The sequence below is a fragment of the Cyclobacterium sp. SOCE241 genome (assembly GCF_056867545.1).
In genome coordinates this window covers 1-115,343 of record NZ_CP149779.1, presented here as the reverse complement: position 1 = coordinate 115,343, position 115,343 = coordinate 1, and the positions used below count along the sequence as shown (strand labels likewise).

Below are 115,343 nucleotides of genomic sequence, written 5' to 3'. Positions count from 1 at the left end.
GAAGCCTGAAAGGTTTCAACAATAATAACCACGTGTGAAACCCTGGACGGCCAATTCCACAGCTATTCCTCAACCCCGACAGCGGGTTGAACAATTCCTCTTTACAACACAAAAGGTATACAATCATGATTATGGCCTATAAATTTTAAACCTATTTGATAAGTGCCACGAATTTACTAACAATGAAATTTTCCAAATAACCCAAATTAGGAATCCTGAATCCGCTCCAGAAATGCATTTTTGAAAGTATCCCCACCAAAGAAAGCTTGCTGAACCTCCCAGTCTTTGAACCTGGGAAAGGCTTTTTCAACCCTTGCTCTGTACCAGGGTTCTACAGATAGTCCCCAATGTGGTATGGCTCCAAAGTCCAACAATTCTCTTTCTAAACGCCTAAAAAGCGGGAGGCTTCCGGTAACCCCTTTCACGCTTACCAATTCAATCATACAGGTATCGTGCTGATTCATCATGGATAGGTGGGCATCACATTGTTTTACAAACCTCAAAGAAAAAGGAGCCGCCAATAAGTGTTGGTAAGCTTGGGCTTCTTCGCACACCTTAATAATCAAATCTACTGCCTCAAAAACCCTTTCCAAAGGAAAACCAAATTCTACGGCATAGCCATAAAATTTTAACTCTCCCAAGCCCTGATCCAAAACAAAACGGCAATCGTCTTCAAAACCTCCCCTTCATCTCCACTATGGTCAATCAATCTATGAATAGAATTATTGGTCATGGCAGGAATGGACTGGTGGTTTTTATTGAACACCCAAGGGGAAAGCCTTCCGGAAATGGCTATGCCAGAAATAAATGAAGAGATATAATTCCGCTCTCTACCGGCCTGTTTCCTGTTGGAATTTTCACAATAATTTCTAGTAGTTACCAAACATTTTCTTTTTTGGCCTTCTTCAGTTTCGGCAGTAAGATCACAATAAGGGTTGATCAACACCTCAAAATGACGGTGTTGATTTATAAAATGATGTAAATCATCTTTTTGCATCTCTGCTTTAAGGTCCTCCCAATTGTACCTTTTTCTTTCTTCAAAAAGTCGGTAATTGGGTTGGGCTTCAAGAATCATTGAAAAAACAATACCTATAGAGCCTATTCCCACCATAACTGCATTGAATTTCTCATCGTCCTGAATCAATTCTATGCCATATTCTTTGACCTTTCCGTCTTTATTGAATACCTCCGGATCTGTGATACCATCGCTAGGTTCTACTCGAAAAATTTTGCCTCCCTTGCCAACAATGGTCATTGACTTGGCAAAAGCAGACACCGGACCGATACCTATTCCCGAACCATGGGTAGAAGTGGCAATGGCACCTGTAATGGACTGGATGCTGGACCCACCTTGGTTGATCAATGCCAAGCCATGATCGGTCAAGGCCTCTATTAGATGCCGGATCTTGGTCCCACCTCCAGTTTCAAAAAGGTAGTGTTTTTCCAAGGACTTTTTATTGCCATAATTCACTTCTACATCGAAACCATCCTTATAATCCGCTTTGATCCATTCTTCAGCAGGTCGCTGGGTCATGTTCATGTTTTGGGTGCAAACCAAAAATCTTCACATTGAGCCACTGCAGTCAAAGCATGACCGGAACCAACGGCCCGTACTTTTCTTTTTCCTTCTCGGCATTTCTCACCAATTCACTTACCTCCATCAAACCCTTGTAATCATACCTATTGCAAGCCTCATTATTAGGAGAAAAGTTTTTATAATCCCCATTTCCTGGGACAAAAAATCTCAATGGTTCCGAAAAATGGTTGCCATACCAATTGCCCCACTTTTGCCTGTGGGGCTTGTCCTTGTCAAAAAAATCATCCTTGGTCAATTCTTTATCGAGCGACAAAATCACTCGCTCATGCTCAACCATATTTTTGTTTAATTGGGATTCAACCAATCTCCTAACAAATCTGGGGGTTACCATAAAATTAATGACACTAACCCATCGATTCCTCTTAGTCCTTGAACAGTGATGGGTAAGTGTATCATCCAGCACCTCTATATGTGCCGGTACATTCTTTCGATTAAATATCACCTGAACCAATAAGCCAAAAAGTACCCATGAAACTACTGTGTTACCTTTCTTCCAGGTAATAAATTTTGTTAATGCGGACATGTATTTAATCTTATATTTTAAAAATCATTAATCAACTATCTAATTTATCGAAAATATTAAAAATACACCTATTTTACCCTTTATTAATTTAGAATTCCAGCTTCTCTTTCATACAGCCATAGTTAAGACTGCTTGCTTTACATGGGTTATTGAATATCTTTGTAATCATTATTGTATGCACGGGGTGCTGGACTTAAACCGGCTGAGAAAATACCCGAAACCTGATTTGGATAATGCCAACGTAGGGATGCAAGCCAGATTTCCTTTTGTGATTTGAAGCTACATTCCACTGGTATTATCCGTTCGAATGTTTTTTTAAAAAAAGAATGACAAAATGGAAATAGAAAAACAAAAAATGGGGCTGATCCCACAGCAGCAACGTAACTGGCAAAATAGGCCTGAATGGTTCTTCAACAGAGACCATACCGACACTTATGAACTTTGGTATGAAGGCCGGTATAAGAGAGCCGAGATCTGGCAGAAAAAAGTAATGGAACAGCTGGTCACCAAAGACAAAAGGGTAAAGACCTTACTGGAATTTGGCTGTGGCACCACCAGATTTACCAGGTGGTGGAAAGAAATAGGCATTGAGTCCACCGGTGGAGACATTTCCCCATTGATGTTATCCCAAGCAATTCATTTATTTGATGGGGACTTGGTGATGGCAGATTCCCACCATATGCCTTTCAAAGACCACACTTTTGATTCCCTTGCTTTTATTACAACATTTGAATATTACAAAGATCCTGTCAAGGTAATCCGTGAAGCGGCAAGGGTTGGCAAATACGGTATAGCCATGGGAATGATGAACAAAAACTCTCCCAAAGTCCTTAGACGCAGGGTGCAACAACTATTTGGCAAAAACCCTTTTTATGTGACAGCCACATTTTACACCCCAAAACACCTTATCAAAATTATCGAAGAGGCATTAGCGGGGAGAGATTATACCATAACCTGGTCCTGCACCGGTTTGCCTAAGTGGTTTCCAGTCCAACAATGGAATATGCCCTATGGGGATTTCTTTGGTCTTTATGTTCAGTTCAATGATGTCAAATAAATGAGCCAAAAACCTGGAAAGATTGATGAACATATGTTAGGTAATTTTATTACCTCACGTTGTGGAAAACCCAATGAAAATGTTCGGGTAAAACCGGGCTTTGGCATTGATGTATCTGTGGTGGCCTTAGCCGGAGACCAAGGCATGGCACTCACTAGTGATCCACTTTCCTTGATCCCTAGCTTGGGATTACAAGAGTCGGCTTGGCTCTCGGTTCACCTGATGGCCAACGACATGTCTACCACCGGATTCGCTCCACAATTTGGTCAGTTTGTTTTGAATTTACCGGCTACCTTTAGTCAGGAGGAATTTAAAACATATTGGCAATATATTCATGAATATTGCACGGCACTAGGAGTGAATATTACAGGAGGACATACGGGCTTTGTTGAAGGACAAAATTCCACCATTGCCGGTGGGGGCACCTTTATTAGCATTGCACCACTTGAACAAATTTTAACCACTACCAAAGCTCAGGAGGGAGATAGTTTACTGCTTACTAAAGGAGCAGCAATTTCTTCTGCGGCTATTCTGGGCATGTGTTTTCCCCAAACAGTTGCTAACAAACTCGGGAAAGAAATTTACCAACAAGCAGAAGCATCATTTTATCAAACAAGCTCGTTGAAAGATGCGCTGGTGGCAAGAGGAAAACCTGAAAACAAAGAGGTCACGGCCATGCATGATGTAACGGAAGGTGGGGTTTTGGGTGCTGTTTATGAAATGGCTACAGCAGCCAATTGTGGTGCAATTATAGCGGAACAATCGATCCCTGTTGGTGACGTTCAAAAGGCTATTTGCCAACTTTTCGAACTGGATCCAAATCATTGCATTGGAGCAGGGGCCATGTTGATTGCCTGCAAAAAAGATAAAGTTCAGGAAATCATAGGTCGGTTGAAAACAGAAAATATTCCCTGTGCTGAAATTGGTAGTTTGACTAGTCCAGATAAGGGTGTTTTGCTTCGAAAGGAAGGAAAACTTACCCCTTTACCCTACCAGGAGGTCGACCCCTACTGGGCCGCATTTTATGAAGCATATAAAAAAGGCTGGAAATGAAAAAACTAAACCTACAATCTGAAAAAGGCATTTACTTGGTGATTGACCCTTCAGATAAACCTGAGGAGGAGCTATTTTCTTTACTAGAAAAGTTGTTTACCTTCCCTCTTATTGCTGTTCAAATTTGGGATAATTTTGGAGAAACGCAAGATGCGGTAGCATTTACCAATAAAGTAGTCAATTTGGCTTCAGCTTATAATTTTCCCATATTGGTAAATAACAGATGGGATTTGCTTAAGCTTAGTCAGGCTGATGGCATTCATCTAGATAGCATTCCGGTTAACTTGTCCGGAATCCCTGAATTTTCCCAAAAAAATCATTTAGTAGGATTGACAGTAAATAACGACCTAAATCTGATCCATCAGGCTGACCTACTGGGCTTCGATTATGTTTCATTCTGCTCCGTCTACCCTACTTCTACTACTCAACATTGTGACTTGGTAAGTTTCGAATCCATTAGGAAGGCGGCTGAAATTACAAACCTACCGGTATTCTTAGCAGGTGGAATCAAGACAAGGCACCTACCTGAGCTACATGCACTCCCCTATTCGGGAATTGCGATCATTTCCGGGGTGATGCAGAATGATAACCCCGAGATGGCCTTACAAAATTATTTAAATTCAATTCAAAAGAATCAATCATGAGATTATCCACCATAAATAAACTATGTTGCCCATTTGATAAAGCCGACTTGAGCCTAACAACCATTACAGAAGACACGGAAAAACGCGTTTTAGAAGGTTGGCTCCACTGCAGTAAATGTAAAAGAATTTACCCGATCGTAAAAGGTTTGCCGATTATGAATCCAGACGAATACAGGGAACTTTCTTTAGAGAAACCTTTATTGGAGAAATGGAGCAAACACTTGGAAGGTAAAACTGTTAGCAATTTCAGATTGATAGAAAGCGAGAAAGAAACAGATTGAGAATAACAAATCACCTGAAATAATATGGGCTACCTTCCTCACTCCTTCCCCTATTTTAACCTGAAATATGGAATGGAATTTCTATTACGTGATGAAATCGATAAAAATTCATCCATACTGTTTTAGTTTCACCTTAGCGAACTTCCTGAGAAAGTCCAGGAAATTCTATTGCCTAATTTGAGATTAAGTTTGATTGGAGAGAGTTGAGTTCATTGAAGGTAATCAACAGCCGAAATAGCCCAAACTATTTCGGCTTTTTCATGTCCAATCCACGCTCTATCCGAGTTATTCTTAATTGATAGCAGTGCTTAATACTTGGTTGTGGCCTAGATTTATTTTATATCTTCAGCAAGTCCTAATTTGGTATTAGGTGAAGGTTTTTCACCATCTAGGGAAATCATTATAGCATGTTTTGAAATTTTTTAAGGCCTTAATCCGGAAATATTCAATAAACCTTTATTAGGTGCTGAAATCAGGTCAGAAAATATAAAAGGCTACTGTATGCAATAGGAATCTTTATCGTTTATTCTAACATAATATCTATATTGGCGTCTATAAAGATTCCTTTTCCAAGTAGTTTATGCGATTAAAAAGACCTAGAATTCGGAGAAAAATTTTATTTACCCTGGAAAGGCAGTTGGTGAAGGGTGCCCAATACCAATTATTGGTCGTAGCTGCTTTGATAGGCATGATATCAATTATCGGAGGTTTGCTGGTAGTTCCGACCAATAGCCCCAGCCAAACCTTGGGAGAAGCCATTTGGTGGGCTTTCTTGAGGCTCACTGATCCCGGCTATTTGGGAGACGATCAAGGTAATTGGCGCCGTTTTATTTCAACCCTATTAACCCTTGCGGGCTACGTAATTTTTTTAGGTTCCTTGGTAGCGATTATTACCACATGGATGAACCGAAAAATCAGGCATTTAGAACAAGGGCTAACCCCTGTAACAGCCAATAATCACATGGTTATTTTGGGCTGGTCCAATCGTACAATTCATATAGCAGCAGAAATTTTCCAATCTGCAGGCAACCTAAAAAGGCTTTTCGAAAAATTAAATATTAAAAAGTTACAACTGATCATACTTTCTGAGGAGGTGAGTCCTTTTCAAATGCAGGAATTAAAGGACAACCCCATGATAGGCCGAAAGGCACATGAAATAATTTTAAGGACAGGAATGGCCATAGACAGAGAGCATTTGCGGAGAGTAGATGCTTTGAATGCCTCTGTCATCATAATTCCCAGTTTGGCCTATGACAGAAAAGAACTGATTAATCCAGACATTGAAACCATTAAATGTTTACTTTCATTAAATGCTGAAGCTAGAAAATTTAATATTACCAACCTTCCCTATGTGGTGGCAGAAATCCAAGATGACAATAAAATCAATGCTGCTTACAGGTCTTATAATGGCCCATTAGAAATTATAGGAAGTAATGCGATCATCAGTCGATTGATGGCACAAAACATTCGTCACCCGGGACTTTCTCAAGTATATAATGAGCTATTGGCCCAATTGACAAAAAACAATATTTTTACTAAGGAGTTTCCCGAAGCTATTGATTTCTCATTTGGGGCTGTAAAGAAAGCCTTTTCAAGCGCGATAGTTGTAGGTATCGTGAAAGAAGAAAAGGGAAAATACATCCCTTTATTGAACCCGGATAGAAAGCAAAAATTGAATCCGGAGATCAATTAATTTTAATCTCAAGAAAATATTCGGATTTAGAAGCGGATTTAGAGATTTTGGAAAATGATAGCCTAGAATTTTCCAATAAAAATCCTTTGCAAGTTGAGGAACAAGGTGAAGTAAATCGTATTCTAATTTTGGGTTGGAATGAACACGTACCTTCTCTAATTAAAGAACTAACAACTTATGAAGATGAATCTTATTTTATAAGGCTAGTTTCTTTAAAACCACTTCAGGAGAGAACGAAAGATTTTGGGATTTTCAATGAAATCCCCGAAAGAATTGTTATCGATCATATTGTAGCAGATTATGTAAGAGGTCTGTCATAAAAAGGATTGAAGTCACAACTTTTGATCATATTCTAATGTTAAGTAGCGACAGAATGGAGGAGGAAGAAGAGGCGGATGCTAGAACAATGGTAGGCTTTGTCCTTATAGAAGAGATTTTAGAAAATTCGAACAAGACCCCATCTATATTATTGGAATTGGCTGATCCAAGCAACGAATCCTTGTTAAAGCCATTTCAGAGTGAAGTGATTATTAGTCCGATGGTATTAAGTCACCTATTGGCCGGCATTGCTATGCAAAGGGAACTTTATAGCATATACAATGAACTTTTCACTGTTGGGGGTCCGGAAATGATCTTTCGAAAGATAGAAGAATATGCCATGAATGGATCCACTGCTACTTTTTTGGAATTAGAAGCCCAAGCAGAGTCCCATGGTGAAACAGCTTTGGGGATATTTATAGAAAGAGCCCATGGAAAAGAACTTTTACTGAATCCTGCAAAAGATTTGGTATTGAACTTATCAGAAGTGGACAGTCTGGTAATCCTCACTACTGTCTATTAAACCCGAAAAATACAATAGACAATCTATACGTGCTAGAATTGCTGTAAAATCAGCAACTTCTTTATTGCTTTCAATTTCATCATTGCGGTGCTAGGCTAAAATTCCCAAGAAGCCTGATTCTCCAAGAGATTTCAATCCTTCCCTTTAACACCGTACAGACTTCACTCCTAACTTTTATCAGGACGGAGAAATCTTATTTCATAATACAGGTTAAAAAAATAAAGGCTAATATATTGTTGCCTGCACCCTTTGGTCAATGTTGAATAGGGACACTATTTTATATGTATAAACTTTACCTATCCTTAAGAAATAGGCCTCTAGAAGGATTTGACTACATTTTATACCCTTAATGATTACATTTGAATACCCTCCTGTAGATATATATTTGATAAATTTGATAAAGAAATAAGGTAAAGCTCAAACGGACACATTCTACCTTATCAAAACCTATTTTCCCTAGCTACCGGTATTTAGAAAGCCGGTAGCTTTTTTTGTTGCGATTGGCCTTAATTCCATTTTATGGTTTTAGGTTTTAACAAATTTCCAATAGCCTTTTCTGAAAAACCAGAGAGCGATCAAGGCATGCAAAGAATGACAAAAGGCAATGGTTATAAAAATCCCCATAGTATTGAGATCAAGTACAATTGCTAAATAATAGGCTAAGGGAATTTCCAGTAACCAAAACACACCCACGTTGATATAGGCCGGAGTCTTGGTATCGCCAGCCCCATTAAAAGCTTGCACCATCACCATACCAACAGCATAAAACACATAACCCAATACGGTTACTTTTAACCCAACAGCTGCAATGGATCTTACAGCAGCATCTTGCGAAAAAATTCCAGCCAAATAATCTGCAAAAAGCAAATAAAACAGGGTGACGGAGGCAAGAAAAATAAAATTGTACCTGGCCGTAAGATAAGTAGCTATTTCCGCTCTGAACGCTTTTCCTGCCCCTAGATTTTGACCAACAAGGGTGGCTGCGGCAGCAGACAAACCCCAGGCAGGCATAAGACTGAAAAGCAGTATTCTAAAAGCAATGGTATACCCGGCCACAGCTGCACTGCCAAATTCTGACGCTATACGGGTAAGTACTATCCAAGCAGCAGAGTCAACCAAAAATTGCCCCATACCCCCCAGTGAAATTTGAATGATCTTTTTAAGGGTTTCCCAACGCACCATCAGGTTGTCAGCCCTAATCACCAAGCGATGCTTCCCATTGAAAAGGTGGTACAGTTGGTATACTACACCTAAACTTCTTCCAATTGTGGTGGCCCAAGCTGCACCAGTTAAACCCAAGCCTTCTAAAGGTCCTAAGCCAAAAATCAGCAGAGGGTCCAAGAAAATATTTAACCCATTGGAAATCCACAAAGCACGCATAGCCAAATGAGCTGACCCTGCTCCACGGAAAACACCATTGATCAGAAACAGTAACAACACGGCAGTGTTCCCTGCGAAAATCACCTTGGTATAAGAGGTTCCTGTTTCCAAAACTTCCATCTCTGCCCCCATCAATTGCAAAATTTTGCCGGCATATAAGAATCCTGCTATTCCCAGCGCCAGGGAGACCAAAATGCCCACCAGTAACAATTGAAAAGCCAAGGTCCCTGCTTGCTTGAATTTTTTCTCACCAAATCTCCGTGCCACCAAAGCCGTACCGGCCATGCTTATGCCTACTCCCAAAGAGTAGATCAAGGTCAACACGGCTTCTGTAAGCCCCACAGTGGCAACGGCATGTTCCCCAAGCTTGCCCACAAAAAATATATCAACTACCGCGAAAAGGGATTCCATGACCATTTCCAAGATCATGGGAATTGCCAAAAGAAAAATACCGGTTTTAATGGGCAATTTGGTAAAATCCTGTTCGCTGCCACGGATGGCTAGCAAAATCATACGATAAATAGAAAGTAACTTCTTCATGAGGAATTCAATAGCCAAGCCTTGTGTCTTTATAGGAACCAATGATCCACTTTCAACCGATAAATTAAGATGGGGTCAAACCAAAGAATTCTTGATAGGATGAGCAGAAATCGTATAAAATCTACTTTCAAATCCCCTAAATGATGTCTTCAAACTTATATATAATATTATTAGCACCAAGATAATTTCCCCTGTGAAAGCCCTACCAAATTGGCAACCCTATACAAAATTCTGGCTCCAACAATGGCATCCCATTCATCTCCACTTTCCCCACGGGCTACTTCTACTAAATCAAAACCGATAATCTGCCTTCCCGATTTGACCAGCATTTTAATTAGAAACATCAATTGCTGATAATCCAATCCCCCCGGAACAGGAGTACCTGTATTGGGACATAGATGGGGTAAAAGGCCATCAATATCAATTGTCAAGTACACCTTTTCCGGTAGATCTGCAATAATCCGTTTACAAATCTCACTCCAGTTTACTCCCTGATACTGCTCTTCTTTGAGTTGGTCGTCAGTATACAATGAGATCCTTTTTTCAGATTGAATGTAGGCCCATTCCTGCTCACAGAAGTCTCTCACACCCACTTGGACCAGGTGTTTCACTTCCGGAATTTTCATAAAATTATGGGCAATGGATGCATGGGAGTATTCAAGGCCTTTATATGCTGGGCGTAAATCTGCATGGGCATCAATTTGGAGAATACCAAAAGAGAAATGCTTTTCTGCCATTGCTCGAATTAAGCCAAGAGGCGTACTATGGTCACCTCCCAGCAATCCGATTATTTTCCCCTGTTCAATGTACAATTTTGCATGCTGATAAACCCAATCGTTCATTTTCTCGCATGCTCCATTGATTCTTTCAGGGCTTTTTTCATAAAGATTCCTTACCGTTTCAGGTTCACCTGCCTCAAGCCATTGATCATAAGCATTGGCAATGCTTCGTTGTTGCACACCTTGGGATTTAAGCAGTTCGTTTATGGGTAGCATGGTAATTCCCATTTTCCACGCATCAATAATATCTTCTTGAAAAAGGTCTACTTGGGTGGAAGCCTTGAGAATTGCTTCGGGCCCATTGATAGTGCCTTCTCTATAAGTTACGGTCACCTCCCATGGCACAGGAAGAATCACCATCTCCGCCATATCTACTGTAAAGGGTAATCCAAATAGCTTTGTGTTGACACCTACGCCATTGGGATCAAATTTAGAGATTTGGGATAATTTTTCTGATGCTGACATTCTCTTTCACTTTTGGGTTATTGATAAAAATCATAAGCATTCTTTATTGCAGAATTTCTATAAGTACGCCACTATTTTTAGAAATATGCTCCCACTCTTCCACATAGAAGGCAATTCGAACCATCATTCCCGGTGAAAAAGCAAATGGTCTTCACCTGTAAGGAAAGCTGCAAAATGACTTACACCCGGATTATGTCCCACCATCATTACATGGGTATCTTCATTTTCGAAGTTATTTAAAACTTGGAGCAACTCTCCATGTCCGGCCTGATATATATCCATAACCACTGAGGACTTCCTTACTTCAAGTTGTGATGAAAGAATTTGCGCAGTTTGCCTACACCTATTTGCGGGGCTATGGGCCATATGGTCACAAATTTGTCCATTTGAATTCAAAAGCTTGGCTAACCTTTCCAATTGATCAATTCCGGGCTTTATTAGATCCCTTTTAAGGTCATTTTTATCAAAACCGGGAGCCTCTGTAATCCCATGTCGCACCAACAATAATTCCTTAGCCATGTCCTTTATTTAAACTTCAAAATGAAAAATAAATATGTGGAAATTTTGTCGGCAATAAAAATTGCTTTGAATGAATATTTGGAAGAGAATAATATGACATCTATTTTTAGGACTTGAATTATGGGAATTAACCTGGTTCCATTTATTTTTATCTTTAAAGAAATTAACCATGCCAAAGAATTTAGTCATAGTGGAGTCTCCTGCAAAGGCCAAGACAATAGAAGGTTACCTAGGGAAAGACTTTAAAGTCACCTCCAGCTACGGGCATGTAAGAGATCTCCCTAAGGGTGAAAATGCCATAGATATCAAAAACAAGTTCCAACCTACCTATGAGGTAACTTCGGACAAAAAGGAAGTAATTAAAGAACTTAAAAAATTAGTAAAGGGTGCAGACACTGTATACCTAGCAAGTGATGATGACCGTGAAGGAGAAGCTATTTCTTGGCATTTAAAAGAGGTACTTAAATTAAAAGATGAAAATACAAAAAGGATCGTTTTCAGGGAAATCACCAAATCTGCCATTACCAAGGCTTTAGAAAGTCCAAGAAGCATCGATTATGATTTGGTAAATGCACAGCAGGCAAGAAGAATTCTCGACCGACTTGTTGGTTTTGAGCTTTCTCCGGTACTATGGAAAAAATAAAAGCAGGGCTTTCCGCAGGTAGGGTACAATCTGTAGCCGTTCGTTTCATTGTGGACAGGGAGCGGGAGATTGATAAATTTAAACCTACGGTATCTTTTAAAATAACAGCCCTTTTCGATGTAGAAGGTAAAACCCTGCAGGCAGAATTGCCAAAGAAATTCCAGAGCAAGGAAGAGGCAGAGGAATTTTTGAAAAATGCTTAGAAGCTGACTTTTCTATAAAATCTCTCGAAACGAAACCGGCAAAGAAAAGTCCGGCACCCCCTTTACAACCTCAACATTGCAACAGGAAGCCAGTAGGAAGTTATATTTCTCTGTGGCCCAGACAATGAATATTGCCCAGAAGCTATATGAGTCAGGTAAAATTACCTACATGAGGACGGATAGCCTTAATTTATCTGATGATGCATTAAAGGATGCAGAAAAAGAGATAAAGTCGGCTTATGGGGATGAATATCATAAAAAGAGAAAATTTAAATCAAAATCTGAAGGGGCACAAGAAGCCCACGAAGCCATTAGGCCTACCTCTTTTGCCGAACATGATGCCGGTAAAGACAGGAATGAGCAGCGCTTGTATGAATTGATTTGGAAGCGATCCATTGCTTCTCAAATGGCAGATGCACAACTTGAAAAAACAAATGTTAGCATAGCCATATCAAATGTAGACCAAACATTAAGTGCAAGTGGAGAAGTAATTAAATTTCAAGGATTCTTAAAGGTCTACCTTGAAAGCACTGATGATGAGGAGGAAGAAGAAACAACAGGAAAAGGATTATTACCTCCACTGACAGTAGGACAAGTTTTACAGCTAATCGAAATGAAAGGGCGCCAGTCTTTCACTCGTCCACCGGCGAGGTATACAGAAGCATCCCTAGTAAAAAAATTAGAGGAGATGGGCATAGGAAGGCCTTCTACCTATGCACCTACAATTTCTACAGTGCAGAAAAGAAATTATGTGGTGAAGGAATCCAGAGATGGTGTTCAAAGAAAATACATTGAAATGACCATAGGTGATGGACAATTCAAAGAAGCAGAAAAAACAGAAACCACAGGAACGGAAAAGAACAAATTGTTTCCTACAAATATTGCCATGGTGGTCAATGATTTTCTAGTGGAGCATTTTCCAAATGTGATTGACTTTTCTTTTACAGCAAAAGTCGAAAAGGAGTTTGACCATATTGCTCAAGGTGATCAACCTTGGGAAGAGATGATTCAAAATTTTTATGGAAACTTCCATTCAAAGGTTGAGCTTACAGAAAACATCAAGCGAACTGATGTTAACTCAAGCAAAGAGTTAGGAATTGACCCCAAATCAGGCAAAGTAGTAATTGCAAGACTTGGAAAATTTGGCCCACTCGTTCAGATTGGGGATGCAGAAGATGAAGACAAACGATTTGCCAGCCTTCGTAAGGGACAGTTTATCGAAAGCATTACCTTAGAAGATGCTTTAGAGTTGTTTAAGCTTCCAAGAGATTTAGGTACTTTTGAAGATAAAAAAGTGGTCGCTGCCATTGGGCGCTTTGGTCCTTATATCAGGCATGATAGTAAATTTGTTTCTTTAGGCAAAGAATACGATCCTCTTTCAGTTACTTTGGATGAAGCCATTCAGTTAATTAAAGACAAAAGGGAGGCAGATGCCAAAAAGCATATTAAATCCTTTGATGAAAACCCTGAAATTCAGGTACTCAATGGTAGGTGGGGCCCCTATATCAAGATGGGCAAAAGCAACTTTAAGATCCCTAAAGACAAAGAGGCAGAATCTTTGACATACGAAGAAGTCATGAAACTTATCGAAACACAGGGGGATGCTAAAAAGGCCAAACCAAAAAAGACGGCCGCAAAAAAGCTCCGGCAAAAAAGAAAGCTAAAAAATAATCAATTATAGAGGCAGATAAGTATCTGCCTCTTTTTTTATGTTTTAAGCTTTCAAAAATTTTTACCATTTAAGACCGGTTATTAGGATTAATCTATTATACCTTTTTACAGTTGGCCTATTATTTGTTGGTTATAGAAGTAGTGCAACCTACTTAAAAATCTGTTGTAGATAAACAGATGTTTTACAATATGGTATTTGCAAATTTTTAGGGGAAGTGGTTCTATGGAATGTTTCAAGAGGGATTAAACTTAAATTGTATTTTCCCTAGCCGTATTACAACCATTTAAATTGCCATTATTTATTCTCCAGCTAGTAAAACTTAAAGTAGTTTGACGCATTTGAAACAAATAATCATTATAAAAACATGTTTAAAATGAAAAATTTATTTCTAAGAATTATAGATAACTACAAGGTGAAAGCTAATGATAATTTCCTTCAGCGATTAGCCTTAACTTTTTTTGCGCTCATTCCTTTTCCCCTCTTGGCCCAAATACAAAAGGGACTCCCAAACCAACAGATCCTGTGGACCCGTCAAAGACCAGTGATTTGGTAATCTTTATTATATTACCAATAGTAGTACTTATCTTGTTTTTCTTTTGGAGAAGGGCTAAAAAAATAGAAGGGATCAATAAAAAGCACCATATAAGTTAAAGCCACCTCTCCAATATTACTGAGATTTAACTTTAATTAATCACTAAACTAAGGTTTATTCCGGTTTAGTGATTCCTTAATTTTTCGATCAACTCTTTTTTATTCAATTGACTTACACCCTCCATGCCAATCTCTTTTGTTTTCTGATAGAGTTCCTCTCTGGTCCATTCTTCGTATGGGGCAGCTTTACCCCCTTTCTTTCCAGTCTTTGTATCTGGAGAATTGGCAATTCTAGCTGATTTTTCCTTACTGTATCCTTGATCTCTGAGCGCTTCATACTGCGCTTCATTTTTAATCCTTTTCATTTTATTATCCTTTTTACTCATTGTTTTCACTTTTTTCTCTTCTGTATTTTTCACTTTCGATCGTTACATCTTTGTCCGCATTTTTTGCTCTTCTCAAAGCATCCTTGGCAGCTTTACTGGACTGCTCTAAATCTTTCTCTTCCGATGATTTTTTTCAGCCTTTCCATCTTGAGCCTCTTCCTGAGCATCAAGAAAGCTATTGTCCTGAAAATCTTCTTCTTTTCTGCTTCCTTTTGTATTTTTCATCTTGGTCTTTTTTGTTTAATTATATGTAAATTATAACCAAAACCATTCCAAATTGATTTTGACATATATTTTCACAGAAAAATTTTACCCTAAATCCATTTTTACTTGTTTATCCTTTTACAAGGAAATATATTCACGGATCATTAGTTCAGAAAAATTTTAAAAAGATATGAGCAGTAACTTAAAAAATTCCAGAAGGAGCTTCCTAAAAGGTAGCCTTTTGGCGCTAGGAGGTATAAGTATTGTACCCCGACACGTTTTGGGAAAAGGACACCTGGCCCCAAGTGATCATTTGACGAAAGGCATCATTGGTGTAGGCGGTATGGGGAGAGGACATTTTGATTATGCCGGAACCAAAACTGTTGCAATTTGTGATGTGGACACCCGCCACATAGGTATTGCTCAAGAAACTTTAGGTAAAACTGTCAAAACTTTTGCTGATTATAGGGACCTGATTCAACTCCCTGAAGTGGACATAGTTCACATTGCCACTCCTCCACATTGGCATGGTATCATGGCTGCAGATGCTGCAAGGGAAGGGAAAGATATATGGTGTGAGAAACCAATGACCAGAACTATTGGTGAAGGAAAAAAGTCATGGAAGCCGTCAAGCAACATGGAAATGTATTTAGGTTAAATACTTGGTTTCGCTTCGATAGCAATTTCTACGGAATGAATACTGAGGTTAAAAATATAAAGAAATTGGTAGACTCAGGAATGCTGGGTTGGCCTTTAAAAGTAACTGTGGGTAAACTAACCGGTTTTGACTGGAAATTTTACTGGGTAGGAAAAACCGGCTTAAATGAAATGCCAATACCTAAGGAATTGGATTATGACAGGTGGCTGGGCCCTGCGCCTTACAAACCATACAATGAACACAGAACGCATGGTACTTTTAGAGGTTATTGGGATTACGATGGAGGTGGACTAGGAGACATGGGACAGCATTACCTGGATCCGGTACAATATTTCTTGGGTAAGGATGAAACAAGCCCGGTAAAAGTGGAAGTTGACGCTCCACAACAGCATCCGGAAGCCGTAGGTACCTGGAGAAAGATCACTTATACCTATGAAGATGGTTGCCAAATAATATTGGATGGGGAAGGGACCACTGAGGCACCTTATATCGAGGGGCCTGAAGGGAATTTATATAGAGGATTTAAATCTGACATACCCAATCTTGAAAGAAAACTGGCTCAATTCCCAGAACCTGCCCCACAAGTGACAGACTTTGTCGATGCAGTTAAAAACAGAAAGAAATTTGCCTTGAACGAGCAAAATGGGTTCCGTTCTTGTACCCTTGTAAATATGGGATTGGCAGCTTTGAGGCTGAATAGAGATTTACATTTTGACCCTGTGAAATTAGCGTTTATTAATGATGAAGGGGCAAATAGACTTATAGATCAGCCCATGAGAGCACCCTATACCATTTAATTAAAACATTAAAGGAATACCCAGAATTATGGAAAAATATTTTATAAAGAAAATGACTTTTGTTCTTTGTCTTTTAATAGGCCAAGTCTTTATAAGTCAAGCGCAAAATCAACTCGATGCGGGAAGAACCACCGCTACAAAAATTGCAGATTTACTGAACCGGTTTCCTGCTGAAAATGCCGGTAATTTAGAAGCTGCCATGAAACAAATGGAAGCACTTGGCGCCAATGGCATTACCGAAATGGCCTTAATGCAAAAACCGGGCGTAAACAATGAAAAAATAGAATATGCCTTGGCGGGATTTGCTTTTTATGCAAGCAAAGATGGTAAGGAAGACTTAGCCAATATGGCTGTAGCCGCTTATATTGCTGCCATTAACCAATTGGATGACCCAGAAGCACAAAATTTTGTTTTGAAGCAAACAAAGTTCATTGCCAAAGATGAAAATGTAGCTAATATTGAACCTTATTTGACCGATGACAGACTTTCTGGAACTGCCTCCAGAGTTCTGGCAAACGTTGGTTCCACTGGGGCAGCAGCAGCATTGATTGCTGCGTTAGAAGCATCTACAGTTGATGCACAAAAGGCGAATTTTATTGAAGCATTAGGTGATATTGGTGCCATTCAAGCTTCCGAAATTATTGCTCCCTACGTCAATAGCAACCAACCTGAACTTAGAAGGGTAGCTATCTACGCTTTGGCTAGCATCGCTTCTCCTGCTAGTGCTGACCTCTTGTATGCGGCGGCTAAAGAGGCAGGTTTCACATTTGAATCTACCAATGCTGCAGCCCAATATTTAAGGTATATTGACAATTTAGGAGAAGCAGGCAATCAAAAGCTGGCGCTTAAACTGGCCAAAAAGCTTGATAAGTCTACCAATGTAACTAAACATTATCATACTAAGGCCGGAGCATTGGATTTGCTAGTGAAATTTGACCCACTCAAATCGAATAAAAGAATCATCAAAGCTGCTCAGTCAGATGAGTTTAGATACAGGGGTACCGCCTTACAATACCTAAACAACGACCAGTTGATCGAAGAATTGGATGATTGGAAAAAGCTTTGAGCAAAGCTTCTGATGAAAGTATTGCAGCCATTCTTCAAAGAATGGGTAAAATCAATAACAAAGCGGTTGCAGAGGTAATTTTGCCCTACCTCTCAAACTCAAATGAAAAAATTCGTCAAACTGCCATTGCCGCTGTTGTTACTGCCGGAGACAATTTGGCTTTAACTCAAATACTTGATCTTTTGGCAACTGCTGATGAATCAGATCAAGCCCAATTGATAACTGCTTTGCAGTCAATGAAAGGTGACAATGTCACGACTGAAATAGCCAAAAGAGTTTCGGATGCTGACGATGTGCTTAAAGTAAAATTGCTAGGGCTTTTGGCTTCAAGGGCTGCAGAAGATCAAATTGACGTTGTCTTCGGAGCTGTTTCAAGCGGCAATTCAAATGTCAAATCAGCTGCGCTAACAGCGCTTGCATCTATGGCTACACCAAATGACCTAAGCCAATTGGTTAGCTTGCTAAAAACAGAAAGCAATTCAGATGACTTGGAGAAAATCCAGGAAGCTATTATTGTGGCAAATGCTCAAAAAAGAGACCTAAGTGCCGAGACAAAATGGGCAATGGACTTGTTGCCGACTTTGCTTTTAGACAAACAAGAATATATTTATAAAGTATTGGCTAAAACGGGAGGCACTGAAGCCTTGAGTAAGCTACAGGACATTTATGAGACCGGGAATGTAAAACAAAAACAAGCAGTCGTTGGTGCATTAAACCAATCAGAAGATCCGGCAGCAACTGTTCCTTTATTGCATATTGCCAGAAATGCAAGTACAGACAAAATGATGGATGATGCCTTATCAGGCTTTATCAGATTAGTCCCTTCAACGGAAGGAGCCAATGAACAAAAGGTATTGATGTTAAGGGATGCATTGGCACTGGCAAAAAGCCAAGACAATGTACAGGCTATATTGAGACAACTTGGAAATTACCCTACTTTTCAGGCATTGCTCGTTGCAGGAAAATATCAGGAAACACCTGCTTACCAGCAAACCGCTGCCAGAGCCGTTATGAAAATTGTCTTGAACAATGACAATCTATATGGAACAAAGGTTAGATCAATCGTTGAACGCACCATAGAAGTAATCAGTGGTCAGGATAGCCAGTATTATAAAACCTCATTAAAAAAGTTCTTAGATGAGATGCCTAAAACCGAGGGTTTCTATAGCCTATTCAATGAGGAAAATTTAGAAGGATGGAAGGAGTCTTTAGCAATCCTATCAAAAGGGCTGAAATGAGCGAAAGAACCTTAAAAAAGGAACAAGCCAAAGCTGACGAAATCATGAAAGAAGGCTGGGTAGCTCAGGACGGTTTATTGGTTTTTACCGGTAAAGGTCAAAACATCGCAGCTGTAAAAGAATTTGGGGATTTTGAAATGTTGGTAGATTGGAAAATCACACCTGATGGAGATGCAGGCATCTATTTGAGAGGCACGCCACAAGTTCAGATATGGGATATAGCAAGAACCAATGTGGGGGCTGAAGTAGGATCAGGAGGTTTGTACAAAATAAAAAGAATCCTAGCAAGCCTCTTAAGGTAGCTGACAATCCGGTAGGAGAATGGAATACTTTTCATATCATTATGAAAGGTGAAAAAGTTACCGTCTATTTGAATGGCGAGTTGGTAGTAGACGATGTTACCTTAGAAAATTTCTGGGATAGATCAATGCCTATTTTCCCAACCGGCCAAATAGAATTGCAAGCACATGGCACTTATGTTGCCTACAGAGATATTTACATTAAAGAATTAATTGGAGCTCCAAAATTTGAACTTAGCGAGCAAGAAAAGAATGAGGGGTTTGAAGTTCTATTCGACGGCTCAGATTTAGAAAAATGGACAGGTAACAAAACTGATTATTTTATAGAAAATGGAGTTTTGGCCATCAATCCCGGAAGAGGAGGAAGTGGAAATTTAATGACAAAAGATGAATTTGAAGATTTTGAATTTAGGTTTGAATTTAAATTGACTCCTGGAGCAAACAATGGTTTAGGTATCAGGTCTCCCCTTAAAGGTGATGCAGCCTATGCCGGCATGGAGCTTCAAATTCTTGATGATACTGCTGAAATATACAGCAAACTTAAACCTTATCAGTACCACGGCTCATTGTATGGGGTAAGTGCTGCTAAAAAAGGGCACCTAAAACCTGTAGGAGAATGGAATTATCAGGAAGTGATTGTTAAAGGAGACAGAATTCAAGTGATTTTAAATGGCACCAAAACTTTGGATGTGAACATTTCCGATGCACGTGAAAATGGCACCTTAGACAAAAGAGAACATCCGGGACTCTCCAACAAAAAGGGACATATAGGTTTCTTGGGACATGGTGATATTTTGTATTTTAAAAATATCCGAATCAAAGCCTTATAAGCAAACCACAACGCGATAGCGTAATTTTTTTATAATCAATTAGAGAGAGAGGTTTTAAAAAGCCTCTCTTTTTTTATGCTATATAATTATATAATCCATTTCCTCTGCCGAAAAAAGCAAAATACACTGTTACTTATTTCGGTCTCCAAGGGCATCCCGTGACATTTTTTAGGGTCCTTATTTAATAAAGAACACCTGGTTAATTTGAATGCTTGAATCCGGTTTAACCTTGATATACCTTTCCATCAAATTCGTCACCAAAGAGACGATTCATATAGCACTTGTAGTCCCCTCTAGAAGCTGAATCGCATTTGGAAGTTTTTGTTAGCCATCCCTTATAACTAAATAGTAAGCGAAAATCTGGCATGATTATAGATTAACCTTATATAACTGTTTTAAAAAAATATTATTGCACAAAAAGCAAAATAATAAAACAATTATCTACATTGGCCCTATATCGTTTAAAAATATGATGAAAAATTTATTTATCCTTTGTTTAATTTTGACAATTCCTATGGAGGTTTTTAGTCAAATAAAATCGGTGAGCTTTTCCCCCGAGAAAAATCAGATTAACGCCGGTCTGCCCCTTCCTTCTGAAGAAAGATTCTTAATTCAAGGTCTTATCCCTTCAGGTATAAGAAGGGTTGAAGTGAAAATATTCAAGACAAATAAAAAAGAGAATTCAGCAGAAACTTATACTTGGAAAGCTGCCTACCTAAGTAATCCATCTGATTTTGAAATTTACGTTGCCTATCCCCTTCGAAGCAATGATACTTATACCCTTAAATTTTACTACTTTAATTCCACGGACACCACTGAAATGAAGGCTGTAAAAGAAGCCATACATGAAAATTTGGAAACCTATCTTAATGCTAACTTTGTGGTTAACAAAAAGGAAATTAAAGCCTTGGTCAGTCAAAAAGCCATGTTGGTGCAATTGAATGAAATAGTCACACAAGGGCTGAGCAATTATTCACACCAACTAGACCAGGGATTTAGTGGTTTTAGTGATGTTGTAAAACAAAAAATAGAACAAATTCATGGAATAAAATTAAAAGATTCAAAATTTAATTTATTGAAGAAAAGTGTGGATACAAAAGGCACCGATAATGCCTATTATGCCAAGCAAGTTATCGACCAGCTAATTGATCTTACAAAAGCTGAAACCAATCAATACCTTCGGTCAAATCTACTGATGCTGGTAGACATCCGTGAAATTAACAACTACCCAACAGAGAAAAAACCTAACTATTTACCTATCAACATTGGTTATGCGGGAACTTACTTTGGAGGAGGTTTCAATGATCTTGATTATGGTACTTCTGCTTTTGCAGGAATATCGATGCCACTTGGTAACAAAAACTTTACTAAAATTCTAGGCAATGCATCGATTTCTACAGGGGTGTTCTTTTCCAACATGACCAACGCCAGCCAAACAGAAATCAGCGGCCCCCTTATTGGTAGGCCAAGTTATATTGGCCTTGGGTATAGCCTTTTTAGAATATTACGGTTTAATGCAGGGGCTGTATTAACTTCTACAGAAATCAATAATAAATTCGAGGATGTTACCTTGTATCCATTTGTAGGTTTCAGCGCAGAATTTCATATCTGGTTAGGGCTAAAACGCTAAAATGTTATGTTTAAAACCATATTGATTTTATCATGCTTGTTATTATATCAATCAGCTGATCTACTAGGTCAATTGAACCCCTATAAATTCCGTATAGGAGCTGGTATTGGCTATTCCAATTATTACGGAGATCTCAGTCATTACAGATATGGCAACTTTCCCGATTGGAAGGCTATGGGAGAAGCTTATTCATACAATAAGAATTATAACCAATCTCCTTCTTTTTCTTTATCAATCGAACGAAGATTAAATTCGAGTTTTGGACTGCTTCTCAATGGTGGACAATATATTTTATCCATGAGTGATCGCTACCTTGATAAGAATGATGTCTTGAAAACTGATTTTCCAAACTTCCATAGGTCATTAAATTTTGAAACAAGCGTTAGAGACATTGGTTTGGGCTTTACATTCAGAACTGACAATGGGAAAATTTTAAGAGAAAATGCCCTAGTTGCCCCTTACCTTTCTATACATGGTGGGTGGTTACAATTCAGCCCTAAAGGAGATTTATTGGATGCAGAGGGAAACCAATACGATTATACACAAAACCTTCTGATTACTGATGGGAACTTCGAGACAGATTTGACTAAACTTAAAGCTTCGAGTAATAATGGCTATGATGAAAACACTTATTATATAGGGGCAGGGGTTGGCTTTAGAATAAAATTATCCAAGCAAATTGAAGTTTATTTCCAATCTGACGTAAAAAACCAACACAGATTTTATTGATGATGTTGATGGATCTTCAATTACTACCTTTCTTGATGAATTTCAAACGTATGCTGCCTATCCGGGCATAGACCTGAGCAATGCTAACAGCAATATCAGAGGAGATGTTCAGTCAAATAAGGATTGGTTTTTCAATCACCAATTTGGCCTGAAAATAAGTTTTTCACCTTCAAAAAATGCATTCAGGGCAAACGCCATTAGTCCATCTTTTACCCATATCCGGTCAGAATACTCCATAAATGATGAATATATTGAAGTGGATTCATCAAAAAATTCAGCAATATCAGAGTTAAGGATTAATCACTCTAGCAGGATTAATGAAAAGCAGGCTTCTCCGGAGGAAAATGCCTTACCTAATGTTTACAGCAGCCAGGAAACTCCTGCATTAATGGAATTGGATTCTATCGGAAACTTCACCTTAGAAAATTCCGAAAGGTATGAAGCAAATCAAAGAGCAAATAGGGTAATGGTTTGGCAATATCCATATAGAATAAATGATTCAAGATTTGAAAATCCCCCCTATGAACAGACCTATTATAACCCTTATTATGGCAATTATCCTGCTGAACAAAATATCCCTCAAAAGAATGAAAAGTTAATCCTAGGTGCTTCAGATGGGCAGGTCACCAATTCCAGTTTCCCCTATTTTCTCCCTTATTACAGTCGTTCTTCAACTTATGTCAACCAACCGGCTAACGCTAACAAACCTATGGGTATTGACTCAACTTTAATAGTTGACAGCAGCAGGTATGTACCCTTTGATAGTGTAAAAACATCATCCTTAAGCCCCGAAATCAAAGCTACCTCAAGACAAAATATAGCCTCGCAAAAATACAAATTTGAACCGGGGCCATCTATTCAGGGAATGAACCTACAAGGGTATAATTCAGGCAAAGGTAAAGTTGATTTAATAAAAAATGGTCTTTATGCAGAGGTGTTTTTTGAAAACAATGAAAGTAAAATATCAGAAGAAGAGGTATTAAAACTTCTCCCTTTAAAGCAAATGCTAGATCTATTTCCCAACGCAAAATTATTGATTAAAGCCTATGCTGACAATACAGGGGCCATGGCTTACAATATGATCTTGATTGAAAGGCGAGCAATGGCGGTGGAAGAAATACTAACCAATCAACTTGGTCTTGCTCCTGAAAGAATAACCCGACAACCCGGTGCGCAATTAATACGAGGAAGCCACAAAACTTCTCGCCCTCAAGACAGGAAGGTGGAGGTCCAGGTACTATATTAAAAAATTAATGCCAATGAAAAATATTGTAGTATTAACAGGAGCAGGTATTTCAGCAGAAAGTGGGTTAAGGACTTTCCGAGATGATAATGGCCTTTGGGAAGGTCATGATATTATGGAGGTAGCTTCACCTGAGGGGTGGAATAATAATAAAGCAAAAGTACTGGAATTTTATAATGCAAGAAGACAAGCATGCCTTAAGGCTAAACCCAATCAAGCGCACCTGAAATTAGCCGAGTTGGAAAAAAGCCATGATGTCACAATAATCACTCAAAATGTGGACAATCTTCATGAACTCGCAGGTTCTTCCAAAGTAATTCATTTGCATGGAGAACTTTTTAAATCACAGAGTACGAAGGATCCAAACCTAATTTATGATATAAATGGTTGGGAGCTGAAATTGGGAGATACCTGTGAAAAAGGAAGTCAGTTGCGACCTTTTATTGTTTGGTTTGGAGAAGCCGTACCCAAAATGAAGGAAGCCATTGAAGCAGTAGAAAAAGCCGATGCTTTGGTTATCGTAGGTACCTCCATGCTGGTATACCCTGCAGCGGGTCTGATCGACTATGCACCTGAGAAAATTTTGAAAATTATCATTGACCTGAAAATCCCTTATTTAAGTTCACGAAATAACATCACTTGTATTGAGGAAAAAGCCAGCTCGGGTATCTTAAAAATGGAAAATATATTGAAAAGTTGGAATTTTGAAGACTAATAAACATATATTTTATAGTTTTGACTTTCACTTTTAAAACCAATCAATTGGATACAGAATACAGCAGCAAAGCAACTTCGGGAATTTCCAGAGTATTAATTAAAAGTTTTGTAAAATTAACTTTGGCAGGCTTGCTAATTGGCTTTTTCCATGCTTATGATTTTTGGATAGGTTTATTACTGGCCTTGTACCTTGTCTACTCTATTATAAAAAGGTGGCAGCGAAATGCAGAGGACAAGATGGTATTCCTAACAGGCACTCTTTTAGGAGGGATATTTGGTGTTTGCTGTGAATTATGGGGAATATATTATGGATATTGGGAATACCATGACCTTTCTTTCAATCGTTCCTTTCCATATTGGCTCCCTTTTGCTTGGGCCTTAGCCTTTACCTTTATTTACCAGCTGGAAAAAGATTTATTCAGGGTTTTAGCTGTTTCTAAAATGTCAACTAAAATTATTCTTTCCCTAATTGTGGCAATGATTTTCCCAACCTATGGGGAAATCATCACCATTAATTTAGGAGTTTGGACCTATTCCTGGCCTTTTCAGGTATTTGGTGTTCCTTTATTGGCCATATTTTTACTTGTAGTTTTTCACACCGGTGTCAACTTTTTGATGGTTTTGATTTGCAAACAGTTTGGCTGGAAAAACCCTGTATTCAATCCATAAAATTTGACATATACAAGCCGAACATTCTTAGGAAAACTACAGCAATCAAACCCATAAAGCCCCAAGATTGTTAATCCATCCTACCGATCTCATCATTGGTAGAACATCAAGGCAATAAATATAGATTTAACACCTCACTAATTCTTTTTAAATCAGTATACTAAACCTGCTATTACCTGACTACTGAATCCAAGGTTGCCAAATAGACCCACTTTTGATCCCTAGACTTTAGGCCTTCAATCATCGCCTCCTCTTCTTTATCGGTCATTTCCATGTCCTCATACTCCATAGAATTAAAAAACTGAATATAGTCTTTATAAATATTCATGGTCAAATGAGTAGACTTGGCTTCACTACCAGTAGGAAGAGCTGTTCTTAGAAACCTCCAATCCTCCATCAGATCATTTGAGATTTTTTTCTGATGAAGAGGAAGAAATATTTCCTGCTCAGCAATTTCATAGTCTTGAAACTTACCTTCTACTGCCTTCATAAGATCAAAAGTTGCCAAAATCCCTGGCTTATATTGAAAATCGTCATCCGTTCTGGCTACCTCTATCATATAACTTCTGACAGCCAGGTCACGCATTTCCAAAGAAGAGGTTATTCTATTTTTAGCCTGTTCGGCACTTAGATTAGGGAAGGCTTGAACGGCACTGTTCACCAATTGGTCAATATTGTTTCCATTCATCATTGAAACAGGATCGTCATAATAGGTAACCGTCAAGTATTGAAAATTTTCCCCTTCTAAATCAGAGCCGGATTGAAGGGACCAAAAATCCCAGCCTTTTATATGGCCATCTTCTTTTTCCTGTTCGTAAACCTTGGTTAAAAACTCTTTGTATTCTAAATAATCCAGAACTTTATTGGGCTCAACCTTAATAAATTCCAAGACTAAAAATTGTTCGTCTTGTCCATAAACATTGGCTACTGCAAATAGGGAGATTATCCAAATTATTAATTGCTTTTTCATACCTTATTATTTTGGGTTCCTAGCCAATATACAAAATTTAGAATACAATATATACCGATTATAATTTATTTTTACCTGTAAAAATAAATTTATTGGAATTAAAAAAAGCCCTAAAACATCATACTGGTTTTTAGGGCTTTTTAATTCCGAATATTTCGGGATAATTCTTTTTATTCCTTTAAAATGGCTTCGATATTTTTCAATTCAGCTGTGGAAAAGTCCAAATTATCCAAACTTTTCACATTGTCATGAAGTTGACTAGCCTTGCTCACTCCCACAAGCACTGAGGTAATGGCAGGGCTTTTAAGCAGCCAAGCAATAGCCATCTGAGCCAAACTTTGACCTCTTTCAATTGCAATAGCGTTCAGTGCCTTAACCTTGGCTAGTATTTCAGGGGTAATGGCATCAGACTTCAAGTACCTCCCATCTTTTACTGCTCTGGAATCTTCAGGAAAACCGTTCAAGTATTTGTCTGTAAGAACCCCTTGTTCCAGAGGAGAAAATGCAATGGCACCTATCCCTGATTTTTCCAAAACCTGCAAAAGTCCATCTTCCACCCATCTGTCCATCATATTGTACCTCGGCTGATGGATCAAGCATGGAGTACCCAATTCATTAAGTATTTTTGAAGCCTTTGCAGTGTCCTCTGCGCTGTATTGAGAAATGCCTACATATAAGGCCTTCCCTTGTCTAACAAGAAGATCTAAAGCACTCATGGTTTCTTCAAGCGGAGTATTGGGATCAGGTCTGTGATGATAAAAGATGTCCACGTATTCCAAACCCATTCTTTTTAGGCTTTGATTTAGGCTGGCTACCAAATATTTTTTAGACCCAAAATTCCCATAAGGCCCCGGCCACATGTCCCAACCTGCTTTAGATGAAATTAATAGTTCATCTCTATACGGTAATAAATCTTTCTTAAAAATTCTACCAAAATTCTCTTCTGCCGCTCCATAGGGCGGGCCATAATTGTTAGCCAAATCAAAATGTGTAATCCCTAAATCAAATGCAGTTCTTACAATCTCCCTTCCTAATTTAAAATCATCGCTATGTCCGAAATTATGCCATAACCCTAAAGATATTGCCGGTAAATCCAAACCACTCTTCCCACACCTACGGAATTTCATTTGATCATATCTTGAGGATGCCGCTACATAGGTCTGTAATGGTTCTTTGTCGTTTATTTTCATAAATTTTTCGTTTATTAATGGGTTGTAAATAGGTCTATATCAATTATTGGTTAAATAAATTATATTTTTTTCAGGGATTTTATCCCAATAGGATTTTAGTAAATACCGGGTTTCAATCACCCTTTTAACAGGTTTAAGCACCGCAACCACCTCCTCTGCTGTCTGAAATGATTGGCTCATATCAATAAATCCATAGGCTGATAAAAAGCCATCCTCAAAGAATAAAGCTACCTCTTCACCAGGGTTTCTACCACAATCTTTGACTAGAAATTTCTCTCCTTCAAGCTTCACCCCGGCAATTAGTTCTTCGGCTCTTTTGTTATAATCTTCAGCAGCTTCCACCCCACAGCAAGCACCGGAACATTCACCCAATTGAAAGTCATAACAAGCTCCATTTTTCTTCTGGATTCCATTAAGTTTTGGACATAGCTTCAATTCTTTGTTTTTATCTAGGAGAAATTTCCAAGCAGAAGCGTGGCTGGTAAATGTAGCCAATGGCTTTATACCGGCCACTACTTTATTGAGCTGAAAACGTAAATACCCCTCTCTATCGGTATAAGAAAAAACTCCCCACGATAAGGCTTTCACTTTTAGAGATCGGTTATATTTTGGCCAAAGTCGCTTGATTTCCAATGCCTCCAGTAACAAAGCCAGCAACTCACTACCTGTAATTTCGTAGCTCACATCAAAAATTTCAGTTTTTAAATTCAACTTGGCCTTCCCGCTAAAATGACCATTGAATCTACGCTGAATATTGACTGCTTTACCTACATAAATCACCTTACCATTGGCATCATGGAAGTAATATACACCTGTAGATTGAGGAATTTCGTTAAATTTTTCCTTGCTTATGTTGGGAGGCAAAGTTAAAGCCTTATGTTTTCCCTTTATCGCTTGTTCAATATGCCCTTCTTTGTCTGCCTGCAACAATTGACCGAATAAAATGGAGGTTGCCCAAGCATCACCCATGGCCCTATGCCGATCATTCACAACAATCCCCCTCGACTCACACAATCGGCCTAGACTGTAACTTTTAAGACCCGGAAACAATTTTCTACTTAGCCGGACAGTGCAGAGTCTTTTGGGCTTGTAAACCATCCCCTCTCTTTCGAAAGACTGTTTTACAAAACTGTAATCAAATCCTACATTATGTGCCACGAAAACCTTTCCCTCCAATAAATTATAAAGCTCACCTGCTATTTCCGAGAACTTTGGAGCTCCTATTAACATTTGAGCATCAATCCCTGTTAGACCTGTAATAAAACTAGGGATAGACATTTCAGGATTCAACAAGGTCTCGAATTGGCCCGTAATTTGCTCACCATCATGAAAAACCACCGCAATCTCAATGATCCTATTATTTGCAGAAAAGCCTCCGGTAGTTTCAATGTCAACGATCGCGTACATAAATAGGTTTTTGTTAATAAAGCACTACTACAAACAAAATTGTTCCCTTTGAATTCCACTTGAATTAAAGGTGTCAAATTTGTAATATTAAATATTTAACTATCGAATGAAGTAAACAATTTCCTTCAGGTCATCTTTTTATTCAAAACTTATCAAATAACTCACAATGATCAAAGAGAAAGCAGATGCTTGGCAAATGGAATTAACTGAAATCACCTGGCAATATGAAAAGATCTTGGAAGACTTTGACCTTACTACCTTAAATGTTAAACCTTCCCTGAACAATGGAGCCCTATGGAAATTGTGCACCATTTAATTCTCGTCAACACTTCTTATTTTCCTATTTTCGACCAAATTATTCTTCAGCGATACAAAAGCCCTTTGATGGGAAAACTCCCATTTTATGGCTCTAAAATGGGAAATATTATTTTAGCTTCCATGAACAAATCTTCTAAAATTAAAACTTTTAATTCGTGGAAACCGTCGGACAAATTGCATAACAATGATTTAAAAATAAAATTTTTTACGCAACAAGATCTACTGTCAAACTATTTACAAAAGCTGGAACCATTTCTGGGAAAAAATTTAATGATAAGTTCCCCTGCAAATAAATGGATTGTTTACCCCTTGGATTCCGCAATAGATATCATCCTTGCTCATGAAAAAAGGCACTTTTCACAAATAAAAAACATTCTTAAAAACATCTAACCCATGAAATCAGAAAAAGAAAAAATGCTCTCCGGTGAATTGTATCTTGCTTCAGACAAAACCCTTAGCAATGACCGCTTTCAGGCAAGACAGCTACTAAAAGCCCTTAATAATGAGCGTCCGGGAGACAATGAGCACACATACAATATTGTCAAAAAGCTTTTCAATAGAGTAGGAAAGGATTTTGGATTGGAGCCTCCTTTTTTCTGTGACTATGGTTATAACATTAGTGTTGGGGACCAGGTTTTTTTTAATTTCAATTGTGTCCTTTTAGACATTACGCCAATTAAAATAGGAAATAGAAGCATGTTTGGTCCCGGAGTACATATTTATTCAGCCACTCATCCTCTTGATGCAAAGACCAGAAGTAGTCTGCTTGAGTTTGGGAAACCCGTTACTATTGGTGATGATGTTTGGGTAGGTGGTGGTGCTATAATTTGCCCGGGAGTAAATATTGGTGACAGAAGCATTGTGGCTGCAGGAGCAGTGGTGACCAGAGATGTACCGACAGACGTAATCGTGGGTGGAAATCCGGCAAGAATTATAAAAGATATCGACCAAAAGAAAAGATGGCCTAATTGGCCATCTTCTTTTCATGATTTTCTTTAATAATTCTTCGAAGGATTTTTCCTACATTAGATTTAGGTAGTTCATCTACAAAGTATATCTCCTTGGGAACCTTATAGCTTGTCAGGCTTTGTCTTGAAAAAGCTATCAACTCTTCCGCTGTAAGTGATTTGTCATTGGCAATAACATATGCAACTACCCTTTCAGTAGACCTCTCATCGGGGATTCCTATTACACCTACCTCATTGACCATTTCGTGGGCAGACAAAGCATCCTCTACCTCATTGGGATATACGTTAAACCCTGATACCAAAATCATTTCTTTTTTGCGGTCAACAATTTTGAAAAAACCGTCTTCATCCATAACTGCAATGTCGCCGGTTTTAAACCACTCCTTTATAAATGTCTCTGCTGTTTCATCAGGTCTTTGCCAATATCCGGGCATTACTTGAGGTCCTTTGACGCACAACTCCCCTCTCTCCCAAGGCCAAATCGTTTCCTTCGTCGTCTATAATTTTTACCTCCGTATTCGGTAGTGGAATACCAATGGTTCCAAGCCTCTCTGTTCCATCAATAGGGTTACAGGTAACCACAGGAGATGTCTCAGTAAGTCCATAACCTTCAGAAATAGGAACCCCTGTTACTTCCTTCCAGCGTTTGGCTACAAACGATTGTAGGTAGCCATACCACCTGCCACTGCGATTTTTAATGAACTAAAATCCAATGACCTAAAGGACTCTTGATTGAGTAATCCATTAAAAAGCGTATTGACCCCCGTAAATACACTGAAGGGATGCTTTTTTAGAATCTTACAAAATGCCGGCATATCCCTAGGGTTTGTGACCAACACATTATGTGCTCCGATTTTCATCATCGCTAAACAATTTACCGTTAAGGCAAAGATATGATACAAGGGAAGTGCTGTAATCACGGTCTCTTTGCTTTCTATCAGCTTGGGCTTCATCCATGCAGAAATCTGCTGCATATTGGCTACAATATTGGTATGGCTTAACATGGCTCCTTTAGAAACCCCTGTGGTGCCTCCGGTATATTGCAAAAAGGCTAAATCTTCTCCTTTTAGATGTTGCCTTTCATAAGGTTTATTTTTCCCTGCTGCCATGGCGCTTTTAAAACTCCAAGCTTCGGGAATATTATAGGCGGGCACCATTTTTTTAACATACTTGACCACCAAATTGACAATTGACCCTTTCAATCCACCTAGTGAATCTCCGATTTGTGTGACAACTATCTTTTTGACACCAATTTTTTCTTTGATTTTTTCAAGATTATGGGCAAAATTGGCAACAATGACAATGGCCTTTACACCCGCATCAGAAAATTGATGTTCCATTTCTGAGGAGGTATACAAAGGATTGGTATTAACTACAATCAAACCAGCCCGAAGTGCGCCGAACATAACGATTGGGTATTGGAGTAAATTAGGCATTTGAATGCCTATTCTGTCTCCCTTTTTTAATTTAAACTCATGCTGTAAGAAAGAAGCAAAAGTTGCAGACAATTGATCCAATTCATTGAATGAGATGGTTTTATCCATGCATTCGTAAGCAATTGCATCTCCATATTTTTTTATGCTTTCCTCAAAAAGATCTACAGCACTACTGTATTCCTCCGGATCTATTTGCTTTGGAACAGCTTCCGGATAAAATTGAAACCATGGAAAATCCATCATAATTGTTAATTTGAGTATATTGTTAAGGGCATTTGTACTAATATATTCAATGTATTTCTTTTATTAAAAGGTTTTTCTCAATTAAATTTATTCCCTAATCTCATTGAATAGCCTACTATGAACATAATTTTCAGGGAAAAGCAATCTATTTCTTCATTATTTTGTTATAATGAAGCTATCATCATGATTTTAATCCATAATTATGTTTAGATTCTTGGCAGGAATAATAACTGCATTAATGGTTATTTGGGCAATTCAATATTTCACGGACAAAAGTAAACAAAAAGATGAAATCCAATTCAATTCAGCACTTTTAGAACAACAGATCAAACAGGTAGGAAAACTTATCGTTACTGAAGGACAATTTTCTCAGGTCCTCAGTTATAAAAACACCAAAAAAAATTACTTCGATATTTTTTCAGCCAACAAAAAAGCCTTGGTGATAGTCAATGCGAAAGTAACAGTCGCTTATGACTTGAGGCAAATTAAAACAGAAATTGACCAAGAGAACAAACAGGTGATCATATTAGAAGTACCGGAACCTGAAATCAACATTTATCCTGATCTTAAATACTATGATATCAGCCAAGATTACTTCAATAAATTTGATGCAGCAGATTATAATAAGATCAAAGGTAGTGTGGATAAAATGATCCAAACCAAAGTTGATCAATCGGATCTTAAAGTGAATGCCAAGGAAAGGCTGATCAATGAGCTTTCCAAAATATATATTTTAACCAATTCTCTAGGTTGGAGCTTACAATGCCAAGAAATGACCATAAACTCCCCTACTGATTTAGACAATTTAAAATTTTAAATATTTTGTAAATCATTTGTTTACAATGCATTAAAAATTTTTTAAACCTTAATCCTATTTTAAACCCGAAATTTGAAATAGACCATCCTTTACGTGCTGAAATCGCTTCAAAATCAGACACGTTATTGCTGTTTTAAATTTCACTATAGCGGGGCTAGGCTAAAATCTCCCTACCCATTTCAAGTTCTATCACATAATCCGGGTTGAAGTAAACTTTTATTGTACCCAAATGTACCGTTTCATTACGGACTAATTTTGTCCAGTACCGGTTTCTATTTTTTCAGAAGCAATATTTCCCGTCATAAAAATACCAATTCCGTTTTCTATATTAGAAAAAACTTGAACAGGCTGGGCGAAGGGATCCCCATCATTCCAATCTTGCAATCCATATGTAGACTGAAAGTCATAATAACTTTTAGATATATTTTTTAACACAAAATAAATTTCTCCTCCATCCTCCAATTCCATAAAATTGCCTGATGTAAAGAGATCTATTTTAGCTTGTTTGCCTTCAAATAATTTATCGTCTATAATAATTCCACCATCTAAGAAAAAATCGGTTTCATAGCTGGGGTTTTTAGGTTCCAGATAAATGGTTCGATTGTCTTCGTAATAGACCTCTTCCCCATATTCGTTAATATAGTGCTCTCTTCGTACATAATAGGCAGAAATTTCATAGTAATGTTCACCCACGGGGTCGTTAAAAATCAGAGAAAAATCATCTCCACTTGTCCATGCATCTTGCTGTCCTTTCCCATTATAAACCAAATCCTGGATAGGAACATAAATGGGAACCATTTCAGTGGCCTGCACTTTTTCATATCCTTCCAAATCTACTTCTATTGTGTATTCAGTATCTTCAGAGACTAAATATTGTAGATTTGAATATTCCCCACTCTCCTCATTATAATTCAAAAAATAAGTTTCATTTCCGGTGATTAGTTTTACTTCAGCCGTTTTTATTGGCTCAAACTCCCAATTGGTATCCAGAATATGTCTGGAATAGGTAAGCCTAACTTTCGGAAAAGCATTGTGTAAAAAGGTAGCATTTAAAGTGACCTGGGGTTTTTCAAAAGGAATATCAATGTCCACAGTAGTTTCACAAGAGCTGATGAACAACCCCGCCGCAACAAAAACAAATAGAAAAACCCTTCGAAAGCTTAATAATGTATTCATTGTCATTAAAATTTAAACCCGTAAGAAAATGAAGGTATAATGGGAAAGAGACTGTACTGTTTCACTTTTTTGTTGCTCTGCTGATCATAACCAATGTCCATAAAAAATGGATTCATTCGATTATAGACATTGTATATACCTAATGTCCATTTCCGCTCCCCCCACTTTTTGGTTTTCCACCAACTGAAGCTCAGATCAAGTCTATGATAGGCCCTATTTCTAAAGTTATTTCTACTCTCATAATATTCTACATCCGGTCTCCATGAACCTCCAAACCGGGTATTAACCTCTGCTCCTTCATACCTTTGGGTGGGCAAGGATACCGCATTTCCTGTACCATACACCCATACCGCAGAGAAATCTTTATTTTCTGTCCACTCATGGGTAAGAGCGAAGCTCACATCATGTCTTCTATCATATTTATAAGGAAACCATTCCCCAAAGTTAATTTCATCAAACCTCCTTTCGGTTTTGGAGAGGGTATATCCAATCCATCCTGATATTTTGCCTACCTTCTTTTGCAGCAGTAGCTCAAGGCCATAACTCACCCCTTCACCTACAGCCACTTTATCCTGCCAATCTTCATCCAGGTTAAGATAAGTTGCCCCATCCTTGTATTCAATCAGGCCATCCATGGTTTTGTAATAAGCCTCAGCACTAAATTCAAAACTATTGAAGTTTTTAACTCCTCCTAAAGCCACTTGCATCGCTTTTTGAGGGCCAATATTGGCTGTGGCCGGCACCCATAGATCAGTAGGTAATCCTAAGCCCGCATTGGTTAGTAAATGTATAAATTGTGCCATGGTAACATAAGATGCTTTGATAGAGGTGCTTTCATCGACTAAATACCTGGCAGATATTCTTGGCTGGAGGGAGTTATAATGTTGGTTATCTGTGTTGAATCCTGAATAATGAAGTCCTAAGTTGGCTTTCAAGCGACTGCTGATATTGAAATCATCTTCAGCATATACCGAATACTCCGTAGAGTTCAGTTCATCTGCACCTAATTGAAGATCATTGTCTCCGGAACTGCTTTTGCTAGCATATACACCGGGGAGAACTTATGAAATATAACATTGGTCCCAAATCTAAAATAATGATCCGGATTAGGGATAAATTCAAAGTCTGCCCTCCCTGCCCAATCTCTGATTCCGGAGAAATACCTGTCCGAATAAACATTGGTTTCCGTGGTACCTAAACCGGTAATTGTCTCCTCATAATTGCTAAATAAATCAAAATTATAACGACTATAGGTGAAAGTATAGTTACTAAAGAGGCGACTATTGATCACGTTATTCCATCTTAGAGCAGAAATAAAATTCCCCCATTTCAAGCCAAATTCCTCATCATAATCGGTCCTTTCATTGTCATTGACATAAAAGTTTTTATACTTTGAATAAGCCTTATCATCTCCTGAATACACACTCAGGTACAACCTGTTTTTATCATTAATGATATGGTTAACTTTTCCATTGAGGTCATAAAAATAATAGCCTATGTTTTCATCACCCTCAGTGGAAGCCTTGATAATCGGTTGAGCCAAAATATCCAAATAAGTCCGCCTCGCAGAAAGAATAAAAGATGTTTTGTCTTTTTTAATCGGTCCCTCAAAGGTTACTTTAGAAGCTATAAGACCAATAGACCCTTCTCCTTTAAACTCTTGCATGTTGCCTTCCTTCATGCTGATGTCGATCACAGAAGAAAGGCGCCCCCCATACCTTGAAGGAAAGCCACCTTTTATAAGTTCTACATTGTTGATGGCATCCGCATTGAACACAGAAAAGAAACCAAACAAATGCGAAGCGTTATAAACCGGTACACCATCCAATAAAATCAAATTTTGGTCAGGTCCTCCTCCCCTAACATATAAGCCACTCCCACCTTCAGTTCCTGATTGCACACCGGGCAAAAGTTGTAAGACTTTAAAAACATCTACTTCACCCATCAATGCCGGCAATTCCTTGATTTGCTCTATTGGGACATTTACAGAGCTCATCCTGGTGATTTCTTGAATTTGATCCATGTCAGATGCGGAGACCACCACTTCTTCCAGGTTGCCGTCCGGCACCAATGTCACATTGATTACGGTATCAGTTTTTGCTTGGAATTGGATATGTTTGGCCTGGAAACCAACAAAACTAAAGTAAAGATCTAAACTATCTCCGGTAGTGGTATAACTATAAAAACCAAACTGATTCGCCACAGTTCCTTTTTGAGAAACCTTGTCATAAATATTTGCCCCTATAAGGTTTTCACCTGTGCCTTCTTCTTTTACTGTGCCGCTTATGGTGATTTTCTGAGAAAACCCCGGAAAAGCTAAAAGGATGGATAATACACAAAATACAAAGAATCTCATTTTTATATAAATAGGTACACTTCCAAAAATAATTTGGCAAAGATAATTTAAAGCACGGAATTGCCAACTAAATAATTGAACCTTAAATAAATCATAATAATAGTGGTGAAAGTAATGAATTGGTTAAATTTTAACTGCAAACTAATTATTAATTGCTTTATAAAATTTAAGAAATCATTTCCTTACTTAAGTTAATTTGGATAATTATAATCGGCTCGGTCACAAGACGTAAAATAAATACATTTCGCTACACCCTTTAAAATTTACTACTACTTTATAATGTGCGTATTCAGATTACCGGATCCTAGACGGAACCGAAGGAGTAGCTGATTCGGACACATTACCCAATGGCTTCGACTCCACAAAGCCACCTGCAAACTAAATAAAAGGTTGAAAAAATGTTGAGTTTATTTGGACAAAAGTTCCCCTTTTTCCCTTGTCAAGGGGGATTTTGAACTTTCAGCAATGCAGTGATTTTTGCTAAAGCAAGAATAGTTTCTCTTAACGACAAGTACAAGACCCGAAGAAGAGATGGCCAAAGCATTTCCCTGCTTCCCTCTCCAAAAAAGGGTTAGAAATGACCATCCCAAAGGACACTAATTCTTAGAATCGTTTCCTTAAAGCAAATAAAGCCCAGAATGCAATTATGGCAAGGACCATCAATAATATTCCATTGAGAGGGTCACCAAGTAAAATATTTCCTGAACCAAACAAAAAGCTAAACACCCCTATAACCCCTGCGCCGAAGGCAAGTATCGCTGCTTGAAAATCAAAATATTCGCTTGTATCTACTTTTTCTCCTGTACTTCCCATAAAATTATGTATCCTTTTCCAACCAGGACCGGGAGCTTTGGTTTTTTTAACAAATGAAATCAGTACTTCCCTATCGGTAGGTGTAGAAATATAAGCTGTTAAAATCCAACAAAATGAGGTAACCATGATCCCAATAATTAATTCCTCATGGGTTGCCAAGGGATCAAAGTAAGCATCATGAACAAAAGCAAAATACAAAGCAGTTAAAAACGAAGCTGCCATGGCCACAATTTCACTCATGGCATTGATTCGCCACCAATACCAACGTAATATATATATCAAACCAGTTCCAGCACCTATTTGCAACAAGATACTAAATGTTTGCAGGGCATTTTGTAGTTGCAATGCTACATAACCACCCAAAATCATTATCGTTACAGTGGCCACTCTCCCTACGGTCACCAAATGTTTTTGGGAGCTATCCGGCTTGATAAACCTCAGGTAAAAATCATTGACCATATAAGAAGCCCCCAAATTAAGCATGGTAGACAGGGTGGACATATAGGCAGCCACCAAAGAAGTGACCACCAATCCCATAATGCCTACAGGCATAAAAGACAACATGGCAGGATAAGCCATGTCATCTTGAACAATGGACGGATCTGCATTAGGAAACGCATCCCTTAGTGAAGCCATATCCGGAAAAACAATGATACTACACAAGGCTACCAAAATCCAAGGCCATGGTCTGATGGCATAATGGACAATGGTGAAAAACATAACCGATGACAAAGCATTTTTTTCATCTTTGGCAGCAAGCATTCTTTGAACAATAAAGCCTCCACCACCTGGTTCAGATCCCGGATACCACACAGACCACCACTGGATAAACAAGGGGATAAGAAAGATGGTCAAAAATATTTCTTTATTGGCCAAATCCGGAATGAAGTCAAGTTTGTCTACAATCATTTCATGGTTGACAAGGTTTTCAAGCCCTCCAACGGCCGGATGACTCACTGCTACCCAAGCAGCAGCAATCGCTCCTGCTAATGAGAGTACAAATTGTATAAAATCCGTAAAAACTACTCCGCGAAGTCCTCCTAAAGAACTATAAATCACTGTCACAACACCAGAAATCAATAAGGTAGCCATGGGACTAATTCCCAATAACACGCCGCCAATCTTTATTGCTGCCAAAGAAACGCCGGAAATAATCACCACATTAAAGAACAAGCCAAGAAAGATCGCTCTAAACCCTCTTAAAAAAGAAGCTGCTTTGCCACTGTAACGCAATTCATAAAACTCTATATCGGTTAACACTCCAGACCTCTTCCATAGTTTGGCAAAGAAAAATACTGTTAGCATTCCTGTTAATAGAAAACTCCACCACACCCAGTTTCCGGATATCCCATTTTTCCTTACAATATCTGTCACTAAATTTGGCGTATCTGTAGAAAAGGTGGTGGCCACCATAGAAGTCCCCAAAATCCACCAAGGTAGGTTGCCGCCTGCTTTAAAAAATTCATTAATATTCTTAGATGATTGCCTGGAACTATACAGACCTATTCCCAGAGAGACCGCAAAAAATGCAATCAATATCAACCAATCAATTCCTTGTAATAACATAATTTAAATTTGTGAGTGGGGATTAATTTTCAATGAAATGATTTTGGGTTTGATTTTGGGTTCATACAATATCTATTTTTTAACGGGGATATCCAGCCCACAATTAATCTGGGCCTGATCCAAAGCCATGCCTATAAACATGGGGTAACTCCAACTTCTATACCTTCCCCAAATATCGCCTGAATACTTGGGAAATACTTCTTCCTTAATTAATGGGATTAAAGGATTCGCTTTGGCTCCTAACTGTCGGACACTAATGGCTGCTTGTAAGACTTGAACTTCATCGGCTAATAAGAGCATTTCACCTAACACTTTATAAGCAAGCTTATTTTCCTCTCGTTTAATCAGAATTTCGGCTGCCTTGATGGCAACGGCCGGGGCCTCATCAGACAACATACCATGAAGTTGGCTGAAAATTGCATCAATTTCACCTTCATAAGCATCTATTCCTACCAAACCCCAAAACCGTACAGCATCAATTTCACTTTCCAAATAAGGCATTACTTGGGACACATCTTTTATTTTACCAACCATTTTGGCCACATTCAAAATTACTTTGAAATCAGCTTCCGGATAGGCCCTACTGACCTCATAAACACTGGCATTATTTACTGATGCCTGTTGCATCATTAAGCCTTCAGAAAGTAATCCGGTATCTCGGTTTTCTATCATCCATCCATCTAGCTTATCGGCCAATTCTGCTATTTTATTTTTAAATTTAGGATCATTTGCAAGGTTATGCTGCTCTAAGGGGTCTGTCTTCAGGTCATACAAAATCTCAACGGGCTTGGGAGTGAACATTTTTCTGGTTGCTTCAGGAAGGTCTCCTACCTCCCGCAACCTGTTTATTTCTGCATAACTTCCTCCTTTGTTAAAGATTAAAGCATTCTGGTAATAAGGCAAGTGGGGCATAAAATGGCGAATATAAAGATGCCTTCCATCAAATACTGACCTTGACACCTCATAAACATCATCTGCCCTGTCCCTGTAGCCAAAAACATATTTTCTTTCTTCTTCTGCCAAGAAGTTTACCCCTTCCATTATTTCAGGAACAGAAACTCCTGCTAGCGCAAGGGTCGTAGGTGCAAAATCTACAAAGCTTACCAATCTATCCGATTCCGGAGCAGCGATATTCCCTACCAAGTTTTTGTATTTTTCCGGAACATGCAAGAGAAAGGGGACTTGTAAACCGGCATTGTCAAGCCAACGTTTGTGCCCCGGTAGGCCATGTCCATGATCAGAAAAAACGAAAACAATTGTCTCATCCAGTAAACCATCTTCCTCCAATTGACCTAATAACTCCCCTACTTGCTGATCAAATACAGAAAGCAAATCATACATATGTGCCCATATTTCGCGCATTTTTGGACTGTCCGGTAAATGAGGTGGGAGAATAGCTTTTTTTGGATCATGGAAATTTTTAAGACCTGAGGTATCTGATGGGCGTAAAGCATTTGTAGGTCCTTCGTGGGTAATCATAAAATTGAAAACACTAAAAAAAGGCTTACCATCCGGCCTATTTCTCCAGTGTGCCTCTTTACTGCTCTCATCCCACCTACCTTCAAAGCTAAAATTATAATCCGTTTTTACATTATTGCTCGTATAATACCCTGCCTCTCGCATAACTTCCGGCAATATTTTCATTTGTTCAGGAACCGGTATATCAGACCTTAGGTGCTGGGTACCGAGAGAGCTCGCATATATACCAGTGATTAAGGTGGAGCGTGCAGGGGCACAGATGGGCGCATTTGAAAACACCTGGGTAAACCTTATACTTTTTTCTGCCAATTGGTCCAAAATAGGGGTATTGGCATAATCGTCTCCATAGGCTCCATATATCGGCCCAAGGTCTTCATGAGATATCCAGAGAATATTTGGCTGTCTCACCTCTTTATGACTATTATTACAAGCCATACAATTCAAAAGTAGGAAGAGATAGGTAATATTTTTCATTGATCAATTTATAAAGATACAATCTAATTGAAAAAATCACTTAATTACTGAAATAAGGGTTAAAATTATGTTATTGCCCTTATTTTAAGGATGACCGGATAAACCGTTGCTTGCGCAAAACGAAAAAGTAATCCATTGTTTGATTCATCATCCTTGCCTTTGCTCTCGTTTATCATGTTACAAAATCATGGGCAATTCAGGTTTCCGCCTAGTTTTTTGCACTAATTGAGAACCTAATGTCCCCATTTAGTCTGTCTTCCTTCCATTTAAAAGCAATTCTATACAATTGCTCGCCATGATTAGAAATTAACTTAGGGTCCTTGATGGGAATACTCTCAATTGAAACATCAAGTTTACTACGGTCAAAGCTAGTATTTATTGTAAATCCTTCTCCTGAAATTTCTAGTAAGCCGGGAGATTTTAAGGCAACAGGCAATGCACTCATAAAATGAAAGCTGGTTGAATTTTTATTTTTTTCCAATTGAAAATGTTCTGTAATGATTAAACCATCTTCTCTCCTAAATTCAAAGGACCTTTCCCAGCTTTTCACTGCTGCTTCCTTAGGATAAGCAGCGGCAATATCTGTCTGAAAACAGACCTGATTATTCTTAAGATGATAATTCGATCCTGTGGCTTTAAATTCCCCACCTGCCTTTTGTGCCACCCCATTAATAAGTGGTAGATTGTGGTAATTGGATTGCATGGTCCATATGGAATACCGCTCAGGACTGAAGGTTTGCCTAGTATAAGTACCCACTCCCACATCCATAAATACAGGTTTCCCATCATAATAAAGCATAAAAGAACCCACATCATTGTGATTATGGTGTTCGTTATTATCTCCTCCTTTTGCTGTAAAATAAAAGCCTTTGGCATTCGTTTCTTCCCTGGCAATCACCACATCCCAGTCAGGAAAATAGAAATCTTTAACCTGAGGAGCTTCTGAAGGCAATTCTTTCAAAGCCCCTAGCAAAAATACATTCCCAATCCTATCCACTATTGATCCAGAAGTTACTAGATCCTCTTCACTTCTTTTATTTGCCAAATAGGTGGAAAATTTCTCCATAACAGGGTCATTTATTTTTTTCCATACCTGAATATTCTTCCGGGGTCATGCTTGATTTTTAAAGGCGCATCAGCAAAATTGATATAATAACTTCCATCATTAATATGAGACCTATAGATGTATTTTCCCATATTCCCTATTAGTGGATGATCAAAAATAGAAGCTACTTTCCCTCCTAAAGCCTTGTCCAATAACTCCAGGTAGTCAAACATTTTGCCACCGGCATGTGCCCAATAAGCAGGGCCTTCACTACAACTTCCATCATCAGGATAAGAATTAATAAATAGATCCACCGATTGCATGGATTTATAAACCGCATCCTGTTTTTTAATCGGATCATCTTCTACTAGTAACAATACGGAAAGCACATTAAAATTGCACCAAGGGGTCCAGTTGTTCACCCGTCCTTCTCCCCAGCCAGTAATCCACCAAAAATCATTTCGCTCATAAAAAGGCTGCAACACTTTTTTCTTTAATTCTGAGGAAAGCCTTCTGCTTATTACAGGGCTGATGCCATCAAAAGCATTTTGGAAGTAATACAAGGTCCAAGCCAAATCATTTGCAATATCTCCAACCATCAAATCTATAATTGGGTCATCAATATCAGGCAAAATGGTGGTAGGTTTAGCAATACTTCCTTCAAATCCATACAAGTAAAAATGTGCTGAGGCACCCCAATAAGTTTGTTCGCAAAAAGCAAAAACTCCATTGATCAAATCATCCAAAAACCTACCATTCCCCTCCACTAGCTCGGCCATCATCAACGCTTGAAGGGCCTTCTTCCTGGCACTGTTTACGGCAGCGTCTTTAGTTCTGTCACCAGTACGTGTAAACTCAAGGTACATGCTGGCCTTGACAATTGGCCAATTGTAATCCAAGTAGGCCTCTCCCCATTTATTATGGCTTTTCGTACTTCTTCAGAAATTTGATTCCATGCATCTCTGTCTTCGTAAGCTGGAAAATTGACCCATTGTTTGGTGCTATTTAAATTATCCGCTACTTGTTTTCTGTTCAAAGCATTGGTCAACAAGTTTCTATTTTCCTGAGAATAGACCGAAAATACTATACCGCTGCAAAGTAATAGCAATAAAATTTTACGAATAATTGATGGCATAGCAATAGGCATAGATTTGGGCTTATAATTTTTTATATCTGCAGAAGGCCAAGTTCCTGCATTTTTTGACTTATTTCACAAAATTGGGTGTTTCGATTATCCCTCCTTATCCATTAAAGGTTGGTGGAATAAATTCAAATTGCAGCCGTAATAATGACCCGTTTATAACCCACCATTGAAGGTAAACCACTATCCATAACTTCTAAAATAAGGTGCAATTCTTTTCCCGGAGGCAGAGGAGGAATCTCGATCTTAATTTTAGATTCTTCTGAAGAAGCTTTAAACTCGACAGGATTTACAGGCTGAAAAATTTCATTGTAAACCCACCATTTGTAGGTTAATGAATCCCCATCAGGGTCTGTACTTGCGGAGGCATCCAGCTCCAATTCCTTTCCTGGTTGAACTTTCAGGAATAAAGGTGCATTCGACTTATGTCCATTTACATTAATTACAGGATTGTGGTTGGCCTCTTCATAGGTCAGTACGCCCCATTTAACCCTAGCCATAAAGTCCGACTGAAAAGCTGTTCTCCACCGGGCCACCCCATGTCTTTCATTCAATGTCCCTTCCATAAAATCAGGTGCATCGATGTACAGTTGGTTAAACAACAACCTGTATCGACCTCCCCAACCTCCCCATTCAGGATGGTCCGGAACATTCAAACCATTGCCAATCAAGCCAAGGAATGAGGGACTATCTCCTTCTTTCATACCGTCAGTTCCATGACCGTTTAGCTGGTAGCAATCACTTAATGGTCCATTGCCGTGAATATTATTTTTCACCCAGTGTGCATCCTGCATTTGCTGGTTACCGGTCATGTACATGCCCCTAAAGGCAGATAGTTCTCTAATTCCGGTAAAACCATTCCAAGCGTAGCCATTGGCAATAAATCTTAAAGCTTTAAAATTTTTTAAAAGGTAATTTCTATGACCATCCTGATCACCAATTGCATGGACTTGAATTTTTCTGCAAAATTCATCAATATCTTCTTTACCACGGGTATTGTTTACTTTCCAGAGAGCCTGAGCCAATTCCCTCAGTCCACCCCATACCGGAATATGGACCATTGCTTTACTCTTATCTACAATTTTAATAATGGCCTCAGAGGCCTCGGAATCGTAGCCTTCTCCAAAAGCCTCTGAGTTACCATTACCCGATTTGATCAATTTTGTAAGCATATCAGGGTGAGGAAAATCCTTCTTATGCAGGATAAGGTTGGGGTATATTTCCCCATATGCTGCCAATTGGCGCTGAATAATTTCCGGTTTGATGTCCTGACCATGCCCCAATCGACTTGTAGCACATACAGCTTTTATGTCAAACTGGTCTGCATAATATAAAAACCTAACCAAGCTTTGTTCATCATCTGTATCTCCCCCAATATCAGTAAGTACTATCACTTGCGGTTTTTCCTGTGCCTGAAGCAGTACCGGCACTAACCAACAAAATACTATAATGGGTAAAGAAATGGATATAAATTTTAGCATCTGGTCATTTTTTTGGTGCTTAAGAACAAAATCCTGGAATCATTCAAGATCACTTCAACTCAAGTCCTTTGGTATCCACAAAGTCTTCACCTCTGATGGCAATAAACTCTTCCAACAATTCTTTCAATTTTTCAGGATTTTCTTCTGCAAGGTTATTTTGCTGTTCCAAATCAGTACTTAAATCATACAATTGAAAATCAGAGTCATTCCCCATTTCAATATTCACAAATTTATTTACAGCAGGGCCTTTATAGGGAGGAATCAATACCCAATCTCCTTTTCTATAAGCGGTGCGGGTAGTGGCTTCAAGTACTAGGGCATCTCTTCCTTCGCCATCACTTCCTAAGAACAATTGAGAAAAATCCTTGCCATCTTTAGTCCTTTCCTGACTTCCTGAAATAGCGGCCAATGAGTTAAAAATATCAATTTGACTAACCATAGCATCCGTAGTTCCCGGTAGAGCTTTTCCTTTCCAATAACTTATAAATGGCACCCTTGTTCCTGCTTCAAACAAACTGTATTTCCCACCCCTGAGCGGACCAGCAGGTGTATGATCTCCAACCAGTTCATCTGCATCATCATAGTATCCATCATTCAAAACCGGTCCATTGTCACTGGAAAAAATTATCAGTGTATTTTCCAAAAGACCTTCTTCTTCCAGGGTTTTTATAAATTCACCTATGCACCAGTCTGCTTCAAGAATTACATCTCCTCTTGGCCCCATACCTGATTTACCTTCAAACCTTGGATGCGGCGTCCTGGGAACATGAGGTTGCTGAAGAGCATAGTATAAAAAGAAAGGTTCTTCCCTGTCTTTTTTGACATATGCTTTGGCTTTCTCAAGGAAATGATCCGCCATGTCTTCATCTACCCATTGTGCCTTTTTACCACCTTTCATAAAGCCTATTCTAGGAATACCATTGACGATGCTATTGTTATGTCCATGGTGCCATTTCATTTTGAGCATTTCCGGATTATCCTTACCGGTAGGTTCTCCTTCAAAGTTTTTGTCATAACTCACTTCAATAGGGTCATTAGGGTCCAAGCCTTGGACCATTCCGTCTTCTAGGTAAACTGTAGGCACCCTATCTTGCGTAGCAGCCATTATATAGGAATAATCAAAACCTACCTCATTAGGGCCGGGGCCTACCTTTTCATTCCAGTTAACAGTACCATCTCCCAAGCCTAGGTGCCATTTACCCACGACTGCAGTGGCATACCCCTGACTTTTTAGCATCTTGGGTATGGTCATTTCATCTGTTCCTATTAACAGAGGGGCAGTTCCGGGCAATATTTTTGCATCTTTATTCCTCCAAGGATAGGTTCCTGTTAATAAGGCATATCTACTGGGAGAGCAGGTAGCAGAAGAAGCATAGCCGGCTGTAAATTTCACCCCACCTTCTGCCAATTTATCCATATTTGGTGTTTCCAATGTCCCGGCATCATATGCACTCATGTCCCCGTAACCGAGGTCGTCCATATAAATGATAACGATATTGGGGTTTTCAGCTTTTTCTTCTTCTTTTATCTCTTTTGGGCCACATGATGCCAATAGCAGCAACATGCCAAAAATATAGGTTAATTGACCAGGTAATTTTAAGTTCATAAATGGTTTGGTTTCTTTAAGATTTTATAAATAACCAATATAGAAAATTTATATCAAAACCATACTTCGTCTCGCATTTTCAATTGCATAGACAATGGCCTAAACATCAAAAATTCGGTATGATATAATATGCCAGAACAGCAAAAATTAAAATTTTACCCTCTGTAAAATGAAAAAAATACAAATTTATATCTTGATTTTTGTTTTAAACCTCCACATTCCTTTTCTTTCTATTCATGCCCAAAATTCTACACCACCCAATATCATCATCATTTTGGCTGATGACATCGGTTATGGAGACCTAGGTGGTTATTATGGTGGAAAAGCCAATACTCCTCACTTAAACCTTTTGGCTCAAAAAGGAATGCTATTCACGGATTTTCACAGCAATGGCGCCATGTGCTCACCTACACGTGCGGCATTGTTAACAGGACGCTACCAGCAAAGGGTAGGTATAGAAGATCCCTTACCGGGTTACTGGCAAAAACCAGGAGTTGGAAGTGTAAATGGTATAAACAGTAATAGCCATGCTAAACCCAAAACCATCGCAGACTATTTGAAAAATGCTGGCTATGCAACCGCCTTTTTGGTAAGTGGCACTTAGGAAATCATCCTGAAGCCAACCCTACACGGTATGGATTTGATACGTTTAAAGGCCTAACCTCCGGCTGTGGTGATTATTTTACTAAAATCGATCGCTACGGTTATCCGGACTGGTGGCACAATGACCAATTGGCTTTTCAAAAAGGGTATACCACAGATGTGATCACTTCAAATGGGATAGACTTTATCAAGCAACATAAAAAGCAACCATTCTTTCTATACCTGGCCCATCTTGGGGTTCATTTCCCTTGGCAATCACCGGATGATGAAAATCTTCAAACCCGGATACAAGGAGAAGATTTTACCAGCAATAAACCCGGATCTCACAGTAAATTGGGTCCTCACCAGCCCAAGGATGTTCCTGAAATTTTAAAGGAAATGATTGAATCCCTAGACAAAAATGTAGGAAGGCTAGTTGAATATTTGGAAGCAGAAGGCCTAGATAAAAACACGCTTATATTTTTCACTTCAGACAATGGGCAATACCTTAATTACGATGGCTCCACCTGGCCAAAAGTGGGATCGAATGGCGTTCTGAGAGGGGAGAAAGGAGACCTCTATGAAGGTGGACACAGAGTTCCGGCCATTGCCTATTGGCCGGAAAAAATACCGGAAAACGTAATTTCTGATGCACCCCTGATGAGTATGGACATCTTGCCTACCCTTCTAGAAATAATTGGCAGCCCTATGCCAAATCAAAATGGAAACCATGCCTTGGATGGAACAAGCTTTCTGAACGTTCTCACGCAAAAGAAAGACATGCCTGAAAGAACCGTATTTTGGAAAACACCTGAAGCTAAAGCGGCAAGAAAAGGAAATTGGAAAATTTTATTTGATGAAAAAAACAAAGATGGTTTGTTATTTGATCTTTCCACGGATATTTCTGAAAAGAAAAATGTGAAATCTGCCTACCCTGAAACATTCGAAAACCTTACCCGTTCTTTAAAATTCTGGGAAAATGAAGTTTCAAGCCCTAATTAAAATACACTTAGAAATAGCAGTACTATTGCATATCAAGACAGGGAAATCATTTTGAACTCAATTTGATAAAAAGGGGTGGCTTAAACAGCCACCCCTATTATCAAATTGAGCAATTTTTTAATAACCATTGCTCTTCTAATTTATTTACAATTAATCAACATCCCAGAAAAGTTCTCTGGAAAGCACGTCATCTGCCTGAACCCTCTCATAATTTTCGGTATTATAAGTTTGCTCAGACCCAGGGTAAATCCATCTATTCGGCGGTAAGGATTGCTGATTTGACTGATCTTCCCAAAACTCAAGACCCAACACGTCGTTCCTTCTGATTTCTGCCCAGTTTTCATGAGGCTGCACTACATTATAATGTAACCATCTTTGTCTAGCGATCAATTTCATTTTTTCCAGTTCAGAAGATGCCATACTCCAGCTAATCTCATCTTCTGATAAATACGCCATCACATCATCTTCTGATGGAACCACAGGATCAGGTGAAATGGTAGTATTGGTCATCCCTCTCAACATTTCATAATAATCAATGGACTCCTTAATAGCCGTTTCATAATGCATCATGGCATTGGCATCTTGTCCCTCTTTGAGGTAGAATTCTGAGGCAATCAAATGAACCTGAGAAGCATTGATTAACATACCTGGAAAATACTGGTTTCGACTAAGGGTAGACCTGTTATAGATCGTAAGTGTATTCGTACCGATTAGGTCTGTTTGATCAGAACCATTCAATAATGGATCAAGCCCCATATACTCGCCCTCTGCATCTTCACCAGGCTCGAAAACGTATGTCAATCTTGGATCATTATTATCAAGCATATGATTTACGATTTCTTTCCCTGCAACATTTCCATTCCAATCTTCCAAACCACCTTGCCAGCTTGTTGCACTTATCAGCGTACCCAATTGATAAATACGAAAGGTAATATTTTCATCATTGGTTGTCACAACGGGGTAGTTAGTAGGATTAGATAAAATCTCCCTAATTTCTGTCGCAGCTCTAGATGCAAAATTTGGAGCCGCACTTACCCTATTCAACATTCGCAACCTTAATGAATTGATATATTTTAACCACATATCGATATCCCCTCTATTGATTAAATCTTGGGTCTGAAAGCCTGTAAGGATTCCAGGGTTGATATCCATTGTTCTCAGTTCGTCAGCAAAACCAGCCAAATCATCTAACATTTTAGTGTAAATGGCTTCCGGTTCATCATATCCTGGATAAGACATGCTGTAATCACCACCATTGGTACTTAGCATTCCTGCTTCAGAAAAAGGAATGGCTCCATGAAGGTCCACTATCTTTTGGGTATGGTCATAGAGGTAAGTAGCAGCTGTAATCATATAGATCCTATTATCTTGCTTATCGAGCTCTGAAAGCCCATTGTATACTTTTTCCAGTTCTCTGTATTGGGCCAAGAACTGATAGTAATTGTTCCACCTGTCATTTATTGCCGCCGAACCCGGTACATACTGATTTTCTTCATTAGCCCATCCTACAGCCTGGGTATACCTGTTAAGTGTAATTCTCAACACCACAAAGTAATTCCAGTAACTGGGAAGAACGTACTCCCTATTGGCAATGATAAAACCTGTAAACTGTTTATCTACAGATGTTTCAGACACTTTTGAAGGGTCAGCATAATTGTCTTCAAACTCCGAATATTCACATCCCGAAATGCCTACAATAAGGACAAGTAAAAAGCTTATTAATCTATTTTTCATAATTTCTTAAGTTTTAGAGTAAACAACTATTAGAATCTTGCCCTAAGCATAAGACCCATACTTCGTGTGGCAGGGTTGGTACCTGCACTGGTAAGTGTTTGTGCCCACCTTGAACCACCTGTCAGGACTTCCGGATCCAGATCCTTTAAGTTTCTGTAGAAGAAAAACAAGTTTCTACCAAAAGCGGACACTTGAAGACTAGATGCACCTAGTTTAGAAGCTATTTGTGATGGCAAATCGTAAGCAATAGATAATTCTCTTAACTTAAAGTAGGTGTTTTCCTTGATATACAATTCATACCTAGCTTGGCTATATTGTGGACCTCCCCAGTTGTAGGTACTTTGGTAATATAAGGCTTGCGAAATTACATTCGTGTTTGGGTTTCCATCTGAAGTTACACCATCCATCAACATCCCATCGTGGTAAACTTCTTCTCCATTGGGCCCTTGACCATCGCTAGTCTGCACACCTTGTCCATCGGCATTCACATAATATGACAAACCGCCACTTTCAGTATCCATATATTTCAAGCTTTCCTCAGTAAGCCCCCTACTGATCATCCAGTTTACACCGGTTGGCATTACATGTCCGCCTATTTGGAAATCAGCCATTACATCAAAGGTGAAGTTTTTGTAACTTAGGGTATTAAACACACCCCCCACAGCTTTTGGCATGGCATTACCTGCACGAATCCAACTGTTAGGGTCGATTTTATACAATCCATTTGGTTGGACTATTTTTTCACCATTGCTATTGGTTTCAATAGGTCTTGCATAGAAATCTCCCATGGGACGCCCCACCACAGACCTTAACTGGGCTGCATTGCCATCATAATCTGCATGCAAAAGCTCTGTAGCATTATTGGCCAATTTCTCAACCACGTTTTTATTGCGTGAAAAATTAATTCCTGCTGTCCACTCGAGATTAGTGCTTTTGTAAACTGTTCCGTCAAGACTGATTTCTATACCTTTATTTCTAAGTGTACCTATATTAGCTAGAACAGAACTGGCTCCTGCGGTAGATGGAAGGGTCAATGGCAGAATTTGATCTCTAATCTGTGCGTTATAGTAAGAGAAGTTAAGGTTTAACCTTCCTTGAAGAAATCTACTTTCGAAGCCAAATTCAAATTCGTGCTTCTGCTCAGGCCTGATCAAGTCATTACCAAAACTACTTGAAATGTTTGTATATAACACAGGTGATCCGCCTGTCTGCTGAACTCCCAATGTATTTTGGTTATAGGCAATATTAGCCCTATAAACATCCGGATAATTACCCACTATACCCCAGGAACCTCTTATCTTGGCAAGGTTAATAAATCCAGGTAATTCAATGGCGTCAGAAAGAATAAAACTGGTATTGGCAGATGGATAAACAAAGGCATTGTTATCCGGATTCATAGTAGACGTACGGTCTCGTCGGATCGTCCCTTCTAAAAACCAAAACCCTTTATAATCGAAATTAACCGTTCCAAGTGCAGCATCTATTACTTGTGATGTTCTACTAGAGCCATTATTTGGAAGGTTGACAGAAGCCACAATATCAAATAGGTTCTCTGTACTTAGGCCACCATTGGTTCCTCTGGAAATTGAAGAATAGGATTCTTTATTGGCTGTATATCCCGCCATGGCACTTAAGGTCACCTCATCAGTTAGTTTCTTCCTATAAGTTAATAACAAGTCTCCATACAAAATGCTAAAGATTTCATTCGACATACTAAAGCCACCAGAAGGTCCAAATGCCAATGGCCTGGTAGAAGAAGTTTCATTTTCATTTTTTCGGTAAGTAAAATCTGTTGATAACCTTGCCCTCAAAAATAGTTCCTCCGTGATATTGTAATGGTTGGTAATGCTACCAATTACACGGTTACTTAGTTCTGAAGCCTGGTGTTCGTTCACCCTCCAAACATAGTCCCCTATGGCACCCATAAATCCGTTTCTGGTTATGTTTTCATCAGGAGTTAAACTCTGACCATTCCCTGTCACATAACGGTAACCCCTACTGGTCTTGTACTTATCCAGATACCAGGCTCCATTATCAAAGCGGGACATCATACCACCAAAATTATTAATCAGACGGTCAACTGAATAAGGTCTGTTGGCAGTGTACTGGTTGATGTAATTTATCATCAAGTCTGTACGCACTTTTTTAGAAATTCTAAATGTAGAGTTCAGGTTAGCGATATTTTTGCTGTTTTTAGAGTTTAAACTTAACGCTTCATTGTCCTGACGTGTCAATGATAATCTAAAATCTGCGACATCGGTTGAATTGGATATGGCAACGTTTACTTGTGAATTAACCGGATCATTAAATAAAGCAGCATAACTATCTTCCTGTGCCACATAAGGTCTCTCTACCCCATCCCAACCGTATACCATGCGACCATCAAATTTAGGTCCAAAGTTTAAGCTAGTATTTGGTAAGCCAAGGGTGCCATCTTCATAAGTGAAAAAACCGTCCTCATTCTGCCCCACATCAAAAACATGATTGGGAGCACCTGGCCCTCTAACGTTTTGATACCTTGGCAAATAAGCAATCTTATCCATTGAAATATTGGCATTAAAATCCACTCTAAATCCTTTGGTTGATCCTTTTTTTGTTGTAATCATGATCACTCCATTAACCGCTTCAGAACCATACAGCGCCGCAGCGGAAGCTCCCTTGAGCACTGTCAATTCTGCAATATCCTCCGGGTTGATATCAAGAAGTCCGTTTCCACGCAATCTCTGGTCGCCCCAATAATTATTGTTCGTCACCTCTTCATTTCGGATAGGCACACCATCCAAAATAATCAAAGGCTGATTTCTTCCTGTGATGGAATTGATACCACGTATGGTAATATTAACAGCCGAAGTAGCTCCACCAGCACCGGATTGAATTCTAACACCGGGTGCTTTTCCATACAAAGAGGTAGCAATATTCGGAGTACCCACCTTCACCAATTCTTGAGATTTAATGGTAGTAGTTGCATAACCAAGAGCTTTAGGCTCCTTAGGCACACCCAAAGAGGTAACTACGAATTCATCCATATCCCCTATATCTTCATTAAGGGTAATATTTATGGTGCTTTGATTCCCAACATTTACTTCTTGGGTTTCAAAACCTATATATGAAAATACCAGCGTGGCATTGGCTGCAACGTCTATCGAATAGTTCCCTTCTATGTCTGAAACGGTACCAATATTAGAGCTTTTCACCGTAATGGTAACCCCAGGCAGAGGTTCACCATTGGTGTCAACCACCTTTCCAGTAACAACTAAGTATTCCCTCAAATCTTCATTTTTTGAATTGACTATTGCACCAAAAGCACTGGAGTAAATTGGTACAGAAATCAATAGAAATACTAAGGCAATAACCTGAATAAAAGTTGATATTCCTTTTATTGCAAAGCCAGTTTTTAGTAGATTTTTTCATTTTTCATGTTTTTGATTTTGTAGTGTTTAGAGTTGTTTCACTAAAGAATAGGCTATCCTACCCTTTAATTTTTCGTTTTTGGTCATTCTTTTAAATACATTTTCTCATATAAGTAATTTAGTTTTGTTTATAATTTTATTTAACAGTACAGGTACTAGTTAATAATTTTATATTTTAATTCCAATACAGGTGGAAGAATTTAGGATGAATAATTTTGATTATTTTTTTAAACATACATAAAAAACTAGTGTCACTATCAATACCAATTAAAATATTGAACAAACATCCAACTTTAAACAATTATATAACGCGATCAATTTTCATCTTAAAATACAATTGTTACCGTTAACATAAATTTTAAATATTTTTAACTAAAATTAACAATTGATTAAAACTATTTACTTAGTGAAAAAAATTTTAGATATTTATTCTCTTTCTGTTATCTTTAAAAAATGCTTTCCCTAGATGAAAAAACTGAAAAACTCCTTGTTATTTTTTTATAAACTTCTAATTTTAGTTTCCTTAACTTTAATTTGGAAACCCTCAGCTGTGGCATCCAGCGACGAAAATCCCCCAACACGTGATATCCAATATCACAATGCATCTAGTTTTAAAATCATTGGGAAAGTGCTTGTGGCGCCTAACTATTCTAGGCTACCTGATCAAGCTGAAAAAGCAGTAAGACCAGCCGTTTGGTCATTATCTAATAACACCGCCGGCTTGGCTGTTAGGTTTTCTACCAATTCATCTACAATAAAAATCCGATGGACCTTAAAGAACAATAGGGTTAAAGGCAATATGACTCCAATTGCCGGCAATGGCTTGGATCTATACGCCTACACAAAAGGTAGATGGCAATTTGTAGGGGTGGCCATTCCCGGAAAAGAACTGGTGAACGAAGCCACAGTCATCGCAGACATGACAAAAGAAAGCCGAGAATTCTTATTAAACCTCCCTCTTTACGAAGGAGTTGAGAAACTTGAAATTGGCATTGAAACAAATGCTACCATCAGCAAGCCTAAACAAGCTATTATTAACCAAGATAGGCCCGTTATATTCTATGGAACCAGCATCACCCAAGGCGCATCTGCTTCCAGACCGGGACTTACTTATGCGGCCTTATTGGAAAGAAAAATCAATAAAGAAGTTATCAATCTGGGTTTCAGTGGTAATGGACGATTTGAAAAAGAAGTGGTCCAATACATCATGCCCAGCAATCCCTCCGTTATCATACTGGATTGCACCCCAATTCGGCTCCTGATACTATATTAACAAACCTCCCTGAAACATTGGCTTATATCCAATCCGTAAATGACTCGGTTCCTATTGTATTGGTGGAAAGCGTCGTAAGGGATTATGCGTATTTTAAAGAAAACGATCCATCTACATTCGGCACCTTTTCCTATATACAAGCGCAGAACGATGCCTTGAAAAAAGTCTACCTTGATAATCAAAATAAGAATATTCACTATGTCTCTAATAAAGACCTGATCGGTAATGACAATGAAGCCACTGTTGATGGAACCCATTTCAATGACCTTGGTAATTATAGAATGTATCAATTCTTATTACCTATAATTGAAAAACTACTTAACCCTTAATTGCATCCCTATAAGTTTCAGTTATTTTTTAAAGTTCGTTTTTCCTTTGATAATAATCCCTTCTGGAAGGAAATTTAGGCCTAAATTAAAATTAATGCGTTTCCTCAAGATTCAAAGCAACATATATAGGTAATCTTGCAAGTTTTATTGCGCAATAAGACAAGGAGTTTATTGTAAAAAGTATTCCTAGAAATTTTATTTAATTAGAAAAATTCACCCCTCAATTAATAAACCCAAATATGCAACAGCCAATCAAATACATCCTGAAATCTCCTCAAAATCAGACACTTCGTTGCTACTTTCAATTTCAAAATAGCGATGCTATGCTAAAATATCCAAACAGCCTTATTGTCTTGCGATTGCATCACTTTCCGTAACACAGGACAGGCTATCATGAATCCTTCCTAATTTGGGTTAAGATTAATCCAAATCAAAAAATAGAAATGCAAACAAACAACAATTAAACCTAAACTCACTTTACCAATAGAGATAAAACTAGGCCTAATTAATCTAGGTTCGGAGTTTATGTATGCTGAGGATATAGTAACCCATTTATTGATTCATTAAGTAAATCCACCTTTAAGACATAAAAAAAGCGAAACTTTAAAGGTTTCGCTTTTTAATTTTATAATCTATAACCAGGCCTGTATGCCCTATGAAGCTGTTTCTCGGCTTCAGGATCGGGTACAGCAAACTTCTCATTGACCGGATCCCATTTTAAAGGGCGTCCTAAATCATAAGCTATATTACCAAGATTACAAGTAGTACAGGTACTATGTCCGATTTCAACCGGAGCAATAGGATCTTTCCTCCTTCTTACAGACTCTATAAAATCAATATGGTGTGCAGTATTCCCTCCACCTCTTAAATCTTCACCTTCCGCTATCAGAGGATATAAGCTATCATCTGAGGCTTCGTAATGAGACCTGGACACTTCAATCCAACCATCTTCACCTACAAATTTACATCCTCTCGTCTCTTTCTTATCAAATGGCTCTTCCGTAACGGTTACTCCATTTGGATAAATAAAGGTTAAATGTTCTGTATCTTGATATCCTGCAGGAATAATCTCTATTGGACCGTTTCTATCCATTCCAATAGCCCATTGTGCAATATCAAACATATGAGCACCCCAGTCGGTGGTCAATCCACCTCCGGTTTCTTTATACCAACGCCAAGCTCCCCAAACTTTTTCATTTTCCGGTGGATTTAGGGAAATGGGTGGGTTTAAGTCATTGTTAAAATGGATGTCAGCTGCCAACGGACCTAACCACATGTCCCAGTTAAGGCTTTCAGGAATCTCCTCCTTAGGCAAATCAAAAGGTTTTGGAGGCCCACCTACACAGGCGTAAACTTTTTTAATTTTACCTATTCTTCCTTTTTGCACCATTTTTACTGCATGCTGAAAATTGTCATAAGACCTTTGCATACTTCCCGTCGCCAATACGATGCTATTGGACCGCACAGCCTTAACCAATTCCTGACCTTCCTTAATGGTAAATGTCAGTGGCTTCTCCAAATATATATCTTTACCGGCCTTGCACGCATCAATTGCCATCAAGGCATGCCAGTGATCCGGACTCGCAATCACCACTGCATCGATGTCCTTTCTTGCTAAGAGATCGTGGTAATTTTCATAGACCTCTACTTTTACCTCTTTACCCTTCTCTTTGTAATATTCATTCGTTCGATTTAAAAATCGTTCTTGTTTGTCGCCATACACATCACAGCCGGCAACTACTTCAATATTGGGCAATTTAATAAAGCTACCAAGTAAGCCATTGCTCTGCCTTCCAAGACCAATAAACCCTAGACGCATAATTTCATTGGCTTCCTTTTTATTGAAACTTTCTTTGCCAAGACTTATTTGTGGCAAAACCCCAATTCCTGCTGCAGTAAGCAGTCCTGTGCCCATAAACTTCCGCCTGGACAATGAGGATTTTTTCTTTTCAGTCATATTTGATTGGTTAAATAATTATTTTGAATTCACTATAACTTATTTAGCAATACCGAATTACCATTTTTTCAATTATTACACAGAAGCCCTATCATAGGCCAAGTTAAAATCGAAAAGGGGTAATAAGGATTTTAAAGCTATTTGCTTAAATGACCCAAACAAGCCCCTGCAAATTTTGCTAGCCCAATTAACAAAAAAATCTAAAATAGCCACTTGCCTTATAATGAATCCATTTTCCAACATAGGCACTCTAACCACATTGAATCGCCTAATGAAACGGTGGATTTTATTGGTTAATTAAAAAAAGTAACAATCTGATTTGGCCATTTGTCTACCAAACCACTTTCACCAATGAGCTTTTCTTCACCCTCTCATGAAAACCCAAGCTAGAATCTTTTTTAAATACGATAATCAATCGAAGGATGAAGGCAAAAATAATAATATTTGGTCTTTCATGCAGGTTCCGATCTATATAGTGTTAACTGTATTATAGATATCCTTGATTTTGTTTCCATTTTTCTTATCCTCATTAAGGATAGAGACCTTCCCATCACCACGATAAAATACCTATTGAATTGAACCCATGAAAAACATCATTCTATAATCCAACCAAAAAAGCACCACTACGCCCTATCTATCTACCCGCAAACCTGTATACCTATTTAATACACTTGTAGTTCCGACGTTTAGACACAAAATAAAAGAAGGTTTTCTGTAGAATATCAAGCAAAACTAAAAACACTAAGAATAAAACAAGCAGTGGCATTTTTATGAAAATTTGACTTAACAATTAAAAACAAAAGCCACACACTTTAAATCTTTAGTATGAAATACAAAAATATTACAACAAAATACTATTTTATATTTACAAAATTTTAGGCAAAAAAACAAGTGTTTTTAATTGAATTTTGTAATAAAATTTTATTAAATTTGAAATGTTAATCAATCATTCTGAATGAAGAAAGGAATGCAGTTTAGAGATAATACCTAATTCAGAAGATTGAAACCTTAGACAAAACCAAGGAACACATGAATACTTACCTATTATTATACACAGTACTCGGGGTGGCTTTAGGACTATTATTTACCATTAAAGCCATAAGAGATGCAGAAGATGATCCTGAAACTTTTGATCAATTTAAAAATGAAGGTAGATTCCACAAGCCGGCCAACTGGAAAGTAGGTAAAATGCCTAAAAACTATTCCAATAAAAATACTCTACACTTCGAATCAGTACCAGTAGAAAGTGAATACCATCAAATATATTTAAACTAAGCCATAATACTTTTTTTAATGACAATAAAATTCCTGTAATGTTTATTTTTTAATCCTTTGGAATTTAATTAACAGCTATAAATTTTTTAAGTCTCTGTATAAGGGACTTTTTTTATGGCTTAGATTCAATAAATCCTTGGAGTTTAAATTTTAATTCTTCACCCGCGGGAAGATTAATAGCAAATTTATTCTTCAAAATTTCGATAATCTCCTCTACTGTATGGAGTTTTTTCTTTATACTTTTGCCTTCCTTCCTGTGTACTGTAAATTGATTATTATGTAACGCATATCTTCCATCTGAAAAACTTTTGGCCACCATAAGATCTTTTATAAAAAGAGATTGAGGGTGGGTACATAAATACCAACTGACCACCTCATAATCCGCCAGCATCTGATGTTCCAAACCAAAACGATGCATTAACCTCCAAGTACCTTTAATTAAAATTTCAAGATAATAAAATCCTGAAACCAAGCTTATTCTGTATTGGTTATGCCCAGTATCCTGTACACCTTCTTGATCCAGCACCAAAGGAGCAGAGAATGAAGCAGAACCAAAACCTACATCCAACAAATAACTTATCCCATCGAGATCCAACAATAGCAGCATATGATCCCTTGGTCTAATCTCGCCTTCCTTAATCTCCCAAAAACCCTTGCTGATAACCCTACAACATTGAAACCTAAGGTTCTCAAAACCGCACCAAAAAGAACATTCTGTTCAAAACAAAAACCACCTCTGCCTCGGTCAACTAGTTTTTGAAAGACTTGTTCCAGGGATAAACCAACTGGAACTCCAATTAATGGATCTATATTTTCGAATGGTATTGCCTCCGGATGAAGGGCATGTAGTCTTTTAATCGTTTCCAAATTTAATTCCGCTTTGCCGACATAACCTATCCGCTTAAAATAAGCTTTCATTGAAACCTTATCTAATTTCAAGTCATTGAAAAGTGAAATACCTTTTTGTTTAGAAATCATAATCCATTTAATAAAAAGCGCGTCCTACTATAAATTGTTAGCAGCAGAAAGTTACCTAAATACACTAAACCAAGCAGTACAATTACAAAATTATAGCTAAATAATAGGGGGAATTTACGATAAATTTAGAATTAGATAGCTTCCATTCACCTCTATCTCTCCTAAATTTAGACATAGGTTACCTTTTCTACAGAATTATAACAAGCTTATTGAACATTAGAAAAAGCGAGCCATCCACAGGTTTGGGTTGCGAAAAAGATTGATAGGCACATTTCATCACCACCAATCCTCGTGCCATATACCTAAACCAACGCTTCCTAAAAAATTTTATCCAATAGATTTACAAGAGAGCTATTAAAGATTGGCTAGCCAATCAAATCAAACAATATCAATGGAACTATTCATTACTTTCAGTATCTTAACAGTGTTTTTTTACTATATTTGGTAACGTACACTTAATCCACTAAAAAACTTATATTTTATTCCTTATGATAAAAAGTACTTTTGTTGATTTATCATCACGAAGAAAATTTTTAAAACAATCAAGCATCATCTCAGTAGGCTTAGGCTTTCCCTTGGGGAGTTTATATGCCAAGGAAAAAGAAGGCAAAACAAAAGATTCAGCAGAAAGTCCAATTATGGCAGCATTTGCCGACGGAGACATTTCCCCGGAATTAGGCATGGAGAAGCCGGGGAATTACGGAAAAGCTTATCATAAAGTTTTTCATGACCCTTGTAAAGTACGAGTTGCTGCCTTTCAAACCGGCAATAAAAAGGTTTTGGTCATTGGTTTGGATGCATTGGCTGTATACCAACCATGGGTAGACGAAGTCAAAGAGGGTATTGCAAAAACACATGCCCTAGCAAAGGATGAAATAATGATATCTGCTTCACACTCCCATTCTTCAGGCCCCACTGCCATGGTGATGCCGGGACAATATGACCATGCGCCTAATTTTATTCAAGACTTGGCTTATAAAAAGTCTTCTTGTGCCGATCCAAAGTATTTGGAAAGCACCAAAAGAATCACCATTGACACTGCCACTAAAGCTTTAGAAAGGCTCGAAAATGTTCAAATTGGAGCAGGCAGTGGCAAGGAAGAAAAAGTGGCGTTTAATCGTCGTTTTTTTATGAAAAATGGAATGACCTACACCCACCCCGGGCAACTTAACCCTGAAATCTCAAAAGTTGCCGGTCCTATAGACCCTGAGGTTGGGGTCATTGGTGCTTGGAATAATAATGGTAAATGCACCGGTTGCATAGTAAATTTTGCTTGTCATTCCACCACCAATCCGGGAGGAATTTCAGCCAACTGGGTCTACTATATGGAACAAACCATTAAAGGAGCTATGGGTCAAGATTGTGTGGTGGTGTTCCTCCAAGGAGCCAGCGGGGATGTGACCCAAGTCGATAACCGCAACCCCTACAAACAACGCTCAGGTGAGGAATGGGCTAGATTTGTTGGAGTTAACGTCGGCGCAGAAGCCGTCAAAACTTTATTGGCTATCCCAAGAGGAAGCAGTTTCCCTATTGTAACCTCCAGAGATTTTATCGAAATAAGTAGAAGGATGCCTTCCCCTGAAAAAGTAAAGAAAAGTCTAAGTTTGGTCCAACAAAGTCCGGAAGAAGTTGGCAAAACAGAATGGGTATTTGCCAAGGAAACAGTTATGCTTGATAGTTATGGAAGAGAGAAGCCAACCCATAAGGTTGAAATTCAAGCCATTCAATTAGGTCCTGTTGTACTCATTAGCAATCCTGCAGAATTTTTCTGTGAGCTAGGCCTTCGCATTAAAAATGGGAGTCAATTTCCCATCACCTTTCCTGTAAGTATGGCCAATGATTGTGTAGGTTATGTACCTACCCTTGAGGCCTTCTCCGAAAATACAGGAGGGGGTATGAAACCAGACTCACTTCTTATAGCAATTTGGACATCACAGCTGGAAACCAAATCGTGGACAAAAGCTTAAAACTTATTACCACTCTGACCCCGGGACCCTTGCCCACATTTCCAGAAGCCCCAACCTTTGGAGGGGATCCCTGGACTTATGGAAACGTCCCACCAGAAATCCGATAAACCAACACATATGTATCACAAATTTAAACGAAACCAAAAATTGCACAGCACTATTTTACTTTCAAAAAATTGGTCAGTTTTGTCCTGCCTCCTATTGTTGATCGCATGTAATCAAGAAAAATTACCCGAAGAAACGGATACCAGTCCAGAATTTAAAACCCAATCCAATTTCGTCAATTCTCCGGCATACATTTATAAGGACTCCGTTGAACTAAAAAACGCTATGGCTGCATTTCAACTGGAGCCAGGACTACAAATTGATTTGATAGCTGCAGACCCTTTAGTGGCAGACCCTTCTGCTTTTACTTTTGATGAGAAAGGTGCGCTATATGTGGCGGAAAACACTGGTTACCCAGACCCAATGGATGGAAAAAAACCTGATACACTTGGAAAGATTTCTAGGTTAATTGACAGCGATGGTGACGGAAAATACGACCAAAGAACCACCTTTGTTGAGGGACTAACCTATCCCAACGGGATCATGGCTTGGAAAGGTGGCGTATTTGTGACTTGCGCACCGCACATATATTATTTCAAAGATACAGATGGAGATGGTATCGCAGACATCAAAGATATTGTCTTAACCGGCTTCAATGCCAATAGAACAGCTCAGATACGAACCAGTCACCCCACCTTGGCTCTGGATGGATGGATTTATGTTACCAGTGGGCTCAATGGAGGAGAAGTGTACTCCCCGGCTCATCCTGAAAGAAAACCAATATCTTTTAATGGTGCAGATGGAAGGTTTCATCCTGAAACATTGGAATTCCAGACCAGGGGAGGAAAAAGTCAATTCGGGCTCGCCTTTGATGCGTTTGGTAGACGATACGGTTCAAGTAATCGCCACCCTTTGCAGCATATAGTGATGGAACCTGATCAATTGAACAATAATCCGAACTTACTTTTCAATAAAACAATCGAAAACGTATCCCCTGCCGAGGCAGATGGTTTTGTATATCCAATTAGCGAAAGCATTACCACTGCAGAGTATATACCTAAATTAATGGGAAAATCTCACCAAGGCACTTTTACCTCCGCTTGTGGCACTTTAATCTTTGAGAGTGAAGGACTAGACACCAGTCACAAAGGCGATGCGTTTATTTGTGAACCCGCCCAAAACTTGGTTCAAAGACAGTCCATCAAAAACAACGGAGCAACATTTATTTCTGAAAGGGTTCATGAAGATTGGGAGTTCCTAGCATCTTCAGACTCATGGTTTAACCCTGTATTTTTAGCTCACGGCCCTAAAGGTGCCATGTATTTGGCAGACATGTATAGAAAAGTAATCGACCATCCCTCTTATGTACCGGAGGAAACCAGAGGGGCCCTGGATTTTGAAAGTGGTAAGGGAAAAGGGAGGATTTATAGAATCAGCAATGAAAATTGGCATTATACTCAGGTGGAGAGTATATTTCCATCAACCGCTAAAGCGGATAATGAAACCTTGATTTCGGCCCTTTCTTCATCAGATGAATGGGAAAGAAGTACCGCTTTTAGGTTGATTTTAGAAAAAGCTTCTCATACCATTGTTAATAGCCTAAAAGAATTGGTTTTATCCAATACTATCGACGAAGGAAAAGTAAAGGCCATTTGGTTGTTGTACCATATGGATTCCTTGGATGAGGAATTGTTAACAACGATATATGAAAATAATGGACCGGAAGTAAAAGAACAAATCATTGCCATTATAGGATTGAATAAAAACATTTCCACCCAATTGGCTAAAAGCTTAATCAAAGGGGTCTCAGATACCGATCCTAGGGTAAGGTTCCTTACTGCTGCTGCATTTGGTACAGACCCCAAGTCGCAGTGGTTACCTTACCTGGCAAATATAGCCCAACAAGATGCATCTGACCCTTGGGCAAGAGCTGCTGTAATGACGGCATTAAATGGACAGGAAAGTAAATTCCTAAAGATTTTAGAAGCAGAAAAAACAAAAGTCAACTACCATCAATTGCCTATGTGGTCGGAATTGGGAGAATTAATAGGGAGTTCAGTACCCTCGCAAGAATTAAAAGCTTTGATCGATGCAGGAATCAATAGTGAATGGGACAATCCTACCTTTTCATTGTTGCTAGGCTTGTTGAAAGGCAGTGAGAGGGGGCAGTCTTTAGGTAAAGAAAAAAATTATTTGGACTCCTTTACAAAATCAAAAGACCAATTGCAGGCCCTTATTCAAGAAACAGCTGATCGAGCATCATCGTCTGAAGATAGCCTTACATCTCGAATTCAGGCAACAGCCTTGCTGAGTTATTTTTCTCCGGGAACCACAGAAGGCACCCTTAAAGGTTTGATTTCCCCAAGCAATCCTTCAGAGATTCAGTTAGCAGCCATCCAGTCTCTTGGGAATCTAAATAGTGCTGAGGCCGGTGAAATACTAACTGAGACCACTGCGTGGAAATCGTACACCCCAACAACCAAAGGGGCTGTAATTGCCACCTTGGTATCAAGACCAATATTGAGAGATCAATTGTTAAAATCCATTGAAAATGGAAAGATCAAACCAGCTGAGATCCCTTCTTCAACAAGGCAATCTTTAATGATGACGAATGACAAAAAAGTGAAAATGCGTGCTGAAAACCTATTTAAAGAATTGGAATCCGGTGGAAGAATGAAAGTTTATGAGGACCTTAAATCCGTATTGGATTTAGAAGGAATAGCGGAAAACGGGCAAGGGATCTTTAAGACAAACTGTGCTACCTGCCATACCTTTGCCGGCGAAGGAGGGAATGTCGGACCGGATTTATCAGGCATAAGCAACCAACCCTCATTGGCTGTACTGCTACATACCATTGTACCTAATTATGAAGTTTATCCCGGATTTCAAGCAATAACGGTGACTACCAATGAGGGCAAGCAAATCACCGGTAGAATTGCGGCAGAGTCGTCAAATTCCTTAAGCCTTAAAACGGCTTATGGTTCAGAAGAAAACATTTTGCGAACCCAAATCAAAAACATAGACAATCCAGGCGTCTCTCTTATGCCCAATGGTCTTGAACAAAATATGAACGAGCAGGAATTGGCTGATTTATTGGCTTATTTAAAAGGAAATTAATAAACCTGTTTTAACCATCATATGAGCCCATAAGTACTTGTAAGGCAGTGGTGATAATATTATCCTCTCCCCTTAATGTACTTATGGGGCTTTGGTCAATGCTTATGTCAACCAACACCCCATCCTCCAATTGCCTACCTTCCAGATCAATGGTCTGAGTCGCTGAAAATCTATAAGTCCAACCATTGGATAATTCACCATATACAGGAATACCTCCACCGCCCCCGGTTTGGTCCCCAATAAGGATTACTTGAGGTAATTCCTTCATCATTTGGGCAAAAAAAGTGGTTGCACTATAAGACCTTCGGTTAGTAAGTACGACCACAGGCCCTTCGTATATATTTTCCCCGGCAGGAATTTTTAAATCTTCCCAAGAAGAAAAGTCGTCCACCTCAGGTCCATTTTTTACGCGTTTTTTAGCCACCACCACCTCAGTATCTGTAAAACCTGAAGCTAGGGTATATGCATTTCCAAGACTTCCTCCTCCATTGCTTCTCACATCAATAATCATCCCGCGTCCTTGCCGGGCCCTTTCCAATACTACTTGAAGATTTCCTTCAGAAATATCCTGGGAAAAGGACCTGTAATTTACATAGAGTACGTTATTTAAAAATTGATGATAAAGTGGACCACTGATCCAAAAATCTCTTCCTAAGTATCTTTTTTCTATTAAATTTTGATCATAATTATCGGGAAAATCCTGGTACCACTCCCAGTTTCGGCTATTATCAAATCCCGCATTTAGATTGACATGGCCATCTTTTAGTTCAAACAGCATCTCTGCCAAGACATCGAACAAACCTTTGGTACTAATGGTGTTGGATATTTTTGCCCTATAAGTAGTTCTTATTTCCTGCCAATCAATATCCTTGTGTTCAAAAAAAGAATACCGCTCATAAACGTCCTCCCAAAGACTATCAAATACCTCAAGAGGTTCAGTTGAAGGTTCCTCCGGTAAAAGCAAATTGTCGCAAGAGGAGATTACAAACATGAAAATAAGGTAGAGAAATATATTTTTTACCATAGCTTGACTATTAGTGACAAATCGATAGAATGGTCCATCCTATATACATTCTTGATTCCTGAAAGCTTTCCATAATTGAATTGATACCTCAATCCCAGTTCATTGTTGGAAGGCAGTTTCCAATAAAGTGCTGAATTCAGGCCAATATCCAAATCCTTAAAAGGAATAAATGGTTTGACAGTATTAAAAAAATTATTGAAAAGAGAGTTTTCAGTTTGGTAATTTTCCGGCTCAGCACCTAAATATCCTGATTTTATCTGGAAGCCTACCAATTGCCAACTTGCCATACTTCTCCATGTGAAGGTTTTGTTCTTCCATTGAAAAGGTAAAACATAGCGAGCTGCAGGACCTAATGCACTATAATAATCATAACGGAAATTATAATTACTAAAATTATTATGTCTCCTAAGATGGAACGAATTTTTGTTGGACCATCCCCCAAAAAAAGCCTTGGTCTTTTGCTTTTTGTTTGTGATAAAAAGTAAAATGGCTATAATTTAAACCAAGTTCATTAACGGTTGCCCCTGAATTATTTGCCAGTATCCCATAGGAAAAATCACCAAGAAAATACAGGGTTTTATTTTCCTTTGTCAGACTAAACCCCAAGGTATTCGTGGATTTATTACCTTGGTAATTCATTGCAGAAAAACCTTCATCACGAACCGAATAAAACTGAATACCGGTAGACAGCAAAATGTCACCATTACTTTGTGCCGAACTTTTATTAACTAAAAAAAAGCCACAAAAAGAAAGAAAAAAAGGTTACAAAATATGTTTCGCATTCAGGTTTAATTTACACTATTTATCATCCAAATTAGCATTTTATTTCCTATTCGTTCATCTTTTAAATCCTAAAAAGGTTAATTATCAGAAAAGTTCTATTTTTGAGTAAAACTTTTTACATAATCTTTTAAAGCTTAAATAATGAAAAATTTAATTTTACTAACTATTTTATTATTTGTCACCTGTAAATATTCCATAGCACAGCAAAATTACTATGGAGTCCAAAATAGCCATAGAAAGGGAATGATTAATGCAATGATGAATCCCGCAGAAATTAACAATTTAACCAAGAAGGTTGAAGTTTCACTTTTTCATTTAACATCGGACTTGACAATAATGTTTTATCAGTACAAGATATTATTGATGATCCCGATGTATTAGAAAACATTTTTGATGATGTGGAAGGCCCAGTAAACCTTAGAACTGATGTTTCTGTTTTAGGCCCGGCAGTAGGTTTAAGGTTTAATAAATGGTCTTTTGGGATTACTACAGAGATCAAAGCCAAAGCAGATATTATTGATTTCAATCCCGACTTAGGGAGTTCCATTATTGAGTCGTCAAACAACGACAACTATCAAACCATAATAAACATCCCTGAGAACCAAAGAGTAAATGCTACAGGCTGGATGGAAATAGGCTTTTTGGCAGGAAGGAAAATTTTGGATACTGACTTTCACAGCCTTTCTGTGGGAGCTAACTTCAAATTACTTCTTCCCGGAAGTTATACCAACTTTGGTATGGACAATATAAATGCCACCATTATTTATTCCGAGGATGAAATTTTATTAACTGACGCTCAAGGCAGCCTAAACCTTTCCTACGATGAGCGACTAGAAAACGATGATGATTTCAATATTGAAGATGATTTATGGAGGGGTTTAAGCCCTTCAGGATTGGGCGTAGATTTAGGAGTCAATTATATGTTAAAAAGAGACAAAAAAGCTTTTCTAAACCTTGGGTTGTCCTTAAAAAACATGGGAAGTATGCGCATGGGAAACAATCAGAGAAACAAGTACTATAGCATGAATATCCCCCAAAACGAATATTTTAGAACAGACAATTTGGAAGGCAGTATTGAGGAGATCGAGCAGCAGCTAGTAGATTCCGGATACTTCAATATTAGTAATAATGATACTGAAGCCAAAATTAGTATGCCAAGAAGTTTGTCAGCTTATGTGGAGTTTAGCCCTGTAAAAATCTTTCAGGTTTCTTTATACGGCCAAAAAAGAGTAAGCAATGAAAACAACAATTTTAACTTAAGTTCTGCAGACCTGCTCGTACTTACTCCTCGGCTGGTTTTAGGTAAATTTGAACTATACTCCCCATGGATGCAACACCAAGTTTCAGGGCTTACAGGAGGTTTGGGTTTTCAAGTTGGCGGGTTTTTTGTGGGTAGTCAATCCATAATAACCAGCGTTATGAAGAACAATAATAGAGCCGATGTTCATATGGGCTTTTCCTTGGGCTTTGGCTCTTAAGCCAAGCCATTAAAAGTAAACTCAGTAAACAATCATACCCTTTGAGAGGACTAATGAAATGGTGAATGACAATATGGCAAACAGAATGGAGGCAAGGCCTCCATTTTTATTCCCTTTCATAAATGGTACTTTCATAAAATGAATTATTATATTGGACAGACTAAAAAAATCCATAACCACATTTTCGAACCCATGTTATCAAACGAACTCAAGAAAAAAATAGAAGCCCAAGGCATGTCATTGGGAATAGTTGAAGAACAAATTAAAAATTTCAAAGAAGGTTTTCCTTTTCTAGACATCGATCATGCCGCCAAAATCGATGATGGCATCTTGGAATTATCTGATGCAGAACTTCAAAAAACCATCAAGGATTATTCAGACAAATCAAAGGAAAAAACAATCGTTAAATTTGTACCGGCCAGTGGGGCTGCAAGTAGGATGTTTAAAAACCTATTTAGTTTTTTAGAAAAAAATGACAATGATATAGAAAACGACTCCTTTACCAAAACCTTTATTTCAAATATTAGCTCCTTTGCTTTTTATGAAGACCTTGACAATAGCTTAGTAAAAGAAGGCTCAAGTATCTCCAAAGCTATTGAAAATAAAGAATATACCCTTATTGTTAAGCACTTACTGGACGATGCCTACCTTTCTTATGGAAGTTTACCTAAGGGCTTATTAAAATTTCATAAGTATGAAAATGAAAGCAGAACGCCTGTAGAGGAACATTTTGTAGAGGGTGCACAATATGGCGTCGGTAAAAACAACACGGTAAGACTTCATTTTACTGTTTCACCTGAACATCAAAAAAGTTTGAGGAAAAAGTAGCAGAAGTACAGCCAAAGATGGAAAGTACTTTTGGAGTGAAGTTTGAAATAAGTTTTTCTCAACAAAAAATAGCTACAAATACCATTGCTGTAGACCTTGAAAACCAACCCTTTATTGAAGACAATGGTGAACTTTTATTCAGACCTGCAGGTCATGGTGCATTGTTGGCAAATTTGAATGAAATAGAAGCAGACTTGGTATTTATCAAAAACATTGACAACGTGGTACCGGATAGGTTAAAGGAAACCACAACCAGCTACAAACAAGCGATTGGGGGTTTACTTATAGCTGCACAAGACAAAACCTTTGCAGCCCTCAAACATCTGGACCAAGCAATCACCGATTCTTCAGTTGATCAGGCTGAAGAGATTTTTACATCTGTTATTGGAGGAAAATTAGCACCTTCTTATGCCAGCATGAGTCTAGAAGAAAAAGCAGCTTATTTGAGAGGTAAACTAAACCGACCCATGCGGGTTTGTGGAATGGTTGAGAATACAGGCGAACCTGGAGGAGGTCCTTTTGGGTGAAAGATACTGATGGTAGTTTATCCCTTCAAATTGGAGAAACAGCCCAATTAAACCTAGAGGACAAAGCACAAGAAGCCCACTTCAAATCTTCTACTCATTTTAACCCCACCGATTTGGTTTGTGGTATTCGAGATTATAAGGGCGAAGCCTTTAATCTAATGGAATTCAGAGATCCAAAAACCGGATTTATCACACAAAAGTCTAAAAGTGGAAGGGATTTAAAAGCCCAAGAGCTCCCCGGACTTTGGAATGGTTCTATGGCCAATTGGAATTCGATATTTGTAGTAGTGCCTTTGATTACATTTAATCCGGTCAAAACCATCAATGATTTATTAAGAGACGTCCACCAATAACAAAAAGGCGCATTTACACATTGTCCCAAACTATATTCCTCATGTGATTATGAACTTACACTCCAATAACAAAACCCTAACCTTATTCCTTTTAAGCCTGCTATTTCAAATTCCATTAATGGCTCAAGTTGGTGTAGGTACCGAAGCGCCTAAAGGAGCTGATCAATTGTTTAATGGAAAAAAACGCTCGCTTAATAAAAACTGGACCTATTGGGAGGGGCCTAGAATCGCCGCTGAACTCCCCATTAAATGGGAGATAGTAGAAGATCCAATAGATAAGGGACAGGCAGTCAGTGCCAATGACCCAGCAGCTGCCGGGGGAAAATATGGTGCTGCAGATATTGTCACAAAAAAGAAATACACGGATTTTAGACTCCATATTGAGTTTTTAATAAAAAATGAGGGTGGAAATAGTGGTGTTTATTTACAGAATCGCTATGAAATTCAAATTCTAGATGGTGACAGCACTACCCATGGAATGGCAGCAATTATTAACGAGAAGGCTGCTCCTTATGAGGTTTATAATGGTTTGGGAAAATGGAATGCCTATGACATTAAATTTAGGGCTGCAAGGTTTGATGAAAATGGTAAACTGAGTGAAAAAGCGATGACTACCATTTATTTTAACGGAAAAAAATACATGAAAATGTTTCTATCCAAAAAGTTTGGGGCGGACCAAATTCCGGATTGGATGGAGGAAGAGATGGTGGTGAAGGAATTACCAACCGCCCCGGAGGTATAAAACTTCAAGCTGAAGGTCACGAAGTGCTTTTTCGCAATATTTGGATTGAAAGGTTAAAATTGGAAAAGCCAAATACCGATTTTTAAATACCATCTTTCATCAACCTTTAAAACGCGTTTTTCGAAACTTTCGAAAAACGCGTTTTGTATAGTACCATTTCAACCCAAATCAGGTACTTGGACTCTTATCATGCTATTTTAATCTATATCATGTAATACCTAATTGATTACTGTTTTATAGGCCCTCAAATTATTGTAAATTTGAATTAATAGGGTAGCTTTTGGCTTTAAAAAAATAAACTTCGTTATGACCTCCCTAAATCTCTAAGTTTATCAGTTAATTCTGTTTTTAACCCTTTACACTTATTTTTGGCAATATATTTGCCTCAGAGGTTGGTAAAAAAGCATTATGAACTTTAAAAAATATTTGGTCCTTTTTTATCTATATTAGGCTTAGCGGCTTTAATTTATGGTGCCTATTTATTTTTAGTACCTGAAGAAGGTGATTGGAAAATAATAACTGTATGTCTGGTTTTAGGTTTTATCTTTTTTAGCTCCGGCTTGGGTTTATTAAAAACCCTAAAGGATAAAAACTAAAAACCCGCATTAGCCCTACTAATATTTTTTAATTTGTTAAACCTACTGCAGAGATACTAATATTTTATTTAGGCCGGTAAATTTGAATAATAATTTCACCATTCATATAATCAAAGCAATAATTAATTGATTGTTTAGAGAATAAACCTTAAGTTAACAAGGTTGATTACTAACTATTTTCTTCCAATTAATGAAAAGCCCCCAATTAATCTATTGCCTAATTGCACTTTCACTGCTTTCTTGTAAACGAGAAAACAAGACCCCGGAAACTGAGAAAGAGACACAAGATCCAACTGCATATATAGATGAAAAGCCTGATCCTATCTACGCGGAACATGTTAGGACTAGCGCTTTCCAAACCCCTGCTGAAGAGCTAAACAAGTTCACTTTACCTCCGGGTTTTGAGATTACTCTCTTTGCTTCTGAGCCGGAGATCACCAAGCCAATCAATATGGCATTTGATGCAAAAGGTAGGTTATGGGTGACACAATCTTCCGAATACCCAATTAAAGCAGGCCCTGGGAATGGTACAGACCGAATAAGCATATTGGAAGACACCGATCAAGATGGCAAAGCCGATAAAATTACAGATTTTGCCAATGACCTTAATATCCCTATAGGAATACAGCCTATAAAGGGAGGTGCCATCGGTTTTAGTATACCCAATATCTATCGATTTTATGACACCAATGGGGATGATGTTGCTGACAAAAGGGAAATCATCCTAGGACCTTTCGAGACTAAAGATACCCATGGTATGGTAAACAATCTTTTTAGAGGTCTGGATGGATGGATCCATGCCTCCCATGGTTTTAGCAATGTATCGACTGTGACAGGAAAAGATGGCAATTCCATTACCATGACGTCCGGTAATACTTTCCGCTTTACAATGGATGGCCAACATGTGGAGAAAACAAGTGATGGAAGAATCAATCCTTTTGGATCTGACTTGGACAAATGGGGGTACCATTATTCCGCAGATTGTCATACCTTGCCTATTTACCAGATCATAAGAAATGGCAACTATACCCAATGGGGTAAAATGGAACCGAATATGGGACATGCACCCACAATGATGGATTATGGGCTTAATTCTACTGCATTGTCCGGTCTGGTATATTATACCGACAATCAATTTCCTGAAGAATACCAAAACAGCTTTTACTCAGGTGATGTGGTTACCTGTAGAATCAGTAGAAGTACTATCTCATTCAACGGCTCCACTCCAAAAGCTAGCAGAAAAGCAGATTTTTTGGTCAGCAAAGACCCTTGGTTTAGGCCTGTGGATATAAAGATAGGTCCTGATGGCGCCATGTACATCGCAGACTTTTACAATAGTATCATCGGTCATTATGAGGTACCCTTAGACCATCCTGAAAGGGATAGAAATAGTGGTAGAATTTGGAAAATCACATACAAGGGATCGAAAAAATCTACAATCGATTGGTCAACTGTTGATCTTGATTTTCTTATAGAAAAATTAGCTGACCCAATCCTACAAACCCGAATGATGGCAACAGATGAGCTTGTAGATAGATTTCCGATCCTTGCTATTCCTGTATTAAAAAACTTAACAATAAACAAAGAGATGCCGGACATTCAAAATGTCCAAGTGTTATGGGCATTATTTAGATTAAATGAATTAACGGATCAAACCCTAGAAAATGCTCTAACCAGTGAAAAGGAACTCGTCCGAGTTCACGCATTTCGTATTCTAGGTGAATACCAAAACTTAAACCGGCAAGAGTTTCAATGGATTGAACATGGCTTGTCAGACGAAAGTGCCCACGTAAGGAGAGTTGCCGCTGAAGGTTTAATCAGACACCATAGTAAAACTATGGTTGTTCCCATCCTACAAACCCTACAAAAAACCAAAGAAGAAGACAGCCATTTAATGTATGCTTTAAAATATGCGCTGTTTCAACACGCCCAAAATCCGGGAATTCTAACTGAAATGGCTGCAATAAATTGGTCAGGTTTTGAAAAAGAAATGGTGGCCTTGATATTTTCAGATACCAGATCAGTAGAAGCCGGGAAATTTCTAATGGAATACTTAAGAAACACCTCTATTTCGGAAGAAAAGTTTCTTAATTATTTAACTGCTATCACAAGAAGCCTTCCTGCTGCGGAAACCGCAGGTATAATTGAGCTTGCAAAGGGAAAAATGCCCAATATTCCCACTTTCAAAAAGCAATGGCTTTGAATAATGGCACAATACAAAAAGGATCGAATTTTCCCAACCCCCTAAAAACATGGAACATACAGATTAGCCAAGCAATATTTAAAACATTTACTTCCAATAAATCCACCCCTAAAGAACAGGAATTGGAAGCATTAAAATACGCTGTCCAACTTTCCGGCCAATTGAAAAATAAAGAAAACATTCCTGCAATAAAAGCACTGATAAACAATTTCGAAACCAAAACAGACCTGAGAGAATTAGGAGTAAATACTTTAATGGAAATTGACCCGGCCAGTCAAATTGGCTTTCTGGAAAAATGGTTAAGAGATGCAAATAATAGCATAGGTTTTAGAAAAAATAGCAGAAGCTATTGGAAAGTCCACCTCTGACCACGCCTTGACAGCCTTAGGGAATGGTTAAAAAACACCCCAATGGAGTTACAGGAACATATTTCAGCTCAACTTTCGATCTCAGGAAAAGGGAAAAGCCAGCTACTAAAATTAATCCAAGAGGGTTATGCTCCTGCAAGGGTGATCAAAGCCCGACAAGTGGAAGAAAGATTTTTGACGGGTGCCAATGAAAAACAAAAACTAGCCTATGAGCAATTAACCATGAATTTACCCCCGATAAGTAGTGAAAAACAAGCCTTAATAGAGCAGCGGACCGAAGCTTTTCAAAGTAACCCCAAACATTTGGTTGCCGGGAAGACGCTTTTCAAAGAAAATTGTGGCATTTGTCATCGAGTTGGGGATGAGGGTGGAATGATCGGACCTCAATTAGACGGAGTTGGCAACTGGGGAGTACAAGCATTGGCTACTAAGGTATTGGATCCCAATAGAAATATCTCAGAGAATTTTCGTACTTACACCATCCACTTAAAAGATGGACAAACCAAATCCGGCTTGTTTCGAAGAGAAGATGAACAAGTGCTGGTAATGGCAGACCAATCAGGAACAGAGTTTACTATTTTTAAAAAAGACATAGAAAAGCAAGCTCCTTCGAATCTTACCTTGATGCCTGACCATTTTGGAACCACCCTTGATCAATCACAATTCAATGGTTTAATGACCTATCTACTTAATCTACGTTAAAATGTCTCAGTTAATTCAAGCCTTTAAATTTTCTTTAGTTGTAGCATTATTTTCAGGCATCAATTCAGCCTTTCCTCAATCCTCTTCACCTGTAACTTTTAAAAAACATGTGCTGAGTACCCAATTTCTTGCTGAGGGCGCTGCCATTGGAGATGTAAACCAGGACGGTTTGATGGATGTTATGGCAGGAGCTTATTGGTTTGAAGCTCCAAAATGGAAACCCCACGAGTTGGAAGAACCTAAAGTTTTTGAATACGATAAAGGGTATAGCAATGCATTTATTAGTCACGGTATGGACGTGAACATGGATGGGTGGGTTGACTTTGTAAGGATAGGATTTCCAGGAGAGGCTGTTCATTGGTTTGAAAACCCTAAAAACCAATCCGGTTTATGGAAAATTCACATCATTTGCCCTTCCTTAGGCAATGAGTCTGCCGGTTTTTACGATGTGGACAAGGATGGTAGAAAGGATTTGGTTGGCAGTATACCGGAAACCGGTGAAATGGTTTGGTACCGAGCTCCTTCAACCCCAAATAATTTAACCTGGGATAAGTTTACAATTAGTAAAAAAAATAGTCCTGGCACTGCCCGCTATTCTCATGGTCTAGGCATGGGAGATATTGATCAGGATGGGAACAAGGACCTTATCATTACCGAAGGTTGGTGGAAATCACCTGACGATCCCACAGAAGAGTTATGGGAATTTCAGCCCGCTACTCTAGGAGAACCAGCGGCTCAATTATATGCTCATGATATTAATGGAGATCATAAACCTGAAATCTTATCTTCTGCTGCCCATCAGCTTGGTATTTGGTGGCATGAACAAGACCAAACAGGAGCGTGGAAAACACATTTAATTGATAAAAGTTTTTCCCAAACCCATGCCTTGGAATTGGTGGACATTAACAAGGATGGACATTTGGATCTAGTGACGGGGAAACGCTATTATGCACACATGGGGAAAGATCCGGGAGGCAATAACCCCCCTGTCCTTGCTTGGTTTGAGTTTCAACCAAGTAAGCAAGATAAGTGGTTAAAGCATACCATAGACACGGATTCAGGAGTTGGGGTACAAGTAACTGTAGCAGACTTTTTCGGTCATGGGCTTATGGACATCATCGTAGCCAATAAAAAGGGCGTGTTTGTATTTGAACAAGTACCTGAATAACCTTACTATCTAGCCCTTTTTAATGCTTCCAATTTTTCTTTCATCCTAATAATTTTCTCCGGGAAAGCTTCAAATAAGTTGGTAGTCTCCAAGGGGTCTTGATTCAATTGGTACAATTGTCCTTCCGGTCCATTCTCTTCAGGATTTATCTTAAACGGGTAAGTAAACCCTCCCGAACCTAGCCCATCTATGTATTTCCAATCACCTTCTCTAATGGCAAACATTCCTCCGGATGAATGATGCACCATATTTTCACGAGTTGTAAAAGACATATCGCCAGCCAATACCGGCCCAAAATCCTTGCTATCTATGCCCTCCCCTGCAGGTATTCTTTTCCCGGTCAAACTTGCCAAGGTCGCATAAATATCTGTTAAACTAACCAAGCCTTTATAAGTATTACTTTTTTTAATACCACTGGGCCAAGAAATTATCAAAGGAACCCTATGGCCACCATTCCACACATCTCCCTTTTGCCCCCTGCTCCCTTTATTGGAATCATGCCCATGTAAAAGAATTTCTTCAGCAGGCCAGTAAGCCCCATTATCGCTACTAAAAATAATTAAGGTATTGTCCAACATACCTTCAGCTTCCAGTTTTGATGAAATTCTGGCGACAACCTGATCGATGTCCATTACAAAATCACCATATAATCCGGCACCTGACTTGCCCTTGCTTTCATTAGAAGGAAGCCATGGGGTATGTGGACCGGTCAAGGGCATATAAAGTAAAAAGGGCTGTTCAGCACTTTGTATTCCAATAAAATTTTCTGCTTGTTCTACAATGGTCTCCAAACAATCTTCTACCCTAAAGGAGGCAGACATCTCTCCTAACCTCCACCACACACCTTTTTCCCAATATACAGCTCTCTCGTCACTGTGTTTTTTGTCCCAGGAAAATTCAGTACTTTCTTTCCTGGTGGGATAAATGTCTGTTGTCAAGATAATATTGGGGTCCACCACCTGACCATTTTCAAGAAAAACATAAGGTGGAATATCCAAAGAAGCAGGATGGATAAAAGAATAATCGAAGCCAAAATCATTTGGACCGGATTTTACCGGTAAAGAATAATCTACATTGGAATAGCCTGTAGAAGCATTTATTTGTGCTACTTTTTGATCCTTGGTAGCCCAGTTTAATCCCAAATGCCATTTACCGGTAATAGCGGTAGTATAGCCTGCATCTTTTAAAATACTTGCTAAGGTTAGCCTTTCTTTCTCAATAACAGAAGGCGTAAAACCACCAATCCCACCTGCGGCTTCCGGCGTTCTGAATGCATACCTTCCCGTAAGCAAACCATACCTAGAAGGTGTACAAACGGAGGCACTGGCATGCGCATTTTCAAACGAAATCCCTGATTTTACCAAACCATCAATTGCCGGGGTCTTGATCCTAGACAAAGGGTTTAAAGATTGAATATCTCCATAGCCCATATCATCTGCAAATAGGATCACAACGTTTGGTTTTTTAACCAATGATGAATGTCTATTGGAAAATCCCAATAACAAGATTACAATAAGGATTGAGGCAATTCCAAATAACAGAAAGGAGTAGCCTCCCTGTGTTCCGATATTCTTTTTGACTTGATAAAAAAACTTAGACATGTGTAATAAATTTTACTGAAAGATTAATTGGGCTCAATACTATAGAAATTCCCCTTAAAGATTTCTTATTGTACTTACAAAAGAAAATGATTCTGATAAGCAGCAAATAAATTGCTTTCTTATCAGAATCAAATTAAAAATTCTTTAATAAAAATCCTTTACGAATGAAGACGCTTTACAATTTATAAAACTCTTCCCAGCCTTTCCTTGGAGGGACACCTGCCAACAACTCGTTGGCCAAGGCATGATTGGTTACTTGCTTGGTTTCTCTATCAAATTCCAATTTGGCACCTAGTCTTTGGGACAGAACTCCTAAAGAAAACACTTGACTCAATGGTCCTGCAATATCAAAAGAAGACCTTGCTTTCTCTTCACCTTTACAAGCTTTTAAGAAATTGGCAAAGTGATTGGAAGGGCTCTCCGGAACTTCCGGTAATTGGCCGGCCATGTCTTTTGCCTTCTCCTCAGGTATAATCGAAAGGGTACTGCCATGTGATCCACCTTTAAAGGTAAGATCCCCACCATATATAATTTTTCCAGGATTCAGTTTTGCAGGTTGCAATTGGCCATTACTTGGAGGTGGAATATTTGGATCAAGTTCAGAAACTCCATAACCCGCTGGAACCGGAGGAATATTGTTCTGCCCATCGTACCAGGTAATGGTCATGGCCGGCATATCACCTCTCTTGGGGAATTTAAATGCCAATGTGGTTTCCATTGGAAAAAGAACGTGTTGTGGTCTTCCAGTTTCAATGGCACTATTTCTTCAGGCAAGCCCAACTCCAAAAACTCATGTGCGGTATCCATGATGTGAGCGCCCCAATCTCCAAGTGCACCCATACCGAAATCATACCAACATCTCCATTGACCATTGACCAGGTCCTCATGGTAATCGTGATGATGGGAAGTTCCCAACCATGTATCCCAATCCATGGTAGTAGGTATTGGTTGTTTAGGAGGGAATGAAATTATTTTAGGATCCCACCCGTGCCATCTTCTGCGGCCATTCATATGAGCTGTCATGGCTGTAACATCCTTGATTATCCCTGCTTCTTTCCATGCTTTAAACTGAAAATAATTGGCTTCAGAGTGACCTTGATTACCCATCTGAGTAACCACATTGTGCTTTTTGGCACCATCCATCATCAGCTGTACTTCATTAAAAGTCCTAGCCATGGGCTTTTCCACATAAACATGAATCCCCATAGACATGGCCAACATGGTAATTGGGAAATGAGAAAAATCCGGCGTTCCAACCGAAACAGCCTCTATATCTTTACCCATCTTATCAAACATCTCCCTAAAATCCTTAAATCTAGGCACATCCGGAAACATTTTCATTACCTCTACAGTATGCTCGGCACCCATGTCTACATCACAGAGCGCCACCACATTTGCCAAACCTGTGGCATGTAAAGATTTGACAACCTCTCCCCCCTGTGACCGATTCCACAGCAGGCCAGATTCACTTTTTCACTTGGTGCAATATGCCCGGTTTGATTTCCTAGGACAAAAGAAGGTATCAAAGATATACCCGCAGCACCCAAAGCACTAGATTTAATAAAACGTCTTCTTTGGTTATTCATTATTAATTGTTAATTAATTGATCAAATATCAAACTTATATTGATTATCAATGCTAAAGATAGCAGAAAGGCTCTTATAATAGGAACATAAATTTGAAGATAGAGGTAAAGTCTATATTTTTGATGAATTTTAAAAATTACTTTAAACAAAAAATTTGAAAAGGCTGAAAATTGCCCTTAAATTTCAGGATGAAAATTAAAACCTATCTATTTCCTATTTTAGTTATTGCCCTTTTTAGCGGCTCATGTAACCTATTTCAAAGCAACAGTGGCCAATATGAATTGGTGGTTTTAGACACCCTAAATATTCCATTTTCGGGTGATATTCATGCTGGTACTTATGCCCACAATACAGGTTTAATATACAATTACCAATCAGGAGAATACCTGAAATTTGACAGTTTAGGAAATGTTTTGGCTAACAAAATTATCCCGACAGTCGGTGACAGTGGCTTGTACTATGTCAATGGATTGAAAATAATAGAAAATGGAAACATTCTAGCTAAATCTATAAAAGGTGAAATTGGCTTACTTGATGAAGAATTGAATTTGGTAAAAAAAGCAAACATGCCATTTCCCAATGGATCGCTGGACCTCAAAAGAAATCAAAATGCAATTAATATTTATAAAGATGAATTATTGCTGTTTCACCCGGGAAGAAACAATAAAAGCCCCTATGAATTAGGATATTACAGAGACAATTATTTACTGGAAAAACTAAATCCCAGCACCGGTGTGGCTACTCCCTTTCTTAAGCTTTCTCCCAAAAGCCAATACCAAGAAAGCCTCCACTTCGAACCACCGACAGCGTTGATTAGTATTTCAGACAATTCACTATATTTTGTTTTCAATAAAGAGCCCCTGATAAGCAAATATGACTTGTCAAATAATGGTGAATGGGTCAACAGTATACCATTAGATTCCGAAGACTTTGTACAAGTAAAAGGGCAGAAACTCCCACTTGGCAATGATGGGTCTGTATTAGTAGAGGGTGAAATCACCAATCTTTTTGCGCTCAAAAATGGATTTGCCGTGGTTTATATAGACGGCTTATTAAAAGAGCCAGGCCCCGGCCAAAAGATCCCAGGCAAGCAATTAAAGATTTACAACTATGAAACCGGGTGGTCAGCCCCCATTGAACTTCCCTTTAATTTACTTTTTCTGCTTAACTTTGAGCAAGAAAATAAGGCATTCTATGGTTTGATAAACCCCAAGACACTACCTATTGACAACAATCAAGCTCAAGTGCTTAAATATCAATTAGCATCTCATTAAAAATAAACCAAAATTCTCCGATAACCTGATGAAAACACACCTACTGAAAGTATTGCCCTTGCTAATTATTCTTGTCGGATTACTTGCATCCTGTTCGGGGTCCAACAAAAGTGAACCTGTGAATATTGAAGAGGAGTGGCGCACTTTATTTAATGGCAAAGACATGGACAATTGGCGTATTAAAATTGCCAAACATGACCTCGACGAAAATTATGCAAATACTTTCACTGTGGAAGATGGCCTACTCAAGGTGAGGTATGATGGATACGAAGACTTTGACCAACAATATGGACATATCTTTTATGATGAACCATTTTCTTATTACCTGTATAGGGTAGAATACAGATTTGTGGGAGAACAAGCCCCAGGTGGTGAAGGATGGGCCTTGAGAAATTCCGGAGTAATGCTACACGGGCAAGACCCCGAAACAATGCTTAAAAACCAAGACTTTCCCATTTCCATAGAAGGGCAGCTTTTGGGAGGAGATGGCGAAAATCCAAGAACCACCAGTAACTTATGTACACCCGGAACCAATGTGGTAATGGAAGGGGAACTATTTACGCCTCATTGTGTGAACTCCTCCTCTAAAACTTATCATGGTGAACAGTGGGTTACAGCAGACTTTCTGGTTTTGGGTGATTCTATAATTCACCATATCATAGAGGGAGATACTGTGCTGACTTACTTACAACCTCAAATGGGAGGTGGCAATGTGAGCAACCATAACCCTGAAATCAAAAAAGATGGCCAACTTATTTCTGAAGGTTATATTTCCTTACAAAGCGAAAGTCATCCAATTGATTTTAAAACTGTTAAAATCTTTGACCTAAGTCCTTATAAAGACGATAATAAAAAACTAAAAGAAGTATTGGCTCAATTGAAAGCTGCCAACAACCAGTAATTTTACGTGTTCTGGCAATAGTCAAGGGTGAAGCCTGTCCTGTGTTTAGGGGAAGGGTCGTATTTGGAGATTTTAGCATAGCAACACTATGTTTGCAACAGCGAGTGGCTGATTTTGAAGCGATTTCAGCACCTAAGATTGTCAATACCATATTCCAGGCTTAACCCAAGAAATACAATATTTGAGTTCAAGGAAAAGCAATTGATTGTCAATAAAATTTCCTTCAGATGATAAAAATTCTTTCTAATCTTTAAAAACTATTATTTTAAATAAACGGGGGCCGGAAAAATCTGAGCCCCCTTTATTTAAAATCCCCAAAAAATTTTAAGGGAAAATTCCTAAGTCTGTATAAGAGATGGCTATTCTTTCGAGCGCCACAATAAAACCTGCTGTTCTCAGGTCTTTAATCCCTTTTTCCTTTCGTACACTGTTCATATGGTGGTAGGCGGTTACCATAGTTTCTTCAAGCCCGGAGTTTACCAAATCCCTCTCACTTGCCCCTTTAATTATTATCTTTCTTTGCTCATCGCTAAATGAATCGCCTGTTGCCTTTTCAATTCCTTCCAGAAGTTCATCATATTTTTTCATGTCGTACCTTTTCTCCAATTTCCCGAAAGAAACCCTGGATAGGTTTTTCAACCATTCAAAATAGGACACGGTGACCCCACCGGCATTTAGGTACATATCAGGAATAATCATGATACCCTTTTCAAGAAGTATGGTATTGGCCTCTTGTGTTACAGGGCCATTTGCAGCCTCAGCAATAAGTTTCGCCTGAATGCCGGGTGCATTTTCTGAAGTAATTTGATTTTCCAAAGCAGCAGGGATCAAAATATCACAAGGTCTGGTCAACAAGGAATTGGCATTCTCAATAAATTCACCTTTTTCATAGCCTTTAAAGCTTTTATTTTCTAATTGATAGGCTTTAATTGCTTCGATATCTATACCATTTTCATCCCACAGCCCTCCATTATACTCTGCAATACCAATGATTTTAGCTCCTGCTTCTGCAAGGTATTTGGCGGAATAATAGCCTACATTTCCTAAACCCTGCAAAACAACTGTCTTTCCCTTCAGGCCTACTTTTAAACCCAATTGGATCATATCCTCCTTGACACTCACGGCCTCTCGAATCCCAATATAAACCCCCATTCCTGTGGCCTCAGTCCTACCTTCAATGCCATGCTGCGAGAGGGGTTTCCCTGTAACACAACCTTTTGCATTGATAACTTCAGGATTAAAGGCTTCAAAAGTATCAACTATCCAAGCCATCTCTTGACTACTTGTGCCATAATCCGGGGCAGGTACATCTATGGCCGGACCAATGAACTTCTTTTTAATCAATTCAGAAGTATACCTTCTGGTAATTTTTTCCAATTGGTCCCGTGTATACTTTTTATGATCTATCCTTACTCCCCCTTTGGCCCCACCATAGGGAATATTCACCAGTGCGCATTTATAAGTCATTAATGCTGCGAGTCCTTTGACCTCTTCCTCATTTACAAAACTACTGTATCGAATACCACCTTTCACAGGCAACTTATGGTGGGAATGTTGAACCCTATACCCTTCTATCACTTGGTAGGTCCCATCACCATTTCTTAGGGGAAAATTAAATTTATAAATGCTATTGCATAATTTAATTTGCTCCAGCAAGCCGGGATGAATGTCCATATGGCTGGCTGCATGGTCCACTACTTTATTTACATCATCAAATAAACTGTAATCTGCATTTGCATTCATAAACCTTAATTTTTATACGATTCAACAAAATTCCAGCTACTTGACCGCAAGGTCTATGCCTAAAATGAAAAGCCAATGCCGTTATTCAGTCTACACCTATCATTGCCACTCAGAATTGAGAATCAATTAAAAACTTTTTACTCAAAGGAATCATATTTTTTAGCTAAGCGAACATTTCGCCCCACTTTTTGCAATGCGTCTCCCATATCCTCCCGGGCTTTTTCAGCTAAAGCCTGTAACTTTTTTACTACCTCATCATGGTCTATTATAACATTATACTGCTCTGATGGATCATTCTCCAAATCATATAGCTCCATTTCTTCTAATGTTAACATCTCATATTTTACAGGGATGCCATTGGTAGGTTTTATAAAGTCCTCCGGAAGCGTACGGTACCTATGTGGAAAATAAAGCTTCCATTTACCTGAGATAACTGCTTGCAATTCGTTTTTGTTATAATAAATATAATAGGCCTCCTGTGGTGATTCAGCGCCCTCTTCCATGTTTATTAAAGGCCAGATATTTTTTCCATCAATAGTTTTTTGAGGTAAAGGAGCCCCGGTAATATGGGCAATGGTTGGCAATAGATCTATGGTCATGGCCATTTTCTCTTGCACTTCTCCTTTCGGAATTTTTCCCTTCCATTGCATAATGGCGGGAACACGTATACCTCCCTCCCAAGAGGTTCCTTTACCTTCTTTGAAAATACCTGTACTCCCTGCATGAGTTCCATAGGAAAGCCAAGGACCATTATCTGAAGTAAAGATGACCAAGGTGTTTTCTTCCAGACCATTTTTCTTTAATGCTTCCATTACCTGTCCCACAGACCAATCAATTTCCATGATTACATCTCCATAAATTCCTGCCTCAGATTTCCCTTTAAATTTATCAGACACAAATAAAGGTACATGGGGCATATTGTGAGCCAAATAAAGAAAAAATGGTTGGTGGCTATTCCTGTCAATAAAATCAACAGCCTTTTCTGTATACCAGGTTGTCAACATGCTCTGCTCAGTCAATGTATCTATAATTGTTTCATTTTGATACAAGGGTAGTGGAGGGTAATCATCTGGTCTTTCAGGGTGGTAAGGCCACATATCATTTGAATAAGGAAGCCCAAAAAACTCATCAAAGCCTTGTTTGGTTGGCAAAAATGGTTCAAGGTGCCCCAGGTGCCATTTTCCGACTATCCCGGTAGCGTATCCCTTGGGTTTCAGCATCTCAGCAATGGTCGTCTCCTCTGGAGATAAGCCATGCTTACTGCGATCAGAAAGTGCACCAAAAATACCCAATCGATTAGAGTAACACCCTGTAAGAATCGATGCCCTTGAGGCAGAACAAACGGCATTGGCTACATGAAAATTGGTAAACTGCACACCGTTATTGGCCATTCGGTCCAAGTTGGGCGTTCGAATATCCTTCGCACCAAAAACCCCTACATCTTCATATCCTTGATCATCAGTGAAAATTATTACAATGTTGGGTGGGCTTGGTTCCTTCTGCTCTTTTTCTTCAGAGCCCTTACTTGTACAACTTAAAATTGAACCTGCAATTAATAAAAAATAAAGAGCCGATTCGACTTACCGGTAGTATAATTCTAGTATGCATTCTTATCCATTTTTTTCGGATAGAAGATAACTATATCAATACATTTAACAAATAAGAATCATGTAATATTAGTTTTTTAGCAAAGCTAAACAATGGCCGGTAACCTAATTCAGCAATAACTGCATAATACTGGTTAATTTACAGGTAGGGAAGCGGTATCAAACCAATAATTTTGTATGGATGCAACGGTCTTTAAAAAATCAGAAACCTCTGCAGGTTTAGTAATGTAACAATTTGCATAATTCTGATAAGATAAATCGATATCTTCTTTAGAACTGGAAGTTGACAAAACAACGACCGGAATTTTTTATAATTATGATGTTGCTTAAGTTCATGCAACACCTCATGACCACTTTTCTTAGGAAGGTTCACGTCAAGGATAATTAAATCAGGGGTGGCTTGGTGCTCAAAACCATTGGTTTTAAAAATAAAATCCAAAGCCTCCTGCCCATCCCTAGCTATACTAACTTTGTTTTCAACAGCACTTTCATTTAACGCTTCAAGTGTTAAATAAATATCCCCCTCATTGTCTTCTACTAATAAAATATGTGCTGATTTCATTTTATCCATTGTTCTAAAATATAAATATCAAAACCCCAACTTTTAATTTACTTTTCGGATGTGTAAAATTCAAGTCATTGATGTATTCATAACTTGGCTTAAGATCTAAACCCGTCATAACTTAACAACCATTTCGTTCATTTTTAAGCAAAGATGAAATGCTATAATACCAATCAATTAACTGATCAATACAAATATTTCAACAGCTTAATATCCGAAATCAACATAACTAAACTGACTTGCTTAAAACTTAATGATTGGGAAAACTAAATAATAAGACCAATTCAAACAAGTAATTGTACAGAATCAGTCAATAAATTCTTGCATTTTCAATGTAATTATAAATTTACCACTAAATTAACTCTTTTTTTTAAAATAGAAAATTTTTAATTTTTAATCGTGATTTTGTAATTTTTTAAACAAAGTTAAGGTGATTTTTCAAATACTTTAACAATGTAAGGATTATAGAATTGTCAATTTCAAAATTTAAATGGGCGAATCATATCTTATCCGCCCATTTTTAAAAACCCTTTTTTAGGTTAATCCTTTTATTTCCTGTTGCCAGGAAAGAATATTTTTACCCCTCCCACAAATCTGATTGTTCAAAAGGACTACCGGGCACTTCTGTAAAGAATGTTCCGTCAATGTACCTGTGATGACTATCAATGGATGCTATGCTTTTTAAATCCTCTGCCGATAGTTCAATATCCTTTGATTTTAGGTTGGCCGCAATTCTTTCCTTATTCGCTGATTTTGGGATAACAGCAATATCCCTATGCAAAGACCAAGCGATAAGAATTTGGGCCACTGAACAGGTATGCTTCTCAGCCAAGTCCTTGAAAATTTGATGCTCCATTAATATCGGATCGCTATCTTTTTGCCTGGCCTTAGGCCTGTCGGCTGAGCCTAATGGAGAATAAGCCGTAACATTTATCCCATTTTGCTTGCAGTAATCTACAAGATTATGCTGCGGTAAATAGGGATGAAGTTCTATCTGATTCATTTCAGGTGCAATACTGCCATTAGACTGTATTTCTTTAAGTTTTGCAATATTAAAATTAGACACTCCAATATGTTTGGTTAGGCCTTTTTCTTTCAATGCTTCCATTCCCTTCCAGGTTTCTGTGAGCGGAACGGTTTTGTAATCCAGGAAATCATCTCCACTACTTGGAAAGGTTACCCCATCCTTTAAGGATATTGGCCAGTGAATGAGATAAAGGTCTAGATAATCCAACTGTAAGTCTGCCAATGTCTGCTGAATACCTGCTTCCACCTTATCCACTTCATGGGCATTGTTCCAAAGCTTGGAAGTTATCCATAGCTCTTCCCTTTTCACTATCCCCTCTTTAAAAGCTTTTTGTAAAGCATCTCCCACCTCTTTTTCATTTTGGTAGATAGCTGCACAATCAATATGCCTGTAACCAGCCTCTATTGCCCAAAGCACAGCCTGATAAACTTCTCCAGGGCCGGATTTCCAGGTGCCCAAGCCCAACATAGGCATTTTATCTTGGTTTTTAAATGTGATGTATTTCATGCTTTATTTCTAAATTAAAATGTATGTATAAGTTATAGACATTCTTCCCAAATGTCAGAAAAATCGTAAGGGCTGATTTCACCCACCCAGGCACTCCCATGTGTATACCGATAAGGGCCTCCTAGATTGCTTATTATTTTGATAGCTTCATTATCTAATGACAAATTTGCAGCAGCAAAATTCTCCTCTATTCGCTTAAAATTCACAGATTTGGGCACTACCGATACGCCTTTCTCGATGGCCCAAGCAAGAACCACTTGAGCCACTGTCGCCGAATGTTTCGCTGCAATCTCTTGCAAGACTGTGTTTTCAAGTAATATGGGATGATCTACTTCATTGTCAGCAACCCTATAGGCAGCTCCAAGAGGGCCATACCCGGTGATGTAGATGCCATTTTTGTCACAATATTCTTTTAATTTCTTTTGGGGCAAATAAGGATGATATTCCACCTGATTAACCGTTGGCATTATGGAAGCATTTGCCTTCAATGCTTCAATTTTTGCCGAATTAAAATTGGATACTCCAATTTGGCGTGTCAATCCTTTTTTGTGTAATTTTTCCATTTCAGCCCAAGTATCCGCTAAGGGTGCTTGGTCCTTGGTCAAAAAGTCACTGGGATCAGTAGGTAAGCCTACCCCCTTTTTTAATGCGACAGGCCAATGAACCAAGTACAAATCAAGATAATCCAATTGAAGATCCTTTAGGGTATTTTGAATGGCAGGCAATACATCTTGGCGCAGGTGCGCATCATTCCATAATTTAGAAGTGATCCACAGATCTTCTCTTTTCACCATGCCTTTAGCAATAGCGTCGCTAATTGCCTGACCTATTTCATTTTCGTTTTTATAAACATAGGCACAATCAATGTGTCGATACCCAACCTGTATGGCATGAAGCACTGCTTTATAGACTTCATTTGGCTTAGATTTCCATGTGCCAAGTCCTAGGGTCGGCATTTTGTCCCCATTTTCAAATAATAAGTTTTTCATCCTAAATAATAATATATTGATGGACCAAGCAGATGGCTTATTACTTGATCCAATCTATTTAAACTGATTTTTATCAAGCAAAGTTAAAAATCCCGCTTGTTTTTCACAGGAAATTCAAGACATTCGATCAAACCAATAAATCTTTAATTACCCGGCCGGATACATCAGTAAGTCTGAATTTTCTCCCCAGATGCCTATAAGTCAACCGCTCATGGTCTAAACCAAGCTGATGCAATACCGTAGCTTGAAAATCATGCACGTGCACAGGGTTTTCTGTGATATTATAGCCCAAGTCATCTGTTGCCCCATAAACTATACCAGGTTTTATTCCTCCACCGGCCATCCATATACTAAAACATCTAGGATGATGATCTCGCCCATAATTGTCTTGAGTCAATTGGCCTTGAGAATAATTTGTCCTTCCGAATTCTCCCCCCAAATCACTAAAGTTTCGTCAAGCAATCCTCGTTGTTTTAAGTCTTTTACCAAAGCTGCAGAAGCTTGGTCCACATCCTTTGCCTGAACGGTCATTTCATTGGGAAGGTTGCCATGCTGATCCCATCCTTGATGATAAAGCTGAACAAATCGCACACCTGACTCTGAAAGTTTACGTGCCAACAAACAGTTGGCTGCAAAAGTCCCCGGTTTACGACTATCTTCACCATACATTTCAAATACACTATCCGGCTCTTTTGACAAATCTGTTGCCTCGGGAACAGCCGTCTGCATTCTGTAAGCCAGTTCATATTGGGCTACTTTGGCCTGAATCTCCGGGTCTCCGATTTTTTCATAGGCATGATGATTCAAGGCGGCTAAATTGTCAAGCATTTTTCTTCTGTCTGCTTTGCTCATCCCTTCCTGATCACTCAGGTAAAGGACCGGATCTTCCCCATTGCTAAATTGAACTCCCTGATGGGCCGAAGGCAAAAACCATTGCTCCAAAGTTTGGCATATACCCCTTGGCCATTCCCTTTCCCTTTAGATAGCAATACGGTAAAAGCCGGTAGATTATTATTTTCACTTCCAAGACCATAACTTAGCCAAGACCCCATACTGGGTCGGTTGCCCTGCTGAGCTCCGGTTTGAAAAAAGTTAGTGCAGGGTCATGATTGATGGCTTCGGTATGCATAGATTTTATAATGCAGATGTCATCAACAATCTTTGCTGTATGGGGAAATAAGGAACTAACCCAAGCTCTGGCTTGACCATATTGCTGAAAATCACAAAAAGACCCAACCATCGGAAAACTATTTTGGCTGGCAGTCATTCCGGTTAGCCTTTGCCCTTGCCGAATAGATTCCGGCAACTCTTGCCCCCACAAATCTCGAAGCTTAGGCTTGAAATCAAAAGATTCTAACTGAGATGGAGCTCCATTCTGGAACAGGTATATCACTCTTTTGGCTTTTGGGGCAAAATGAGGTAAACCTTTCCTTAAATCATCATTCTTACCCAAACTATTCCCCGTGAATAAATCAGGGATCAAAAGAGAGCCTAAAGCTGCACTCCCCAAACCTAGGCTTAACTTGGACAAAAAATGCCTTCTATTAAGATTCAATCCATGATCAAATATCTCTTTTTCCATAATTTAAGCTTTCGTTATGCTAGCTTCCATGTTATAAATAAGCGTGATAACCTGCGCCAAGGCAGCAAGTTTTGCTACCGGCAAATCATCCATTATTGGATACTTGCCAACCTCAATAATCCGTTTAGCCTTTGCTCTATCTTCCCTATACTCTCCCAAAAAGCTTGTCAAATGATTGCCCAATATCTTGCTTTCTATTTCATCAGGTTTCCTTCCAATAATACTGTAGAAAGCATAACCTATACCTTTTTCGGGATTTGGATCCTCTTTCAATAATTGTGAAGCAAATACCCTGGATGCCTCCAACACCACAGGGTCATTCATCATCACCAAAGCCTGTAATGGGGTGCTGGTTTTCAACCTTTCTACTTCGCAGGCATCCCTATTACTGGCATCAAATAACATCATACTGGGTGGCGGAACCGTTCTTTTGATAAATGTATATAAACCCCTTCTATAAAGGTACTTCCCTGTATCCAATTGAAATTTTGATAAATTACCCCTTCCTGAGGTAGCTGCTTCCCACAGACCTGCGGGTTGGTAGGTCTTGACTGAAGGACCTCCTATCTCCATGTTTAACAGACCGCTGCTAGCCAATATTAAATCCCTAATCTCTTCTGCTTTTAACCTGAGTCTGGAAATCTTGCCAAATACTTATTTTCCGGATCTAGCATTAAATGCTCCTTTCTGACAATTGAAGATTGCTGATAGGTAGAAGACAACATGATCTTCTTTAATAGGTATTGTATATTCCACCCGTGCTCAATAAAGTCCACAGCCAACCAATCCAATAACTCCTGATTGGTAGGTAAGTTACCTTGCAAGCCAAAATCTCCGGGAGTATCTACTATTCCAACACCAAAAAGTTCTTGCCAGATCCTGTTTACAAAAACCCTTGCCGGCAATGGGTTTTCTTTATCAAACAACCATTTAGCTAATCCCAATCTATTTTGGGGAAGACTGTCAGGAAACGGAAGGATGGAAGCAGGTAACCCCGGTTCCACTTTTTCTCCATGTGCATCATAGGCTCCCCTTTCTAGAATATAGGTATTTCGGGTGCTGTCCAGCTCTCCCATTACTGCAACCTTTAGCACATTGGCTTCATCAAGTAAAGAGTTGTAATTGGTGCCTTTTGTCATTCCTGCCATCAACCTGTTAACTCGAGCAGCACTATCAGGCATATTAATAAATTGAAGCAATTCTTCGACATCCTTATTGCTGATTTCCATCAGAGGGTATTTTGCCGGACTTTTCTTAGAGAAACCCGGATTTTTTCTTCTATTCCCCATTCAGCGATAGTATTAAAAAAGGCATAAGTCTGAAAATATTCTTTTTGGGAAATTGGGTCATATTTATGATCATGACATTGGGCACATTCCAAGGTAATTCCAAGCATGGCTTTACCCAAGGTATTGGTTCGGTCAATCGCATACATTACGCGATACTCCTCATCGATGGCCCCTGACTCCTCAGTAATTTTGTGGTTGCGATTAAACCCTGTGGCTAACAACTGTTCCTTGCCTGCATTGGGAAGCAAGTCACCTGCCAGCTGCCATGTAATGAATTGATCATAAGGCATGTTTTTGTTGAAAGCATGAATCACCCAATCTCGCCAAGGCCACTGGGTCCGGTAATAATCATCTTGGTAACCATGACTATCTGCATAACGCGCCACATCCATCCAGGCAACCGCCATCTTTTCACCATAAGATGCAGATTGAAACAAACGGTCTATTACAGCCTCCGGCTTCAAACCATTTTCCTGCAATTCATCCAGCACTTCCGGACTTGGCGGTAAGCCTATTAAATCAAAATAAATCCTCCGCATTAGGCTTAAGTCATCCGCCATTACTGAGGGGCTTAAACCCTTCGCCTCCATCTTGCTTAAGACAAAGTAATCAATTTCATTCTTAGCCCAACCCTTATTTTTCACTTTCGGAAGAGGCGTTTTTTGGGAGAAACAAAGGCCCAATGAGGTTCATATACAGCGCCCTCATCTATCCATTTTTTGATTATATTGACCTGATGATCACTTAATTGCAAATTTGATGATGGAGGAGGCATTTTTCTTCCGGATCTAATGATATCATCCTATTAAAAACCAAAGATTCTGTTGAAGAACCGGGAACAATGGCATGCTTCCCTGGGCTGTCTTTCAGGACTGCATAAGCTTCTGAAGCGACATCTAACCGAAGCCCCGCCTCCCTTTTGTTTGCGTCCGGGCCATGGCAAGTAAAACAGTTTTCAGATAAAATTGGTCTTACATGAAGGTTATAACTGACTTGGTCAGGAAATTCAAAAACATCATGACTTGGGTTTTCTTTGCAAGCTATGGTTACAGCCACTAAAATTAACCATCCTATAAATGGTATTCCCCAAAACATTTTATTCCCTTTTATCGAAATCATTTCGTTAAAATAGTTATTTACCCTCTAAAAGCAAAACCATTATTTTTTACCATCCTCCATATCCAATACCTTAAATTATCCCATGCCAATGCAATATTTTCATTAATTAATTCAGCAAATAATTATGCCCCAAACGAAGAAATCATAGCCCTCCAGAAAGGAATAAAAAATACTTTTTCCCATCTCCCGGAATTTGAATTTTTGGCATAGTTTTTATTATTGCATTGATATCTAAGGATACATAAAAGAAAAACAAAAAAATGAAAACAAGCATCGTTGTAATGATGATCGTCGTAGCTAGCCAACTGGCCTCCTGCGGCAAAAAACCAGTAGATTCACAAATCGAAAATTCTGTTGAAGAACCAGAAATGACTGAAGAATTCGAGAATGAGTCTCTACCTTTGGATTCTGAAGATTCCATTGAATTGGAAGAAATAGAAATTACAGAGCAATAATATGCACCTCAGCTGCCACAAATTAGTGGCAGCTTTTTTTCAAACTTTTTGATTTTTTAACTTAACATTTTATACCCATTACCGTTTAAAATAGGGAATTTGCTAAGCTTTCAATGGTAAGTTTCATCTTCACAGAATACTTAACTTTTATAAGAAAAGAAGTAAATTTCAGCAATGCTTTGAAGGCCCATTTCTATTGTTTGTGAATATCTAATACCAAAAATAAGTGATGGGTTTTAAATGGATATCATTTATAGAATCTGCTTAAAATTCATGGACTTTAAAAGCAAACCACCTTCAACCACCCTATTTTAAGGTTATTTTCGAATTATATAATTATTTATAAAAGTCCATTTACAATAAAAATCAGTAAATTTGCTTTACGAATGAAAACAACAAAAGCAATAAAATCACACTTGACCCTATTCCTATCCGCAGCGATATTGGTCTGGTCATTTTTATTGCCTTTTGCTCCTGTCAAAATATCTGAAGGAACCGGTCAAAACAAAGCCTTTGTAGACCAACTGAGTTTCGTAGATTTTTTCGGCCTTCCTACAGTTTATGAAGAGGGACATGCCTTCAAAAATATTTTAAATGATGGATTATTTGCAGGAATAAAGAACCAAGAATTTACTTGGGCCAATGGTCCTTTATTGAGCAATAAAAATTTGAGTCCTTACGCCTGGGTCTCTTATCATTATTTCAAACAAATACTTTTTCCTTTCCACTCCTTTTGGTAATCAACCTTCATTTATTTGCAAGCATTTATTTCCTATAAAAATAGGTTTTAATGCCAGTCTAAAATTCATTGTACAGCAGTGATCCGGAAATACTTTTGTTGCAATTCCCTGATTATGAAAGAGAATTGTAGCCATTGTTCTTAGTAAGGATATTCGGTTTAACAGAGAACTTGGATCTAATATTAGGCGATCAGCTTTTTAATTTAAGTTGAAAGTTGCCCATTTTATTATGCTCCTCCTTTTCTAAGGGAATTTTAGACAATTTAACCCCTAATTAATAGCAGAATTAATTCAGGAAATAAGATATGGAAATCAGGATCTCCTATAATCGACTGCCCGAAATGACAGGCTTTGATTACGCTATTAGATCCTATTTTAATATTTTTTCTAATCTAGCTATTGCATTTTATAACATTCAAATACCTGAAAAATGATCGTTGACATTGAACCAATCAGCTTAGGAATTTCCTTAGCAGCTATTGTGGCATTTATTGCTCCAATATATATCAATAAGAAAAAGCAATCCAACCTATTAAAATCAAAGCAGCAAAAGTTTATGGAGGAAGCCAATAAGCAAGGCCTTGTGTTGGAAAATCATGATTTTTGGCGAGGTGAATATGCCATTGGCATTGATTCCGGTAAGCACAAATTGCTTTACATGAACCTTGGCGCTGAATTGGAATTTCAATTAATTTCTACTGACAATATTTCACATATAGACCTTCAAAAACAAAATCACCTTGTAGGGAAAGGTTCAAAGAAAGTGGAAATAATTGACAGTTTAACTTTGATCATACAACAGAAGGAGGCTTCTATAAAAAAGGCCAATTTGTGTTTCTTTGACGGAGAAAAAAATTCTGATCTCTCAGGAGAATGGCCCTTGATTCAAAAATGGAATGCTCTATTAAAAAAGGAAATGACTTCATCAAATTAGTTTTCACCTAACCAAAACTACCATTACAACACCTCTTGTTCATTTAATAAGAGGTGTTTTTTTTACCTTTTCTCTTAAAAAGTATTTTAACTCAAATTATGAAATAGACCTTTTATCATTTGCGGAAATCACTTCAACCACAGGCTCTTCCGTGCTATCTACAAACTTAAGTGTAAGCAGACAGGTTATGCATAGCTTGGCTATAATTCTGTCTCTAAAAAGCCTAATTTTCTAGATATTACACCAGTTCTTATGAACCCTATTTCAAAAAACGGATTTTAATTATACCTCTAACTCTCTTTTCGTTTTTTCTTCCATAAGAGCAATTCACTCCACATAAAAAAGGATTTAAAAAATTAAACTAAAGTCCTGAGTCAGTTTAGGATAATACACCACTCACCTATCAAAAATCATCTTACAAACCATAAAAATTGAATTTTTTATTCGTATTATTGTAACAAGAAAGATAAATAAGGAAAAAGTTACTACCAACACCCTTAAAAATATCAATTTAAATAACCCTTTTAAGATTGATAATCTAAGATGACCAACATTAAAAACTCTTTAGCACTGGCATTCCTACCCGGCTATTTGTATTCCAGCAAATATGAAGAACAGGTGAGAAAGAATGTAGAAGGTCGAAACCCTCCGGTAACTAAAAACCCAAAGGAACATAGTGATCAAGAATTAATTAAGAAATACCTTAAAGGGCTTCAATTAGAAAGTTACGACTATATCAAAGAAATCATACATCCAGATTTCAAATGTATAAATACCAATACAGATTCAATCCACGACTCTATTGAAGAAATCTCCCATTGGAAATCAAAGCATAACCATTTGAATCACTTGTCTTTTAGTGAGCCCAAACTTACTAGCGTCCGCGTGAATCGAGGAATTTTGAAGGGTGACTGGACATTAGTTTGGACGACTTTTTCTGCTTTAGATAGCAAAACATTAAAATCCATAGCATATGAATACCATATGGCCATCAAAACCGAAGGAAATAAAATTCTAGAAATTCAGACTTGGCATGAAGTCGAAGACGTTTGATCCCTAAACCCAAATTAAAGTCAAAGTCTTCATTTTTTATAGGTTTAGATGGGCCTTTTTCAATTTTTTCCGTATATTTTTACATCAAACTCTGAATAGGTTATGGAATTTGTCAAGCATACTTTTTCACAAATAATGTTAGCATTTCCTTTCCCTATTTTAAGTCATCATTAGATTCTCGCTATTTAACAATCCAAAATAATTATTATGGACAATTACGTATTGGGTGTAGACTATGGAACAGATTCTGTCAGATCCATTTTGGTCAACACCCGTGATGGTGTCACCCTTGCTTCTGAAGTCTACAACTATCCCCGTTGGAAAGAAGGCAAATATTGCAATCCATCAAAAAACCAGTTTAGGCAACACCCATTAGATCATCTTGAGGGGCTTTCACATACCGTAAAAGCGGTGATGGAAAAGTCCGGTATACCCAAAGCTCAAGTAAAAGGAATATGCGTAGACACTACAGGGTCCTCTCCACTTCCGGTAGACCGTTCCGGCAAGGCTTTGGCACTTTCTGACAAATTTTCTGAAAACCCCAATGCCCAAATGATCCTATGGAAGGACCACACGGCAATTGCTGAGGCGGATGAAATCAATCATTTGGCAAGGACTTGGGGAGGAGAAGATTTCACCAAATATGAAGGTGGTATTTATTCTTCAGAATGGTTTTGGGCGAAGATTTTACATATCATCAGAGAAGACAAAGAAGTTGCAGAAGCAACTTATTCATGGATGGAACATTGCGACTATCTGACCTATACATTAGTTGGTGGCAAAAACCCAGTTGACTTTAAGCGAAGTCGCTGTGCCGCAGGGCACAAAGCTTTATGGCATGAGAGCTGGGGAGGGTTGCCTGAGGAAGCGTTTTTAGAAAAGCTTGACCCAAGCCTGAAGAAGCTTAAGAGCCAACTTTACCAAGAAACCTATACCTCCGACCAGGTTGCAGGGGGATTAGCAAAAGAATGGGCCACTAAACTAGGTTTGGAAGAGGGCACTCCCGTTGCTGTTGGTACATTCGACGCCCATGCAGGTGCCATAGGAGGAGAAGTTGATGAGGGCACCCTTGTTAAAGTGATGGGCACCTCTACTTGCGACATTATGGTGAGTCCTTATGAGGCATTGGAAGATAAGTTGGTAAAGGGGATTTGCGGACAGGTAGATGGGTCTGTTATCCCGGGGAAAATCGGCTTAGAAGCAGGACAATCTGCCTTTGGTGATGTCCTCGCTTGGTTCGTCCAATTATTGCTAAAACCTGCCAGCACTACCATCAAAAATGCTACTATGGATGGTGAGCTTAAGCAAGAAACTATAGATCTATTGGAAAAGAACTTAATATTAACCCTATCGAATGAAGCTGAAAAAATAGCTCCCGATGAAACGGATGTAATTGCGCTGGACTGGATCAATGGAAGAAGAACACCCGATGCCAATCAGAATTTAAAAGGAGCAATCCAAGGTCTTGACATGGGCTCAGGCGCTGCCCATGTTTTTAAAGCCTTGGTGGATAGCATTTGCTTTGGATCAAAAAAATCATCGAAAGGTTTCGACAAGAAGGTGTAAAAATAGAGCAAGTAGTAGGATTAGGTGGGGTGGCAAAAAAATCATCCTTGGTCATGCAAACTTTGGCAGATGTGTTGAATATGCCTATAAAAGAAGCAAAATCTGAACAAGCCCCAGCTTTGGGTGCTGCCATTTATGCCGCTACCGCAGCGGGCATTTATCCAAATGTAACCGAGGCCATAGCAGCTATGGGCAACGGTTTTGATAAAGTTTATTACCCAAATCCGGAAAAGGTTGCTATTTATCAATCGAAATACGAAAAGTACTTGTCTTTGGGTGAATTTATTGAAAAGTTTAGCTAAAATAAAAAAATGGTTTTCAAATCTATAAATTAAAATGGCAAGCCAAAAGGCTTGCCATTTTTTGTTTTCTCCCACTTTTTGATTGAGGGATTGTGGTTGATCCAATTTGTTCCTATGGTTTATCAAATAATTGGAATAGTATAGACCACTAATATTCAATAACATAAGTTTAAGCAATATGAACCAAAAAACTTGCATTTTATACTGAAATTCATTAACATTAATTCAGTTTTTAGCGACAAAACCCTGAACAAAAATTCTATTCTGAAGTTTATTTTAAAATTGCAGTTTTATGTTTTGAGATATAAAACTTAATTGTTTCACAAAATCACAAACCTATTGCTTCACCTCTTTTCAAGAAAAATGTATGAAAAACTTCAATTACTTTATCTTCGCCATACTGATAATTAACTCAGCATGCTTGTCACAAAGAGACTTTATTGCCGAATACGATTACAATTACAAAGGAGCCTTCAAAAAGTACAAAACTTTTGGATTTGTGGCTGAAGAAGGGAAAAACGACAGGGATTTTACCGGAATTATTGAAAAATCCATTTCCTCACGATTAGGCTCTCAAGGATTTAGGGAAAGAGATAAAAATCCAGATCTTCTAATTATCCACAAGCTTTATATGAGTGAAGTGAGGTACAGGGGATACAACCAACCAAACTTTGACTATTGGTTAAAAAAACAGGGAATAGAACTGGTTGAAGAGTCTGTTTTGGATAGTCTCGAAAGACAAAAAAGGGGTGAAAATTACAACGCCATAAAATACACTCAGAATGATGGGATGCTTGTCGTTTTGGTAATCGATCATAAAAAAGGAAATACTATTTGGCAAGGGTATACTTCAGCTTATTTTGATTATAACTCTCCAAATATCCACATTGATTTAACCCGAGCCACCTATAAAGTAATGGATCAATTTAAAATTTTGACAAGGAATTAACCGCTAATTGTAAGCGATGTATTCGCTTCCTCTATCAACTACAACCTTTGTAATCCTGTCTGTATTTTTCAGGCAGGATTTCATTTTTAAATTCTTTATATAAAGCACTTTTGTCTCATTGCCTATCCTTATCTTTGTGGTATGGACAAGAATAATCAAACAAGTAAGGAAACCTTTTTGGAACGACTTTCATTAAAAAATTTCAATAAAATGCAATTGGAATTTATGGAGAAGGCCTCAGGGGATGCTCCTGTCATGCTATTGGCTCCCACGGGTTCCGGAAAAACACTTGCCTACCTTATTCCGATGGTCCAACACTTGGAGGCCTCCACAGCGGACGCCACTGCACTTATTATAATCCCTTCTAGAGAACTTGCTTTACAGATTACTGAGGTTTTCAAATCATTGAAGACAAATTTTCACGCTTGCGTTTGCTATGGAGGGCACTCTATGCGAACAGAAGAGAATAGACTTATGGAAAAGCCTAAAGTGATTTTAGGGACTCCGGGAAGACTATCAGAACATGCGCAAAAAGGGAATTTAACGGATTTAAATATTAGTCTGGTTATTTTGGATGAATTTGATAAATCCCTTCAATTTGGTTTCCATGAGCAATTAAGCGTTATCTTTAAAGACCTTTCTGAGGGACAAAAGTATTTTCTTACCTCTGCAACTACCCTCAATACCTTGCCCGAATTCTTACCTTTCAAAACTTATGAGAAAGTGGATTTCTTGAAAGAAGGTGAAGTAATGACCTTATTGCTACAGTTGGTTAGGACCTCAAGTGTAGAAAAAATAGACAGCCTAATGCGCCTTGTTTCAGATTTTGGACAGGAAAGCACTTTGGTATTTTGTAACCATAGAGATGCCGTAGATCGAATAAGCTTACTCTTAACAGATTTTGGCTTTGAGCATGTGGTATTGCATGGTGGCATGGAACAAATTGATAGAGAAAAAACCTGATAAAATTCAGAAGTGGTACACACTCCTTATTAATTGCCACAGATCTTGCATCCCGAGGCTTGGACATACCTGAAATCAAGCATATTGTTCACTACCAATTGCCTCCAAAGAAAGATGCATTTGTACACAGAAATGGAAGAACGGCAAGAATGATGGCCGAAGGGCAAAGTTACCTGTTGCTTGCTCATGAAGAAACCTTCCCTGAATATGTAGATAATAATTTGCCTGAATACCAGCTTCCGCAAGAAATAAAAACACCAGAGTCCTCCCCTCTTACCTGTATTTATTTAAGTGTTGGAAAGAAAAATAAAGTCAGTAAGGGAGATATTGTTGGATTCTTCACCAAAAGAGGAGGATTAAAAGGCAGCGAAATTGGCATGATTAATATTCTCGACAATGCCAGTTATGTGGCCATTCCCACAGAAAGAGTAGACGACCTTCTCAACAATACTTACAATCAAAAATTAAAAAAGCTGAAAGTAAAAATGGAAGTGGCCAACTAATCCAACCCTTCTTTTTCTGGTGATAAGGCTTATTCCCAACCTGTGTCTTTCAAGGCAGGGTCATTCTCCTTTTTAAGGAAATCTGCTTGAGATAAAGAATCAGCTTCCCAATTTAAAATGGCTTCATCCGGGATTGGATCTAAAGCCTCTTTCCATGCGGTAGAAGTCTCACTGTAGGCAATATTGGATTGAGAATTAAAACATGAAATTATGGACCATCTAGGCTTTTCCGAAAGGTTTGCTGCTGACCGGTGCAACAAGTTACTATGGAAGAAAAGCGCGTCTCCGGGATCAATTTCACAGTAGACAAGATCCATCGTTTTTAAAGCATTCTCAACCATCACCATATCAGCCCCAACTTGCTCACCGGCAAACCCATGATTCACCCTTCCAAGCTTGTGTGAGCCTCTGATTACCTGCAAACAACCGTTCTGCTTATTTGCCTCTGTTAATGCAACCATTACACTCATTAATTGATCAGGAAACATGAATTGGTTTTTATACCAATATCCATAATCTTGATGCCATTCCCATGCGCCTCCTACTTTGGGTTCTTTTTGCATTAACTTGGAATGAAAGTGACATACAGGCGCTTCTCCCTCGAGCAATTGCCCTACCGCATTTACCATTTTTTCACTTCTAGTCAAATAGCCAAAAACGTCATTCCCAGGTTTAAACCACAAGGAAAGCTTGGTCTTCATGCCCGATTGGTCATTTAGATCCATGGCATTTTTACTCATTGCCTCATCCTCCAAAGCTACCTTATAAAGCTTATTGGTTTCCTTTTGGCTACAAAATCCTTTTACAAGTAAATAGCCATCTTTTTGGTATTGGGCAATTTGTTCTTCAGTCAGTTTCATAGGCTTACAAACAAATTTATGTTAATGATAATAAACGATTTTACGTGGGCTTCTATTTAATCATATAGAACTACGGTTTGACTACTTATACCCTTACCTATTTTAATCAGTTAAGTAGAACCTTACCTTTATCAATATCCCTTAAATTCTCCTCAAAATCAAGTGAAAATAAAATTTCCTCTTATTTTCACCCACAAACTGAAATCAATTTTAGAAAGCATTGGCTTAAAAAAATCCTGTGGTTATCTTACTTCTTTATTTAATCTCGAAAAATGAAACAGCTAAACTTAATCTCTCTAGGTCTGCTAATTTTATTAACAGGAGCATGTAAAGAAGAGAAGGCATTGAATATCAAAAACCCTTCTCCTACAAACAATATCATGCATTACCTCAAACAAGAGGCCAAAGGAATGACTGATCATTTTTCTTCAAGTTCCCTTACCCTGGATGAATGGGATTCGGTTCGTACTGTAAAACACCATCAATTTATAGAAATGATGGGATTTAATATGACTGAACCAAGGAATCCTCCCAAAACTTACTTCCAAGGCACCTTGCAACAAAAAGGCTTTCACATCGAAAAATTTTACTATGAATCCCTTCCCAATTTATTTGTCCCGGCAAACCTCTATGTACCCGACAATATTTCTCAACCTCGGGCAACAGTAATTTATCTTTCCGGTCATTCTCATGGGCAAAAGGTAAACTACCAGGCGCATGCGAGAAGATTGGCAGAACTTGGATTTGTCACCTTAATTTTTGACACCATCCAATTTGGTGAAGTTTGGGGACATCATTGGGGACCTTATAACAAGGGATGGTTCAATTGGTACTCTCGAGGCTATAACCCCGCCGCTGTAGAATTATGGAATGCAATAAGAGGCCTGGACTACCTTGCTACACGTGTTGACGTGGACATGGACAATATTGGCATTACCGGCATTTCGGGAGGAGGCTCCCAAAGCTGGTACTTTGCTGCAGCAGACCCAAGAGTTAAAGCTGCAGCGCCTGTTTGTGGAGCGGGAACCATGGACTCGCAGGTAGGCGAAAGAAGAATAGATGGCCATTGTGATTGCATGATGATCAACAATGGCTATCAAATGGATTACACAGATATCGGAGCTTTAATTGCCCCCAAACCTCTGCTTATAGCCCAATCGGATAGAGACGAACTTTATGGGATTGAGTCCACAAGGCAGTTTTATCAAACATTACGCAACTTCTATAAAAAATTTGATGCAGAAAATAATATTTCACTAGTAGAAACACCGGGAGGGCATTCTTACCATCCAAAATCGAGGAAAGCCATTTTTTCTTTTTTCCTTCAACACTTAATGGGCAAAGATGTTCCCGCTGAAGAAATAGTAGATATAGAAACCAATAAGGAAAAATTACTGCCTGCTGACAGCCTTAACGTTTATAATGGCAGGCCGCCCGCTACAGATATCACCAAAACCATCCAGCACTCCTTCATCAAAACGGCCGAAATCCCGGTTATCAATAGTAGAGAAGATTTAGTAGACCATCAAAAAAGTTAAGCACTTTCTCAAATCAAGAACTTTTGGAGCATTTCCGGATGCTGCAATAGATTTAGGAGGCAAAATGATTTATAGAACCGCTGACTTGGCCAAGTATGGGAATAAAACCTACAGTTTTAACAGCGAAGAAGGATGGGAACTTAAAGTAAATATCTTTTACCGGCACCCTCAAGAAGAGAAATCGCCTCTGCTCTTGGTACTAAGAACCCCGGGAGAGGAAAGGTGGGAAAGTGAAGGTTTTGCGCAAAAAGTACCTGGAAAGCATAACATCGCGTACGTGGAGGTAAGGGGCGTGGGGGAAGCCGGCTGGGCACCTGAGCTAAATTGGCATATCAGGCGTTCAGCAGCTTGGCTAGGCAAAACCATCGCTTCCATGCAAATCTATGACACCATGCGCGCATTGGAATTCTGTAGAACATTGCCTGAGGTAGCACCCAATAAAATCAGTATTCTTGGCAGGGATGGAATGGCATCCATAGCCATGTATGCAGCATTGATGGATGAAAAATGTGAAAATATTTATTTGGCCTATCCACCGGAAACACATGACCAACCCAGCCCAAAAAATGGAAGGGATTTCGCTTTAGAATTATTGAATGTATTACGGATTACCGATATGTATCAGATTCCGGCGTTGATACACCCAACAAAAACCTATTTCATTGGTGAAATCCCGCCTGCTTATACTTGGTCGGATACGGTACTAAATAAAGCAGTTAATGAGCAATTGTACGTTGTAAATTAATATAAAATTAGGCATGGATGTCCTAAAAAATCTACTTTCAAAAGATTATTTAGCCGCCATATTTTGTGTTTGAATTTCCATAAGCCCTAGCTTTAGTAGGAGAGCTGCAGTTTTGAGGGCCTAAATAAAGTACCTCATTTAATATTTCATAAGTTTCAATCGAGCGAAATAAAATAGCCAAAGATTCAAAGACCTACCAAAAGCAATGAAAACATCTCGATTTCGGTAACTTTGATACATTTTTTTCTACCAAAACACTCACTAATATTCAATAAATCTTAAGATCAAAACATTATTTATTATTAAGAACCTTTCATTTGAGTTTTATCATAATCAATTTGGTAAACCTCAATATTAATTGGTCATTTATTTTGTTTTTTATTAAATATAATTAATTTTATAAGGATAAATTAAATACTACCTACAATCAATAGCGTACTGATTGCTTTTTTGTTCTTTTCCCTATTAATAGAACAAATTAAGTTCAATGATAGTGATTCTTTGCTTTATCGAGATTATTAAGGCTCGGTTTCCTAGCGATTGAACTAACCTGCTATAATCCCAGCTACAAAACACTAGTATCAACCTCGGGTTAGATAATTAATTGATCCATGAAAAAAGCACTTAAAGGTTCCAGTTTTTTATTCTATTTTCTCACAATAATAGTGTTTTTCATCTTGGGGGCTATGTTCTCTGGATACATGGGGGTAGGCAAAAATCAAGGATTAGCCGGTGCTACCATATTAATTGGCTATGCCCTGTTGTATGCTTTTGGTGCCTTGATCCTAGCAATAATACTGGCAGGTAGATTAAAAACAAAAATTATCGTTTACACCAATTTTATTCTATTTATTGTACTGAGTATTTTACTTTTTCTAGGATACATGCGCCATTTAGAATTGGAGAGAGACAAGGTTCCTGCCCAACAAAAACAAATCACCCCCAAACCAATTCCAGTCCAACCGGTCCACAATATTCAATTTGAAAAGGTTATGGGTCAAGGATTGTTTAGCCCCAATTTTTCAGCAAATGACAAACTGTATTTTTATTCCCCATCAAACCCAAATGCATGGAATGGCCTTGGAGAGGTTATAGACAGTTTGGTGTTTTATAAAAATCATAATGGACAATATGATATCCAATATGCACCCCCTTACTTCTTCCCTGAAATAGAAAAATTAGATTACGATTGGCTGATGCTAAAAGTGCTAACTTCCGGAAAGCATATGCTAGAAGTAGAGGTAAACAAAGAAACAGGTCAATCGGTACTTATAGATAAATTCAGTGGCCACCTAATCTATTGGCCGGAGTTTATTCTAAATATAAATAGTGTGGAAATTCTTGATGCGTTCCCACAAAAGGTATTGGTTAAACCTTTAGAAAATGCTTCAATTAACACTAGACCTTATGATTTTTTGCAACCTATAGCAGTCCGGGGAGATTGGCTGAAAGTTAAACTTACTGACAAAGATTTCTCAAGTCTTGACCAAGGATGGATAAAGTGGAGATCAGGTGGTAAATTGATAATTCGTTACAGTTTATTTAGCTAATTCAAAAGCTATCAATTTGTTTGCGCTAGGAAGGTAATATCTTTTTGCCTAAAATTAAAAAAATACGATTTTGACGGTATTGACATCTATTAATTTATACTGCAACACCGAGCAAAATCGTTTTCCTAATCAAGCTTTTAAGAGGCTTGCTTTAATCGCTTTAATCCTTGATTGGAGTGTGGTTTCAGTCATGTTCACCTCATCTGTGGTAGCTAATAAGAAATCTTTGACCGCTCCTTCATGATCTTTAGACTTCCCATGTTTCATATCCACATAACGCATGGTGGTCCACATCAATGTTTTCAATTCTTCCTTATTATCATCTGTCATGTAATATTCCACAATCACTGAATGGTGATCGTGCCAAATCACTCTGCTCATGATTCTCACCCATTCTCCAACTCTAGCCGGTCTTACATAGGAAATACTGTGATTGTAAACGACCCAAGCGGCCTGGTATTTACGAATAAAATCCATCATTTCCACCCCATATAATTTCGGCACCTGATCTTCCCTAGCATTAAAAAAATAATCGAAATACTTGGCATTATTGAGGTGTTGCAATGGATCACAATCCTGAAACCTGATCACTACCCTACTTTCCGTCTCTTTAGGATAGTGCTTGTCTTTATTATATTCGAACATAATTTTTAAGTTTGATCCATATTATCATCAAAGATATATGATTTAAATCATTGTGTAATTTAGATAAATATTCATTAATTTAAAGAAACTAAAAGGCCAAATATGAAGATCCTTGTTCCAACTGACCTATCTGACAATGCTGATCAAGCACTAAATTTTGCAGTGTCCTATGCTCAGCAGCAATGTGCAACCATAACATTGATTTTCTCCTATTTTGCAGTATATGATTTTGCTGCTGAAGCTGTAAGAATGGCACAAACCATAGAGAACAATGCCAAAGCTGAATTAAATAAAATAATTAGCAAAGTAGGTAGAGATGTAGAAATAGATTTTAAGATTATTCAAGGCACCGTGGCCAATGCCATATTTTCCACAGCCAATAATGATGACTATGACCTTATCATCATGGGTACCCAAGGGGCAAGTGGTATTAAAAAAATCTTATTGGATCCAATACCGCTAAGGTTATCAAGGAAAGTAGCATTCCTGTCATTGCAGTACCCTTTGGGTCTTCATTTGAAAGCATTGAGAAAATTAAAGTTGCTGTAGATCTTCAACATGATAAAGAAGGCATTTTCAGGAAATTGATTAAACTCACTGAAACTTGGAATCTACCCTATGAAATTATTCATATAGAAAACAAACCCAATTTCAGCAAAAAAATCATTTTCAAAGGACTTGAATCCTACTTGAATGAAAATTTTCCTGACTGCGATTTTAGCTTCGAGATGCTTCAGGAGATCAATACAGACAAGGGGCTAGAAAATTATGTAAAAAACAAATCAGATAGTTTACTAGTCATGTTTTCAAAAGACCGCGGTTTTTATATTATTTTATTTTCAAACATAGCCATAGTGTGAAAATGGTCTATCATACTCATATTCCTCTATTGGTCATCAAATAACATATGAAAGCAGTAGTGATTACACAACCGGGCCTTCCGGAAGTTTTAAAAATTAAAGAAGAAAGTAAACCCCAAATCGGAAGAGATGAAATTTTAATCAAAGTACGTGCAATTGGCATAAATAGACCTGATGTAGCTCAAAGAGAAGGTAAATACCCGGCCCCTGAAGGAGTCCCTAAGGATATTCCGGGCTTGGAAGTATCGGGATGGGTAGCCGACTTAGGCGAAAACGTTAAAACCTGGGAGATCGGAGATAAAGTTTGTGCTTTATTGGCAGGGGAGGTTATGCCGAGTTTGTTGCAGTTCCTCAAGAACAATGTTTAACGATTCCGGAGGGCCTGAGTCTAGAAGAAGCTGCTTCCCTACCAGAGACCTTTTTCACAGTGTGGAACAATGTTTTTCAAATTGGCAATTTTAAAAAGGATGAAATTGTACTTGTACATGGTGGTAGTAGCGGGATTGGGGTTGCAGCCATACAAATGGTGAAAGCCATGGGTGGCCAGGTGATTGTTACAGCGGGTTCTAAAGAAAAATGTGAAACCTGCTTAGATTTGGGAGCAAGTCTTGCTATCAATTACAAGGAGCAAGATTTTGAAGTTGAAGTTAAAAAATACTTGGGAAACAAAAAAGTTGACATTGTCTTGGATATGGTAGGTGGTTCTTATACCATAAAAAACCTTCGCCTATTGAATAGAAAAGGAAGATTGATCATGATAAATGCCATGGAAAATAGAATGGGAGAGGTCGACCTACTTCGAATAATGAGTCATCAGCTTGTAATAACCGGGTCTACTTTAAGGCCTCAATCCAAGGGCTACAAAGGTCATATTGCTACTAACTTGATGGAGAAAATTTGGCCATTGTTTCCTGATAAAATAAAACCTGTGATCCATACAGCATTCCCTATGGAAGCTGCTGCTGAAGCACATAAGTTATTAGAGAGTTCTAACCATATCGGTAAAATATTACTGTTGGTATAAATAGCGCCTGTTAACTATTCATTCACTTGAAACCGAAGCTGTCATGAGAAATCAATTCCTTTACCTGTTATTGCTTGCAAGCATCGTTTCATGTAATGCAAAAAATGGCAGCCGTGCTCTTACGGCTGATCAGACTGTTTTTGCGGAAGTCAACATTGTAGATGTCAGATCAGGGGCTATTTCTCCTGCACATGTCATCGTAAAGGAAAATATAATTGAGCAGATTCTTTCTCTGGAGGAAGACATTGATTTTGCCAAGGCCAAAGTAATTGATGGAAAGGGAAATTATTTGCTTCCGGGCTTAGCAGAAATGCACGCCCATATTCCGGACAAATCCTGGGACGATCCTCTGGTTCAAGAAACCCTATTTTTGTACTTATCCAATGGTATAACCACCATTCGGGGAATGTTGGGAAATGAAGTTCACTTACCCTTAAGAGAAAAAGCTGCAAACCAGGAAATATTGTCTCCTAGAATCTTTACTTCCAGCCCCTCTTTGAATGGAAATACAGTAACCACTCCTGGGGAAGCGCAGGAAAAAGTAAAAAATTATGCAGAAGCAGGTTACGACTTTCTAAAACTCCACCCGGGTATCAGAAAGCATGTTTTTGACAGCCTTGTGGCTGCAGCAAATAAATACGGGATCCCATTTGCCGGGCATGTCTCAAATTTGGTAGGCATCAGGCACGCCTTAAAAAATGGCTACCAGACCATAGACCACGTAGATGGTTTTATTGAAGGATTGGTTCCGAAAGAAGCTGGTGTAAACCCTACAGAGAATGGTTTCTTTGGTTTTAATTTCACGGAATTGGCCAACCCAAATACCATTCCGGAATTGGTTGAGCTAAGCAAAAAAAATAAGGTATGGGTGGTTCCCACTCAATCTCTTTTTGAGCGTTGGTTTTCTCCTATTCCTGCTGAGATATTGGTGGACCAAGAAGAAATGCAATACTTGAGTCCAAAAACCAGAGAAAACTGGGTAAAAAGCAAAAAAAATCTGACTGCCGGAGATAATTTTAATGAGACAAAATGGAAACAGTTCAACCAAATTCGGTATCAATTGATCAAAGCCTTACATGAAGATGGACAGGGTTTATTATTGGGTTCTGACGCTCCTCAAGTTTTTAATGTTCCGGGATTTTCTATCCATCATGAAATAAAGGGAATGCTAGCAGCGGGGTTAAGACCTTTAGAAATATTGCAAATCGGCACCTTAAATCCTGCACAATATTTTGATGGTAATTTTGGAGCCATTGAAGAAGGAATGGAAGCCGATCTGATTTTACTTAAAGCAAATCCTTTAGAAGATTTAAACCACTTAAAAAATCCTTTGGGGGTAATGGCAAGAGGTCAGTGGATAAGTGAGGAAACGATCAAAGAGAAACTCAAGCAAATCGCCGAAAAAAACAAATAGCTCACATTATGTGAGCTATTTAGTATATCGTTTTATAGATTTTTAACCTAAGGTATCCACAATTCCTTGGTAATACCCTACAGATTCTGCAATACCTGCCATAGGTGCTTCCATGTCTTTTTCATATTCCATGGCCAAGTGACCGGTATAATTGGTTTTGGCAAGCATTTTCACCACTGCAGGAATATCAATAACACCTCTTCCAAGCTCAACTGTTTTGCCATCAGCTTCTGCTTTAGAAACATTTTTCAGGTGTAAATCAAAGATGCGGCTTTTGTATTTCTTAATGTCTGCAACAGGATCATGACCATCACGCATATTATGTCCGATATCAAAGCACATACCAATACGCTCATCAAAATCCTTGATATGCCCCATGATAACGGTAGCATTTGGATACAATTTATCTTCAGGGCCATGGTTATGGATGGCAAACCTAATATTGTATTCTTTTACTTTACTATCCAAATAGGCTAAGTCTTCAATTCTTGGAATGCCTACAATCATATCTACTCCAACCCTTTTGGCATAGTCAAAAGCTTTATCTAAAGCCTCCTGAGTTTTTGAATAGATGGGGCCTACCGCATAACCTTTAATGTTTGCATCCGCCAATTTCTTGTGAAAAGCAGCAATTTCTGCATCTGTACTTTCCAACGGCAAATGAAAATCCTTAATACAAAGGTAGTTTACATCTACTTTTTGTATCATTTTTATGGTTTCATCAAGATCGAAATTTTTAAAAGTATAACCCGCAAATGCCAATTTAAGGTCTGATGGCTTGGCTAATGTGGCAGGTGCTGCTTTTAAATTAGATCCGGCTAATACGACACCTCCCACTGTTCCCAAGATGCTTTTTTTGACAAAGTCTCTTCTATTATTTTTTAATTGTGACATGATAAAATGGTTTATTTTATTCTATTGTTAATTTTCAACCCTTCATTTAATTCTTGCAATATAAAGGGAAGTAAGGAATTTTAAGGATGGGAATTCTAAAAATTTATGGTTTATTTACATTTTTAGAAAATATGCCTCATCAAAAACCTTTTATCAATGAGACCTTATATCCTAGCTGAAACAAACTGGAAAGCACTAAAAAAAGAAAAAATTGAGCTGGCGGTATTGCCTTGGGGGGCCACAGAAGCCCATAATTATCACCTCCCTTATGGTACTGATGTCTATGAAGCTGATGCGTTTGGAGCTGCTGCCGGCAAGATTGCATGGGAAGCCGGTGCCAAAGTGATGATATTGCCTACTATCCCATTTGGAGTTAATACCGGGCAATCCGACATCTATCTGGACATGAACCTAAATCCCAGCACCCAGCTGGCCATATTAAAAGACCTTGTGACTGTTTTACATAGACAAGGAATACCAAAACTGCTAATTCTAAATAGCCACGGAGGCAATGACTTCAAAACCATACTAAGAGAAATAGGCCTGCTATTTCCAGACATGTTTTTCAGTACCTGCAACTGGTTTCAGGCCATGGACAAACCCAAGTATTTTGAACATATGGGAGACCATGCAGACGAAATGGAAACCAGCCTGATCATGCATTTGCATAGTCATTTGGTTTTGCCTCTCGAAGAAGCCGGTGAGGGAAAAGACAAGCAATCAAAAGTAAAAGCCATTCGAGAAGGCTGGGCATGGGCAGAGAGAAAATGGTCTATGGTCACCGAAGATACCGGAATTGGAAACCCTAAAGCAAGTACAGCGGAAAAAGGAGCACGTTTCCTTAAAGATACAAGTGAAAAAATTGCCGAATTAATGATTGACCTGGCCAAGTTGGACATCAATGACAGGTACGAGTAAACCCGTAACAATTAATGAAAAAACCTTTGCGAACAATAACCTATGGCCTAGGCCTGCTTTTTTAACCATGCTGTTCATAACCTCAGGCATGGCACAACATGCAAAACAAACTTACTCTAGGCAGGATAGTTTGCGGGGAAGTATTACTCCGGAAAGGGAATGGTGGGATTTGGTTTATTACCACCTCGATATCGAGGTCAAGCCCAAGCAAAAGTCCATTGAAGGAAGCAATACCATTTACTATAAAGTAGTGAAGCCCGGGAAGGTCATGCAAATTGACTTGCAGCAGCCAATGAAAATTCAGGGGTTTTTCCAAAATGGAAAAGAGCTAGATTTTAAAAAAGAAGGAAACGCCTATTTTGTCACCTTTGAAACGCATCAAGAAGTAGGAGATTTACATTTTCTGGAAGTTGCCTACAGTGGGTCCCCAAGGATTAGTCCTAATCCCCCTTGGGAAGGTGGTCTGACTTGGGAAGAAGACAAAAAAGGAAAACCTTTTATCGCCAATTCCAACCAAGGGGATGGAGCAAGCCTTTGGTGGCCATGTAAGGACCATATGTACGATGAACCTGACAGCATGTTGATCAGTGTAAAAGTACCTGATCCGCTTATGAACGTATCCAATGGCAGGCTCCGTGAAATTGAAAAACACAATGACGGTAAAAGTACTTACCATTGGTTTGTTAGCAATCCAATAGCTAACTACGGCGTAAACTTAAGCATTGCAGATTATGCACATTTTTCAGAAATGTATCAGGGTGAAATAGGGCCATTAAGCCTGGATTATTATGTACTCAAGGAAAACCTCGAAAAAGCCAAGGTGCAATTCAGGGATGTGCCTCGATTAATGCGGGCCTTCGAACATTGGTTTGGCCCCTACCCTTTTTATGAGGATGGTTTTAAGTTGATCGAAGTACCCTACCTTGGCATGGAACACCAGTCGGCTGTCACCTATGGCAATGGCTATTCCAATGGTTACAAGGGTAAAGATTTTAGTGAAACAGGCTGGGGACTTACCTTTGATTATATCATCATTCACGAAGCAGGACACGAGTGGTTTGCCAATAACATTACCTATAAGGACATTGCCGACATGTGGATTCACGAAAGTTTCACTACTTATTCAGAAAGTCTTTTCCTAGACTATCACTATGGTGTCCTTGCAGGAAATGAATACCTTCAAGGGGCAAGGAGAATTATCAGAAACGATGGGCCTATAATCGGGGATTATGGTGTAAATCAACGAGGTTCCGGGGACATGTATTTCAAGGGAGCCAATATCCTACATACGCTACGGCAATGGATTGACAATGATGAAAAATGGAGAGGCATTTTAAGGAAAATGAACAAGGTTTTTTACCATCAAACAGTAACTACCGTTGAAATAGAGACCTTTTTGGCTGAGGAAAGTGGCTTGGATCTTCAGGCTTTCTTTGACCAATACCTTCGTACCGAAAAGGTACCGATTTTTCAATATTACTGGAAAGATAACAAATTGTATTACCGGTGGGAGAACACGATTGCCAATTTTGCCATGCCACTTAAAATTAATCAAAGTGAAAAGACGTATTGGATTGACCCTGAACTGGGCTGGAAAAGTACTGAAAAATTAGCAGCAAACGTAGCAATTGAAGTAGATCCAAACTTTTACATTTACACACAACAAATCCAAGCCATCAAATAAATGGTCATCCCCGAAATCTCATAAATTATGAGTAAATTTATTGCTTGATTTTAAATAAGGACTAAAATAAATGGACAACAATACTAAAATAGCCATCATAGGCTGCGGAAACCTGGGGCTTTCTATAGCCAATGGCTTATTGAGTACAGAAGGATTTGACGGAAAAAGGCTAATCGTAACCAAAAGACATCCGGAAAGTTTGTTTTACCTAGAATCCCAAGTCGTCACAGTACTAGCTGATAATAAAGAAGCTGTAAAAGATGCCGACTTTGTAATTTTAGGTGTTAAACCTTACAATATTCAGCCTATTCTACAGGAGATTAAGCCATTTTTAAAGAAAGATAAGCAAGTAATCGCCTCTTTGGCTGCTGGTATTACCCTGCAGGCCATAAAGGCTGAACTAGAACCCGGTACTACTGTTTTCAGGGTTATGCCCAATATAGCAGCAGATATTAAAGAATCCATTACCTGCATTTGTGGGGAAGGTTTTGACCAAAAAACAGAAGAGGCCATCAAAGCAATTTTCAATAGTGTAGGCATTAGCATCACTATAGAAGAACACCTGATGGAAGCAGCCACTGTTTTGGGGGCTTGCGGCACTGCATTTGTCTTACGCTTTATGCGCGCCATGGCCCAAGGAGGAATCCAAATAGGATTCGATGCCAAAACAGCCAATAAAATTGTAACGCAGACGGTCAAAGGTGCTGCCGAATTGATTATTCAGAAAGGGATTCACCCTGAAGCAGCCATAGATAAGGTAACGACGCCAAAAGGCTCTACCATCAAGGGCTTGAATGAAATGGAGCACCATGGCTTCAGTTCTGCCATGGTAAGAGGGGTAGTTGCCTCTTACGAAGACATCAAAAAATAAAATCATGAAAAGAGTCCTTCCCTGGCTGATGGGTTCAGCCATCTTCATCGTCATCTTTTATATGCTCGGACCAAAAGAAAGCATTCAGGACCTATCCGGTACTTATCCTGAAGTGCCATCAAATCTCAATGAACTGGAAGCCTATATACAGCAGGGTGAAGACACTGTGCAAGGCCTTAAACCTAATAATGAAGCCAGGATAGTCTGGGCTGACCCTGAGAAAAAGGAAAAACCGCTTTCAGTATTCTCTATGTACACGGTTTTGGTGCCAGTCAGATGGAAGGTGATCCTGTACATCAGCAATTGGCCAAACATTTTGGTGCCAACCTCTACTTGGCCAGACTACCGGAACATGGCATAGAGCGCGCAAATGCGTTTGAACACCTAAATGCCAAAAGCCTGGTGGATGGGGCAAGAAGGGCCTATATGATCAGCAGGCAATTGGGTGATAAGGTAATCGTGGTAGGGACCTCTATGGGTGGAGCCCTGTCATTGATCTTGGCGGAGGAAAGGCCTGAAATTCATTCCTTGGTTTTGTATTCCCCGTGTATCGGCATCTATGGTGATCGACTCGATCCTTTGTTTCAGCCTTGGATGAAGCAGTTAATGAAGATGACCATGACCAATGAAAATGGGGTGCAGGTGATAGAAAGAGAACCCGAAGAAGGAAAATATTGGGCAACAAATTATCATATCAATGCTTATACAAGTCTGGCTGTGCTGCTAAAAAGTAAAATGAACAAGGAAACCTTTGAAAAGGTAAAACAACCACTGTTTCTGGCCTATTATTACAAAAATGAGGAAGAGCAAGACAAGGTAGTTTCCGTTCCGGCCATGCTGGACATGTATGCCAGCGTAAGCACTCCTGAAAAAAAAAAGCGGAAAGTAGCTTTCCCTGAGGCCGGTGACCATGTGATTGCTTCAAGTTTGAAAACGGAAAGTTGGGACGAAGTGCTAGAGGAAAGCATAAAATTTCTGGAAGAAGTAGTCCAGCTAAGCCCAGCGGATAGTGTGAATGTAATGGAGAAATAAATTTAAAGTCAGTAACGCAATCGTCAATTGGAGAAATATCAAAATCCCCCTTTTTTTCCAAAGGGGGACTAAGGGGGATTTCTAACGTAAACATTCAGAAATATAAGGTTGATACAATTGGAAATTCAAATTGGTTTTTTTCGTTAACAGTAAACCTATTACAGTATTTAAATTTTCAAGGTGGAACTATTTAGAGGACTTGCTTTATTCTTGGGATAATTCTGTCAAATTTTAATCCTCCCTCAACACTGGCGTAAATATTAAGTACCTTAACATATCCTCATTATATTCAGGGTTAAAGGGATTGTTTGCAGAAATGTACAAACCTTTCTCACCCACAAAATGGTTGTTTGTGGTATAAACCTGAAATTTATCAAAAATATGTTCTCCGATAATATTCAGTTCGCTATCCAAAACCATCACACCCGAATAAGGTCTTGAGAATTCGAGCTCTCTATGGTTGTATTCTTCCTCCAAGTTTTCAGGATCAAAGGAAGGTAAAAATATTCGGTAAAAAACGTCCCTGTACTTATCATAAAGAAAGTTTTCATAACGGTCTGAGGAAAACCTATTAAGCCAAGCTTTTTCAATAGGAGGAATTTCGTTAACATAATTAAATTTGTTGACATGGAATGATTTAACCTCTTTTCGATTTGTAACTGTACCTGAAGCCATATCAAAAACCTGAATCTCATGGTCATGCCAAGGTGCAATGTATAGCTTTCCCTCCTTTTCTGTCCATGAGTAACCGGAAGGCTTTTTGCCATTATCCCAATAGTCTTCTCTGTAAAACATATCGTACCACTTCACATCTCCTGTATTAATATCTAAACTAAAGACCAATCTTTGCTTTTGAATGACATCTTTATTCATCCCATGATGGTCCATGAAAAGTGGTTGTGAACCGAAAATTTTGTTTCCATATTGATGTATTCGCCGATCAAAATTTGATTTTATTGTGGTAAGTGGTATTTGATCATCAATAATAGGTATTCTTTTAGACACCTCTCCATTAAAGTTTGTTAATACTAGATTTGGAGGCCTATTAGTTACCCAAAGAGAATCCCAACTAGTGACGGTTCCGGCATTAAATCCTGACACCCCATGTTCACCCTCCCTCTGAATAGCTATTTCATGAGCTATCTTCCCTGAGGGAAGTTCAAGAAATTGAAATTTATCCTCAAAGTGATTTAAAAGAAATAGGTATTCTCCGGAATCTGAAGCAATTAACTGGGTATACCAAGGATTAACCGGAGTGGTTTCTAAGAGCTTTATTTCAAGAAGACTGGTTTTATAATCAAGTGCCTTCTCTTTTACTGAATCTTTACATCCGGTAGCTATCAATATCAAAAACAGAAAAAATAATCTCATTAAGTGAAGTTATTTAATAAAAATATAAAGGCTCAAAATGGAATTTACAACTCTATTTTGAGCCTTTCTCAAATTTAACATTGATCATTACAAACACAACTCGTATCAATCATTGGGCTTTCACACTCCCCAGAGGCAGGATATTGACACCATTTTATTTCAAATTGGGCTGTCACCTCAGCTTCCTGACTAGAAACAAAACTTAAGCCAGCAACCGTTAACAATGAACCAAATAAAAGCAGTGGTTTTTTAAAGAACTTTTTCATTATAAAAATAATTTAGGTTGAAAATAAATTTGAGTAAACCTAAAAAAAAACCACTTATCCAAATTTAATTAGCGTTTAATTACAACTAATAAAATAAAATATTGATAAATGTTTTATTTTGTTTTATAATTAATTCTCCCCCAACTCCGGGGTAAATATTAAGTACCTCAACATATCCTCATTATATTCTGGGTTAAAGGGATTGTTTGCAGAAAATGTACAATCCTTTCTCACCTACAAAATGGTTATTTAATGAATAAACCTGAAATTTATCAAAAATATGTTCTCCGATAATATTCAGTCTTTCGCTATCCAAAACCATCACACCCGAATAGGTCTTGAGAATTCGAACAAAATGATTGTATTCTTCCTCCAAGTTTTCGGATCAAAGGAAGGTAAGAAACTCGTAAAATACATTCCTGTACTTATCATAAAGAAGCCGCTTTGCAACGGTCTGAAGAAAAGAATTTGCCAAACGCTTTTTCCATTGTGGTGATTTCATTGACGTAATCAGTTTCGTTGACATGATTAGATTTCACCTCCTTTCGATTTGTAACTGTACTCGAGGCCATATCGTACCTGAATCTCATGGTCATGCCAAGGTGCAATGTATAACTTTCCATCCTTTTTCTGTCCATGAGTAACTGGAAGGCTTTTGCCCTTATCCCAATAGTCTTCTCTGTAAAATACATCGTACCACTCCACATCTCCTCTGTATTAACATCCAAACTAAAGACCAATCTTGCTTTTGAATGGCATCTTTATTCATCCCATGATGGTCCATGAATAGTGGCTGTGAGCCGAAAATTTTGTTTCCATATTGATGCATTCGCCTATCAAAGTCAGACCTTATTACGGTAAGTGGTGTTTGATCGTCAATAGTCACCTTTTACTTCTCCGCTAAAGTTAGTTAAAATCCGGCCAGAGGCCTGTTGGTTACCCAAAGAGAATCCCATCCGGTAACTGTTCCGGCATTAAACCCTGAAATTCCATTTTCTCCCCTCTCGCTGAAATTTATTATTTCATGAGCGATCCCTCCTGAGGGAAGTTAAGAAATTGGAATTTATCCTTAAAATCGTTTAAAAGTAAAAAGTATTCACCCGAGTCAGAGGCAATCAATCCGCAGGTCGAGGATTAACCGGAGTGGTTTCTAAAGCACTTCAAGAAGATTGGTCTTAAAATCAATTGTCTTCTCTTTTACTGAATCTTTACATCCGCTCATTACTAATAGTAGGAAAAGGGAAATTATTCTCATTCTTTATAGGTAATTAAAGCTCAAAAAAGAGTTAAAACGAAATCAATTAATAGTGTTAAATCAGTGATATATTCTCTCATCATTAATCCTCCCCCAACTCCGGCGTAAATATCAAGTACCTCAACATATCCTCATTATATTCTGGGTTAAAGGGATTGTTTGCAGAAATGTACAATCCTTTCTCACCTACAAAATGGTTATTAATGAATAAACCTGAAATTTATCAAAAATATGTTCCCCGATAATATTCAGTTCGCTGCTATCCAAAACCATCACACCCGAATAGGGTCTTGAGAATTCGAGGTCTAAATGATTGTATTCTTCCTCCAAGTTTTCGGGATCAAAGGAAGGTAAGAAAACCCGTAAAATACATTCCTGTACTTATCATAAAGAAGGCTTTTGAAGAAAAGAATTTGCCAACGCTTTTTCCATTGGTAAGATTTCATTGACGTAATCAGGTTTGTTGACATGATTAGATTTCACCTCCTTTCGATTTGTAACTGTACCTGAGGCCAAATCAAAACCCAACTTGCCGGTCATGCCAAGGTGCAATGTGTATAGCTTTCCATCCTTTTTCTGTCCATGAGTAACCGGAAGGTTTTTTGCCCTTATCCCAATAGTCTTCTCTGTAAAATACATCGTACCACTCCACATCTCCTGTATTAATATCTAAACTAAAGACCAATCTTTGCTTTTTGAATGGCATCTCCTTTATTCATCCCATGATGGTCCATGAATAGTGGTTGTGCTCCAAAAAATCTTACTGCCAAATTGATGAAACCTTCTGTCAAAATTTGACCTTATTGAGGTAAGTGGAATTTGATCGTCAATAATAGATACTCTATTTAGTACTTCTCCATTAAAGCGTTAATCAACGCTAAAACCTGGAGGCCCCATGGCCACCCAAAGAGAATCCCATCCGGTAACTGTTCCGGCATTAAACCCCGAAATCGCATTTTCTCCCTCTCGCTGAATTGTTATTTCATGAGCGATCCCTCCTGAGGGAAGTTCAAGAAATTGGAATTTATCCTTAAAATCACGAAAGTAAAAGGTATTCACCCGAGTTCAGAGGCAATCAACTGGGTATATCGAGGATTAACCGGAGTGGTTTCTAAAAAGCTTAATTTCAAGAAGATTGGTCTTAAAATCAATTGTCTTCTCTTTTACTGAATCTTTACATCCGGTAGCTAATAATATCAAAAACAGAAAAAATATTCTCATTCTCACAAGCAATTAAGGGTACTTAATAACCTACAAAAATTTTAAAACGGTCATTTAATTTTTAATTTA

92 protein-coding genes, 11 pseudogenes and 1 riboswitch are annotated in these 115,343 nt (G+C 38.5%); of the genes and pseudogenes, 57 read left to right on the top strand and 46 right to left on the bottom strand.

What is annotated here, in order from left to right; translation table 11 throughout:
• Positions 1–206 precede the first annotated feature (206 nt).
• From WG932_RS00515 to WG932_RS00505, 3 genes are read right to left on the bottom strand one after another with little or no spacing between them, the layout of a single operon-like run.
• A complete protein-coding gene (locus WG932_RS00515) occupies positions 207–641 on the bottom strand; it encodes a D-arabinono-1,4-lactone oxidase (RefSeq protein WP_483086532.1) in 435 nt (144 codons plus the stop codon).
• Positions 629–1,534 carry a hypothetical protein gene (locus WG932_RS00510; RefSeq protein WP_483086531.1) on the bottom strand — a complete coding sequence of 302 codons (906 nt, stop codon included), beginning with the start codon at positions 1,532–1,534 and terminating at the stop codon, positions 629–631. The genes WG932_RS00515 and WG932_RS00510 overlap by 13 nt, the downstream gene beginning before the upstream one ends.
• Before the next feature lie 49 nt (positions 1,535–1,583).
• Entirely contained in the window at positions 1,584–2,120 is a 537-nt protein-coding gene (locus WG932_RS00505) for a hypothetical protein (protein WP_483086530.1), read from the bottom strand.
• A 170-nt stretch (positions 2,121–2,290) separates the two neighbouring features.
• A riboswitch (TPP riboswitch) is annotated at positions 2,291–2,385 on the top strand.
• 69 nt (positions 2,386–2,454) lie between these two features.
• Here WG932_RS00505 and WG932_RS00500 point away from each other — a divergent pair.
• From WG932_RS00500 to WG932_RS00470, 7 genes are all read left to right on the top strand, one after another.
• Positions 2,455–3,177 (top strand): class I SAM-dependent methyltransferase, encoded by a 723-nt coding sequence (locus WG932_RS00500; RefSeq protein WP_014021595.1) that lies wholly within the window; start codon positions 2,455–2,457, stop codon positions 3,175–3,177.
• Complete coding sequence (locus tag WG932_RS00495; RefSeq protein WP_483086529.1) at positions 3,178–4,230, top strand: AIR synthase family protein; 1,053 nt, start codon at positions 3,178–3,180, stop codon at positions 4,228–4,230. It begins immediately after the preceding gene.
• Positions 4,227–4,874 carry a thiamine phosphate synthase gene (locus WG932_RS00490; protein WP_014021593.1) on the top strand — a complete coding sequence of 216 codons (648 nt, stop codon included), beginning with the start codon at positions 4,227–4,229 and terminating at the stop codon, positions 4,872–4,874. Before WG932_RS00495 ends, WG932_RS00490 begins: the two co-directional genes overlap by 4 nt.
• The gene (locus WG932_RS00485) at positions 4,871–5,155 is read left to right on the top strand and encodes a Trm112 family protein (RefSeq protein WP_149394079.1); all 285 of its coding nucleotides are present in this window, start codon (positions 4,871–4,873) and stop codon (positions 5,153–5,155) included. Before WG932_RS00490 ends, WG932_RS00485 begins: the two co-directional genes overlap by 4 nt.
• 580 nt (positions 5,156–5,735) lie before the next feature.
• The gene (locus WG932_RS00480; RefSeq protein ID WP_483086528.1) at positions 5,736–6,848 is read left to right on the top strand and encodes a CASTOR/POLLUX-related putative ion channel; all 1,113 of its coding nucleotides are present in this window, start codon (positions 5,736–5,738) and stop codon (positions 6,846–6,848) included.
• 47 nt (positions 6,849–6,895) lie between these two features.
• Complete coding sequence (locus WG932_RS00475; RefSeq protein WP_483086527.1) at positions 6,896–7,168, top strand: hypothetical protein; 273 nt, start codon at positions 6,896–6,898, stop codon at positions 7,166–7,168.
• Between the two features lie 35 nt (positions 7,169–7,203).
• On the top strand, positions 7,204–7,689 hold the full coding sequence (locus WG932_RS00470; protein WP_483086526.1) for a hypothetical protein: 486 nt from the start codon (positions 7,204–7,206) through the stop codon (positions 7,687–7,689).
• 525 nt (positions 7,690–8,214) lie between these two features.
• Here the strand turns inward: WG932_RS00470 and WG932_RS00465 are convergent.
• The 3 genes from WG932_RS00465 to WG932_RS00455 form a co-directional block, all read right to left on the bottom strand.
• Entirely contained in the window at positions 8,215–9,609 is a 1,395-nt protein-coding gene (locus WG932_RS00465) for an MATE family efflux transporter (RefSeq protein ID WP_483086525.1), read from the bottom strand.
• Between the two features lie 170 nt (positions 9,610–9,779).
• Positions 9,780–10,853: an agmatinase family protein gene (locus tag WG932_RS00460; protein ID WP_483086524.1), complete on the bottom strand. Its 1,074-nt coding sequence runs from the start codon at positions 10,851–10,853 to the stop codon at positions 9,780–9,782.
• 123 nt (positions 10,854–10,976) lie between these two features.
• A complete protein-coding gene (locus WG932_RS00455; protein ID WP_483086523.1) occupies positions 10,977–11,372 on the bottom strand; it encodes a SixA phosphatase family protein in 396 nt (131 codons plus the stop codon).
• 169 nt (positions 11,373–11,541) lie between these two features.
• Between WG932_RS00455 and topA the strand changes: the two are divergent.
• Positions 11,542–13,899 (top strand): annotated as a pseudogene (gene topA / locus WG932_RS00450) (type I DNA topoisomerase).
• 707 nt (positions 13,900–14,606) lie between these two features.
• Here the strand turns inward: topA and WG932_RS00445 are convergent.
• Positions 14,607–14,846: a DUF7218 family protein gene (locus WG932_RS00445; protein WP_041935222.1), complete on the bottom strand. Its 240-nt coding sequence runs from the start codon at positions 14,844–14,846 to the stop codon at positions 14,607–14,609.
• Positions 14,847–15,261: 415 nt separating this feature from the next.
• Here WG932_RS00445 and WG932_RS00440 point away from each other — a divergent pair, with 415 nt between their 5' ends.
• The 11 genes from WG932_RS00440 to WG932_RS00390 all read left to right on the top strand — a co-directional run bounded on the left by WG932_RS00440 (position 15,262) and on the right by WG932_RS00390 (position 24,947).
• Positions 15,262–15,729 carry a Gfo/Idh/MocA family protein gene (locus WG932_RS00440; RefSeq protein WP_483086522.1) on the top strand — a complete coding sequence of 156 codons (468 nt, stop codon included), beginning with the start codon at positions 15,262–15,264 and terminating at the stop codon, positions 15,727–15,729.
• Entirely contained in the window at positions 15,690–16,526 is an 837-nt protein-coding gene (locus tag WG932_RS00435) for a hypothetical protein (protein WP_483086521.1), read from the top strand. Before WG932_RS00440 ends, WG932_RS00435 begins: the two co-directional genes overlap by 40 nt.
• Positions 16,527–16,554: 28 nt before the next feature.
• A complete protein-coding gene (locus WG932_RS00430; protein WP_483086520.1) occupies positions 16,555–17,592 on the top strand; it encodes a HEAT repeat domain-containing protein in 1,038 nt (345 codons plus the stop codon).
• Positions 17,577–18,830 (top strand): HEAT repeat domain-containing protein, encoded by a 1,254-nt coding sequence (locus WG932_RS00425; protein ID WP_483086519.1) that lies wholly within the window; start codon positions 17,577–17,579, stop codon positions 18,828–18,830. Before WG932_RS00430 ends, WG932_RS00425 begins: the two co-directional genes overlap by 16 nt.
• Complete coding sequence (locus WG932_RS00420) at positions 18,827–19,132, top strand: 3-keto-disaccharide hydrolase (protein ID WP_483086518.1); 306 nt, start codon at positions 18,827–18,829, stop codon at positions 19,130–19,132. Before WG932_RS00425 ends, WG932_RS00420 begins: the two co-directional genes overlap by 4 nt.
• Complete coding sequence (locus tag WG932_RS00415) at positions 19,081–19,959, top strand: 3-keto-disaccharide hydrolase (RefSeq protein ID WP_483088761.1); 879 nt, start codon at positions 19,081–19,083, stop codon at positions 19,957–19,959. Before WG932_RS00420 ends, WG932_RS00415 begins: the two co-directional genes overlap by 52 nt.
• A 469-nt stretch (positions 19,960–20,428) precedes the next feature.
• A complete protein-coding gene (locus tag WG932_RS00410) occupies positions 20,429–21,589 on the top strand; it encodes a hypothetical protein (protein WP_157466789.1) in 1,161 nt (386 codons plus the stop codon).
• Between the two features lie 6 nt (positions 21,590–21,595).
• Positions 21,596–22,318: a hypothetical protein gene (locus WG932_RS00405; RefSeq protein ID WP_483086517.1), complete on the top strand. Its 723-nt coding sequence runs from the start codon at positions 21,596–21,598 to the stop codon at positions 22,316–22,318.
• Between the two features lie 256 nt (positions 22,319–22,574).
• The gene (locus tag WG932_RS00400; RefSeq protein WP_483086516.1) at positions 22,575–23,564 is read left to right on the top strand and encodes an OmpA family protein; all 990 of its coding nucleotides are present in this window, start codon (positions 22,575–22,577) and stop codon (positions 23,562–23,564) included.
• Between the two features lie 13 nt (positions 23,565–23,577).
• Positions 23,578–24,276, top strand: a complete 699-nt coding sequence (locus WG932_RS00395) for an SIR2 family NAD-dependent protein deacylase (RefSeq protein ID WP_014021578.1) — start codon at positions 23,578–23,580, stop codon at positions 24,274–24,276.
• 47 nt (positions 24,277–24,323) lie between these two features.
• Positions 24,324–24,947, top strand: coding sequence for a hypothetical protein (locus WG932_RS00390; RefSeq protein ID WP_149394090.1), 624 nt, complete (start codon positions 24,324–24,326; stop codon positions 24,945–24,947).
• 172 nt (positions 24,948–25,119) lie between these two features.
• Here WG932_RS00390 and WG932_RS00385 read toward each other — a convergent pair whose 3' ends face one another.
• The 3 genes from WG932_RS00385 to WG932_RS00375 form a co-directional block, all read right to left on the bottom strand.
• Complete coding sequence (locus WG932_RS00385; RefSeq protein ID WP_014021576.1) at positions 25,120–25,917, bottom strand: hypothetical protein; 798 nt, start codon at positions 25,915–25,917, stop codon at positions 25,120–25,122.
• Between the two features lie 170 nt (positions 25,918–26,087).
• Positions 26,088–27,107, bottom strand: a complete 1,020-nt coding sequence (gene mgrA / locus WG932_RS00380) for an L-glyceraldehyde 3-phosphate reductase (RefSeq protein WP_149394067.1) — start codon at positions 27,105–27,107, stop codon at positions 26,088–26,090.
• 39 nt (positions 27,108–27,146) lie between these two features.
• Positions 27,147–28,514: an exonuclease domain-containing protein gene (locus WG932_RS00375; protein ID WP_483086515.1), complete on the bottom strand. Its 1,368-nt coding sequence runs from the start codon at positions 28,512–28,514 to the stop codon at positions 27,147–27,149.
• Between the two features lie 166 nt (positions 28,515–28,680).
• Between WG932_RS00375 and WG932_RS00370 the strand changes: the two genes are divergently transcribed.
• On the top strand, positions 28,681–28,830 hold the full coding sequence (locus WG932_RS00370; RefSeq protein ID WP_483086514.1) for a hypothetical protein: 150 nt from the start codon (positions 28,681–28,683) through the stop codon (positions 28,828–28,830).
• Between the two features lie 395 nt (positions 28,831–29,225).
• The gene (locus WG932_RS00365; protein WP_483086513.1) at positions 29,226–29,831 is read left to right on the top strand and encodes a sugar O-acetyltransferase; all 606 of its coding nucleotides are present in this window, start codon (positions 29,226–29,228) and stop codon (positions 29,829–29,831) included.
• On the opposite strand, the pseudogene WG932_RS00360 reads toward WG932_RS00365, so the two are convergent.
• Positions 29,797–31,479, bottom strand: a pseudogene (locus WG932_RS00360) (AMP-binding protein). The gene WG932_RS00365 and the pseudogene WG932_RS00360 sit on opposite strands and share 35 nt — an antisense overlap.
• Positions 31,480–31,681: 202 nt before the next feature.
• Between WG932_RS00360 and WG932_RS00355 the strand changes: the two are divergent.
• Positions 31,682–32,296 carry a DUF4230 domain-containing protein gene (locus WG932_RS00355; protein ID WP_483086512.1) on the top strand — a complete coding sequence of 205 codons (615 nt, stop codon included), beginning with the start codon at positions 31,682–31,684 and terminating at the stop codon, positions 32,294–32,296.
• 249 nt (positions 32,297–32,545) lie between these two features.
• Here WG932_RS00355 and WG932_RS00350 read toward each other — a convergent pair whose 3' ends face one another.
• The 10 genes from WG932_RS00350 to WG932_RS00305 all read right to left on the bottom strand — a co-directional run bounded on the left by WG932_RS00350 (position 32,546) and on the right by WG932_RS00305 (position 45,433).
• The gene (locus WG932_RS00350) at positions 32,546–33,472 is read right to left on the bottom strand and encodes a DUF4249 domain-containing protein (protein WP_187770949.1); all 927 of its coding nucleotides are present in this window, start codon (positions 33,470–33,472) and stop codon (positions 32,546–32,548) included.
• Between the two features lie 5 nt (positions 33,473–33,477).
• On the bottom strand, positions 33,478–34,419 hold the full coding sequence (locus WG932_RS00345; RefSeq protein ID WP_483088760.1) for a TonB-dependent receptor plug domain-containing protein: 942 nt from the start codon (positions 34,417–34,419) through the stop codon (positions 33,478–33,480).
• Positions 34,420–34,475: 56 nt separating this feature from the next.
• The gene (locus tag WG932_RS00340; protein WP_483086511.1) at positions 34,476–35,828 is read right to left on the bottom strand and encodes a TonB-dependent receptor; all 1,353 of its coding nucleotides are present in this window, start codon (positions 35,826–35,828) and stop codon (positions 34,476–34,478) included.
• 603 nt (positions 35,829–36,431) lie between these two features.
• The gene (locus tag WG932_RS00335) at positions 36,432–38,207 is read right to left on the bottom strand and encodes a sodium:solute symporter family protein (RefSeq protein ID WP_483086510.1); all 1,776 of its coding nucleotides are present in this window, start codon (positions 38,205–38,207) and stop codon (positions 36,432–36,434) included.
• 72 nt (positions 38,208–38,279) lie between these two features.
• Positions 38,280–40,121: a sulfatase family protein gene (locus WG932_RS00330; RefSeq protein ID WP_483086509.1), complete on the bottom strand. Its 1,842-nt coding sequence runs from the start codon at positions 40,119–40,121 to the stop codon at positions 38,280–38,282.
• A 247-nt stretch (positions 40,122–40,368) separates the two neighbouring features.
• Positions 40,369–41,226 carry a heparinase II/III domain-containing protein gene (locus WG932_RS00325; protein WP_483086508.1) on the bottom strand — a complete coding sequence of 286 codons (858 nt, stop codon included), beginning with the start codon at positions 41,224–41,226 and terminating at the stop codon, positions 40,369–40,371.
• Between the two features lie 11 nt (positions 41,227–41,237).
• Positions 41,238–42,071: a hypothetical protein gene (locus WG932_RS00320; protein WP_483086507.1), complete on the bottom strand. Its 834-nt coding sequence runs from the start codon at positions 42,069–42,071 to the stop codon at positions 41,238–41,240.
• The gene (locus WG932_RS00315) at positions 42,020–42,352 is read right to left on the bottom strand and encodes a hypothetical protein (RefSeq protein ID WP_483086506.1); all 333 of its coding nucleotides are present in this window, start codon (positions 42,350–42,352) and stop codon (positions 42,020–42,022) included. The genes WG932_RS00320 and WG932_RS00315 overlap by 52 nt, the downstream gene beginning before the upstream one ends.
• Before the next feature lie 122 nt (positions 42,353–42,474).
• A complete protein-coding gene (locus tag WG932_RS00310) occupies positions 42,475–43,827 on the bottom strand; it encodes a nucleoside hydrolase-like domain-containing protein (protein WP_483086505.1) in 1,353 nt (450 codons plus the stop codon).
• A gap of 49 nt (positions 43,828–43,876) precedes the next feature.
• Positions 43,877–45,433 carry a sulfatase family protein gene (locus tag WG932_RS00305; RefSeq protein WP_483086504.1) on the bottom strand — a complete coding sequence of 519 codons (1,557 nt, stop codon included), beginning with the start codon at positions 45,431–45,433 and terminating at the stop codon, positions 43,877–43,879.
• Between the two features lie 169 nt (positions 45,434–45,602).
• On the opposite strand from WG932_RS00305, the pseudogene WG932_RS00300 reads away from it, so the two are divergent.
• Positions 45,603–47,017: pseudogene (locus WG932_RS00300) on the top strand (sulfatase-like hydrolase/transferase).
• A gap of 150 nt (positions 47,018–47,167) precedes the next feature.
• Here the strand turns inward: WG932_RS00300 and WG932_RS00295 are convergent.
• Together WG932_RS00295 and WG932_RS00290 are read right to left on the bottom strand one after the other, a co-directional pair.
• A complete protein-coding gene (locus tag WG932_RS00295) occupies positions 47,168–48,751 on the bottom strand; it encodes a SusD/RagB family nutrient-binding outer membrane lipoprotein (protein WP_483086503.1) in 1,584 nt (527 codons plus the stop codon).
• 29 nt (positions 48,752–48,780) lie between these two features.
• Positions 48,781–52,020, bottom strand: coding sequence for a SusC/RagA family TonB-linked outer membrane protein (locus WG932_RS00290; RefSeq protein ID WP_483086502.1), 3,240 nt, complete (start codon positions 52,018–52,020; stop codon positions 48,781–48,783).
• Positions 52,021–52,627: 607 nt separating this feature from the next.
• On the opposite strand from WG932_RS00290, the pseudogene WG932_RS00285 reads away from it, so the two are divergent.
• Positions 52,628–53,763: pseudogene (locus WG932_RS00285) on the top strand (SGNH/GDSL hydrolase N-terminal domain-containing protein).
• A gap of 625 nt (positions 53,764–54,388) precedes the next feature.
• Here WG932_RS00285 and WG932_RS00280 read toward each other — a convergent pair.
• A complete protein-coding gene (locus tag WG932_RS00280; protein ID WP_149394056.1) occupies positions 54,389–55,720 on the bottom strand; it encodes a Gfo/Idh/MocA family protein in 1,332 nt (443 codons plus the stop codon).
• Positions 55,721–56,749: 1,029 nt separating this feature from the next.
• Here WG932_RS00280 and WG932_RS00275 point away from each other — a divergent pair.
• Complete coding sequence (locus WG932_RS00275) at positions 56,750–56,995, top strand: hypothetical protein (protein WP_483086501.1); 246 nt, start codon at positions 56,750–56,752, stop codon at positions 56,993–56,995.
• Between the two features lie 112 nt (positions 56,996–57,107).
• Here WG932_RS00275 and WG932_RS00270 read toward each other — a convergent pair.
• Positions 57,108–57,913 (bottom strand): annotated as a pseudogene (locus WG932_RS00270) (arylamine N-acetyltransferase family protein).
• A 548-nt stretch (positions 57,914–58,461) separates the two neighbouring features.
• On the opposite strand from WG932_RS00270, the gene WG932_RS00265 reads away from it, so the two are divergent.
• Both WG932_RS00265 and WG932_RS00260 read left to right on the top strand, forming a co-directional pair.
• Complete coding sequence (locus WG932_RS00265) at positions 58,462–59,940, top strand: hypothetical protein (protein WP_483086500.1); 1,479 nt, start codon at positions 58,462–58,464, stop codon at positions 59,938–59,940.
• A gap of 186 nt (positions 59,941–60,126) precedes the next feature.
• A complete protein-coding gene (locus tag WG932_RS00260; RefSeq protein WP_483086499.1) occupies positions 60,127–63,102 on the top strand; it encodes a PVC-type heme-binding CxxCH protein in 2,976 nt (991 codons plus the stop codon).
• Positions 63,103–63,112: 10 nt separating this feature from the next.
• Here the strand turns inward: WG932_RS00260 and WG932_RS00255 are convergent, their stop codons facing one another.
• From WG932_RS00255 to WG932_RS00245, 3 genes are all read right to left on the bottom strand, one after another.
• Positions 63,113–64,126, bottom strand: a complete 1,014-nt coding sequence (locus WG932_RS00255; protein ID WP_014021553.1) for a S41 family peptidase — start codon at positions 64,124–64,126, stop codon at positions 63,113–63,115.
• Positions 64,120–64,413 carry a hypothetical protein gene (locus tag WG932_RS00250; protein WP_483086498.1) on the bottom strand — a complete coding sequence of 98 codons (294 nt, stop codon included), beginning with the start codon at positions 64,411–64,413 and terminating at the stop codon, positions 64,120–64,122. The genes WG932_RS00255 and WG932_RS00250 overlap by 7 nt, the downstream gene beginning before the upstream one ends.
• 118 nt (positions 64,414–64,531) lie before the next feature.
• Positions 64,532–64,819: a hypothetical protein gene (locus WG932_RS00245; RefSeq protein WP_483086497.1), complete on the bottom strand. Its 288-nt coding sequence runs from the start codon at positions 64,817–64,819 to the stop codon at positions 64,532–64,534.
• Between the two features lie 488 nt (positions 64,820–65,307).
• On the opposite strand from WG932_RS00245, the gene WG932_RS00240 reads away from it, so the two are divergent.
• The 7 genes and pseudogenes from WG932_RS00240 to WG932_RS00210 all read left to right on the top strand — a co-directional run bounded on the left by WG932_RS00240 (position 65,308) and on the right by WG932_RS00210 (position 73,874).
• Positions 65,308–66,387 carry a hypothetical protein gene (locus WG932_RS00240; protein WP_483086496.1) on the top strand — a complete coding sequence of 360 codons (1,080 nt, stop codon included), beginning with the start codon at positions 65,308–65,310 and terminating at the stop codon, positions 66,385–66,387.
• Positions 66,388–66,579: 192 nt separating this feature from the next.
• Positions 66,580–68,095: pseudogene (locus WG932_RS00235) on the top strand (DUF4301 family protein).
• Positions 68,096–68,144: 49 nt separating this feature from the next.
• Positions 68,145–68,923, top strand: a pseudogene (locus tag WG932_RS00230) (3-keto-disaccharide hydrolase).
• Positions 68,924–69,623: 700 nt separating this feature from the next.
• Positions 69,624–71,636 carry a PVC-type heme-binding CxxCH protein gene (locus WG932_RS00225; protein WP_483086495.1) on the top strand — a complete coding sequence of 671 codons (2,013 nt, stop codon included), beginning with the start codon at positions 69,624–69,626 and terminating at the stop codon, positions 71,634–71,636.
• A complete protein-coding gene (locus WG932_RS00220; protein WP_483086494.1) occupies positions 71,627–72,004 on the top strand; it encodes a hypothetical protein in 378 nt (125 codons plus the stop codon). The genes WG932_RS00225 and WG932_RS00220 overlap by 10 nt, the downstream gene beginning before the upstream one ends.
• A 42-nt stretch (positions 72,005–72,046) precedes the next feature.
• On the top strand, positions 72,047–72,706 hold the full coding sequence (locus WG932_RS00215) for a c-type cytochrome (protein WP_483086493.1): 660 nt from the start codon (positions 72,047–72,049) through the stop codon (positions 72,704–72,706).
• Position 72,707: 1 nt separating this feature from the next.
• Positions 72,708–73,874, top strand: coding sequence for an FG-GAP repeat domain-containing protein (locus WG932_RS00210; RefSeq protein WP_483086492.1), 1,167 nt, complete (start codon positions 72,708–72,710; stop codon positions 73,872–73,874).
• A gap of 5 nt (positions 73,875–73,879) precedes the next feature.
• Here WG932_RS00210 and WG932_RS00205 read toward each other — a convergent pair whose 3' ends face one another.
• A complete protein-coding gene (locus tag WG932_RS00205) occupies positions 73,880–75,475 on the bottom strand; it encodes a sulfatase family protein (RefSeq protein WP_483086491.1) in 1,596 nt (531 codons plus the stop codon).
• A 175-nt stretch (positions 75,476–75,650) separates the two neighbouring features.
• Positions 75,651–77,061: pseudogene (locus WG932_RS00200) on the bottom strand (Gfo/Idh/MocA family protein).
• Between the two features lie 188 nt (positions 77,062–77,249).
• Between WG932_RS00200 and WG932_RS00195 the strand changes: the two are divergent.
• Complete coding sequence (locus tag WG932_RS00195) at positions 77,250–78,335, top strand: hypothetical protein (protein ID WP_483086490.1); 1,086 nt, start codon at positions 77,250–77,252, stop codon at positions 78,333–78,335.
• Between the two features lie 28 nt (positions 78,336–78,363).
• Positions 78,364–79,236 (top strand): 3-keto-disaccharide hydrolase, encoded by an 873-nt coding sequence (locus tag WG932_RS00190; protein ID WP_149394043.1) that lies wholly within the window; start codon positions 78,364–78,366, stop codon positions 79,234–79,236.
• A 324-nt stretch (positions 79,237–79,560) separates the two neighbouring features.
• Here the strand turns inward: WG932_RS00190 and WG932_RS00185 are convergent, their stop codons facing one another.
• From WG932_RS00185 to WG932_RS00155, 7 genes and pseudogenes are all read right to left on the bottom strand, one after another.
• Complete coding sequence (locus WG932_RS00185) at positions 79,561–80,979, bottom strand: Glu/Leu/Phe/Val family dehydrogenase (RefSeq protein WP_149394042.1); 1,419 nt, start codon at positions 80,977–80,979, stop codon at positions 79,561–79,563.
• Positions 80,980–81,116: 137 nt separating this feature from the next.
• The gene (locus tag WG932_RS00180; RefSeq protein ID WP_483088759.1) at positions 81,117–82,520 is read right to left on the bottom strand and encodes a sulfatase family protein; all 1,404 of its coding nucleotides are present in this window, start codon (positions 82,518–82,520) and stop codon (positions 81,117–81,119) included.
• 259 nt (positions 82,521–82,779) lie between these two features.
• On the bottom strand, positions 82,780–83,148 hold the full coding sequence (locus WG932_RS00175) for a response regulator (protein ID WP_483086489.1): 369 nt from the start codon (positions 83,146–83,148) through the stop codon (positions 82,780–82,782).
• 577 nt (positions 83,149–83,725) lie between these two features.
• The gene (locus WG932_RS00170) at positions 83,726–84,682 is read right to left on the bottom strand and encodes an aldo/keto reductase (RefSeq protein ID WP_014021536.1); all 957 of its coding nucleotides are present in this window, start codon (positions 84,680–84,682) and stop codon (positions 83,726–83,728) included.
• 32 nt (positions 84,683–84,714) lie between these two features.
• Entirely contained in the window at positions 84,715–85,671 is a 957-nt protein-coding gene (locus tag WG932_RS00165; protein WP_339678885.1) for an aldo/keto reductase, read from the bottom strand.
• Positions 85,672–85,798: 127 nt separating this feature from the next.
• Positions 85,799–87,253: pseudogene (locus WG932_RS00160) on the bottom strand (DUF1501 domain-containing protein).
• Positions 87,254–87,256: 3 nt separating this feature from the next.
• A pseudogene (locus WG932_RS00155) lies at positions 87,257–89,661 on the bottom strand (PSD1 and planctomycete cytochrome C domain-containing protein).
• A gap of 260 nt (positions 89,662–89,921) precedes the next feature.
• On the opposite strand from WG932_RS00155, the gene WG932_RS00150 reads away from it, so the two are divergent.
• From WG932_RS00150 to WG932_RS00115, 8 genes and pseudogenes are all read left to right on the top strand, one after another.
• Positions 89,922–90,116 carry a hypothetical protein gene (locus WG932_RS00150; RefSeq protein ID WP_041934746.1) on the top strand — a complete coding sequence of 65 codons (195 nt, stop codon included), beginning with the start codon at positions 89,922–89,924 and terminating at the stop codon, positions 90,114–90,116.
• Between the two features lie 386 nt (positions 90,117–90,502).
• Positions 90,503–90,856, top strand: a complete 354-nt coding sequence (locus WG932_RS00145) for a hypothetical protein (protein ID WP_014021531.1) — start codon at positions 90,503–90,505, stop codon at positions 90,854–90,856.
• Between the two features lie 430 nt (positions 90,857–91,286).
• Positions 91,287–91,790: a hypothetical protein gene (locus tag WG932_RS00140; protein ID WP_149394038.1), complete on the top strand. Its 504-nt coding sequence runs from the start codon at positions 91,287–91,289 to the stop codon at positions 91,788–91,790.
• Between the two features lie 543 nt (positions 91,791–92,333).
• On the top strand, positions 92,334–92,843 hold the full coding sequence (locus WG932_RS00135) for a hypothetical protein (RefSeq protein ID WP_014021529.1): 510 nt from the start codon (positions 92,334–92,336) through the stop codon (positions 92,841–92,843).
• Between the two features lie 207 nt (positions 92,844–93,050).
• Positions 93,051–94,711, top strand: a pseudogene (locus WG932_RS00130) (ribulokinase).
• A gap of 367 nt (positions 94,712–95,078) precedes the next feature.
• Positions 95,079–95,660 carry a DUF4136 domain-containing protein gene (locus WG932_RS00125; protein ID WP_014021527.1) on the top strand — a complete coding sequence of 194 codons (582 nt, stop codon included), beginning with the start codon at positions 95,079–95,081 and terminating at the stop codon, positions 95,658–95,660.
• A 141-nt stretch (positions 95,661–95,801) separates the two neighbouring features.
• Entirely contained in the window at positions 95,802–96,623 is an 822-nt protein-coding gene (locus tag WG932_RS00120) for a DEAD/DEAH box helicase (protein ID WP_483086488.1), read from the top strand.
• On the top strand, positions 96,620–97,126 hold the full coding sequence (locus WG932_RS00115; RefSeq protein WP_483088758.1) for a DbpA RNA binding domain-containing protein: 507 nt from the start codon (positions 96,620–96,622) through the stop codon (positions 97,124–97,126). Before WG932_RS00120 ends, WG932_RS00115 begins: the two co-directional genes overlap by 4 nt.
• 29 nt (positions 97,127–97,155) lie before the next feature.
• Here the strand turns inward: WG932_RS00115 and WG932_RS00110 are convergent, their stop codons facing one another.
• Entirely contained in the window at positions 97,156–97,986 is an 831-nt protein-coding gene (locus tag WG932_RS00110) for a phytanoyl-CoA dioxygenase family protein (protein ID WP_014021525.1), read from the bottom strand.
• A gap of 272 nt (positions 97,987–98,258) precedes the next feature.
• Between WG932_RS00110 and WG932_RS00105 the strand changes: the two genes are divergently transcribed.
• The 3 genes from WG932_RS00105 to WG932_RS00095 all read left to right on the top strand — a co-directional run bounded on the left by WG932_RS00105 (position 98,259) and on the right by WG932_RS00095 (position 101,819).
• On the top strand, positions 98,259–99,524 hold the full coding sequence (locus WG932_RS00105; protein ID WP_483086487.1) for an alpha/beta hydrolase family protein: 1,266 nt from the start codon (positions 98,259–98,261) through the stop codon (positions 99,522–99,524).
• Positions 99,525–99,588: 64 nt separating this feature from the next.
• On the top strand, positions 99,589–100,269 hold the full coding sequence (locus tag WG932_RS00100; RefSeq protein WP_483086486.1) for an alpha/beta hydrolase family protein: 681 nt from the start codon (positions 99,589–99,591) through the stop codon (positions 100,267–100,269).
• A 611-nt stretch (positions 100,270–100,880) separates the two neighbouring features.
• A complete protein-coding gene (locus WG932_RS00095; protein ID WP_339678899.1) occupies positions 100,881–101,819 on the top strand; it encodes a hypothetical protein in 939 nt (312 codons plus the stop codon).
• A 129-nt stretch (positions 101,820–101,948) separates the two neighbouring features.
• Here the strand turns inward: WG932_RS00095 and WG932_RS00090 are convergent, their stop codons facing one another.
• The gene (locus tag WG932_RS00090; RefSeq protein WP_014021522.1) at positions 101,949–102,464 is read right to left on the bottom strand and encodes an acyl-CoA thioesterase; all 516 of its coding nucleotides are present in this window, start codon (positions 102,462–102,464) and stop codon (positions 101,949–101,951) included.
• 102 nt (positions 102,465–102,566) lie between these two features.
• On the opposite strand from WG932_RS00090, the gene WG932_RS00085 reads away from it, so the two are divergent.
• Genes WG932_RS00085 through WG932_RS00065 form a run of 5 tightly spaced genes read left to right on the top strand, consistent with a single transcriptional unit; the run spans position 102,567 to position 105,762 of the window.
• The gene (locus tag WG932_RS00085) at positions 102,567–103,013 is read left to right on the top strand and encodes a universal stress protein (protein WP_483086485.1); all 447 of its coding nucleotides are present in this window, start codon (positions 102,567–102,569) and stop codon (positions 103,011–103,013) included.
• Positions 103,014–103,048: 35 nt separating this feature from the next.
• On the top strand, positions 103,049–103,324 hold the full coding sequence (locus WG932_RS00080; RefSeq protein ID WP_483086484.1) for a hypothetical protein: 276 nt from the start codon (positions 103,049–103,051) through the stop codon (positions 103,322–103,324).
• A 47-nt stretch (positions 103,325–103,371) separates the two neighbouring features.
• Positions 103,372–103,692 carry an alcohol dehydrogenase catalytic domain-containing protein gene (locus WG932_RS00075; protein ID WP_483086483.1) on the top strand — a complete coding sequence of 107 codons (321 nt, stop codon included), beginning with the start codon at positions 103,372–103,374 and terminating at the stop codon, positions 103,690–103,692.
• Positions 103,629–104,348, top strand: a complete 720-nt coding sequence (locus tag WG932_RS00070) for an NAD(P)H-quinone oxidoreductase (protein ID WP_483086482.1) — start codon at positions 103,629–103,631, stop codon at positions 104,346–104,348. The genes WG932_RS00075 and WG932_RS00070 overlap by 64 nt, the downstream gene beginning before the upstream one ends.
• A 43-nt stretch (positions 104,349–104,391) precedes the next feature.
• Complete coding sequence (locus tag WG932_RS00065) at positions 104,392–105,762, top strand: amidohydrolase family protein (RefSeq protein WP_483086481.1); 1,371 nt, start codon at positions 104,392–104,394, stop codon at positions 105,760–105,762.
• A 42-nt stretch (positions 105,763–105,804) separates the two neighbouring features.
• On the opposite strand, the gene WG932_RS00060 is transcribed toward WG932_RS00065, so the two are convergent.
• Positions 105,805–106,656, bottom strand: coding sequence for a sugar phosphate isomerase/epimerase family protein (locus WG932_RS00060; RefSeq protein WP_149394031.1), 852 nt, complete (start codon positions 106,654–106,656; stop codon positions 105,805–105,807).
• Positions 106,657–106,812: 156 nt separating this feature from the next.
• Here WG932_RS00060 and WG932_RS00055 point away from each other — a divergent pair, with 156 nt between their 5' ends.
• The 5 genes from WG932_RS00055 to WG932_RS00035 all read left to right on the top strand — a co-directional run bounded on the left by WG932_RS00055 (position 106,813) and on the right by WG932_RS00035 (position 111,161).
• Entirely contained in the window at positions 106,813–107,574 is a 762-nt protein-coding gene (locus WG932_RS00055) for a creatininase family protein (protein ID WP_014021517.1), read from the top strand.
• Complete coding sequence (locus WG932_RS00050) at positions 107,558–109,258, top strand: M1 family metallopeptidase (RefSeq protein ID WP_483086480.1); 1,701 nt, start codon at positions 107,558–107,560, stop codon at positions 109,256–109,258. The genes WG932_RS00055 and WG932_RS00050 overlap by 17 nt, the downstream gene beginning before the upstream one ends.
• A gap of 70 nt (positions 109,259–109,328) precedes the next feature.
• Positions 109,329–110,129 (top strand): pyrroline-5-carboxylate reductase, encoded by an 801-nt coding sequence (proC, locus tag WG932_RS00045; protein ID WP_483086479.1) that lies wholly within the window; start codon positions 109,329–109,331, stop codon positions 110,127–110,129.
• 4 nt (positions 110,130–110,133) lie between these two features.
• A complete protein-coding gene (locus WG932_RS00040) occupies positions 110,134–110,490 on the top strand; it encodes a hypothetical protein (protein WP_483086478.1) in 357 nt (118 codons plus the stop codon).
• Positions 110,406–111,161 carry an alpha/beta hydrolase gene (locus WG932_RS00035; protein ID WP_483086477.1) on the top strand — a complete coding sequence of 252 codons (756 nt, stop codon included), beginning with the start codon at positions 110,406–110,408 and terminating at the stop codon, positions 111,159–111,161. The genes WG932_RS00040 and WG932_RS00035 overlap by 85 nt, the downstream gene beginning before the upstream one ends.
• Positions 111,162–111,392: 231 nt before the next feature.
• Here WG932_RS00035 and WG932_RS00030 read toward each other — a convergent pair whose 3' ends face one another.
• From WG932_RS00030 to WG932_RS00005, 6 genes are all read right to left on the bottom strand, one after another.
• Positions 111,393–112,532 (bottom strand): DUF4221 family protein, encoded by a 1,140-nt coding sequence (locus tag WG932_RS00030; RefSeq protein ID WP_483086476.1) that lies wholly within the window; start codon positions 112,530–112,532, stop codon positions 111,393–111,395.
• Between the two features lie 74 nt (positions 112,533–112,606).
• Positions 112,607–112,798, bottom strand: a complete 192-nt coding sequence (locus WG932_RS00025; RefSeq protein WP_483086475.1) for a hypothetical protein — start codon at positions 112,796–112,798, stop codon at positions 112,607–112,609.
• Between the two features lie 193 nt (positions 112,799–112,991).
• Positions 112,992–113,174 carry a hypothetical protein gene (locus tag WG932_RS00020; protein WP_483086474.1) on the bottom strand — a complete coding sequence of 61 codons (183 nt, stop codon included), beginning with the start codon at positions 113,172–113,174 and terminating at the stop codon, positions 112,992–112,994.
• Between the two features lie 52 nt (positions 113,175–113,226).
• Positions 113,227–113,526: a hypothetical protein gene (locus WG932_RS00015; protein WP_483086473.1), complete on the bottom strand. Its 300-nt coding sequence runs from the start codon at positions 113,524–113,526 to the stop codon at positions 113,227–113,229.
• Positions 113,527–114,570: 1,044 nt separating this feature from the next.
• Positions 114,571–114,759: a hypothetical protein gene (locus WG932_RS00010; RefSeq protein ID WP_483086472.1), complete on the bottom strand. Its 189-nt coding sequence runs from the start codon at positions 114,757–114,759 to the stop codon at positions 114,571–114,573.
• A gap of 161 nt (positions 114,760–114,920) precedes the next feature.
• Positions 114,921–115,112: a hypothetical protein gene (locus WG932_RS00005; protein ID WP_483086471.1), complete on the bottom strand. Its 192-nt coding sequence runs from the start codon at positions 115,110–115,112 to the stop codon at positions 114,921–114,923.
• Between the last annotated feature and the right edge of the window lie 231 nt (positions 115,113–115,343).

What these genes read in the sequence shown, in the direction of transcription:
- WG932_RS00295 (WP_483086503.1), bottom strand. Translation starts at nt 48,751, where the DNA reads ATGAAAAATAGATTAATAAGCTTTTTACTTGTCCTTATTGTAGGCATT.
- WG932_RS00395 (WP_014021578.1), top strand. Translation starts at nt 23,578, where the DNA reads ATGAAAAATATTGTAGTATTAACAGGAGCAGGTATTTCAGCAGAAAGT.
- WG932_RS00440 (WP_483086522.1), top strand. Translation starts at nt 15,262, where the DNA reads ATGAGCAGTAACTTAAAAAATTCCAGAAGGAGCTTCCTAAAAGGTAGC.
- WG932_RS00025 (WP_483086475.1), bottom strand. Translation starts at nt 112,798, where the DNA reads ATGAAAAAGTTCTTTAAAAAACCACTGCTTTTATTTGGTTCATTGTTA.
- WG932_RS00445 (WP_041935222.1), bottom strand. Translation starts at nt 14,846, where the DNA reads ATGAAAAGGATTAAAAATGAAGCGCAGTATGAAGCGCTCAGAGATCAA.
- WG932_RS00485 (WP_149394079.1), top strand. Translation starts at nt 4,871, where the DNA reads ATGAGATTATCCACCATAAATAAACTATGTTGCCCATTTGATAAAGCC.
- WG932_RS00320 (WP_483086507.1), bottom strand. Translation starts at nt 42,071, where the DNA reads ATGTACCTTGAGTTTACACGTACTGGTGACAGAACTAAAGACGCTGCC.
- WG932_RS00040 (WP_483086478.1), top strand. Translation starts at nt 110,134, where the DNA reads ATGAAAAGAGTCCTTCCCTGGCTGATGGGTTCAGCCATCTTCATCGTC.
- WG932_RS00010 (WP_483086472.1), bottom strand. Translation starts at nt 114,759, where the DNA reads ATGCCATTCAAAAAGCAAAGATTGGTCTTTAGTTTAGATATTAATACA.
- WG932_RS00275 (WP_483086501.1), top strand. Translation starts at nt 56,750, where the DNA reads ATGAATACTTACCTATTATTATACACAGTACTCGGGGTGGCTTTAGGA.
- WG932_RS00325 (WP_483086508.1), bottom strand. Translation starts at nt 41,226, where the DNA reads ATGGAGAAATTTTCCACCTATTTGGCAAATAAAAGAAGTGAAGAGGAT.
- WG932_RS00085 (WP_483086485.1), top strand. Translation starts at nt 102,567, where the DNA reads ATGAAGATCCTTGTTCCAACTGACCTATCTGACAATGCTGATCAAGCA.
- WG932_RS00075 (WP_483086483.1), top strand. Translation starts at nt 103,372, where the DNA reads ATGAAAGCAGTAGTGATTACACAACCGGGCCTTCCGGAAGTTTTAAAA.
- WG932_RS00495 (WP_483086529.1), top strand. Translation starts at nt 3,178, where the DNA reads ATGAGCCAAAAACCTGGAAAGATTGATGAACATATGTTAGGTAATTTT.
- WG932_RS00205 (WP_483086491.1), bottom strand. Translation starts at nt 75,475, where the DNA reads ATGTCTAAGTTTTTTTATCAAGTCAAAAAGAATATCGGAACACAGGGA.
- WG932_RS00105 (WP_483086487.1), top strand. Translation starts at nt 98,259, where the DNA reads ATGAAACAGCTAAACTTAATCTCTCTAGGTCTGCTAATTTTATTAACA.
- WG932_RS00150 (WP_041934746.1), top strand. Translation starts at nt 89,922, where the DNA reads ATGAAAACAAGCATCGTTGTAATGATGATCGTCGTAGCTAGCCAACTG.
- WG932_RS00385 (WP_014021576.1), bottom strand. Translation starts at nt 25,917, where the DNA reads ATGAAAAAGCAATTAATAATTTGGATAATCTCCCTATTTGCAGTAGCC.
- WG932_RS00125 (WP_014021527.1), top strand. Translation starts at nt 95,079, where the DNA reads ATGAAAAACTTCAATTACTTTATCTTCGCCATACTGATAATTAACTCA.
- WG932_RS00060 (WP_149394031.1), bottom strand. Translation starts at nt 106,656, where the DNA reads ATGTCACAATTAAAAAATAATAGAAGAGACTTTGTCAAAAAAAGCATC.
- WG932_RS00315 (WP_483086506.1), bottom strand. Translation starts at nt 42,352, where the DNA reads ATGCCTATTGCTATGCCATCAATTATTCGTAAAATTTTATTGCTATTA.
- WG932_RS00505 (WP_483086530.1), bottom strand. Translation starts at nt 2,120, where the DNA reads ATGTCCGCATTAACAAAATTTATTACCTGGAAGAAAGGTAACACAGTA.
- WG932_RS00090 (WP_014021522.1), bottom strand. Translation starts at nt 102,464, where the DNA reads ATGTTCGAATATAATAAAGACAAGCACTATCCTAAAGAGACGGAAAGT.
- WG932_RS00370 (WP_483086514.1), top strand. Translation starts at nt 28,681, where the DNA reads ATGATCAAAGAGAAAGCAGATGCTTGGCAAATGGAATTAACTGAAATC.
- WG932_RS00170 (WP_014021536.1), bottom strand. Translation starts at nt 84,682, where the DNA reads ATGAAATACATCACATTTAAAAACCAAGATAAAATGCCTATGTTGGGC.
- WG932_RS00460 (WP_483086524.1), bottom strand. Translation starts at nt 10,853, where the DNA reads ATGTCAGCATCAGAAAAATTATCCCAAATCTCTAAATTTGATCCCAAT.
- WG932_RS00210 (WP_483086492.1), top strand. Translation starts at nt 72,708, where the DNA reads ATGTCTCAGTTAATTCAAGCCTTTAAATTTTCTTTAGTTGTAGCATTA.
- WG932_RS00255 (WP_014021553.1), bottom strand. Translation starts at nt 64,126, where the DNA reads ATGGTAAAAAATATATTTCTCTACCTTATTTTCATGTTTGTAATCTCC.
- WG932_RS00375 (WP_483086515.1), bottom strand. Translation starts at nt 28,514, where the DNA reads ATGTACGCGATCGTTGACATTGAAACTACCGGAGGCTTTTCTGCAAAT.
- WG932_RS00120 (WP_483086488.1), top strand. Translation starts at nt 95,802, where the DNA reads ATGGACAAGAATAATCAAACAAGTAAGGAAACCTTTTTGGAACGACTT.
- WG932_RS00420 (WP_483086518.1), top strand. Translation starts at nt 18,827, where the DNA reads ATGAGCGAAAGAACCTTAAAAAAGGAACAAGCCAAAGCTGACGAAATC.
- WG932_RS00195 (WP_483086490.1), top strand. Translation starts at nt 77,250, where the DNA reads ATGAAAATTAAAACCTATCTATTTCCTATTTTAGTTATTGCCCTTTTT.
- WG932_RS00055 (WP_014021517.1), top strand. Translation starts at nt 106,813, where the DNA reads ATGAGACCTTATATCCTAGCTGAAACAAACTGGAAAGCACTAAAAAAA.
- WG932_RS00135 (WP_014021529.1), top strand. Translation starts at nt 92,334, where the DNA reads ATGACCAACATTAAAAACTCTTTAGCACTGGCATTCCTACCCGGCTAT.
- WG932_RS00065 (WP_483086481.1), top strand. Translation starts at nt 104,392, where the DNA reads ATGAGAAATCAATTCCTTTACCTGTTATTGCTTGCAAGCATCGTTTCA.
- WG932_RS00430 (WP_483086520.1), top strand. Translation starts at nt 16,555, where the DNA reads ATGGAAAAATATTTTATAAAGAAAATGACTTTTGTTCTTTGTCTTTTA.
- WG932_RS00225 (WP_483086495.1), top strand. Translation starts at nt 69,624, where the DNA reads ATGAAAAGCCCCCAATTAATCTATTGCCTAATTGCACTTTCACTGCTT.
- WG932_RS00405 (WP_483086517.1), top strand. Translation starts at nt 21,596, where the DNA reads ATGTTTAAAACCATATTGATTTTATCATGCTTGTTATTATATCAATCA.
- WG932_RS00095 (WP_339678899.1), top strand. Translation starts at nt 100,881, where the DNA reads ATGAAAAAAGCACTTAAAGGTTCCAGTTTTTTATTCTATTTTCTCACA.
- proC (WP_483086479.1), top strand. Translation starts at nt 109,329, where the DNA reads ATGGACAACAATACTAAAATAGCCATCATAGGCTGCGGAAACCTGGGG.
- WG932_RS00335 (WP_483086510.1), bottom strand. Translation starts at nt 38,207, where the DNA reads ATGTTATTACAAGGAATTGATTGGTTGATATTGATTGCATTTTTTGCG.
- WG932_RS00455 (WP_483086523.1), bottom strand. Translation starts at nt 11,372, where the DNA reads ATGGCTAAGGAATTATTGTTGGTGCGACATGGGATTACAGAGGCTCCC.
- WG932_RS00280 (WP_149394056.1), bottom strand. Translation starts at nt 55,720, where the DNA reads ATGACTGAAAAGAAAAAATCCTCATTGTCCAGGCGGAAGTTTATGGGC.
- WG932_RS00350 (WP_187770949.1), bottom strand. Translation starts at nt 33,472, where the DNA reads ATGAATACATTATTAAGCTTTCGAAGGGTTTTTCTATTTGTTTTTGTT.
- WG932_RS00050 (WP_483086480.1), top strand. Translation starts at nt 107,558, where the DNA reads ATGACAGGTACGAGTAAACCCGTAACAATTAATGAAAAAACCTTTGCG.
- WG932_RS00190 (WP_149394043.1), top strand. Translation starts at nt 78,364, where the DNA reads ATGAAAACACACCTACTGAAAGTATTGCCCTTGCTAATTATTCTTGTC.
- WG932_RS00410 (WP_157466789.1), top strand. Translation starts at nt 20,429, where the DNA reads ATGATGAAAAATTTATTTATCCTTTGTTTAATTTTGACAATTCCTATG.
- WG932_RS00215 (WP_483086493.1), top strand. Translation starts at nt 72,047, where the DNA reads ATGGAGTTACAGGAACATATTTCAGCTCAACTTTCGATCTCAGGAAAA.
- WG932_RS00110 (WP_014021525.1), bottom strand. Translation starts at nt 97,986, where the DNA reads ATGAAACTGACTGAAGAACAAATTGCCCAATACCAAAAAGATGGCTAT.
- WG932_RS00330 (WP_483086509.1), bottom strand. Translation starts at nt 40,121, where the DNA reads ATGGCTTGTAATAATAGTCATAAAGAGGTGAGACAGCCAAATATTCTC.
- WG932_RS00465 (WP_483086525.1), bottom strand. Translation starts at nt 9,609, where the DNA reads ATGAAGAAGTTACTTTCTATTTATCGTATGATTTTGCTAGCCATCCGT.
- WG932_RS00305 (WP_483086504.1), bottom strand. Translation starts at nt 45,433, where the DNA reads ATGAACTTAAAATTACCTGGTCAATTAACCTATATTTTTGGCATGTTG.
- WG932_RS00435 (WP_483086521.1), top strand. Translation starts at nt 15,690, where the DNA reads ATGGAAGCCGTCAAGCAACATGGAAATGTATTTAGGTTAAATACTTGG.
- WG932_RS00265 (WP_483086500.1), top strand. Translation starts at nt 58,462, where the DNA reads ATGATAAAAAGTACTTTTGTTGATTTATCATCACGAAGAAAATTTTTA.
- WG932_RS00365 (WP_483086513.1), top strand. Translation starts at nt 29,226, where the DNA reads ATGAAATCAGAAAAAGAAAAAATGCTCTCCGGTGAATTGTATCTTGCT.
- WG932_RS00500 (WP_014021595.1), top strand. Translation starts at nt 2,455, where the DNA reads ATGGAAATAGAAAAACAAAAAATGGGGCTGATCCCACAGCAGCAACGT.
- WG932_RS00355 (WP_483086512.1), top strand. Translation starts at nt 31,682, where the DNA reads ATGTTTAGATTCTTGGCAGGAATAATAACTGCATTAATGGTTATTTGG.
- WG932_RS00340 (WP_483086511.1), bottom strand. Translation starts at nt 35,828, where the DNA reads ATGAGATTCTTTGTATTTTGTGTATTATCCATCCTTTTAGCTTTTCCG.
- WG932_RS00310 (WP_483086505.1), bottom strand. Translation starts at nt 43,827, where the DNA reads ATGCTAAAATTTATATCCATTTCTTTACCCATTATAGTATTTTGTTGG.
- WG932_RS00185 (WP_149394042.1), bottom strand. Translation starts at nt 80,979, where the DNA reads ATGAATGCAAATGCAGATTACAGTTTATTTGATGATGTAAATAAAGTA.
- WG932_RS00510 (WP_483086531.1), bottom strand. Translation starts at nt 1,534, where the DNA reads ATGACCCAGCGACCTGCTGAAGAATGGATCAAAGCGGATTATAAGGAT.
- WG932_RS00165 (WP_339678885.1), bottom strand. Translation starts at nt 85,671, where the DNA reads ATGAAAAACTTATTATTTGAAAATGGGGACAAAATGCCGACCCTAGGA.
- WG932_RS00140 (WP_149394038.1), top strand. Translation starts at nt 91,287, where the DNA reads ATGATCGTTGACATTGAACCAATCAGCTTAGGAATTTCCTTAGCAGCT.
- WG932_RS00220 (WP_483086494.1), top strand. Translation starts at nt 71,627, where the DNA reads ATGGCTTTGAATAATGGCACAATACAAAAAGGATCGAATTTTCCCAAC.
- WG932_RS00035 (WP_483086477.1), top strand. Translation starts at nt 110,406, where the DNA reads ATGGAAGGTGATCCTGTACATCAGCAATTGGCCAAACATTTTGGTGCC.
- mgrA (WP_149394067.1), bottom strand. Translation starts at nt 27,107, where the DNA reads ATGAAAATAAACGACAAAGAACCATTACAGACCTATGTAGCGGCATCC.
- WG932_RS00250 (WP_483086498.1), bottom strand. Translation starts at nt 64,413, where the DNA reads ATGGCAAGTTGGCAATTGGTAGGCTTCCAGATAAAATCAGGATATTTA.
- WG932_RS00480 (WP_483086528.1), top strand. Translation starts at nt 5,736, where the DNA reads ATGCGATTAAAAAGACCTAGAATTCGGAGAAAAATTTTATTTACCCTG.
- WG932_RS00470 (WP_483086526.1), top strand. Translation starts at nt 7,204, where the DNA reads ATGTTAAGTAGCGACAGAATGGAGGAGGAAGAAGAGGCGGATGCTAGA.
- WG932_RS00175 (WP_483086489.1), bottom strand. Translation starts at nt 83,148, where the DNA reads ATGAAATCAGCACATATTTTATTAGTAGAAGACAATGAGGGGGATATT.
- WG932_RS00100 (WP_483086486.1), top strand. Translation starts at nt 99,589, where the DNA reads ATGATTTATAGAACCGCTGACTTGGCCAAGTATGGGAATAAAACCTAC.
- WG932_RS00030 (WP_483086476.1), bottom strand. Translation starts at nt 112,532, where the DNA reads ATGAGATTATTTTTTCTGTTTTTGATATTGATAGCTACCGGATGTAAA.
- WG932_RS00490 (WP_014021593.1), top strand. Translation starts at nt 4,227, where the DNA reads ATGAAAAAACTAAACCTACAATCTGAAAAAGGCATTTACTTGGTGATT.
- WG932_RS00145 (WP_014021531.1), top strand. Translation starts at nt 90,503, where the DNA reads ATGAAAACAACAAAAGCAATAAAATCACACTTGACCCTATTCCTATCC.